Annotated in this window: 94 protein-coding genes, 2 pseudogenes and 1 riboswitch (2 of these 97 only partly in view); of the genes and pseudogenes, 65 read left to right on the top strand and 31 right to left on the bottom strand. The window is 71.2% G+C overall.

The window, feature by feature from the left end; all coding sequences use genetic code 11:
• Positions 1–407 carry the 3' portion of a GNAT family N-acetyltransferase gene (locus tag ACIQVT_RS22575; RefSeq protein WP_403756639.1) on the top strand. Its footprint begins 364 nt before the window's first position, so only the last 407 of its 771 coding nucleotides appear in the window; its start codon lies beyond the left edge, outside the window; the stop codon is at positions 405–407.
• Positions 408–629: 222 nt separating this feature from the next.
• Entirely contained in the window at positions 630–2,618 is a 1,989-nt protein-coding gene (locus ACIQVT_RS22570; RefSeq protein WP_403756636.1) for an ATP-dependent DNA helicase, read from the top strand.
• 325 nt (positions 2,619–2,943) lie between these two features.
• On the opposite strand, the gene lexA is transcribed toward ACIQVT_RS22570, so the two are convergent.
• Positions 2,944–3,723, bottom strand: a complete 780-nt coding sequence (gene lexA / locus ACIQVT_RS22565) for a transcriptional repressor LexA (RefSeq protein ID WP_121786538.1) — start codon at positions 3,721–3,723, stop codon at positions 2,944–2,946.
• A 561-nt stretch (positions 3,724–4,284) separates the two neighbouring features.
• On the opposite strand from lexA, the gene nrdR reads away from it, so the two are divergent.
• Together nrdR and ACIQVT_RS22555 are read left to right on the top strand one after the other, a co-directional pair.
• On the top strand, positions 4,285–4,833 hold the full coding sequence (gene nrdR / locus ACIQVT_RS22560) for a transcriptional regulator NrdR (protein ID WP_403756631.1): 549 nt from the start codon (positions 4,285–4,287) through the stop codon (positions 4,831–4,833).
• Positions 4,834–4,998: 165 nt separating this feature from the next.
• Positions 4,999–7,902: a vitamin B12-dependent ribonucleotide reductase gene (locus ACIQVT_RS22555; protein WP_403756628.1), complete on the top strand. Its 2,904-nt coding sequence runs from the start codon at positions 4,999–5,001 to the stop codon at positions 7,900–7,902.
• 171 nt (positions 7,903–8,073) lie between these two features.
• Here the strand turns inward: ACIQVT_RS22555 and ACIQVT_RS22550 are convergent, their stop codons facing one another.
• Complete coding sequence (locus tag ACIQVT_RS22550) at positions 8,074–8,607, bottom strand: TerD family protein (protein ID WP_403756621.1); 534 nt, start codon at positions 8,605–8,607, stop codon at positions 8,074–8,076.
• Between the two features lie 152 nt (positions 8,608–8,759).
• On the opposite strand from ACIQVT_RS22550, the gene ACIQVT_RS22545 reads away from it, so the two are divergent.
• From ACIQVT_RS22545 to ACIQVT_RS22535, 3 genes are all read left to right on the top strand, one after another.
• A complete protein-coding gene (locus ACIQVT_RS22545) occupies positions 8,760–9,365 on the top strand; it encodes a YdbC family protein (protein ID WP_403756618.1) in 606 nt (201 codons plus the stop codon).
• 151 nt (positions 9,366–9,516) lie between these two features.
• Positions 9,517–10,176, top strand: coding sequence for a histidine phosphatase family protein (locus ACIQVT_RS22540; RefSeq protein ID WP_403756612.1), 660 nt, complete (start codon positions 9,517–9,519; stop codon positions 10,174–10,176).
• A 12-nt stretch (positions 10,177–10,188) separates the two neighbouring features.
• Complete coding sequence (locus ACIQVT_RS22535; protein WP_403756609.1) at positions 10,189–11,094, top strand: ADP-ribosylglycohydrolase family protein; 906 nt, start codon at positions 10,189–10,191, stop codon at positions 11,092–11,094.
• Positions 11,095–11,452: 358 nt separating this feature from the next.
• Here the strand turns inward: ACIQVT_RS22535 and ACIQVT_RS22530 are convergent, their stop codons facing one another.
• Positions 11,453–13,003 carry an MFS transporter gene (locus tag ACIQVT_RS22530; protein ID WP_403756605.1) on the bottom strand — a complete coding sequence of 517 codons (1,551 nt, stop codon included), beginning with the start codon at positions 13,001–13,003 and terminating at the stop codon, positions 11,453–11,455.
• Positions 13,004–13,189: 186 nt separating this feature from the next.
• On the opposite strand from ACIQVT_RS22530, the gene ACIQVT_RS22525 reads away from it, so the two are divergent.
• From ACIQVT_RS22525 to ACIQVT_RS22515, 3 genes are all read left to right on the top strand, one after another.
• The gene (locus ACIQVT_RS22525; RefSeq protein ID WP_403756602.1) at positions 13,190–13,813 is read left to right on the top strand and encodes a TetR/AcrR family transcriptional regulator; all 624 of its coding nucleotides are present in this window, start codon (positions 13,190–13,192) and stop codon (positions 13,811–13,813) included.
• An 81-nt stretch (positions 13,814–13,894) separates the two neighbouring features.
• The gene (locus tag ACIQVT_RS22520; protein ID WP_403756599.1) at positions 13,895–14,596 is read left to right on the top strand and encodes a ribonuclease HII; all 702 of its coding nucleotides are present in this window, start codon (positions 13,895–13,897) and stop codon (positions 14,594–14,596) included.
• Between the two features lie 68 nt (positions 14,597–14,664).
• Positions 14,665–15,294 (top strand): hypothetical protein, encoded by a 630-nt coding sequence (locus ACIQVT_RS22515; protein WP_403756596.1) that lies wholly within the window; start codon positions 14,665–14,667, stop codon positions 15,292–15,294.
• A 434-nt stretch (positions 15,295–15,728) separates the two neighbouring features.
• On the opposite strand, the gene ACIQVT_RS22510 is transcribed toward ACIQVT_RS22515, so the two are convergent.
• Positions 15,729–16,349 carry a hypothetical protein gene (locus tag ACIQVT_RS22510; protein ID WP_403756593.1) on the bottom strand — a complete coding sequence of 207 codons (621 nt, stop codon included), beginning with the start codon at positions 16,347–16,349 and terminating at the stop codon, positions 15,729–15,731.
• Between the two features lie 268 nt (positions 16,350–16,617).
• Positions 16,618–18,783, bottom strand: a complete 2,166-nt coding sequence (locus ACIQVT_RS22505; RefSeq protein WP_403756590.1) for a RecQ family ATP-dependent DNA helicase — start codon at positions 18,781–18,783, stop codon at positions 16,618–16,620.
• A gap of 131 nt (positions 18,784–18,914) precedes the next feature.
• Between ACIQVT_RS22505 and ACIQVT_RS22500 the strand changes: the two genes are divergently transcribed.
• From ACIQVT_RS22500 to ACIQVT_RS22470, 7 genes are all read left to right on the top strand, one after another.
• The gene (locus tag ACIQVT_RS22500; protein WP_403756587.1) at positions 18,915–20,450 is read left to right on the top strand and encodes a DUF4192 domain-containing protein; all 1,536 of its coding nucleotides are present in this window, start codon (positions 18,915–18,917) and stop codon (positions 20,448–20,450) included.
• Positions 20,451–21,742: 1,292 nt separating this feature from the next.
• Complete coding sequence (locus tag ACIQVT_RS22495; protein WP_403756823.1) at positions 21,743–23,692, top strand: glycogen debranching N-terminal domain-containing protein; 1,950 nt, start codon at positions 21,743–21,745, stop codon at positions 23,690–23,692.
• A gap of 149 nt (positions 23,693–23,841) precedes the next feature.
• A complete protein-coding gene (locus ACIQVT_RS22490; RefSeq protein ID WP_403756584.1) occupies positions 23,842–24,600 on the top strand; it encodes an NUDIX domain-containing protein in 759 nt (252 codons plus the stop codon).
• A 160-nt stretch (positions 24,601–24,760) separates the two neighbouring features.
• Entirely contained in the window at positions 24,761–27,454 is a 2,694-nt protein-coding gene (locus ACIQVT_RS22485) for an ATP-binding cassette domain-containing protein (protein WP_403756576.1), read from the top strand.
• A 162-nt stretch (positions 27,455–27,616) separates the two neighbouring features.
• Positions 27,617–28,504, top strand: a complete 888-nt coding sequence (locus tag ACIQVT_RS22480; RefSeq protein WP_403756573.1) for a FadR/GntR family transcriptional regulator — start codon at positions 27,617–27,619, stop codon at positions 28,502–28,504.
• 466 nt (positions 28,505–28,970) lie between these two features.
• Complete coding sequence (locus ACIQVT_RS22475) at positions 28,971–30,512, top strand: RNA polymerase sigma factor (protein WP_403756570.1); 1,542 nt, start codon at positions 28,971–28,973, stop codon at positions 30,510–30,512.
• Positions 30,513–30,634: 122 nt separating this feature from the next.
• Entirely contained in the window at positions 30,635–31,495 is an 861-nt protein-coding gene (locus ACIQVT_RS22470) for a serine protease (protein ID WP_403756567.1), read from the top strand.
• Between the two features lie 100 nt (positions 31,496–31,595).
• Here ACIQVT_RS22470 and ACIQVT_RS22465 read toward each other — a convergent pair whose 3' ends face one another.
• Positions 31,596–31,826 carry a hypothetical protein gene (locus tag ACIQVT_RS22465; RefSeq protein WP_403756564.1) on the bottom strand — a complete coding sequence of 77 codons (231 nt, stop codon included), beginning with the start codon at positions 31,824–31,826 and terminating at the stop codon, positions 31,596–31,598.
• 440 nt (positions 31,827–32,266) lie between these two features.
• Here ACIQVT_RS22465 and ACIQVT_RS22460 point away from each other — a divergent pair, with 440 nt between their 5' ends.
• The 6 genes from ACIQVT_RS22460 (at position 32,267) to ACIQVT_RS22435 (ending at position 39,480) form a co-directional block, all read left to right on the top strand.
• Entirely contained in the window at positions 32,267–34,390 is a 2,124-nt protein-coding gene (locus ACIQVT_RS22460; protein WP_403756558.1) for a type IIA DNA topoisomerase subunit B, read from the top strand.
• A 524-nt stretch (positions 34,391–34,914) separates the two neighbouring features.
• Positions 34,915–35,436 carry a DUF1453 domain-containing protein gene (locus tag ACIQVT_RS22455; protein WP_403756555.1) on the top strand — a complete coding sequence of 174 codons (522 nt, stop codon included), beginning with the start codon at positions 34,915–34,917 and terminating at the stop codon, positions 35,434–35,436.
• Entirely contained in the window at positions 35,433–36,584 is a 1,152-nt protein-coding gene (locus ACIQVT_RS22450) for a sensor histidine kinase (RefSeq protein ID WP_403756552.1), read from the top strand. Before ACIQVT_RS22455 ends, ACIQVT_RS22450 begins: the two co-directional genes overlap by 4 nt.
• Positions 36,581–37,279, top strand: a complete 699-nt coding sequence (locus ACIQVT_RS22445; RefSeq protein WP_403756549.1) for a response regulator — start codon at positions 36,581–36,583, stop codon at positions 37,277–37,279. Before ACIQVT_RS22450 ends, ACIQVT_RS22445 begins: the two co-directional genes overlap by 4 nt.
• A gap of 60 nt (positions 37,280–37,339) precedes the next feature.
• Positions 37,340–37,888: a DUF485 domain-containing protein gene (locus tag ACIQVT_RS22440; RefSeq protein ID WP_403756546.1), complete on the top strand. Its 549-nt coding sequence runs from the start codon at positions 37,340–37,342 to the stop codon at positions 37,886–37,888.
• Positions 37,885–39,480 carry a cation acetate symporter gene (locus ACIQVT_RS22435; protein WP_403756543.1) on the top strand — a complete coding sequence of 532 codons (1,596 nt, stop codon included), beginning with the start codon at positions 37,885–37,887 and terminating at the stop codon, positions 39,478–39,480. Before ACIQVT_RS22440 ends, ACIQVT_RS22435 begins: the two co-directional genes overlap by 4 nt.
• A 25-nt stretch (positions 39,481–39,505) precedes the next feature.
• On the opposite strand, the gene ACIQVT_RS22430 is transcribed toward ACIQVT_RS22435, so the two are convergent.
• The 5 genes from ACIQVT_RS22430 to ACIQVT_RS22410 all read right to left on the bottom strand — a co-directional run bounded on the left by ACIQVT_RS22430 (position 39,506) and on the right by ACIQVT_RS22410 (position 45,167).
• A complete protein-coding gene (locus tag ACIQVT_RS22430) occupies positions 39,506–40,183 on the bottom strand; it encodes a response regulator (protein WP_403756540.1) in 678 nt (225 codons plus the stop codon).
• Positions 40,180–41,898, bottom strand: coding sequence for an ATP-binding protein (locus ACIQVT_RS22425; protein ID WP_403756537.1), 1,719 nt, complete (start codon positions 41,896–41,898; stop codon positions 40,180–40,182). Before ACIQVT_RS22425 ends, ACIQVT_RS22430 begins: the two co-directional genes overlap by 4 nt.
• Before the next feature lie 103 nt (positions 41,899–42,001).
• On the bottom strand, positions 42,002–42,808 hold the full coding sequence (locus tag ACIQVT_RS22420; RefSeq protein ID WP_403756534.1) for an ABC transporter ATP-binding protein: 807 nt from the start codon (positions 42,806–42,808) through the stop codon (positions 42,002–42,004).
• A 93-nt stretch (positions 42,809–42,901) separates the two neighbouring features.
• Positions 42,902–43,843, bottom strand: a complete 942-nt coding sequence (locus ACIQVT_RS22415; protein ID WP_403756531.1) for a sucrase ferredoxin — start codon at positions 43,841–43,843, stop codon at positions 42,902–42,904.
• Between the two features lie 67 nt (positions 43,844–43,910).
• On the bottom strand, positions 43,911–45,167 hold the full coding sequence (locus ACIQVT_RS22410) for a citrate synthase (protein ID WP_403756528.1): 1,257 nt from the start codon (positions 45,165–45,167) through the stop codon (positions 43,911–43,913).
• 122 nt (positions 45,168–45,289) lie between these two features.
• Between ACIQVT_RS22410 and ACIQVT_RS22405 the strand changes: the two genes are divergently transcribed.
• Together ACIQVT_RS22405 and ACIQVT_RS22400 are read left to right on the top strand one after the other, a co-directional pair.
• Positions 45,290–46,456 carry a citrate synthase gene (locus ACIQVT_RS22405; protein ID WP_403756525.1) on the top strand — a complete coding sequence of 389 codons (1,167 nt, stop codon included), beginning with the start codon at positions 45,290–45,292 and terminating at the stop codon, positions 46,454–46,456.
• 126 nt (positions 46,457–46,582) lie between these two features.
• Complete coding sequence (locus ACIQVT_RS22400) at positions 46,583–47,725, top strand: CobW family GTP-binding protein (RefSeq protein ID WP_403756522.1); 1,143 nt, start codon at positions 46,583–46,585, stop codon at positions 47,723–47,725.
• Between the two features lie 278 nt (positions 47,726–48,003).
• Here ACIQVT_RS22400 and ACIQVT_RS22395 read toward each other — a convergent pair whose 3' ends face one another.
• Complete coding sequence (locus ACIQVT_RS22395) at positions 48,004–50,463, bottom strand: DNA topoisomerase (ATP-hydrolyzing) subunit A (RefSeq protein ID WP_403756519.1); 2,460 nt, start codon at positions 50,461–50,463, stop codon at positions 48,004–48,006.
• Between the two features lie 269 nt (positions 50,464–50,732).
• Here ACIQVT_RS22395 and ACIQVT_RS22390 point away from each other — a divergent pair, with 269 nt between their 5' ends.
• The 4 genes from ACIQVT_RS22390 (at position 50,733) to ACIQVT_RS22375 (ending at position 55,590) form a co-directional block, all read left to right on the top strand.
• Positions 50,733–52,136 carry a M16 family metallopeptidase gene (locus ACIQVT_RS22390; protein WP_403756516.1) on the top strand — a complete coding sequence of 468 codons (1,404 nt, stop codon included), beginning with the start codon at positions 50,733–50,735 and terminating at the stop codon, positions 52,134–52,136.
• Entirely contained in the window at positions 52,133–53,521 is a 1,389-nt protein-coding gene (locus ACIQVT_RS22385; protein WP_403756513.1) for a M16 family metallopeptidase, read from the top strand. The genes ACIQVT_RS22390 and ACIQVT_RS22385 overlap by 4 nt, the downstream gene beginning before the upstream one ends.
• A 232-nt stretch (positions 53,522–53,753) precedes the next feature.
• A riboswitch (cyclic di-AMP (ydaO/yuaA leader) is annotated at positions 53,754–53,914 on the top strand.
• 12 nt (positions 53,915–53,926) lie between these two features.
• Positions 53,927–54,682, top strand: a complete 756-nt coding sequence (locus tag ACIQVT_RS22380; protein ID WP_403756510.1) for a M23 family metallopeptidase — start codon at positions 53,927–53,929, stop codon at positions 54,680–54,682.
• A 221-nt stretch (positions 54,683–54,903) separates the two neighbouring features.
• Positions 54,904–55,590 (top strand): GntR family transcriptional regulator, encoded by a 687-nt coding sequence (locus ACIQVT_RS22375; RefSeq protein WP_403756507.1) that lies wholly within the window; start codon positions 54,904–54,906, stop codon positions 55,588–55,590.
• Between the two features lie 239 nt (positions 55,591–55,829).
• Here the strand turns inward: ACIQVT_RS22375 and ACIQVT_RS22370 are convergent, their stop codons facing one another.
• Complete coding sequence (locus tag ACIQVT_RS22370) at positions 55,830–56,111, bottom strand: HPr family phosphocarrier protein (protein ID WP_403756504.1); 282 nt, start codon at positions 56,109–56,111, stop codon at positions 55,830–55,832.
• 176 nt (positions 56,112–56,287) lie between these two features.
• On the opposite strand from ACIQVT_RS22370, the gene ACIQVT_RS22365 reads away from it, so the two are divergent.
• From ACIQVT_RS22365 to ACIQVT_RS22350, 4 genes are all read left to right on the top strand, one after another.
• The gene (locus ACIQVT_RS22365; protein ID WP_403756501.1) at positions 56,288–59,164 is read left to right on the top strand and encodes a GNAT family N-acetyltransferase; all 2,877 of its coding nucleotides are present in this window, start codon (positions 56,288–56,290) and stop codon (positions 59,162–59,164) included.
• 131 nt (positions 59,165–59,295) lie between these two features.
• Positions 59,296–59,892, top strand: coding sequence for a DUF5998 family protein (locus tag ACIQVT_RS22360; protein ID WP_403756499.1), 597 nt, complete (start codon positions 59,296–59,298; stop codon positions 59,890–59,892).
• Positions 59,892–61,082 (top strand): alkaline phosphatase family protein, encoded by a 1,191-nt coding sequence (locus ACIQVT_RS22355; protein ID WP_403756496.1) that lies wholly within the window; start codon positions 59,892–59,894, stop codon positions 61,080–61,082. The genes ACIQVT_RS22360 and ACIQVT_RS22355 overlap by 1 nt, the downstream gene beginning before the upstream one ends.
• Before the next feature lie 41 nt (positions 61,083–61,123).
• Positions 61,124–61,774, top strand: a complete 651-nt coding sequence (locus ACIQVT_RS22350; protein ID WP_403756492.1) for a thymidine kinase — start codon at positions 61,124–61,126, stop codon at positions 61,772–61,774.
• A gap of 4 nt (positions 61,775–61,778) precedes the next feature.
• Here the strand turns inward: ACIQVT_RS22350 and ACIQVT_RS22345 are convergent, their stop codons facing one another.
• Complete coding sequence (locus ACIQVT_RS22345) at positions 61,779–62,570, bottom strand: VOC family protein (protein WP_403756489.1); 792 nt, start codon at positions 62,568–62,570, stop codon at positions 61,779–61,781.
• Between the two features lie 311 nt (positions 62,571–62,881).
• Here ACIQVT_RS22345 and ACIQVT_RS22340 point away from each other — a divergent pair, with 311 nt between their 5' ends.
• Positions 62,882–63,733: a sulfurtransferase gene (locus tag ACIQVT_RS22340; RefSeq protein ID WP_403756485.1), complete on the top strand. Its 852-nt coding sequence runs from the start codon at positions 62,882–62,884 to the stop codon at positions 63,731–63,733.
• A 55-nt stretch (positions 63,734–63,788) separates the two neighbouring features.
• Here ACIQVT_RS22340 and sepH read toward each other — a convergent pair whose 3' ends face one another.
• The 3 genes from sepH to ACIQVT_RS22325 all read right to left on the bottom strand — a co-directional run bounded on the left by sepH (position 63,789) and on the right by ACIQVT_RS22325 (position 67,805).
• Complete coding sequence (gene sepH, locus ACIQVT_RS22335; RefSeq protein WP_403756481.1) at positions 63,789–64,829, bottom strand: septation protein SepH; 1,041 nt, start codon at positions 64,827–64,829, stop codon at positions 63,789–63,791.
• A gap of 458 nt (positions 64,830–65,287) precedes the next feature.
• Entirely contained in the window at positions 65,288–66,607 is a 1,320-nt protein-coding gene (locus tag ACIQVT_RS22330; RefSeq protein WP_403756478.1) for a D-arabinono-1,4-lactone oxidase, read from the bottom strand.
• Positions 66,567–67,805, bottom strand: coding sequence for an MFS transporter (locus tag ACIQVT_RS22325; RefSeq protein ID WP_403756475.1), 1,239 nt, complete (start codon positions 67,803–67,805; stop codon positions 66,567–66,569). The genes ACIQVT_RS22330 and ACIQVT_RS22325 overlap by 41 nt, the downstream gene beginning before the upstream one ends.
• 169 nt (positions 67,806–67,974) lie before the next feature.
• Between ACIQVT_RS22325 and ACIQVT_RS22320 the strand changes: the two genes are divergently transcribed.
• Together ACIQVT_RS22320 and ACIQVT_RS22315 are read left to right on the top strand one after the other, a co-directional pair.
• Positions 67,975–69,102: a ferrochelatase gene (locus ACIQVT_RS22320; RefSeq protein WP_403756472.1), complete on the top strand. Its 1,128-nt coding sequence runs from the start codon at positions 67,975–67,977 to the stop codon at positions 69,100–69,102.
• Between the two features lie 8 nt (positions 69,103–69,110).
• Complete coding sequence (locus ACIQVT_RS22315) at positions 69,111–69,926, top strand: inositol monophosphatase family protein (RefSeq protein WP_403756469.1); 816 nt, start codon at positions 69,111–69,113, stop codon at positions 69,924–69,926.
• Between the two features lie 96 nt (positions 69,927–70,022).
• Here ACIQVT_RS22315 and ACIQVT_RS22310 read toward each other — a convergent pair whose 3' ends face one another.
• Positions 70,023–70,196 (bottom strand): hypothetical protein, encoded by a 174-nt coding sequence (locus tag ACIQVT_RS22310; RefSeq protein WP_403756466.1) that lies wholly within the window; start codon positions 70,194–70,196, stop codon positions 70,023–70,025.
• A gap of 414 nt (positions 70,197–70,610) precedes the next feature.
• Between ACIQVT_RS22310 and ACIQVT_RS22305 the strand changes: the two genes are divergently transcribed.
• The 4 genes from ACIQVT_RS22305 (at position 70,611) to ACIQVT_RS22290 (ending at position 74,134) form a co-directional block, all read left to right on the top strand.
• Complete coding sequence (locus ACIQVT_RS22305) at positions 70,611–71,264, top strand: response regulator transcription factor (protein WP_403756463.1); 654 nt, start codon at positions 70,611–70,613, stop codon at positions 71,262–71,264.
• Positions 71,265–71,269: 5 nt separating this feature from the next.
• Complete coding sequence (locus tag ACIQVT_RS22300; RefSeq protein ID WP_403756460.1) at positions 71,270–72,517, top strand: sensor histidine kinase; 1,248 nt, start codon at positions 71,270–71,272, stop codon at positions 72,515–72,517.
• 392 nt (positions 72,518–72,909) lie between these two features.
• Positions 72,910–73,206, top strand: coding sequence for a DUF4193 domain-containing protein (locus ACIQVT_RS22295; RefSeq protein ID WP_003997302.1), 297 nt, complete (start codon positions 72,910–72,912; stop codon positions 73,204–73,206).
• A 13-nt stretch (positions 73,207–73,219) separates the two neighbouring features.
• Positions 73,220–74,134: a hypothetical protein gene (locus tag ACIQVT_RS22290; protein ID WP_403756455.1), complete on the top strand. Its 915-nt coding sequence runs from the start codon at positions 73,220–73,222 to the stop codon at positions 74,132–74,134.
• A gap of 60 nt (positions 74,135–74,194) precedes the next feature.
• On the opposite strand, the gene ACIQVT_RS22285 is transcribed toward ACIQVT_RS22290, so the two are convergent.
• On the bottom strand, positions 74,195–74,659 hold the full coding sequence (locus ACIQVT_RS22285) for a DUF3093 domain-containing protein (protein WP_403756452.1): 465 nt from the start codon (positions 74,657–74,659) through the stop codon (positions 74,195–74,197).
• 58 nt (positions 74,660–74,717) lie between these two features.
• Here ACIQVT_RS22285 and ACIQVT_RS22280 point away from each other — a divergent pair, with 58 nt between their 5' ends.
• From ACIQVT_RS22280 to ACIQVT_RS22250, 7 genes are all read left to right on the top strand, one after another.
• On the top strand, positions 74,718–75,302 hold the full coding sequence (locus tag ACIQVT_RS22280) for a PaaI family thioesterase (protein WP_403756448.1): 585 nt from the start codon (positions 74,718–74,720) through the stop codon (positions 75,300–75,302).
• On the top strand, positions 75,299–75,868 hold the full coding sequence (dut, locus tag ACIQVT_RS22275; protein ID WP_403756443.1) for a dUTP diphosphatase: 570 nt from the start codon (positions 75,299–75,301) through the stop codon (positions 75,866–75,868). Before ACIQVT_RS22280 ends, dut begins: the two co-directional genes overlap by 4 nt.
• A 1-nt stretch (position 75,869) precedes the next feature.
• Positions 75,870–76,637 (top strand): DUF3710 domain-containing protein, encoded by a 768-nt coding sequence (locus ACIQVT_RS22270; protein WP_403756440.1) that lies wholly within the window; start codon positions 75,870–75,872, stop codon positions 76,635–76,637.
• 246 nt (positions 76,638–76,883) lie between these two features.
• Positions 76,884–79,442, top strand: coding sequence for an ATP-binding protein (locus ACIQVT_RS22265; protein ID WP_403756437.1), 2,559 nt, complete (start codon positions 76,884–76,886; stop codon positions 79,440–79,442).
• Positions 79,439–80,128 (top strand): response regulator, encoded by a 690-nt coding sequence (locus ACIQVT_RS22260; RefSeq protein ID WP_403756434.1) that lies wholly within the window; start codon positions 79,439–79,441, stop codon positions 80,126–80,128. Before ACIQVT_RS22265 ends, ACIQVT_RS22260 begins: the two co-directional genes overlap by 4 nt.
• A 115-nt stretch (positions 80,129–80,243) precedes the next feature.
• The gene (locus ACIQVT_RS22255; RefSeq protein WP_073930701.1) at positions 80,244–80,642 is read left to right on the top strand and encodes an OB-fold nucleic acid binding domain-containing protein; all 399 of its coding nucleotides are present in this window, start codon (positions 80,244–80,246) and stop codon (positions 80,640–80,642) included.
• Between the two features lie 3 nt (positions 80,643–80,645).
• Positions 80,646–81,446: a DUF3159 domain-containing protein gene (locus ACIQVT_RS22250; RefSeq protein ID WP_403756430.1), complete on the top strand. Its 801-nt coding sequence runs from the start codon at positions 80,646–80,648 to the stop codon at positions 81,444–81,446.
• Positions 81,447–82,382: 936 nt separating this feature from the next.
• Here the strand turns inward: ACIQVT_RS22250 and ACIQVT_RS22245 are convergent.
• Together ACIQVT_RS22245 and ACIQVT_RS22240 are read right to left on the bottom strand one after the other, a co-directional pair.
• Positions 82,383–83,054: a potassium channel family protein gene (locus tag ACIQVT_RS22245; RefSeq protein WP_403756427.1), complete on the bottom strand. Its 672-nt coding sequence runs from the start codon at positions 83,052–83,054 to the stop codon at positions 82,383–82,385.
• Positions 83,054–83,725, bottom strand: coding sequence for a potassium channel family protein (locus ACIQVT_RS22240; RefSeq protein WP_403756424.1), 672 nt, complete (start codon positions 83,723–83,725; stop codon positions 83,054–83,056). Before ACIQVT_RS22240 ends, ACIQVT_RS22245 begins: the two co-directional genes overlap by 1 nt.
• Positions 83,726–84,097: 372 nt before the next feature.
• Here ACIQVT_RS22240 and ACIQVT_RS22235 point away from each other — a divergent pair, with 372 nt between their 5' ends.
• Positions 84,098–86,146: an APC family permease gene (locus ACIQVT_RS22235; protein WP_403756421.1), complete on the top strand. Its 2,049-nt coding sequence runs from the start codon at positions 84,098–84,100 to the stop codon at positions 86,144–86,146.
• Positions 86,147–86,276: 130 nt separating this feature from the next.
• The gene (locus ACIQVT_RS22230) at positions 86,277–87,605 is read left to right on the top strand and encodes a class I SAM-dependent RNA methyltransferase (protein WP_403756418.1); all 1,329 of its coding nucleotides are present in this window, start codon (positions 86,277–86,279) and stop codon (positions 87,603–87,605) included.
• Positions 87,606–88,093: 488 nt separating this feature from the next.
• Here the strand turns inward: ACIQVT_RS22230 and ACIQVT_RS22225 are convergent, their stop codons facing one another.
• Both ACIQVT_RS22225 and ACIQVT_RS22220 read right to left on the bottom strand, forming a co-directional pair.
• The gene (locus ACIQVT_RS22225) at positions 88,094–88,993 is read right to left on the bottom strand and encodes an MBL fold metallo-hydrolase (protein ID WP_403756415.1); all 900 of its coding nucleotides are present in this window, start codon (positions 88,991–88,993) and stop codon (positions 88,094–88,096) included.
• A gap of 22 nt (positions 88,994–89,015) precedes the next feature.
• Positions 89,016–90,287, bottom strand: coding sequence for an MFS transporter (locus tag ACIQVT_RS22220; protein WP_403756412.1), 1,272 nt, complete (start codon positions 90,285–90,287; stop codon positions 89,016–89,018).
• A gap of 126 nt (positions 90,288–90,413) precedes the next feature.
• Between ACIQVT_RS22220 and ACIQVT_RS22215 the strand changes: the two genes are divergently transcribed.
• The 3 genes from ACIQVT_RS22215 (at position 90,414) to ACIQVT_RS22205 (ending at position 93,054) form a co-directional block, all read left to right on the top strand.
• Positions 90,414–90,623, top strand: coding sequence for a hypothetical protein (locus ACIQVT_RS22215; protein WP_403756409.1), 210 nt, complete (start codon positions 90,414–90,416; stop codon positions 90,621–90,623).
• Positions 90,610–92,001, top strand: a complete 1,392-nt coding sequence (locus ACIQVT_RS22210; RefSeq protein ID WP_403756403.1) for an amidase — start codon at positions 90,610–90,612, stop codon at positions 91,999–92,001. The genes ACIQVT_RS22215 and ACIQVT_RS22210 overlap by 14 nt, the downstream gene beginning before the upstream one ends.
• Positions 92,002–92,478: 477 nt before the next feature.
• Entirely contained in the window at positions 92,479–93,054 is a 576-nt protein-coding gene (locus tag ACIQVT_RS22205) for a TetR/AcrR family transcriptional regulator (RefSeq protein WP_403756400.1), read from the top strand.
• Positions 93,055–93,396: 342 nt separating this feature from the next.
• Here the strand turns inward: ACIQVT_RS22205 and ACIQVT_RS22200 are convergent.
• Both ACIQVT_RS22200 and ACIQVT_RS22195 read right to left on the bottom strand, forming a co-directional pair.
• Positions 93,397–93,651: pseudogene (locus ACIQVT_RS22200) on the bottom strand (serine hydrolase); the annotation flags it as partial.
• An 885-nt stretch (positions 93,652–94,536) separates the two neighbouring features.
• On the bottom strand, positions 94,537–95,970 hold the full coding sequence (locus tag ACIQVT_RS22195) for an endo-1,4-beta-xylanase (RefSeq protein WP_403756396.1): 1,434 nt from the start codon (positions 95,968–95,970) through the stop codon (positions 94,537–94,539).
• Between the two features lie 798 nt (positions 95,971–96,768).
• Between ACIQVT_RS22195 and ACIQVT_RS22190 the strand changes: the two genes are divergently transcribed.
• Together ACIQVT_RS22190 and ACIQVT_RS22185 are read left to right on the top strand one after the other, a co-directional pair.
• Entirely contained in the window at positions 96,769–98,193 is a 1,425-nt protein-coding gene (locus ACIQVT_RS22190; protein ID WP_403756393.1) for a non-reducing end alpha-L-arabinofuranosidase family hydrolase, read from the top strand.
• A gap of 559 nt (positions 98,194–98,752) precedes the next feature.
• Positions 98,753–99,109 carry a hypothetical protein gene (locus ACIQVT_RS22185; protein ID WP_403756820.1) on the top strand — a complete coding sequence of 119 codons (357 nt, stop codon included), beginning with the start codon at positions 98,753–98,755 and terminating at the stop codon, positions 99,107–99,109.
• Positions 99,110–99,128: 19 nt separating this feature from the next.
• Here the strand turns inward: ACIQVT_RS22185 and ACIQVT_RS22180 are convergent.
• From ACIQVT_RS22180 to ACIQVT_RS22170, 3 genes and pseudogenes are all read right to left on the bottom strand, one after another.
• Positions 99,129–99,368 (bottom strand): annotated as a pseudogene (locus ACIQVT_RS22180) (transposase family protein); the annotation flags it as partial.
• A gap of 689 nt (positions 99,369–100,057) precedes the next feature.
• A complete protein-coding gene (locus ACIQVT_RS22175) occupies positions 100,058–101,317 on the bottom strand; it encodes an NAD(P)/FAD-dependent oxidoreductase (RefSeq protein ID WP_403756391.1) in 1,260 nt (419 codons plus the stop codon).
• Positions 101,314–101,502 (bottom strand): ferredoxin, encoded by a 189-nt coding sequence (locus ACIQVT_RS22170; RefSeq protein ID WP_403756388.1) that lies wholly within the window; start codon positions 101,500–101,502, stop codon positions 101,314–101,316. The genes ACIQVT_RS22175 and ACIQVT_RS22170 overlap by 4 nt, the downstream gene beginning before the upstream one ends.
• Positions 101,503–101,883: 381 nt before the next feature.
• Here ACIQVT_RS22170 and ACIQVT_RS22165 point away from each other — a divergent pair, with 381 nt between their 5' ends.
• The 11 genes from ACIQVT_RS22165 to ACIQVT_RS22115 all read left to right on the top strand — a co-directional run bounded on the left by ACIQVT_RS22165 (position 101,884) and on the right by ACIQVT_RS22115 (position 113,308).
• Positions 101,884–102,459, top strand: a complete 576-nt coding sequence (locus ACIQVT_RS22165; protein WP_403756386.1) for a CGNR zinc finger domain-containing protein — start codon at positions 101,884–101,886, stop codon at positions 102,457–102,459.
• A gap of 256 nt (positions 102,460–102,715) precedes the next feature.
• Complete coding sequence (locus ACIQVT_RS22160; RefSeq protein WP_403756383.1) at positions 102,716–103,693, top strand: LuxR C-terminal-related transcriptional regulator; 978 nt, start codon at positions 102,716–102,718, stop codon at positions 103,691–103,693.
• Between the two features lie 66 nt (positions 103,694–103,759).
• Positions 103,760–104,047, top strand: coding sequence for a hypothetical protein (locus tag ACIQVT_RS22155; protein WP_403756380.1), 288 nt, complete (start codon positions 103,760–103,762; stop codon positions 104,045–104,047).
• Between the two features lie 1,007 nt (positions 104,048–105,054).
• Positions 105,055–106,341: a diaminopimelate decarboxylase gene (locus ACIQVT_RS22150; protein WP_403756378.1), complete on the top strand. Its 1,287-nt coding sequence runs from the start codon at positions 105,055–105,057 to the stop codon at positions 106,339–106,341.
• On the top strand, positions 106,338–107,273 hold the full coding sequence (locus ACIQVT_RS22145; RefSeq protein ID WP_403756375.1) for a holo-ACP synthase: 936 nt from the start codon (positions 106,338–106,340) through the stop codon (positions 107,271–107,273). The genes ACIQVT_RS22150 and ACIQVT_RS22145 overlap by 4 nt, the downstream gene beginning before the upstream one ends.
• Positions 107,273–108,805: a class I adenylate-forming enzyme family protein gene (locus tag ACIQVT_RS22140; protein WP_403756372.1), complete on the top strand. Its 1,533-nt coding sequence runs from the start codon at positions 107,273–107,275 to the stop codon at positions 108,803–108,805. Before ACIQVT_RS22145 ends, ACIQVT_RS22140 begins: the two co-directional genes overlap by 1 nt.
• 68 nt (positions 108,806–108,873) lie before the next feature.
• Positions 108,874–109,137, top strand: coding sequence for an acyl carrier protein (locus ACIQVT_RS22135; RefSeq protein WP_403756368.1), 264 nt, complete (start codon positions 108,874–108,876; stop codon positions 109,135–109,137).
• The gene (gene ectB / locus ACIQVT_RS22130; RefSeq protein ID WP_403756363.1) at positions 109,134–110,396 is read left to right on the top strand and encodes a diaminobutyrate--2-oxoglutarate transaminase; all 1,263 of its coding nucleotides are present in this window, start codon (positions 109,134–109,136) and stop codon (positions 110,394–110,396) included. The genes ACIQVT_RS22135 and ectB overlap by 4 nt, the downstream gene beginning before the upstream one ends.
• Before the next feature lie 160 nt (positions 110,397–110,556).
• Positions 110,557–111,096 carry a diaminobutyrate acetyltransferase gene (ectA, locus tag ACIQVT_RS22125; protein WP_403756360.1) on the top strand — a complete coding sequence of 180 codons (540 nt, stop codon included), beginning with the start codon at positions 110,557–110,559 and terminating at the stop codon, positions 111,094–111,096.
• Positions 111,097–111,254: 158 nt separating this feature from the next.
• Entirely contained in the window at positions 111,255–112,460 is a 1,206-nt protein-coding gene (locus tag ACIQVT_RS22120) for a cytochrome P450 (protein ID WP_403756357.1), read from the top strand.
• A 224-nt stretch (positions 112,461–112,684) separates the two neighbouring features.
• Positions 112,685–113,308 (top strand): LysE family translocator, encoded by a 624-nt coding sequence (locus ACIQVT_RS22115; protein WP_403756354.1) that lies wholly within the window; start codon positions 112,685–112,687, stop codon positions 113,306–113,308.
• Between the two features lie 74 nt (positions 113,309–113,382).
• Here ACIQVT_RS22115 and ACIQVT_RS22110 read toward each other — a convergent pair whose 3' ends face one another.
• The 3 genes from ACIQVT_RS22110 to ACIQVT_RS22100 form a co-directional block, all read right to left on the bottom strand.
• Complete coding sequence (locus tag ACIQVT_RS22110; RefSeq protein ID WP_403756351.1) at positions 113,383–114,315, bottom strand: GlxA family transcriptional regulator; 933 nt, start codon at positions 114,313–114,315, stop codon at positions 113,383–113,385.
• A gap of 10 nt (positions 114,316–114,325) precedes the next feature.
• A complete protein-coding gene (locus ACIQVT_RS22105) occupies positions 114,326–114,925 on the bottom strand; it encodes an isochorismatase family protein (RefSeq protein WP_403756347.1) in 600 nt (199 codons plus the stop codon).
• 190 nt (positions 114,926–115,115) lie between these two features.
• Positions 115,116–115,343, bottom strand: the 3' portion of a protein-coding gene (locus ACIQVT_RS22100) for a hypothetical protein (protein WP_403756344.1). The gene runs 117 nt beyond the window's last position; 228 of the gene's 345 nt are visible here — the last part of the coding sequence; its start codon lies off the right edge, out of view — the gene reads right to left on this strand; it ends in the stop codon at positions 115,116–115,118.

Below are 115,343 nucleotides of genomic sequence, written 5' to 3'. Positions count from 1 at the left end.
CCGAGGACCATCTGCGGGCCCAACTGGCCGGCGACGGACGCAGCGTGCCGTGCCTGGGCGTACTGGACGGCACCCCGATGAGCTACTGGGAGATCTACCGCGCGGACCTGGACCCGTTGGCCCGCCACTACCCGGCCCGTCCGCACGACACCGGGATCCACCTGCTCCTGGGCGGCACCGCCGACCGCGGACGGGGACTGGGATCCGTGCTGCTCCGAGCCGTGGCCGACCTGATCCTCGACCGGCGTCCCGCCTGCGCCCGTGTGGTGGCGGAACCCGATCTGTGCAACACATCCTCCGTGTCCGCGTTCTTGAAGGCGGGCTTCCGGTACGCGGCCGAGGTCGACCTGCCTGCCAAGCGGGCCGCCCTCATGATCCGGGACCGGACTCTGCGCCATGTCCTGTAGTGCTCTGCCCGTAGCGCTCCTTCTGTAGCGCTCCGTCATCAAGCACTCACCATGAGAGACGAACGGCGGGATCGCGGTGTTCCCGCAACCGAAAGAATTTTCCTCCCCGTGGTCCGTCCCGCGGACCGCCCCCGTCACCCCAGGAGCCCCGGCCGTGATCCCGCCCCCCGCCTCCGCCACGAGACCACGTTTGTCAGTGCGGGGCCGTAGGGTGGTCGGGCTATGACGAAGCCCTCACTCCCCGAACTCCTGCATGCCGCCGTCACCGCCGTCGGCGGTACGGAGCGTCCCGGCCAGGTCACCATGGCCGAAGCCGTCGCCGAGGCGATCGACGACGGATCACACCTGCTGGTGCAGGCCGGTACCGGCACCGGAAAGTCGCTGGGCTACCTCGTGCCCGCGCTCGCGCACGGAGAACGGGTGATCGTCGCGACGGCCACCCTCGCCCTCCAGCGCCAGCTCGTGGAACGGGACCTGCCGCGCACCGTCGACGCCCTGCATCCGCTGCTGCGCCGCCGCCCGGAGTTCGCCATGCTCAAGGGCCGTTCGAACTACCTGTGCCTGCACCGGCTGCACGAGGGCATGCCGCAGGACGAGGACGAGGGCCTCTTCGACCAGTTCGAGGCCGCCGCTCCCACCAGCAAGCTGGGCCAGGACCTGTTGCGGCTGCGGGACTGGGCGGACGAAACCGAGGACGGCGACCGGGACGATCTCAGCCCGGGTGTCTCGGACCGCGCCTGGGCGCAGGTGTCGGTGTCGTCGCGGGAGTGCCTGGGCGCCTCGAAGTGCGCGTACGGCGCGGAGTGCTTCGCCGAGATGGCCCGCGAGCGCGCCAAGCTCGCCGAGGTCGTGGTCACCAACCACGCCCTGCTGGCCATCGATGCCATCGAGGGTGCCCCGGTGCTGCCCCAGCACGAGGTGCTGATCGTGGACGAGGCACACGAACTCGTCTCCCGGGTCACCGGCGTCGCCACCGGCGAGCTCACGCCCGGCCAGGTCAACCGTGCCGTGCGCCGAGCCGCCAAACTCGTCAACGAGAAGGCCGCCGACCAACTCCAGACCGCCGCCGAGGGCTTCGAACGGCTCATGGAACTGGCACTTCCGGGACGGCTGGAAGAGATCCCGGAAGACCTCGGCTACGCCCTCATGGCGCTGCGCGACGCAGCACGCACGGTCATCTCGGCGATCGGCGGGACGCGGGACAAGTCCGTCCAGGACGAGGACGCGGTCCGCAAGCAGGCGCTCGCCTCCGTGGAGTCGGTGCACGACGTGGCGGAGCGGGTCGTGAACGGCTCGGAGTGGGACGTCGTCTGGTACGAACGGCACGACCGCTTCGGAGCCTCCCTCCGGGTCGCTCCCATGTCCGTGTCGGGCCTGCTCCGGGAGAAGCTCTTCGCCGACCGTGCCGTCGTGCTCACCTCGGCGACGCTCAAGCTGGGCGGCGACTTCAACGGGGTCGGGGCCTCCCTGGGGCTCGGGCCGGAGGGCGTGGAGGGCGACGACCTGCCGAAGTGGAAGGGTGTCGACGTGGGTTCGCCCTTCGACTACCCCAGGCAGGGCATCCTCTACGTCGCCAAGCATCTGGCGCGTCCCGCCCGGGACGGTGACCGGGCCGACATGCTGGACGAGCTGACCGAGCTGATCCAGGCGGCCGGCGGCCGCACCCTCGGGCTGTTCTCCTCCATGCGGGCCGCCCAGCTCGCGGCGGAGGAGCTGCGCTCCCGGATCCCGGAGTTCCCGATCCTCCTCCAGGGCGAGGAGACGCTCGGTGAACTGATCAAGAACTTCGCGGCCGACCCGAAGACCTGTCTCTTCGGCACCCTGTCGCTGTGGCAGGGGGTGGACGTCCCGGGGCCCAGCTGCCAGCTGGTGGTCATGGACAAGATTCCCTTCCCGCGTCCCGACGACCCGCTGATGAGCGCGCGGCAGAAAGCGGTGGAGGAAGCGGGGGGCAACGGGTTCATGGCGGTGGCCGCGACCCACGCCGCCCTGTTGATGGCGCAGGGCGCCGGCCGGCTCGTACGGGCGTCCGGCGACCGCGGCGTGGTGGCGGTGCTGGACCAGCGGCTGGCCACCGCGCGCTACGGGGGCTATCTGAAGTCGTCCCTGCCGGACTTCTGGTACACCACGGACCGCAACCAGGTCCGCAGGTCACTGGCGGCGATCGACGCGGCGGCGCGACAGAGCGAGACGCAGACCGCGGCGACGTGAGAGTGGGGGGGGGGGGGGGGGGGGGGGGGGGGGCCCCCCCCCCCCCCCCCCCCCGGGGGGGGGGGGCGGCCGCGGCCCGCCCCCCCCCCCCCCCGGGGCCGGGGGCCCGTGCGGCGGGCGGGGGGGGGGGGCCGCGGGGGCGGGCCCCCCCCCCCCCCCGCGCCGGGGGGGGGGGGGGGGGGGGGGGCGCCCCCCCCGCCCCCCCCCCCCCCCCCCCCCACGACGGCAGCCGTGGATGCGGCTGCCCGGGCACAGGCAGGACCCCGGAACCGGCGCAGAGGTTCCGGGGCCCGGTCAGGGAGCGAGCCGGAGGGGCTCGCAGGCCTCACACGCGGCGCAGCACCGCGACGACCTTGCCCAGGATCGTCGCGTCGTCGCCGGGGATCGGCTCGTAGGCGGCGTTGTGCGGGAGGAGCCAGACGTGGCCGTCCTCGCGCTTGAAGCGCTTGACGGTCGCCTCGCCGTCGAGCATGGCGGCCACGATGTCGCCGTTCTCGGCGACCGGCTGGCGGCGTACGGTCACCCAGTCGCCGTCGCAGATCGCGGCCTCGATCATCGAGTCACCGACGACCTTCAGCACGAACAGCTCACCGTCGCCGACCAGCTGGCGGGGGAGAGGGAAGACGTCCTCGACGGACTCCTCCGCCAGGATCGGACCACCGGCCGCGATCCGGCCGACCAGCGGGACGTACGACGCGGCGGGCTTGCCGGCGGTGTCCGTGGGCTGCACGGTCACGGCCTGGTCGGAGCCGCGTACCTCGTACGCGCGCGGGCGGTGGGGGTCGCGACGCAGGAAGCCCTTGCGCTCCAGTGCCATCAGCTGGTGGGCGACCGAGGAGGTGCTGGACAGGCCCACGGCCTGGCCGATCTCCCGCATCGACGGTGGGTAGCCCCGCCGCTGCACAGAGTCCCTGATCACCTCGATCACCCGGCGTTGCCGGTCGGTGAGTCCCGAGCTGTCCGCCCGGATGCCGGGAGGTCGGCCCGGCAGGGAGCGCTTGTGTCCCTCGGGATTCGTCACTTCGTTCATCACGTGCACCGGCTCGACTCGGCCCTGGGAGCGGTCCTGGGCGGTGATGGTGGCACTGTCTGCGGTGGTGGTCACGGCGGCCCCTCTCGATGGTCTCCCTGCTGCACAACGGTAGTTGCTTTCGAAAGGTTGCGCCAAACACACGTTCGAGTGAAAAAGTGCGTTTCGCGTGACGCCATCGTGTGTCTAGGTGTATGGGTCTTGCGGCGTTCGACGGACAAAAGCGCCCATTGCTGTACTCTTCACGGCCGGGGCCCCGACCTTCTGGGCCGCGCCCCAGTCTGCCATCCGGAACGTTCCGGTCCGGGATGCGGGGCCCGTCTGTGTCGGACGGGCGGTGTCCTCTCTCGTGCGGCGCCCACGCTATCCCGTGTGCGTCACGGCGGCACGGGTACGTGTGCGGGTGTCCCGCCGGTTGTCACCGGTGCGTGGCCCCCCACCCTTCCTCGCGACACGCGCCCCTGCCTGCTTCTCTGCGCCAATCCCCACATCTAGTGGTTGGATGGCTACAGCAGCCCACAAGTTGTGGTCCCCCGGGTCTGAGACGGCTTCGCCATCGCCTATGCTTAGGGCTGCTTCGCGGGGCCTCTGGGCCCGGTGAGGTCCATGAGACTGCTGTGAGGAGGGTTGGAGAGCATGCACTGCCCCTTCTGTAGGCATCCCGACAGCCGCGTGGTCGACAGTCGTACGACCGACGACGGCACGTCGATCCGCAGGCGCCGCCAGTGCCCCGACTGCTCCCGTCGTTTCACGACCGTGGAGACGTGCTCGCTCATGGTGGTCAAGCGGTCCGGGGTCACCGAGCCGTTCAGCCGCGCCAAGGTGATCAACGGCGTCCGCAAGGCGTGCCAGGGTCGGCCCGTCACCGAGGACGCGCTCGCCCAGCTCGGCCAGCGGGTCGAGGAGGCGGTGCGCGCCACCGGGAGCGCCGAGCTGACCACTCACGACGTGGGGCTGGCCATACTCGGACCCTTGCAGGAGCTCGACCTCGTCGCCTATCTGCGATTCGCCTCCGTCTATCGGGCGTTCGACTCGCTCGACGACTTCGAGGCCGCGATCGCGGAACTGCGGGAGGCCACACGGGGCCCCGCGGACGACGCGGACCCGGGAGCGGTGGACCGGGAAGCAGACGGCGGGCCGGACGGGACCACCCCGGTCCCGGCGCCCGCCCACGCCGCCGACTGACCGGCGGGCCGGAAACCGGGAGGAGACCCGGATTCCGGCCGGGAGGCGGCCGACAAAGACCTGTCACGGGTGGCAGATGAGGGAGCCCGCGACACACGACAGAACACCGTGCCACGGGAACATTCGGGGCACTTCAGGGCGTTTTGCCCGTATCAGGGAGGCGGCATGACAGAGACGGCGAGCGGTCCGGCACGAGGTTCCCGAGCCAAGGGCGGCAAGGCGGGGAACAAGGGGCTGCACATCGAGCGCATCCACACCACCCCCGGCGTGCATCCGTACGACGAGGTGAGCTGGGAGCGCCGTGACGTCGTCATGACCAACTGGCGCGACGGCTCGGTCAACTTCGAGCAGCGTGGCGTCGAGTTCCCCGACTTCTGGTCGGTGAACGCGGTCAACATCGTCACCAGCAAGTACTTCCGGGGCGCCGTGGGCACCCCGCAGCGCGAGGTCAGCCTCAGGCAGCTGATCGACCGCATCGTGAAGACGTACCGGAAGGCCGGTGAGGATTACAAGTACTTCGCCTCGCCCGCCGACGCCGAGATCTTCGAGCACGAGCTGGCCTACGCCCTCCTGCACCAGATCTTCAGCTTCAACAGCCCCGTCTGGTTCAACGTCGGCACCCCGCAGCCCCAGCAGGTCTCCGCCTGCTTCATCCTGTCCGTCGACGACTCCATGGAGTCGATCCTCGACTGGTACAAGGAAGAGGGCATGATCTTTAAGGGTGGCTCCGGCGCCGGCCTGAACCTCTCCCGCATCCGCTCCTCCAAGGAGCTGCTCTCCTCCGGCGGCAACGCCTCCGGCCCGGTCTCCTTCATGCGCGGCGCCGACGCCTCCGCCGGCACCATCAAGTCCGGTGGTGCCACCCGGCGCGCCGCCAAGATGGTCGTGCTCGACGTCGACCACCCCGACATCGAGGACTTCATCGAGACCAAGGTCAAGGAGGAGGAGAAGATCCGCGCCCTGCGCGACGCGGGCTTCGACATGGACCTGGGCGGCGACGACATCACGTCCGTCCAGTACCAGAACGCCAACAACTCGGTCCGGGTCAACGACGAGTTCATGACGGCGGTCGAGAAGGGCGGCAAGTTCGGCCTGCGGGCCCGCATGACCGGTGAGGTCATCGAGGAGGTCGACGCCAAGTCCCTCTTCCGCAAGATGGCGGAGGCGGCCTGGGCCTGCGCCGACCCGGGCATCCAGTACGACGACACGATCAACAACTGGCACACCTGCCCCGAGTCCGGCCGGATCACCGCGTCGAACCCGTGCAGCGAGTACATGCACCTGGACAACACGTCCTGCAACCTCGCCTCGCTGAACCTGATGAAGTTCCTCAGGGACGACAGCGAGGGCCACCAGTCCTTCGAGACCGAGCGCTTCCAGAAGGTCGTCGAGCTGGTCATCACCGCGATGGACATCTCCATCTGCTTCGCGGACTTCCCGACCCAGAAGATCGGCGAGAACACCCGCGCGTTCCGCCAGCTCGGCATCGGCTACGCCAACCTCGGCGCCCTGCTGATGGCCACCGGCCACGCGTACGACTCGGACGGCGGCCGCGCCCTGGCCGGCGCCATCACCTCCCTGATGACGGGCACGGCCTACCGCCGTTCCGCCGAGCTGGCCGCGGTCGTCGGCACCTACGACGGTTACGCCCGCAACGCCGACGCCCACAACCGCGTCATGAAGCAGCACGCCGACGCCAACGGCACGGCCGTCCGCATGGACGACCTGGACACCCCGGTCTGGGCCGCCGCCACGGAGGCCTGGCAGGACGTGGTGCGTCTCGGTGAGCGCAACGGTTTCCGCAACTCCCAGGCGTCCGTCCTCGCCCCGACCGGCACCATCGGTCTCGCGATGTCCTGCGACACCACCGGCGTCGAGCCCGACCTCGCGCTGGTCAAGTTCAAGAAGCTCGTCGGCGGCGGCTCGATGCAGATCGTCAACGGCACCGTCCCGCAGGCCCTGCGCCGCCTGGGTTACCAGGAGGAGCAGATCGAGGCGATCGTCGCCCACATCGCCGAGCACGGCAGCGTGATCGACGCCCCCGGCCTCGCGCACGAGCACTACGAGGTGTTCGACTGCGCCATGGGCGAGCGCGCCATCTCCCCGATGGGCCACGTCCGCATGATGGCCGCGATCCAGCCCTGGATCTCCGGCGCCATCTCCAAGACGGTCAACATGCCGGAGACGGCGACCGTCGAGGAGGTCGAGGAGATCTACTTCGAGGCCTGGAAGCTGGGCGTCAAGGCGCTCGCGATCTACCGCGACAACTGCAAGGTCGGCCAGCCCCTCTCCGCGAAGACCAAGGAGAAGGAGAAGACCGAGGTCACGGAGAAGACCGAGGCGGCCATCCGCGAGACGGTCGAGAAGGTCATCGAGTACCGCCCGGTCCGTAAGCGCCTTCCCAAGGGCCGCCCGGGGATCACGACCTCCTTCACGGTCGGCGGCGCCGAGGGTTACATGACGGCCAACTCCTACCCGGACGACGGTCTCGGCGAGGTCTTCCTGAAGATGTCCAAGCAGGGCTCCACCCTCGCGGGCATGATGGACGCCTTCTCCATCGCCGTCTCCGTCGGTCTCCAGTACGGGGTGCCGCTGGAGACGTACGTCTCGAAGTTCACCAACATGCGCTTCGAGCCGGCCGGCATGACGGACGACCCCGACGTGCGGATGGCGCAGTCGATCGTCGACTACATCTTCCGCCGCCTGGCGCTGGACTTCCTGCCCTTCGAGACGCGCTCCGCGCTCGGCATCCACTCCGCCGAGGAGCGTCAGCGCCACCTGGAGACCGGCTCGTACGAGCAGTCCATCGAGGACGACGAGGTCGACGTCGAGGGCCTGGCCCAGTCGGCGCCGCGCGCCCAGGAGCTGAAGGCGGTCGCCACGCCGAAGGCCGAGACCGGTGCGGCCGAGCCCGCCCCGAAGCAGGCCCACACCAGCGCCGAGCTGGTGGAGATGCAGCTGGGGATCCAGGCCGACGCCCCGCTGTGCTTCTCCTGCGGTACGAAGATGCAGCGCGCCGGTTCCTGCTACATCTGCGAGGGCTGCGGCTCGACCAGCGGTTGCAGCTGACCCGCGGCCGTAAGGGGAGCTGACACGTAGTCCCCGGTGAGGAAGGGGCGCCGGCCACAGGCCGGCGCCCCTTCCTCACCATCGGTCCCGTGCATGAGTGGGGGCCGAGGCCCATGGCGGCCATGGGTAAGGGGCGCCCGCAATGGCCGGCGCCCCTTACCCGCCACGGCCTCAGGACCGGCGTGCCCGTCCCATGACCTGGGTGAAGGTCGCCGGGTCCTCGTCGAAGCCGTGCACTCCGGGACGCAGACCCCACTCGCCGGATCCGTCGCGCACGAACTCGGCGATCGTCGCGGACGTCGCCCCGAGGACCGATCCGAAGTCGTCCTCCGCGAGGACCGTGTACCCCTCCCGCACGCGCATCGCCGGATTAAGTACGTCGGCGAACGTCTGGTGGCCGGACCGCTGCTGGATGACGACACCCACCACCACGCGCGCGTAGCGGCTGTCGAGCCGTTCCAGCTCCAGCATCATCACCTCGTCCCAGCCGAAGCCCCTGCCGTCCGTGCTGTCTCGGTTGAGGAAGATGGTGCCGTCCGGCGAACGGCTGTCGAAGTGCACCAGATAGTCCGGAGTCCCGTAAGCGTCCGCCGACACGAAGGTCGCGGCGATGATGTCGAGATCGGTCGGCGGCCGTCCCGCCGGACTGGGATCCCACTTGAGCGCGATCTCGGCCTTGCGGATTCCCTTGCTGAAGCCGGTCACCAGGCTCCCCCTTCCCCCCGTGGCTCGCTCGCCCCCAACTCCCTCGAGTCGGACGCCTTTTGTCCATCGTGCCACGTGCGTGGGGGCGCACGCCCGGGCGTTGTCCACCAGAGCGTGACCAGCGCCACGCCCGGTGGCCTTACGATGGCGCGGTGCTGGTCAAGTGGATTCGCTGCACCGTGGTCGACCGCCGCGGTTTCGAGCGCGGGCAGCGGAAGTGGGCGGGGCTTCCGGGGGAGCCGGGTTTCCGGGGACAGGGCGGGGGCTGGAGCCGGCAGCGGCCGGGCGTGGCGCACGTCTTCGCCTTCTGGGAGAGCCGCGCCTTCTACGACTCCTTCATGGCCCGCTCCCATGACCGCCTGGCCGCCGCCCAGTCCGGCACCTTCAAGGACGCGCAGGTCAGACTGTTCGAGTACCGCTTCGACGTGAAGACGGGCTTCGAGCCCCGCTTCACCGACGCCGACCTCGTCCGGGTGGCGCTGTGCCGGATCCACGAGGAGCGCGTGGAGCACTTCACGCTCATGCAGGAGAAGGTCTGGAACCCGGCCATGGCCGGGTCGCCCGGCATGATCCGGGGCATGTTCGGCGAGGCACCCGAACAGGAGTTCCTCATCCTTTCGATGTGGCGGTCGGCGGCCGAGCACGGCAAGTACCGCACCGAACGCATCGAACGCCTGGCCCTGCGCGCCCAGACCGACGCGGACGTCGCCGCCCTCTCCGGCGACATCGTCGAACTGGAGCCGTCCTGGACGGTCTGATCCCGCACCGGCCGGCCCGGCGACCGCGGGCGCGGTCGGTGAGGGCCGTATCGTCGCCACGGAGGCGCCCGCGGCGCGGAAATATGTGACGTACGCCGTATGGAGCCCGTACGAGTGCTCGGCCGTCCGCCGTTCGATCTAGGGTTTCGGCATGGCACGACCACGGCGCATCGTCCTTGTCCGGCATGGGGAGTCGACCGGCAACATCGACGACTCCGTGTACGAACGCGAGCCCGACCACGCCCTCGCGCTGACCGAGCGCGGTCGGCAGCAGGCCGAGGAGACCGGGGGGCGGCTGCGGGAGCTCTTCGGCGGGGAACGCGTGAGCGTGTACGTCTCCCCGTACCGCCGTACGCTCGAAACGCTCCGCGCCTTCCACCTCGACCCCGACCTCATACGCGTCCGGGAGGAGCCGAGGCTCCGTGAGCAGGACTGGGGGAACTGGCAGGACCGCGACGACGTACGCCTCCAGAAGGCCTACCGCGACGCCTACGGCCATTTCTTCTTCCGCTTCCCGCAGGGCGAGTCCGGCGCCGACGTGTACGACCGGGTCGGCGGTTTCCTGGAGAGCCTGTTCCGCAGTTTCGAGGCACCCGACCACCCACCGAACGTGCTCCTGGTGACCCACGGGCTGGCGATGCGGCTGTTCTGCATGCGGTGGTTCCACTGGACGGTCGCCGAATTCGAGTCGCTCGCCAATCCGGGCAACGCCGAGATGCGGATGCTCGTGCTCGGGGACGACGGCAGGTACGCACTCGACCGGCCCTTCGCGCGCTGGCGGGAGCCGGTGCCGTACTGGGTCAGCGGATAGAGTGGCCGAGCGATGACCGCTGACTCCTCTTCCCTCGAGCGCTTCGAGCGCGCCTCGGCGAGCCTGCGCGGACTGGCCGTGGGGGACGCGCTGGGCTCCCAGTTCTTCGTCCCGGTGAACTACCCCCTGTTGAAGCGCCGGGAACTGCCCCCGGAGCCCTGGCGGTGGACGGACGACACGGAGATGGCCTGCTCGGTGTTGGCCGTCCTCGCCACCCACCGGCGCATCGACCAGGACGCGCTCGCCCGCTCCTTCGCCGAGCACCACGACTTCGACCGGGGGTACGGTCCGGCGGTCACCCGCCTGCTGCGTCTGGTCCGGGAGGGCGGGGACTGGCGCGAGCTGGCCGCCGGCCTCTTCAACGGCCAGGGGTCCTGGGGCAACGGCGCGGCCATGCGGATCGCCCCCCTGGGCGCCTGGTACGCGGACGACCCCGAGCAGGCGACCCACCAGGCGGAGATCTCCTCCTACCCCACTCACCAGCACCGGGAGGCCGTGGTCGGAGCCATGGCGGTGGCTGCGGCAGCCGCTCTGGCCGGCTCGCCCGGAGGCCCGCCCCGCCCCGAGGCGCTCCTCGACGGCGTCATCGCGCTCGTACCGAGGAGCGCCGTCGGCCAGGGTTTGCGCCGCGCCCGGGACATGCTCGACTACGGCGACCCGGGCACCGTCGCGGCCGTGCTGGGCAGCGGACGCCGTACGACCGCGCACGACACCGTGCCCTTCGCGCTGTGGTCCGCCGCGCGGGCCCTCGGCGACTACGAGACGGCGTTCTGGACGACCGCCCAGGTGGGCGGCGACGTGGACACGACCTGCGCGATCGTCGGCGGCGTGCTGGCCGCGAGCAAGGCCGGGGCGCCGCCCGCCGAGTGGGTGCGGCGCACGGAGGCGCTGCCGGACTGGGTGCCCGCGGGGCTCTGACGATTCGTCCTCGCGCCCTGGCCGCGGGAAACACTCCGTGTCCGACGGGAACTCTCTGTGATCGACGCTCGTTCCTCCTGTGACCGCCGCGTACCCGCGTTTCTGGGAACCGGGGCGGACGGCGGCGGGAACCGACACGAGGGGGAGGGGCGCGATGGCGCAAGTGCTGCCGGGGCCGTTTCCTTGGCCAGCCGGGCCGCTGCTGATCCTGGCATGTGCGCTGGTGTCCCTGGTGCCGGTGCCACCGGCGTTCCCGCTGCCCTGGGCACTGCTCTGGCGGCCGACCGGCCCGCCGCTCGCGTCGGTCGTCACCGGGCGACGGTCCGGCCGGCCGCGACGCGGCTCGGTGCGGCTGCGGTCAGCCGATGCCCGGGGCCGCCACACCCGCGAGGGAGTCGAGATCACTCCTGCGGACCCTGATCACCAGCCAGGCGGTGAGGAACGCGAGCACGGCCATCGCCGCGGCCGGGACGAACGCGGTGGAGATGCCGTGGGCGAGCACCTCGTGCCCCCAGGGCGCGGGCAGCTGGTGCGTCCTGGCGAACTGCGCCTTCTGCTCCGGCGAGCCGTCGGCGAGGAAGTTCGGCAGCTGCTTCTTCGCCTCGTCCTTGCTCGCCGTACCGAAGACGGTCGTCAGGATGGACAGGCCGAGCGAGCCGCCGACCTGCTGCATGGCGTTCAGCAGTCCCGACGCCGCGCCCACCTCGTGCGGGGCGACGCCGGACACGGCGGTGACGGTGGCCGTCACGAAGTTCAGGCCCATGCCGAAGCCGAACACCAGCAGGGGGCCCAGCACTCCGCCGACGTAGGTGCTGTCGGGGCGGATGAACGTCTGCCAGGTCAGCCCGATCACCACGAACGCCGAGCCGGTCATCATGAACGGTTTGGGGCCGAAGGCGGGCAGGAAACGCTGGGACAACCCCGCCCCGATCGCGATCGCCAGGGTCACGGGGAGGAAGGCGACACCGGCCTCGATGGCGCTGTAGCCGAGCACGTTCTGCACGAACAGCACGATGTAGAAGAACATGCCGAACATCGCCGCGGCCAGACTGAGCATGATCACGTACGTGCCCCAGCGGTTCCGGTCGGTGAACATCCGGAGCGGGGTGATCGGCTCCTTCGCCCGCCTCTCGGTGAGGACGAAGGCGAGCAGCAGTACGACGGACGCGCCGAACGAGCCGAGGGTGAGGCCGTCGCGCCAGCCCGCCTCCGCGGCGCGGATGAACCCGTACACGAGGGCGGCCATGCCCGTCGTCGAGGTCAGCGCACCGGTGAGGTCGAAGCGTCCCGGATGTCGCCGGGACTCGTTGATGTACAGCGGCGCGAGCGACGCGATCAGCACGCCGATGGGCACGTTGACGAACAGCACCCAGCGCCAGTCGAACCAGTCGGTGAGCATGCCGCCCGCGAGCAGCCCGATGGCGCCACCGCCGGCGGACACGGCCGCGAACACGCCGAAGGCCCGGTTGCGTTCGGGGCCTTCGGGGAAGGTCGTCGTGATCAGTGCCAGCGACGTGGGCGACGCGATCGCGCCACCCACGCCCTGCAAGGCCCGCGCGGCCAGCAGTTGCCAGGGTTCCTGGGCCAGTCCGCCCAGCAGGGAGGCGAAGGTGAACAGCAGGATGCCGGCCATGAACACACGGCGACGGCCGAGGATGTCACCGGCCCTCGCGCCGAGCAGGAGCAGCCCACCGAAGGTGAGCGTGTAGGCGCTGACCACCCAGGTGAGGTCGGTGGTGCTGAACTCCAGAGCGTCTTGAATGTGCGGGAGCGCGATGTTCACAATCGTCGCGTCGAGTACCACCATGAGTTGGCAGGCCGCGATGACCGTGAGCGCGATGCCGGGGCGCCCCTCCCGGCGGGCCGTGCCCGGTTTCCTGTCGTCATCGAGCAGCTGAGAGGTCGTCACCACGGTTCCCCCATCCAGACTTTAGTGAACGCTCACGTTCACTGTCGGGCCCACGGTAGTGAGTTCCTGACAGTGAACGCAAGCGTTCACTCAAGAGTGTGCCGCGCCGCGCGTCCCCCTTGGTCGCGCCGTGGCGCCCGCCGGTACCGCAATGCCCGCTCCCCCCTGCACGCTGGAGACAGACAGATGGCAACCTCGCGCTGGACGGCCGCGCCCGCTCGCACGGCCTCCCCCCGTCGGCGCGGCGCGGTGCTCGAGCACGCGATCCTCGACGCCGCTCTGGAGCAGTTGGGCACGGTCGGCTGGAAGGGGCTGACCATGGAGGGTGTCGCGGCCGAAGCCCAGACGGGCAAAGCCGCGCTCTACCGCCGCTGGCCGTCCAAGGAGGATCTGGTCGCCGACGCCCTGGTGTCCGGGCTGCCCCGCCTGGAGGCGGCTCCCGACCTCGGGAACGTTCGCGAGGACCTGCTGGCACTGTGCCGTCAGGTGCGGCAGATCATGTTCTCGCGCCCTGGCATCGCGCTCCGCGCAGTCATTCACGAATGCGATCAGCTGCACACGGAGCGCTTCGAGGGAGTGATCGTGGGCAATGTGGTGGAGCCGACCGTCGAGCTTCTCCGTGCGGTCATCATGCGTGGGATCGGGCGTGGAGAGGTCCGCTCGGACGCGGCCGACGGATATGTTCTCGACGCCGTCCCGGCCATGATGATGTACCGATCGAAAATGTGCGGCAGCGAATGGAGTGATCGAGAGCTGGAGGAGATGATCGACCGGCTGATGCTCCCGCTGCTGCGCCCCTACGGGGCCTGATCTCCTGCTTCCGCGGTCCCCGTGCGCGACGGGCGGACCGGGTGTCGCACGGCGATCCCGGCGGCGTACGCTAAGGACGCCATGCCGTACGAACCGCCTACCCACACCGTCGAGCGCTCGCTGCGCGCCACGACCGGAGCGAAGGTCATCGCCGGTGTCGACGAGGTGGGGCGCGGCGCCTGGGCCGGACCCGTCACCGTCTGCGCGGCGATCACCGGGCTTCGCCGGCCGCCCGAAGGTCTGACCGATTCCAAGCTGCTGACGATCAAGCGGCGCACGGAACTCGCCGAGATACTCCGGACATGGGTGACCGCCTATGCGCTGGGGCATGCTTCCCCCGAGGAGATCGACGCCCTGGGGATGACGGCCGCACTGCGGCTCGCCGCGGTCCGCGCCCTGGACGCCCTGCCGGTCCGCCCCGACGCCGTCATCCTCGACGGGAAACACGACTACCTCGGCGCTCCCTGGCGGGTTCGCACGGTGATCAAGGGGGACCAGTCGTGTGTGGCCGTCTCGGCCGCGTCGGTGATCGCCAAGGTTCAGCGCGACAAAATGATGGCCGAACTGGCCGTCGAACATGCAGACTTCGGTTTCGCGGACAACGCCGGGTATCCGTCGCCCGTGCACAAGGCCGCACTGGCGGAGCGGGGGCCCACCCCGCACCACCGTTTGTCGTGGGCGTATCTTGATGCGTTGCCCCAGTGGCGGCACCTCAAGAAGGTCCGCAGCTGGGCGGACGGAGGCGTTCCGGAAATTGAGGGTCAGCTCGGCTTCGATTTCTGACGGTTCCGCTCGCACTGGTGTGCCACCCGGTCACCCGCGCCGCACGAATGTTTGATAAAAATCAGTTCATGCCTCTCATTCCCGAGGAGCCTCAGATTCACGAGAGTGCCCAGGGTCCCCGCGCCACTCCGGCCAGTGGCCGTACCGCGCCGACCCCCCGCCCCGTACCCGGCCCCCGTCCCGCGGCTCCGTCCCGCCCCGGTCGTCCCGGCCCTCTGCGGCCCACGCCGCCGGTGCAGCGCACACCGCGTGACGCGGCTCCGTCCAAGCCGGCCCCGTCCGGTCCGTCCGTTCCCGCCGCTGCGGGGACCCCGCAGATCCAGCTGATCCCGGCCTCCCCCGAGGGTGCGCTCGACGCCGCCGACGAGGCGGTGGACCTGCTCCTCGACTCGGGCCGCGCCCCCGGTGACGTGCTCGTGATCACCACCGGTGCCCAGCACCCGTGGGCGGAGCACGAGTTGACTTTCGGCGAAGCGTCCTACTGGGCGCAGCACGATGCCGGCGACGACGTCTTCTACGCGGACGCCGCCGTGGCCTCCCGTGCCGCGACCCGTCCGGTGGTCGTCGTGGCCGTCAACGGAGGCCCCGCCTCCGTCGCCGGCACCGCACTGCCGCTCGCCCACTCCCGGGCCGGTGCCCTGCTGATCGTCTGCGGCGACCCGCAGACGATCAACTCGGTGCTGGGCGTCGGCGTCTGAGTCGCGTCCGGCACCACGGGGAACCGCGGTGCCGGAGAAGCCGCCCCGGCGTAACCCGCACGGTGCGGCTTTCGGCATGTCCGGGGCCGGGCGACGGCTGACAGTGACGCCTGACGTCGCGCCTCCTGCCGGGCGGTGCGCCGCGGGCTTCGCCGGTCGAGCCGGAACATCCACCCGGGCCGCAGCACGTCACCGGAGCCGCGCAGGCGCCTACCGCAGGACGGGCACGGTCCGCGGTGGCACCGGCGCGATCCGGGCCTGGACATCGTGGGGCACCGGCGGTTGTGCGCCCGTGCCTTGTCGGTGCCGCACGCGTAGGCGACTGGCGGGTGGTGCCGTGGACATCGCGCCGCTCCAGCCTCTCGCCCTACTGGTCCCGCGCCTCGACCGGGCTCGCCGAGACTCCTCCCGAGTCCCGGCCGTGCCCGCGCCGTTCAGCGTGCCGCGGCGCGGCGCAGGATCTCGGAGACCGGTCCGCCGGTGCGCGGGGCGAGCGGCGGGGCCTCCGACGTCGCGAAGGGTTCCGGAGCCGAGTGCGCGTGCGGATGGCGCCCGCCGCGTCCCTCACCGAGCACATGCCAGCCCTCCTGCGTCAGCGTGATGTACGCCCCGCAGCGCAGCCCGTGCAAGGTGCAGGCGTCGCGCAGCCCCCACATCCACGCGCCGTCCTCCTCCGTCCAACGTCCTTCGCCGTCACGGCAGTAGAGGAGGACGGCCGTACGTACGGGGGTCCGGCGGCGCAGGTCGTGCGGGATCACCCGGCGCAACTGGGCGAGCAGCGCGTTGCGGAACATCCAGCCGTCCGCCTGGGACGGACGGTGCGTGAACGAGGCACTGGCCCGCAGCCGCTCGTCCGGATCGAGAACCGCCACGATCGCCGTGGACGGTCGCGGGTGGTGGCGGGCGTGCAGCCCGCTGACGACCTCACGGGGGTTGCGCAGCAGAGGAATCCCCGCGGCGGCCCACTCCGCCGGCTCGAGCAGACGGCTGGCGGAAGCGGCGGACGCGGACGGCGACAAGGAGGCCGCCGAGGACGAGGCGAATCCGAAGGTCACGTTCCTCCCTTCGGCTACGCGCCCATACTGCGGGCGAGGTCGGATTCAAGGGGAGCGCGCACCGCAGGGGAAGCCCAGCCTGATCACGGACGAGCCGTGCGGGGAGCGGACCTCAATTCTTCCTGTCGAACTTGGTTGCGGCAACGAGCAATTGGGACCACCGACTGTTATCTGCTGGTGCGTGGCTTATATCCCTACCCAAAGGCAGGACCGGCGACGCCTGAGGCACCCGCCTCCGCCCGGCAGGCCCGCGACGGCCTGCCGGCGGTCAGCCCTGGACGGCGAGGACGAGCGGTAGGACACCCTGCGCACCGGACTTCCGGAGCAGGCGGGCCGCGACCGCCAAGGTCCAGCCCGTCTCCGTGAAGTCGTCGATCAGCAGGACGGGCCCGCGGGCCTCGGCGAGGGCCGACGCGAGGGCGGGCGGCACCGTCAACGCCCCGTCGAGCGACTTCAGCCGCTGTGCACTGTTACTGCGCGGCACCCGGGGCACGTCTCCGGCGTACTCGACCGTGCCGAGCAGCGGAAGTCTGCCGACCTCCGCGATCCGGGCGCCCAGCGAGTGGACCAACCGGGGCCGGCCGCGCGAGGCGACGGTGACCACGCCCACCGGCCGGGACGGCGCGTCGGGCGCACCCGAGGCCCAGCCCCCGGGTCCTCTGGCCCAGTCGGCCAGCACGTCCACCACGGCTCGCGCCACGTCGTCCGGGACATCGGCGTCCGGTGTCTGCGGGGCGAGCAGCGGACGCAGCCGGTTGCCCCAGCCGATGTCCGACAGACGTCCCAGGGCACGCCCCGGCGAAGCCTGCTCACCGGCCGGGATGCGTCCCTTCAGGTCGACGCCGATGGCCGGGAGACCGGTCGGCCACATGCGACGGGGCTCCACCTCCACACCGGCTCGGCCGAGGTCGGTCCGTGCGGCGTCCAGGGCCGTCGTGGACAGGTCGGCGCCGAAACGCGGGCCCGCGCAGTTGTCGCAACGGCCACAGGGCTTGGCGGCCTCGTCGTCCAACTGGCGCTGGAGGAACTCCATCCGGCACTCGGTGGTGGCCGCGTACTCCCGCATCGCCTGCTGCTCGGCCGCGCGCTGCCGGGCCACCCACGCGTAACGCTCGCTGTCGTACGACCAGGGCTGCCCGGTCGCGATCCAGCCGCCCTTGACGCGGTGCACCGCTCCGTCCACGTCGAGCACCTTGAGCATGCTCTCCAGGCGGGAGCGCCGCAGCTCGACCAAAGGCTCGAGCGCGGGCAGCGACAGGGGTCTTTCGGCCCGACCGAGGACGTCCAGGGTGCGCCGGACCAACTCCTCCGAGGGAAAGGCCAGCGAGGCGAAGTACTGCCAGATCGCCTCGTCCTCCTTGCCCGGCAGCAGCAGGACCTCCGCGTTCTCGACACCGCGGCCGGCACGGCCCACCTGCTGGTAGTAGGCGATGGGGGAGGACGGCGAGCCGAGGTGGACGACAAAACCGAGGTCGGGCTTGTCGAAGCCCATGCCGAGCGCCGACGTCGCGACCAGGGCCTTGACACGGTTGGCCAGCAGATCGTCCTCGGCCTGCTGACGGTCGGCGTTCTCCGTCTTGCCCGTGTACGAGGCGACCGTGTGACCGCGCTGCCGCAGGAAGGCGGTGACCTCCTCGGCCGCGGCGACGGTGAGCGTGTAGACGATGCCGGAGCCCGGCAACTCGTCGAGATGGTCGGCGAGCCAGGCCATCCGGTGCGCGGCGTCCGGCAGCGGCAGCACGGCGAGTCGCAGGCTCTCCCGGTCCAGCGGTCCGCGCAGCACCAGCGCGTCCGAGGCACCGCCCGTACCGAGCTGCTCGGCGACGTCCGCGGTCACCCGCGCGTTGGCCGTGGCCGTGGTGGCCAGCACGGGGACGCCGGGTGGGAGATCACCGAGCATGGTGCGCAGCCGTCGGTAGTCGGGGCGGAAGTCGTGGCCCCAGTCGGAGATGCAGTGGGCCTCGTCCACGACCAGCAGCCCGGTGGCCGCGGACAGCTTGGGCAGGACCTGGTCGCGGAAGTCGGGGTTGTTCAGCCGTTCCGGCGACACGAGGAGCACATCCACGCCGCCGGCCGCGATCTCGGCCTGGACGTCCTCCCACTCCTCCGTGTTGGCGGAGTTGATGGTGCGGGCGTGGATGCCGGCCCGCGCCGCGGCCTCCACCTGGTTGCGCATGAGCGCGAGCAGGGGCGAGACGATCACGGTGGGCCCGCTCCCTCTGGCCCGCAGCAGCGAGGTGGCGACGAAGTACACCGCGGACTTGCCCCATCCGGTGCGCTGTACGACCAGGGCCCGGCGTTTGTCGGCGACCAGTGCCTCGATCGCCCGCCACTGGTCCTCGCGCAGCCGGGCCGCGCCCGAGGCATTCCCGACGAGCCGGGCGAGGACGGTGTCCGCCTCGGCCCGGAGATCCGCGTTGTTCGTGTGCTCCATGCGTCCCATACAACAGGACGGGACCGACAACCGGCCGAGTCTGTGGACAACGGTCGCGCTCTTGTCGTGTCCCTGCTTCGACTTATCCACAGGCTCAAACGGGATTTCCCGATCCGCGAGATCGTCGGCGCATGACGAATCACAGCGAGACCACCGGCCCCTTCGACAGCAGCGGAATCCCGCGTCAGCGACCGTCGATCGCGTCGGCCGAACAGACCACCCAGGTCACCCTGCGCACCCCCGCGGAACTGGCCGACGCCCTGCCCTACCTGCTCGGTTACCGCCCGGAGGACAGCATGGTGCTGGTCGCCCTGCACGACCACGCGGGTCGGGGCAGGTTCGGCGGCCGCGCCCGGCTCGGCATTCCCGCACAGGAGGAGGACTGGCCGGCCGCCGCACGGCAACTGGCCCGCGGGCTGGTCACCGGCAGCGAGCGGCGCGGCACCCGACCCGAACGCATGGTGGCCTACGTCTGCCAGGAGCCGGGGCCCGGGGAGTCCGGCCGGGACGTCAAACGACGGCTCGGCCGGCTGGCCCATCTGCTGCGCACCGAGTGCGGCAGCCTCGACGTGCCGGTCATCGAGGCACTCTGCGTCTCGGACGGCCGCTTCTGGTCGTACTGCTGCCCGGTCGAGGGTTGCTGCCCCGAGGACGGTTCCCCGATGGGCCTGCCCGGCACCTCGGTGCTGGCCGCCGCGGCCACCTACGCAGGCCTTCAGGTGCGCGGCACGCTCAAGGAACTGCATGTCCGGCTGCGGCCCTGGGAGAGCACCGCGGCCCTGGAACAGGAGGTCGCCCTCGACACGGTCGGCATGAGTCTGGTGCCCCGCATCCTGGACGAGACGTCCCGCCCGGGCGTCGCGCACGAGACCCTGGACCTCGCCGAGCGGATCATCCACCGTTACGCCTCCGCGGCGCCGGTCTCCGGCACGCACCCGGCGGACGTGCGCGACGACGAACTCCTCGCGAACGACGAGGCGGCCACGCTGATCCTCGGACTCCAGGACCGCACGACCCGGGACCAGGCCGCCGCCTGGATGGAAGGAGAGGAGGCCGGTCCGGCTCTCCGTCTCTGGCGCGCCCTGGCCCGCCGCTGCGTCGGACCGTACGGCGAGCACGCCGCCGCGCCCCTGACCCTCGCCGGCTGGGTCGCCTGGTCGACGGGGGACGAACTGGAAGCTCGGGAGGCACTGGCCATGGCGCTCGGCGCCGATCCCGACTACCTCTTCGCGCGCCTGCTGCACCAGGCGTGCAACGAAGGACTCGACCCCGAGTCGATCCGCCGCTGCCTGCGCGCGGAGAGCGCGGAGCGAGTGGCGCTCGCGCCGCACGCCACTCCCACGGAGTCCGTCAAGACCCCGATGCACGGGCTCCCGCCCGGCTCGGCGACGGACACCGACGAGGCCGCCTCCAGCCCTCGCACGGGCACGCACCGCCGGCGCCGCGCTCGATCCGCTTCCGGTGACGGGAGTCGTCCCACGACCCGGGCGACCTGTGGTCGGCGCCGACCGGCCGACTCCCGTCCCCGTTCGTCCGCTCCCGAGTCCACCCGGCCCGGCACCCGCGCCCCGAGCGCGGCACGCACGCGCACGGCGGGCACCGGCGACACCGCGACCAGTGGGACCCCGGCGGAAGGCGGAAGCCCGGAACCCGAGGTCGACGGATGACCAGCGGCCGGGACACGGGCGGATCGGCAGCCGACTTCCCGGCGAAGGACGGCACTCCGCCGGCCCTCGGCAGCGAGGGCGCCGTACGGAACCGGTTCGGGATGTCGTCGCCGCCCCGCGCCGGAGGAACGACGGTGTCCGGCGGATGTGGCGGGTGGTGTCAGGGGCGTCCGGTCGAACCCGCAGGCGTCGTCCGGCTCCGGGGAGAGCGCGGGCGGGGCGGCGGGGGACTGATCGGGCCTGGGCGGGCTTCCTGGCCTTCGCTCATGTGTGACCGGGGCACCCGGCCGCCGACCCCGTTCGCCCAGGCCTGCGGGCGCCCGGCGGTGTCCGCACAGCCCCCTGGTATTCGGACTCGCTTACGAAGCGGCGGGCGTCTTGACGCGCTCGCACGACGCTGTGGGCGTCCGGTCGCGTCAACACCGTTCCTCCGAGGTGGGACCGTGTCCGCGGAGCAGGGTAGGTCTCCGGTGGCGCCCACACCCCACGAGCGCCGTCCGGCCGTGTCCAGGCGGTCCGTCCGCCGGTCGGTGACGTCCATGCTGTTCGACCGCCGTCCGGCCGTGATCGAGCGGCCGGAGCGGAGCCCGGCATTGTCCACGCCGTGCCACCGGCACCGAGACGGCTCGGAGCATCCCCGCCGCAGGTGTTCGACGTCGTTGGCGTGGCCCTCTCATCGCGGTGCGAAGCTCCCAGGCCTGCTCGTGCTCGCCTTCATGACCGGCCTCACCCACCTGTTGGGCCTGCTGGGCCTACCAGGCCGGGCGTCGCAGGATGCCCCGACTCTGCTTTCGCCCCTCTCCGGCCCCCGTCGGTACGACCGGTCCAGGGGCGCGGATACGGACGCCCCGGGCGTCCGCCCACGCCCCCATTCGGTCGGCTTCTCCGGGCCGGGCCGTGACCCGCGGGAGCTTCCGTCCGTTCACCTGAGTGGCGGAATGCCTGTACGGGTCCTGCCACCACATCCCTGTCCGCCGGGCCGGCCCTCCGGCCACCCATCGTGTCCGAGGCCCACCGAGCGCAGAAGAAGCCACCGCATGCACCAGCAGCCGTCGCCGCCATCTCCGCCCTCCGCCGCCGGTGAAGGTCCACCCGGGGGCCCGTGCGGCCCGGTCCCCACACGGGGCGATGACCCCGCCGTACCGGAGCCCCCGCACCATTCGTCGCCGGCGGCCCGAGCCCCTTCAGTCGGCTCCCCGCCCCTCCTCCGCAACCGGCCGTCGCCCGTCCCGGGTGAGGCCCGACGTCCCGTGACGGTGCTCACCGCGGCCACGGCCGCGGGCAACCGTCCGGTGCCCGAACTGCCGCCGACGCACGACGCGCTCATCTGCGTGGCCCTCCCCGGCCTCGCCATCTCCGGCGAGCGGGGCCAACTGGCCGGCCGAGGGCTGGACGGTTTCTACCGAGGTGGCAGACGTCTGCTGTCGCGGTGCCGGCTCCGCGTCGCGGGACGTGAACCGCTGCCGGTGCAGGCCAGGATGATCGGGGCCGACAGCGCCCGCTTCGTGGGCACCCTGCGCGTCTCCCCGGTGGCCGGCCCCGACCCGGACGTCGTGGTCGAACGGACACGTCACGCCGACGGGACCGAACGGATCACACTCCGCAATGCCGGCCCGCGTCCACTGCGGCTGCCCGTCGAGGTGGCCCTCGGCACCGATCTGGCCGAACTCGTCGCCATCGCCTCCGGCGCCGCCGGCCCCGAACTGACAGCGGGCGTGCACGGCTCCGGCCTGCGCTGGTCCACGGCCGACGCCACCGCCTGCGTCACGGCCGATCCGCCCCCCTCGGACGTCCTGGCCTCGGCCGGACTGCTGCGCTGGGAGGTGGAACTACCGTCGGGTGGGGCGGCGGCCGTGGAGCTGAGGGTGCGTCCCGAGGGCTCGGGGCCGTTGCGGGCGGCGGGCCACTCGGCGACCGCCCCCCTCGCCGCCGCGCGGGCGTCGGGCGACGATCCCCGGGTGGCCCCCCTGCTGGCCACGGCGGTCGCCGACCTCCACGCCCTGCTGCTACGTGATCCGGCACACCCCTGCGACACCTATCTCGCGGCGGGCGCTCCCTGGCGCTGCGGGATGGCCCCGGCCGAGGCGCTCGCCGCCGCCCGCATGGCCCTGCCCCTGGGTACTCGGCTCGCCGCGGGCACACTGCGCGCACTGGCCCGCACCCAGCTCACCGGCCCGGCATTCCGGGCCGGCATGATCCCCGGCCCACGACGGGACGCCGGTGCGCACCTTCCGCCGAGCTGCACGGGAACGGAGGCCACCCTGCTCTTCCCCGTCCTGCTCGCGGAGGCCCGCCGCTGGGGGCTTGCCGAGGAGGAGGCGAGGGAGCTGCTGCCCGCGGCGGAACGCTGTCTGACCTGGCTGCGGACCAGCACCGGCGGCGGTACCTACCTCCCCGACCCGTATCCGGGAGGCCCGGTCCGTTGCGAGACCCAGGCCCACGCGCACCGCGCGGCGCTGCTCGGCGCCGACCTCCTCGACGCCTTCGACAGACCTGGCGCCACGGAGTTGCGCCAGTGGGCCCAGCGGCTGAGCGCTGCCTTCCCGGCCGACTTCTGGATCGAGGACCGTGGCGGCGGGCGCCCCGCCGCGGCCCTCATGCCCGACGGGCGGCGCGTTCCCCACCTGGCCGCCACCACGGTCCACCTTCTCGACACCGGCCTGCTCGGTGCCGGCCGGCTGGCTCCGGGCCTGTTGGACAAGGCGCGCACCGGTCACCTCGCCCGGTTGCTCAGCACCCCCGCGATGGACGCCGGCTGGGGGCTGCGGGGGCTCGGCGTCAGCGAGGCGGGACACAACCCGTTCGGCCACCGGGCCGGAGCCGTGCGGGTCCAGGAGACGGCACTCGCCGTCGCGGGCCTGGCCGCGGCCGGCTACGAGAAGGAAGCGAGCGGCCTGCTGAGAGGACTGCTGGGAGCGGCGGAACACTTCGGCCACCGGCTGCCCGAGATGTTCGCCGGTGAACAGCGGTCTGCCGGCAGCGCACCCCTCCCGCATCCCGCGGCCTGCCGGCCGGCGGCCACCGCGGCGGCCGCCGTGATCCATGTCCTCACCGCTCTGGCGGGTATCCGCCCCGACGTGCCGGCCGGGACGGTCACTCTGCGTCCGGTCCCCAGCGCGCCGCTCGGTGAACTCGGTCTCGCCGGGCTGCGCGTGGCGGGCGCACCCTTCGCCGTGCGGATCAGCCGGCTGGGACTCGCCATGGTGGAGGAGGCGGCGGAGGGACTTCAATTGCGGTCCTGACCCCCCCGGGAGCCGGGGCGCACCAGCGGTGACGCGGCCGGCCGCCCGTCCGGGAGCGACCCGGTACCGCACCGGAGGACTGCGGAACCATCGCCGGTGCGGTTGACGAAGGGAGTGTTTATCGTCAGGAAGACGACTATGATCGCGGCATGCCCTACGACCCGTCAGCCTTTCCGCCTTTCGCCGTCACCGTGGATCTGGTCGTGCTGACCGTGCGCCGCCACGCCCTGTGCGCGCTGGCGGTACGCAGGGGCGAGTCGCCCTTCCAGGGGCGCTGGGCACTGCCGGGGGGCTTCGTACGGGCCGACGAGGACCTCTCCCAGGCGGCGGCGCGTGAACTGGCCGAGGAGACCGGGCTGCGTGCCCATGACCCCGCGGTCCCGGTCCAGGACCACGGCGCCCATCTCGAGCAGCTCGCCACCTACGGCGATCCGAAGCGGGACCCGCGCATGCGCGTGGTCAGCGTGGCGCATCTGGCGCTGGCGCCCGACCTGCCCGCACCGCGCGCCGGAGGCGACGCGAGCAACGCGCGCTGGGCGCCCGTCGAGGAACTCCTCCAGCAAGGGGGCTACGGCCGCGAGGGCGAGTCCGTGGCGCCACTCGCCTTCGATCACGCACAGATCCTCGCCGACGGCGTGGAACGGGCCCGGTCCAAGATCGAATACTCGTCACTGGCCACCGCCTTCTGCCCGCCCGAGTTCACCGTGGGGGAGCTGCGCCGGGTGTACGAGGCGGTATGGGGCGTGGCGCTCGATCCGCGCAACTTCCACCGCAAGGTCACCGGCACCCCCGGCTTCCTCGTCCCCACGGGAGGCACCACCACCCGCCAGGGCGGCCGGCCCGCCCAGCTCTTCCGGGCCGGGGGCGCCACCCTGCTCAACCCGCCCATGCTGCGCCCGGAAGTGTGAGCGGCGGGGGCGGCGGGCCGTCGGGCGACCGGCGCGGCCGCCGCCCTGGCAGCGACGTGGCTGCGTCGAACGGCGGGCATTCGGGGGTCAGGCCACACGACAGCTTGCCGCACAGCGCCTTATACCCAAAAAACGGACATCTCGCGCTATCTTGCTGTAGGTGATCCAGGCCTTCGGACTGACCAGCGACTCCCGCAAGGCGCTCCCGCCCGCCCTCGACGACCTTTCCTTCGAGGCGCGCGCCGGGCATGTCACCGCGCTCCTCGGCGGCGCCGGTGCGGGCAAGACCACGGCGCTGAAACTCATGCTCGAACTCCAACACGGGCGCGGCATCACCTACTTCAGGGGACGCCCCCTGCACCGGATCGCGCATCCGTCGCGGGAGGTAGGCGTACTTCTGGGAGACGTGCCGGGTCATCCGGCCCGCTCGGTGCGCGGGCATCTGCGCATGCTGTGCGCGGCGGCGGGAGTTCCGGCGCGGCGCGCGGACGAGGTCCTCGAAGTGGTCGGCCTCGTCAGCCTCCGCGAGGAGCGCCTCGGCACACTGTCCCGGGGCATGGACCGACGGCTCGGCCTGGCCTGCGCCCTGCTGCCGGACCCGCACACGCTCGTACTGGACGAGCCGACCGACGGCCTCTCCAGCCGCGAGGCCGAGTGGCTGCATGGCATGCTGCGGGCCCACGCCGCCCAGGGCGGCACGGTGCTCTTCACCACGGCCGAACCGAAAGAGGCCGCGCGCACCGCCGACCGGGTCGTCACCCTGGAGGGCGGCAGACTCGTCGCCGACCAGGAGGCGAGGGAGTTCGCCCGCACCCGGCTGCGCCCGCGTGTAGCCGTCCGCAGCCCCCACGCCGCACGCCTGGCGGCGCTCCTCTCCAAAGAGGCGCGTACCACGCGCCGCTCCGTAGAAGTCGTACGCGAGGACGGCAACCGCATCTCGGTGTACGGCAGTACGACCGCCGACGTCGGTGAGATCGCGTTCCGTAACGGCATCCTCGTACACCAACTCGCGGACGAGGTAGGCGACATGGGGCCCGGCGCGGGTGCCGGGAGTCACGACGACGCGCCGTCCGACATGTCCGGGCAGGCCGCACGGACAACGCTGGCGGAGCATGGCGCGTCTCGACCGGAGTGGGGCCATGGCGAAGGGGAGCACCCCCCAGTAGAACGAAGGGTGGGGGAGCCCGGATCTCCGGCACGGCGTGCCGCCCTGGTCGGCTCCGTCGCTTCGCAGGAAGACCCGAGTTCCATGGGGGACGGGTCGTCCACCGGGCCGGCGTCCGCCGCGCGGCCGGACACGATCCTCTCCGACACTTCGGCCACCGAACCGTGCTCCACGGAGCCGGCGGCGGAGCCGCGCACCGCGGTGATCGAGCCGGGAACGGCCGAGTCCTGTCCTGGCTCGCGCACCGCGGTCATCGAGCCGGGAACGGCCGAGTCCCGTCCCGGCCGGTCCGCGTCGGCGCAGCCCTCCCTGGCGCCGGCGCTCCCGTCGGGCGACCGGGAAGCGGCACCCTCCGGCCAGTTGTCAGGTCGGTGGGAGTACACCGCGGACGACACGTCGACGTCCGGAACCGAGCGGGCCGTGGCCGGCCTCCGCAGCTCCGACGAGGCACGCAGGTCACCTGGTTCCGCAGTGCCGGAGCGGGCGCACGACACCGTCGCGGAGCCGTCCGTGACCGGCGAGGCGCTGGGCCGCCGACCCGTGCCGGAACCTCCGGAGTCGCGTCCGGGCGCGACGGTGCCCAGCGTGTCAGCGGCCACCGTGTCCTCACCGTCCGACGACGCGTCCCCCGATGTCGCCGCTCCCGATGACGAGAAGGTGGCCGGCGAGGTTCGCGTCCGAACCGCCGGGGGCCGATCCGCCGATCAGGTCGCCGAGACCGAGCCAGGTGCCGGCGGGGTGGCGACGGCCTCCGAACCCCAGCCCGCCACCACGGGCGCGACCTCGGACGGTGCCACCGGCGCCCGCACCCGGCTGCCCGGGGCCCGGCAACCCCAGAGCGGTGCTACCGCCCGTCCCGACGCAGCCCTCGCGCTCACCGCCCTGTCCCCGCTTCCGCCCCCCATCTCCGTCCGCCCCGCCCCGAGCCCCCTGCGCCCGCTCCGCTACGAGGTCCGGCGCGCCACCGGAATCGGCACCGGTTTCCTCACCTGCGGTGTCGCACTCGTGGTCTCCGCCCTCACCGCCGTACTCCTGGCGCGGCTCGGTCACACCCCGCAGGCACGACTGTTCGCCGCATGGCCGCGGCAGCTGCCGCTGCCACCCGCGGCGCTCGCGGCCGGACTGCTCGGCGCGCTGGCCTTCGGGGACGAGTTCCGCCACCCCGTCCTGGCCGCGGACCGCGGCACCGTGCCCCGGCGGCTGGGCCTGCTGACCGCGAAACTGCTCGTCTCCGGCGCCACCGCGGCGCTGCTCGCCTTCCTCACCATGGGGTGCGACGCCGAGGTGCTCTACCTCGTCTACGGACGGGAACTGACGAGAGTTCCCGCGGACTGGCTTTCGCTGACCGCGAGTTGGTTCGGTCTGGTCACCGCCTGCGCGTGGGCGGGTGTGCTCGCGGCCGGTGTGTTCCGGTCGGCGTCGGCCGGCCTGGCGGCCGTACTCGCCGTACCGGTTCTCGTCGTGCCCGCCGTGCACGCGGTGCTGCGGAACCCCGTGGTCGGGATGGCGGAGGGCTTCCCGCTGCGGATGCGGCAGGTCTTCCTGTTGCAGTGGCCCTTCGGCGGGGAGCGGTACCTGCTCGCGGCCGCGCGTGTCGTCGCCCAACCCGTGGGTGGCGCAATGGCGTTGTCCCTCACGGCGCTGCTGTGCGCGTACGTGTTCACCACGCTGCGGACCAGGTTCCGGTGACGGCCGCTCGTATGCTTCTGGACCCACTGTGCCCACAACTCCCCGCAGAAAGCCCATTTCTTTCCGATAAGGCGTCAATTGCGACGGGGTGAGCGATCACCCTTTCGTGTGCTTTTCACCAAAGACCTCAAGGGAGTTGAAGGGAGCGCCGACAAAGGACTCGTGAGTACCCTTGCGCACACCATGATGACCGCCGCCCGCTCCACAGACTCCGGTCTGGCCGGCCCGGGCGGATTCGACCGCTACCCCTACGCCGACGCCCCGATGGGCGACCGTGTCGGCGTGCCCACCTGGGACGGCGGGGATCCCGAGCTGGGCCGTGTCGGCCGGCGGGCCGGGGGCAGCCGCGGACGCGGGCTGCACGGCCAGCTGGTCCAGCAGCTGGGCCAGATGATCGTCTCCGGCGACCTGGGCGCGGACCGACCGCTGGTACCCGAGGAGATCGGGCAGCGGTTCGAGGTCTCCCGCACCGTCGTCCGCGAGTCCCTCCGCGTTCTCGAGGCCAAGGGCCTGGTCAGCGCCCGCCCGAACGTCGGCACGCGCGTACGTCCCGTCAGCGACTGGAACCTCCTCGACCCGGACATCATCGAGTGGCGTGCCTTCGGGCCGCAGCGCGACGACCAGCGCCGGGAGCTGAACGAGCTGCGCTGGACGATCGAGCCGCTCGCCGCCCGCCTCGCCGCCGGGCACGGCCGCGAGGAGGTGCAGCAGCGCCTGTGCGACATGGTCGAGATCATGAGCCATGCCATGGCTCAGGGCGACGCGCTCACGTACGCCCGCGCCGACACCGAGTTCCACGGGATGCTCATCCAGATCGCGGGCAACCGCATGCTGGAGCACCTCTCCGGCATCGTCTCGGCGGCCCTCCAGGTGTCCGGTGGCCCGGTCACCGCCTGTGACCGACCGAACGAGGCGTCGCTCGCGCAGCACGCGCGGATCGTCGACGCCCTCGGCACCGGGGACGGCACGGCGGCCGAGTCGGCCATGCGTCAGTTGCTCATCATCCACCCGGAGGTGGAGCGCGTGGTTCCCGCCCCGCGCGAGCACTGACCCCGCGACGGGCGTGGTGCGGTCTCCGGTGCGCGGCCTGCCGGGGGCGCTCGCGACGGCGCCGCGCCCGGGTGCCGGCCGCCGCCGGACTCTCCGGGCCCCCAGGCACCCGGCGGGCCCGGGGGAGCGGCCGGGCCCGGGGGGCGCCACCCGCGGGGCGCGAACCGTGGCGGCACGGGTGTGCGTGCTTGCGTTACATCACCCACTATCACTTGTGAACACGTCTGACCGTTTTTGACTGCTTACGGGGTGTGACTCGGGCCACGCAGATTGGGCGTAACGCTCGCGGAGACAGCGCGATGACCTAAGAGGTGACAGCCGCGGAGGGAATACGGACGCCAGAGCAGGCGCTGTGCATCTTCCCGGCCCCCGCCCGCGCCGTCGGCCGATCCCCAGGCCGGTGGTCGGCTGCTGTCCGTAGTGGACGGCGCCGGAAGCCGTTTTCCAACGTTCCGAGAGGTTGTTCGTGTCGGCCAGCACATCCCGTACGCTCCCGCCGGAGATCGCCGAGTCCGTCTCTGTCATGGCGCTCATTGAGCGGGGAAAGGCTGAGGGGCAGATCGCCGGCGACGATGTGCGTCGGGCCTTCGAAGCTGACCAGATTCCGGCCACTCAGTGGAAGAACGTACTGCGCAGCCTCAACCAGATCCTTGAGGAAGAGGGTGTGACGCTGATGGTCAGTGCCGCAGAGCCCAAGCGCACCCGCAAGAGCGTCGCAGCGAAGAGTCCGGCCAAGCGCACCGCCACCAAGACGGTCGCGGCGAAGGCGGTGACCACGAGGAAGGCCACCGCCAGCGCGCCGGCCCCCGCGGTGCCCGCCGCTCCGGCGGAGGCCGACTCCCCCGAGGAAGCCGCACCCGCCAAGAAGGCCGCCGCCAAGAAGGTGGCCGCGAAGAAGACGGTCGCCAAGAAGGCCGTCGCGAAGAAGACGGCCGCGAAGAAGACGACGGCCAAGAAGGACGACGTCGAGATCCTCGAGGAAGAGGTTCTCGAGGACACCAAGGTCGCCGACGAGCCCGAGGGCACCGAGAGCGCCGGCTTCGTCCTGTCCGACGAGGACGAGGACGACGCGCCCGCGCAGCAGGTCGCCGCGGCCGGCGCCACGGCCGACCCCGTCAAGGACTACCTGAAGCAGATCGGCAAGGTGCCCCTGCTCAACGCCGAGCAGGAGGTCGAGCTGGCCAAGCGCATCGAAGCGGGCCTGTTCGCCGAGGACAAGCTGGCCAACGCCGACAAGCTCGCCCCCAAGCTCAAGCGCGAGCTGGAGATCATCGCCGAGGACGGCCGCCGAGCCAAGAACCACCTGCTGGAGGCCAACCTCCGTCTGGTGGTCTCCCTCGCCAAGCGCTACACCGGCCGCGGCATGCTCTTCCTGGACCTGATCCAGGAGGGCAACCTCGGTCTGATCCGCGCCGTCGAGAAGTTCGACTACACCAAGGGCTACAAGTTCTCCACGTACGCCACCTGGTGGATCCGTCAGGCGATCACCCGCGCCATGGCCGACCAGGCCCGCACCATCCGTATCCCGGTGCACATGGTCGAGGTCATCAACAAGCTCGCGCGCGTGCAGCGCCAGATGCTCCAGGACCTGGGCCGCGAGCCCACCCCGGAGGAGCTGGCCAAGGAACTCGACATGACCCCCGAGAAGGTCATCGAGGTCCAGAAGTACGGCCGCGAGCCCATCTCGCTGCACACCCCGCTCGGCGAGGACGGCGACAGCGAGTTCGGTGACCTCATCGAGGACTCCGAGGCCGTCGTCCCGGCCGACGCGGTCAGCTTCACGCTCCTCCAGGAGCAGCTGCACTCCGTCCTCGACACCCTGTCCGAGCGCGAGGCCGGCGTCGTCTCCATGCGTTTCGGTCTCACCGACGGTCAGCCCAAGACCCTCGACGAGATCGGCAAGGTGTACGGCGTGACGCGTGAGCGCATCCGCCAGATCGAGTCCAAGACCATGTCGAAGCTGCGCCACCCGTCCCGTTCCCAGGTGCTGCGCGACTACCTCGACTAGGTCCCGGTCGTACGACGGCGAAGGCCCGGCGCTCCTCGCGGAGGCCGGGCCTTCGTGCTGCGCGCCGCGGGCAGATGGCTGACTCTGGGTGTCCCAGCAGTATCCCAGAGTGAGGAGCCTGTATGCGCCGTTCCCTTGCCCGGGCACTGATCCGGCCGCTCGCCGTGGCGGCCGCCATGACCGGCATACCCCTGGTGAGCGCCGTCCCTGCGGTGGCCGGCGGCGTGGTGGTCGGAGGCTTCCCGATAGACGTCTCCCAGGCTCCGTGGACGGTGGCCCTGGCCAGCCGTGACCGGTTCGGAGGTACGCGGGCGGGGCAGTTCTGCGGCGGTGTGGCCGTGGCCCGGACCGTCGTGCTCACCGCGGCCCACTGCATGGGCGAGGAGGCCCTCGGGGCGCCGCCGGACCGGGTGCGCGACCTCCGGGTCATCGCGGGCCGCACGGACCTGCTGTCGGACGAGGGCGAGGAGATCGCCGTACGGGACGTCCAGGTCAATCCCGCGTACGAGGCCACCACCAACTCCGGCGACTTCGCTCTGGTCACCCTCACCGAGGAGCTGCCGCAGAGCGCGGTCATCGCCATGGCCGGTCCCGGCGACCCGGCCTACACGCCGGGCACCGAGGCCTTCGTGTCCGGCTGGGGCGACAGGACCGGAGGTGGGGACTACCCGCGCCGGCTGCGCGCCGCACGCGTGCACGTACTCCCCGACGACTCGTGCGCGCGGGCCTACCCGGGTGGCCCCGAGGGCACCTACCGGGCCGCCGGCATGCTGTGCGCCGGCGAGATCGCGGGTGGTCCGGACGGCTGCCAGGGGGACAGCGGCGGGCCGCTGGTGGCCGCAGGGCGGCTGATCGGCCTGGTGTCGTGGGGAAGCGGCTGTGGGCGGCCAGGGAGGCCCGGTGTCTACACGCGGGTCTCGGAGGTCGTGCGGGCGCTCCAGCACGCCACAGCGGCCGCGGAAGGCCCCTACCGGCCCTCGTGAGCGTCGGCGGGGAAGCATGAGCACGGGCGGCCGCTCCTCATGAGGAGCGGCCGCCCGTTCACCGGCCTGTGCCGGGGCTGGCTCGTCGTGTGTGCGAGATTCAGCGCTCTTCTTCGGAACCGTTGTCCGGGACGGACGTCAGCCGCTCCGTCTCGTCCTGTATCTCAGCGGCGATCTTCTTGAGTTCCGGCTCGAACTTGCGACCGTGGTGGGCGCAGAAGAGCAGTTCTCCGCCGCTCAGCAGGACGACGCGCAGGTATGCCTGGGCGCCGCAGCGGTCGCAGCGATCGGCGGCCGTCAGCGGGCTCGCGGGGGTCAGAACAGTAGTCACGTCGCCTCTTCTCTAGCTCGACGAGCTGTCGTACCAGGGTCAACATCCAACCAGCCCCAAAACGTTCCCGCTCGTGGCTTTTCCTCGAAAAAAGTTTTCCGGGGCGGCTGTCTGCTGCCGGTTGGCGGCGAATGTGCCGTAGTGCGTCTCTGGGTGCGTACGGGTTCGCGCTGTCTTGCGGTCTCGGTCCTCCCGGCCGGGTTGCCGGTTGTTCATGAGGACGTGCCCGGAGCCTAAATGGTTCATGCCTCCAAGGGAACGTGATGTGTACTTCACTCCATCGAGGGATCGAACACTCATACGAGTCTGGTCTAGTCTGAGTTCCCGACGAGGGTGGCGTTACACCGGCTCTACCAGGCCTCGGTACCCTCTGAGCGGCGACCGAAGCCGCCCCCTTACCCAAAAGGGGGCCATCTGAAATTCAGCGAGGAGCGAACCGCGTGACCGCCGATACGTCCGTGCCGTCCACAGCGCTGCTGGCAGGAGCAGACCGGGACGGTTCCAACTACACCGCGCGGCACCTGCTCGTCCTCGAGGGCCTCGAAGCCGTGCGCAAACGACCGGGCATGTACATCGGCTCGACCGACAGCCGCGGCCTGATGCACTGCCTCTGGGAGATCATCGACAACTCCGTGGACGAGGCCCTGGGTGGCTACTGCGACCACATCGAGGTGATCCTCCACGACGACGGCTCGGTGGAGGTGCGGGACAACGGCCGCGGCATCCCCGTGGACGTGGAGCCGAAGACCGGCCTGTCCGGCGTCGAGGTCGTCATGACCAAGCTCCACGCGGGCGGCAAGTTCGGCGGCGGCTCCTACGCCGCCTCCGGTGGCCTCCACGGCGTCGGCGCCTCCGTGGTCAACGCCCTCTCCGCCCGGCTCGACGTGGAGGTCGACCGCGGCGGGCACACCCATGGCATCAGCTTCCGGCGCGGTGTGCCCGGTGCCTTCGCCTCCGCCGGCGCCGAGGCGAAGTTCGAGGCCAAGAGCGGCCTGCGCAAGACGAAGAAGATCCCCAAGACCCGCAGCGGCACGCGCGTGCGTTACTGGGCCGACCGGCAGATCTTCCTGAAGGACGCGAAGCTCTCCCTGGAGAACCTCCACCAGCGCGCCCGGCAGACCGCGTTCCTGGTCCCCGGCCTGACCATCGTCGTCCGCGACGAGTTCGGCCTGGGCGAGGGCGGCAGCAAGGGTGAGGAGTCCTTCCGCTTCGATGGCGGCATCAGCGAGTTCTGCGAATACCTCGCGCGTGACAAGCCGGTCTGCGACATCCTCCGCTTCTCGGGTCAGGGCAGCTTCAAGGAGACGGTCCCGGTCCTGGACGAGCACGGCCAGATGACCCCCACCGAGGTCACGCGCGAACTCGGTGTCGACGTGGCGCTGCGCTGGGGCACGGGCTACGACACCACCCTGCGCTCCTTCGTCAACATCATCGCCACCCCCAAGGGCGGCACCCATGTGGCCGGTTTCGAACAGGCCATCGCCAAGACGATGAACGAGATGCTGCGCGCCAAGAAGCTGCTGCGCGTGGCGGAGGACGACATCGTCAAGGACGACGCGCTGGAGGGCCTGACCGCGGTCGTCACCGTGCGGCTGGCCGAGCCGCAGTTCGAGGGCCAGACCAAGGAGGTGCTGGGCACCTCGGCGGCCCGCCGCATCGTCTTCAACGTGATCTCCAAGGAACTGAAGGCGTTCCTGACCTCCACCAAGCGGGACGCCGCCGCACAGGCCCGGGTGGTCATGGAGAAGGTGGTGGCCGCCGCCCGCACCCGTGTCGCGGCACGCCAGCACAAGGACGCCCAGCGTCGGAAGACCGCCCTGGAGTCCTCGTCCCTGCCGGCCAAGCTCGCCGACTGCCGCAGCGACGCCGTCGACCGCAGCGAGCTGTTCATCGTGGAGGGCGACTCCGCGCTCGGCACGGCCAAGCTGGCGCGGAACTCCGAGTTCCAGGCGCTGCTGCCGATCCGAGGCAAGATCCTCAACGTGCAGCGCTCGTCCGTGACCGACATGCTCAAGAACGCCGAGTGCGGCGCGATCATCCAGGTCATAGGAGCGGGCTCGGGCCGCACCTTCGACATCGACCAGGCTCGCTACGGCAAGATCATCATGATGACCGACGCCGACGTGGACGGTTCCCACATCCGCTGTCTGTTGCTCACGCTGTTCCAGCGCTACATGCGGCCCATGGTCGAGGCGGGCCGGGTCTTCGCCGCGGTGCCGCCGCTGCACCGCATCGAGCTGATCCAGCCGAAGAAGGGGCAGGACAAGTACGTCTACACCTACTCCGACCGCGAGCTGCGGGACACGCTCATGGAGTTCCAGCGCAAGGGGACCCGGTACAAGGACACCATCCAGCGCTACAAGGGTCTGGGCGAGATGGACGCCGACCAGCTGGCCGAGACCACGATGGACCCGCGTCACCGGACCCTGCGCCGCATCAACCTGGCCGACCTGGAGGCCGCCGAACAGGTCTTCGACCTGCTGATGGGCAATGACGTGGCACCGCGCAAGGAGTTCATCTCCAGTTCGGCCGCCACGCTCGACCGGTCCCGTATCGACGCGTGACCGCTGCGCTGGGCCCGGGCCCGCGGTAGTCCGCGGGCCCGGGCCGCCGCATGTCATGACGGGGGTCGCCTTCGCAGACCTCAGCTCCGAGCCGCCCCCTGGCCGTCTGCCCGCGGAGCGACGGCCGGGCAGGTGCCGGTCTCGAAGTGACGGGTGGAGCAGACGGCGGGGTGGCTACCACTGCCACTCCCACTTCCGGTGCGTGGCTGTGGCAGTCGACCGCCTCGCCACCTGAGCCCGGCCCGGCCACTTCGGACACCTGGCTCAGTGTCCCGGGCCAGTCGCCCCGAGTCGTCCTCGATCACCGTCCCGGCCGTCCGTCCTGAGCCGTCGATCCCGTCGGTCCTGTCGATCCCGATCCCGTCGACCCGGACGCCTTCTCCACCCGTGGGTGGAGGCGGGCCGCCGAGAGGTTCCACCCGCGGTCCACCCCGGCTCCGATCCCGTGACGTGCTCCTTTCCGTAACTTCGAAGGCGTCGGCAGCGCTCGCTCCCGTCACACCTTCTCGGTCAAGGAGGCCCCGATGTCCGGGCTCGTCAACGCACTGGTGATCGTGGCCGTCGCCGGCATAGTGATCGCGCGGCAGTTCCGTGCCCAGCCCATCGACACGGACCGGCGCTGGTGGCTGCTGCCCGTGATCCTGGCCGTTGTCGCCCTGCGTGAGCCCGGGCTCCTGGACACCCATCACCGTGTGGAGTCCGCCGCCCTGCTCGCGGTGGAACTGCTCATAGGTCTGGCGACCGGCGCCGGCTGGGGCTGGACCACTCGCGTCTGGACGGCTCCGGACGGCGTCGTCTGGACGAGGAGCACGAAGGCGAGCGGCGCCGTATGGGCCGTCGGGGTGGCTCTGCGCGTGGGACTGTTCGTCCTCGGCTCCGCGATCGGCGTGCACCAGGACAGCTCCGCCCTGATGCTCGGTCTGGCCGGCACCCTGCTGGTCCGCGCCGGGGTCCTCTCGTGGCGGGCCCGGTCGGTCCGCTCCGCCGGCCGTTGGGCCCCGGCGTACGGTGACGGGACGCGTTCGGCGTGGAAGGAGGGAGTGTGACGGACAACGCCTGGACCCGCTGGCCGTCGCGCGAAGCACTCGGCCGCGCGAGCACCACCGTGCCCCGTCGGCTCCTGACCTGGGCTGTCAGACTGCTCCTGCTGTCGATGCTCCTGTGGGGCGCGTTCAGCCAGAAGCACGTCGGTGTCTGGGAGGCAGGCGCGGCGGCGGGAGCGATCATTCTCGCCGCCCTCCTCTCCTGGGCCTTCTTCACGACCACGTACGAGCACCGGCTGGCGCCGTCCCTCGTGCTCATGGCCGTGCTCCTGGGCATCGCGGTCGCCGCGGAGGCCGACGGGTTCGGCGTACCCGCCCTCGTCATCTGGTGCGGCTGCGCAGTCGTGGCGCTGGAGCGGCTGCCGCTCGCCGCGGCCATCCCGGCGACCTCCGTGGCACTCGCCTCGTACGCCGCGTTCAACGACGACGTCTGGCTGACCACGGCCGCCACCGTGGCGGGCATGGCCCTGGCCGGATACGTGCTGCGGCTGGACGCGGAAGCGAGAGGCAGCGCGCAGAGGTTGCTCGCCCAGGAGCGGGCGGCACGCGATGCCGAGGCCGAGTCGGCGGCCCTGGCCGAGCGGGCCCGTATCGCGCGGGAGATCCACGACGTGCTGGCCCACAGCCTCTCGGCCCAACTCGTGCACCTGGAGGCGGCACGGCTGCTGATCGAGAGCGGCGCTGAGCGCGAGCGGATCCTGGAGCGGGTGGTGGCCGCCCGGGGAATGGCCCGCGACGGCCTGTCCGAGACCCGGCAGGCGCTCTGCGCGCTGCGGGGCGAGCTGACCCCGCTGGAGGACTTCCTCAGCGAACTCGTCAGCGCGGCCGACGGTGCCGAGGTCACCGTCACGGGCGAGCGCAGACCGCTGCCGGCCGAGGCGTCCCAGGCGGTACGGCGGGTCGCGCAGGAGGCGCTGACGAACGTCCGCAAGCACGCCCACGGCGCCAGGGTCCGGGTGCGGCTCGACTACCGGGAGCACGAAGTGGCGCTCCACGTGCGGGACTCGGGCGGACGGCCGGGCGAACTCGGCGGGGCCGGAGGTGGATACGGTCTGCTGGGCATGCGTGAGCGTGCCGAGCTGCTGGGCGGTTCGCTGGACGCGGGACCGCACGAGGAGGGATTCACGGTGACGCTGAAGGTGCCCGTATGACGGGGACGGAGCAGCCGGGGGAGTCGGCACGGGTGGTGGTCGTCGATGACCAGACCGTGGTCCGGGAGGGCATCGTGATGCTGCTCGGGCTGCTGCCCGGTGTCGAGGTCGTCGGTGCCGCGGGGGACGGTGAGGAAGCGGTGCGGCTCGTCGGGGAGCTCGCCCCCGACGTCGTCCTGATGGACCTCAGGATGCCGCGTTGCGACGGCGTCGAGGCCACCCGGCGGATCCGAGCGCGCTACCCCGGCACCCAGGTGGTGGTGCTCACCACGTACGCGGACGACGAGACCTTGTTCCCCGCCCTCCGGGCCGGTGCCCGCGGGTACCTGACCAAGGACGCCGGCGGAGAGGAGATCGTCCGAGCCGTACGCAGCGTGCTGTCGGGGGACGCGGGACTGTCGCCGAGTATCCAGCGAAGACTGCTGGAGCGGCTCTCGCAGCCGGAGCCCGCGCCCGCGCCGGTACCGGCCGGGACGCCGGACGGGCTGACCGCGCGTGAGAGCGAGGTCCTGGTGCTGATCGCCGAGGGCCTCAGCAATCAGGAGATCGCCCGTCGGCTCCATGTGTCGACCGCGACCGTGAAGACGCACATCAACAATCTGTTCGCCAAGACGGGTCTCAAGGACCGGGCGCAGGCCGTGCGGTACGCCTACGGCAAGGGACTGGTGCGCCCGCACATCGGAGGAATCACTTGATGGGGTGAAGAAGCCGGGGAAGAAGAGTCGCGGATGCTCCCGGTCTGTCCATGCTTGGGCATGCAGTCAAGTAAAGGTCGTCCCCACGGAGTCGGGGACGGTCCCGACACTCCGGCCGGGAACCAGCAGGACCACGGCTCACCCGCCCGTGACGTGACGTACGCGGACCCCTGGTTCGACACATCGGCCCCGGGCTGGGGTGAACCGGACGGGACCGGCGGGCCGGCGCCGTCCGTACCGCCCGCTCGCCGGGAGCCGGACGCGGCGGCGGTGCGTGCGCGGGACGTGTACGTCGAGGTCCAGCGCAGTGAGGCGTTCCGGGAGGTGCGGGGCAGGTACCGACGGTTCGTGGTGCCGGGGGTCACCGCCTTCCTCGCCTGGTACGTGGCGTACGTGATCGCCGCGACGACCGCTCCCGGGCTCATGGGCCGGCCCGTGGCGGGGGCGGTGAACGTGGGCATGCTGGCAGGGCTCGGACAGTTCCTCACCACGTTCCTGCTGACCTGGGCCTACTCCTGGCACGCGCGGGTGCGACGGGACCGGGCGGCGCTGGAGCTGCGTTGGGACACCCAGGAGCTGACGCGCGGAGTGCGGAGGGGTGCGCTGTGACCGGTGGCCACCAGACTCTGGCACTGCTGCTGTTCAGCGGCTTCGTGGCCGTCACCCTCGGCATCACGACCTGGGTGAGCCGCAAGCGGCACGGGTCGGCGGAGGAGTTCTACGTCGGCGGGCGGCTGTTCTCCCCGATGGAGAACGGGTTCGCCATCGCCGGCGACTACATGTCGGCGGCCTCCTTCCTCGGGATCAGCGGACTGATCGCGCTGTACGGGTACGACGGGCTGCTGTACGGGGTGGGGTTCCTCGTGGCCTGGCTGGTCGTGCTGCTCCTCGTGGCCGAACTTGTGCGTAACTGCGGGCGGTTCACCCTGGCCGACGTGGTGGCCGCGCGGATGAGTGAACGTCCGGTCAGGATCGCCGCGGGCACGTCGTCGGTCACGGTGTCCGTTCTCTACCTGGTGGCACAGATGGTGGGTGCCGGCAGTCTGGTGGCGCTGCTGCTGGGGCGGACCAGCGCCGCGGCCCAGGCCTGGACGGTCATCGGCGTGGGTGCGCTCATGGTCGTCTACGTGTCGTTGGGAGGGATGCGGGCCACCACCTGGATCCAGATCGTCAAGGCGGTGCTGCTGCTCGGCGGGACGGTCACGTTGACCGTGCTCGTGCTCGTACGCTTCCACGGGGACGTCGACCAGTTGCTGCTCACGGCCGCGCAGCGCAGCGGACACGGCAAGGCGTTCCTGGCCCCGGGGCTGAAGTACGGCGGGGACTGGACCGCCCGTCTCGACTTCATCAGCCTGGGTATCGCGCTGGTGCTGGGCACGGCCGGACTGCCCCACATCCTGTCCCGCTTCTACACCGTGCCGACCGCGCGGGCAGCACGTCGCTCCGTCGTGTGGTCCATCGGCCTGATCGGCAGCTTCTACCTGATGACGATCGTCCTCGGGTTCGGAGCGGCGGCGGTGGTGGGGCCGCAGGCCGTGCGCGGGTCGAACGCGGCGGGGAACACGGCGGTGCCCCTCCTCGCCCTCGACCTGGGCGGTGGAGCGGGTTCCACCGGCGGGACGGTCCTGCTCGCGATCGTGGCCGCCGTCGCCTTCGCCACCATCCTCGCCGTGGTCGCCGGCATCACGCTCGCGTCCTCGGCCTCGGTCGCCCACGACCTGTACGCCTCGCTGCGCAGGCCGCACGGCAGGGCCCCGCGCAGCGAGGTGACGGTGGCCCGGTGGGCGGCGGTCGCCGTCGGTGTCGTGGCGATCGGACTCGGTCTGCTGGCCCGCGACCTCAACGTCGCCTTCCTGGTGGGCCTCGCCTTCGCGGTGGCCGCGTCCGCGAACCTGCCGGCGCTGCTCTACTCGCTGTTCTGGCGGGGCTTCACCACGCGGGGCGCGGTGTGGGCGGTGTACGGCGGGCTGTTCCCGGCGATCGGGCTCGTGCTGCTCTCCCCGGTGGTGTCCGGCAGTCCGGGTTCGCTGTTCCCGGACGTCGACTTCCAGTACTTCCCGCTGGAGAACCCGGGCATCGTCTCCATCCCGCTCGGCTTCCTCGCCGGCTGGCTGGGCACGGTCACCTCGGACGAGGTGGCGGACGAGGCCAAGTACGCGGAGACGGAGGTGCGTTCGCTGACCGGGGCCGGGGCCGTCTGATCGCGTCGCGCCCGGCGCCCCGGAGCTACGGCGTCACCCAGGCGTACCGGTGTTCCGGCCGGCCGGCGTCGCCGTACTTGAGGGTCAGGCGGGTGCGGCCGGTGCGCTCCAGAAGCTTCAGGTACCGCTGGGCGGTCTGCCGGCTCACCCCCGTCCGCTCGGCGATCTCCTGGGCGGACAACGGCTCCTCGGCGCTCATCAGCGCCTGGCGCACCAGCTCGGCCGTGGTGGGGGAGTGCCCCTTGGGCAGCCGGGGCTCCGACGGGGCGGACAGGGCACCGAAAATGCGGTCCACCTGGGCCTGTTCGGCCTCGCCGCCACCGTCCAGGGTCCGCCGCAGCTCGGCGTACGCCTCCAGCTTGACCCGCAGTCCCGCGAAGGCGAACGGTTTCACCAGGTACTGGAGCGCTCCGTGCCGCATGGCCGCCTGGACGGTGGACACGTCCCGCGCGGCGGTCACCATGATGACGTCCGTCTGGTGGCCGCGCCGGCGCATCTCCTGGACGACCGTGAGGCCCGTGCCGTCGGGCAGGTAGTGATCGAGCAGGACGAGGTCCAGCCGCGGCAGGGTGTCGACGCGGTGCAGCGCCTCGGCGGCGTTGTGCGCCTCGCCGGCCACGTGGAAACCGGGCACCTTCTCCACGTAGGCGGCGTTGACGCGGGCGACGCGCACGTCGTCGTCCACGACCAGAACCTCGATCATCGTGCCTCCTCCTCGGTCTCGGCGGTGACGGGGATGACTGGGGTGACGATGGTTGCGTCGGTGGTGGTGCCGGGGGCATCCTCACGCGCCGTCGGATCGCGGTCCGGTCCGGTCAGCGCCTCGGGCAGCACGACGGTGAACTCCGCGCCACCCCCGGCCGCCGCGCCCACGGTCGCGCTGCCGCCCTGGCGTTCGGCGAGCCGGCGCACCAGGGAGAGCCCGATGCCCCGCTTGCCGTGCGCGGGCGGCCTCTTGGTGGACCACCCATCCGTGAAGACCAGCTCCCACCGGGCCGCCGGGATACCGGGACCCGTGTCGCACACCCGGAGGACGACCGCACGGCCCTCCGCGCGCAACTCGGCCTCCACGCGCGCGTGCGGGGTGCCTGCGACCGCGTCCACGGCGTTGTCCACGAGGTTGCCCACGATCGTCACCAGCCCCCGCGGATCGATCAGCCGGTCGGGGATCCGGGTGCGTTCCGACACCGACAGGACGACCCCGCGCTCGGCCGCCACGGTCGCCTTGCCGACCAGCAGGGCGGCCAGCAGAGGGTCCTGGATCCGTTCGGTGATCTGCTCGGCGGTGGCCCGGTGGTCGCCGACCACCTCGCCGACGAACTCCACGGCGTCGTCGTACATCTCCAGTTCCAGCAGTCCGAGCAGGGTGTGCATCCGGTTGGCGTGCTCGTGGTCCTGGGCGCGCAGGGCGTCGATCAGCCCGCGGGTGGAGTCCAGTTCACGTCCCAGCTGTTCCAGTTCGGTGCGGTCGCGCAGGGTCGCGACGGCGCCGCCGTCGTCGATGGGCATCCGGTTGGCGACCAGTACCCGGTGGCCGCGCACGGTGAGCAGGTCGGTCCCGGTCACCCGGCCGGCCAGCACGTCCGTGGTACGGCCCGCGCCGAGCGCCTCGTCGGGGGCGCACCCCACCGCTTCGTCGCCGATGCCCAGCAGCCGCCGCGCCTCGTCGTTGAGCAGACGGATGCGGCCGCCGCGGTCGAGGGCGACGACCCCCTCCCGGATGCCGTGCAGCATGGCCTCGCGTTCGGCGAGCAGCGCCGAGATGTCGGAGAACGCCAGGTCCCGGGTCTGCCGCTGGACCCGGCGGGAGATCAGCCAGGCGGCCAGGGCGCCCACGGCGAGCGCACCGCCGGCGTACGCGAACAGTCCGGGGATGGCAGCGAGCAGCCGTGCCCGGACGCTGTCGTAGGCGATGCCGACCGAGACCGCGCCGACGACGTGGTGGCCGGCGTCGTACAGCGGGACCTTGCCGCGAGCCGAGCGCCCGAGGGTGCCCCTGTCGATCTCCATGACCTCCTCGCCGGCGAGGGCGGCGGTGGGGTCGGTGGAGACGCGCCGGCCGATCTCCGAGGCCGTGGGGTGCGACCAGCGCACCCAGTCCCGGTTGAGGACCACGATGTACTCGGCGTGGGTGGCTCGGCGTATGCGTTCGGCCTCCCTCTGCACGGGTCCGGTCCTGTCCGGCGGGGAGGTGAGGACGCCCTCGGCGATCTGCGGATCCTGGGCGGTGGTCTCGGCGATGGCCAGCGCGCGGCGCATCGCCTCCTGGTCGAGCTGCTTGCTCAGCGGGGCCAGGAAGAGCCCGGTCGCGAGGATCGCGACTCCCGCGGCGATCGCCACCTGCATCAGCAGCACCTGCGAGAACATCCGCCGGGGCAGGCCGAGACGCAGTCGACGGGCGGGGGGAGCGGGTCTCATACCCACGACGGTACGTGGGACGTCCGTGGGCGCCCCAGCAGGTGTGACGCGGATCCCTTGATCGACCTTGACGGTCCGGTCGACGCGGTACAGGAGACGGCGGTCAGTGGCCGGAGCGTGCGTACCACCGGCCGTCGTGACGGGCCACGTGGATGGGGCGTCCGAAGCAGACGGTCATATTGTCCGGGGTGAGGACGGCGTCGACCGGGCCGGATGCCAGCTCGCGGCCTTCCTTGAGCAGGTAGGCGTGTGTGGTGCTGGGCGGGAGCTCCTCCAGGTGGTGGGTGACCGTGACGGTGGCGAGGTCGGCCCGGTCGGCCGCGAGCCCGCGCAGCGCGTCCACGAGGTCCTCGCGGGAGGGCAGGTCGAGGGCGTTGAACGGCTCGTCGAGCAGGAGCAGGGCCGGGTCGGCCATCAGGGCGCGGCAGATGAGGATCCGGGCGCGCTGGCCGCCCGAGCAGTCGCCGAAGCGGCGGTCGGCGAACTCCTTGCACCCCAGCTCGGCGAGGAGGACGTGGGCGCGCTCGCGGGTCGCGGTGTCGTACTCCCGCCACAGCGGCTGCACCGTGCCGGTCGCCCCGGTGAGGACGACGGTGTGGGCGGTGGCGTCCAGCGGGACCTTCTGCGCGGCGGACACCAGTCCGACGCGCGCCCGCAGCTCGCGCACGTCGACGCGGCCGAGCCGGTCACCGAGGACCTCGACGGTGCCGCGGGTGGGATGCATGACCGCCCCGACGAGCCGGAGCAGCGTCGTCTTGCCGGCTCCGTTGGCCCCCAGCAGCGCCCAGTGCTCGCCGGGCCGTACGGTCCAGTCGATCCCCTCGAGGACGATCTCCTGCCCGGTGGTACGGCGGTGGACGGCGACGTCCGACAGCGCGACGACGGCGCGGGATTCCTCGGTTCCGGTCACACGGGCAGGATAGTGCCGTGACCGGCGGCCCTGGCGGGCTCCCGGGCTGCCGTCGGCGTGCGCACGCCCCGGTCGTCGTCGCCGGTCACCGCGCTAGCCGGCGATGGCCGCCGGGCCCAGTGCGCGCACGTCGGTCACGTCCATCCGCGCGGGCGCGCCGAGCACCGATGCGCCGCAGCTCTCCGGCCGGGGCGGCAGCGACGCGCCCTGCGCCACGGTGACCCGCCACCGGCGGCCGTCGGTGTGGACGACGGTGACCTCCCAGCGCGGCGTCGCGCCGTCGGTCCGCACGACGCCGAGCACGCCCGCCCGGTACTCGCCCGCGGCCCTGCGGACGGCCAGCTCGGCCGCCTGGCCGGGCCGGTCCCACGCGGAGCACCCGCGGCATCCCTCGACGACCACCCGCCCCTCCCGCACACCGTGCAGGGCTTCCTTGACGGTGTGGGCCTCGGCGCGGCCGTAGGCGTAGCCGTACGGCAGGACGAGCACCGTCGGCGCGAAACGGTGCCCGCCCAGATGGGTGACCTCCCAGACCCCGCGCACCCCGGAGTCGGCCAGCTCGGCGGCGAGCGGGCGGCCCAGGAGGGCGCAGCAGCGGTCGCGCTTGCCGTTGGTGCAGACGAGGGCGAGCGGGTCACCGCGGTGCGGCCGGCCGCCGAGCACGGCACCGAGGGAACGGGGGTCGCCCGCTCCGAGGGCGGCGAAGTCGAGTTCGAGGAGTCGCTGCGGATCGCGGGTGGTGGCGCCGTGCAACCAGACGCGTCCGGGAACGGTGTGGGCCGCGTACACCTGGAGGACCGGGGACATGCCGTGGTCGGCGTGGGGCCCGGGCCGCCGGATCAGGGCGACCCGTACGCCGGTCGGGCCGGCGGCCGCCTCCAGGGCCCGGCCGAGCGCGGAGTCCAGGTGACTGGAGGTGAGCGCCTTGGCACCCCACGGCCCGGGCTGCTCCAGCAGCAGCCACGTCGTCGCCGTGGCCGCCGTGCCGGAAAGCGGCTCGTCGAGGTTCCGGGAGACGGTCGCACACCTACTCACAGAGGTGAGCCTAACCTGACTCCTCGCGTGGCGACTTCCGGCGGGCCGTGTCCTCCAGCGTCCGCCGTCAGTCCGGGAGCGGCTGCGGCGGTCGCGCGCCGACGTAGTGGCCGCTGGGGCGCATGCGCAGCGGACGTTCGCCGTACTCCTCCAGGGCGTGCGCGATCCAGCCGGCCGTGCGCGCTACGGCGAAGACGGTCTCGCCGGCCGCGGCGGGCATGCCGCAGGAGACGGTGAACACGGCGAGGGCCAGGTCGACATTGGCGTGCAGCGGGGCGTGCCGGGCGGTGGTGGCGACGACGTCGCGGGCGGCGAGCAGCGCGGACTCCGCCCGCGGGACCTGCTCCAGGAGGTCGAACAGCACGCGAGCGCGGGGGTCTTCGCCGGTGTAGAGCCGGTGGCCGAGGCCGGGAACGCGGCGGCCCGCGCGGAGTTCGTCGGCGATCACCGGGACGGCCGTGCCCTGGTCGAGCACGTCGAGCAGCATCCGGTGGGCCAGGCCGCTGGCGGCGCCGTGCAGCGGGCCCTCCAGGACCCCGAGCCCGGCCGATACCGCCGCGTAGGCGTGCGCCCGGGCGGAGGCGGCGACCCGGACCGCGAGCGTGGACGCGGCCAGGTCGTGGTCGGCGAGCAGAGCGAGTGCGGTGTCCAGGACGCGCAGGGAGGCCTCGTCGGCGGGGCGGCCGGTGAGCCGGCCCCACAGGCGGTGGGCGAGCCGGTCGTCGTCCTCGTGGTCGTGCCGGACCGGCGGCAGCGCGGCGACGAGGGTGGGGATGAGGGTCCGCGCCGTGTCGAGGACGGCCTGCTCGGACAGGTCGAAGCGCAGCGGGTCCTCGGCGGACGCGGCGATCGCCGCGACCCGCAGCCGGTCGGTAGGAGAGGCGTGCTCGGAGAGGGCACCCACCGCGCGGCGGGCGACCTCGACGGTGGTCCGGGGCGCGGTGAACGTCACCCCAGGCGTCAGGCGCCCCGTCCACAACCACTCCGCGACCTCTTCGTAGGAGTGGCGGACGGCCAGTTCGGTGGCGTCCACGCCCCGGAAGAAGTACCGGTCCCGCTCGATCAGCGTGATCCGGGTGCGCACGGAGAGGTCCGTGCCGGAGCCCGCGCCGCCGGCCGCGTCCCGCCGGTTGCGCCGGGCGAGCGCCTCCACCTCCCCGGCCTCGAACGTGCTGGCCCGGCCGCCCGGTTCGCGTCTGCTGCTGAGCAGTCCGCGGCTCACGTACGCGTAGACCGTCTCGGGCTTCACGCCGAGCAGTTCGGCGGCCTCCTTGGTGGTCAGCCGGCGTCCGGGGCGGTGCGGAGCGGGTTCCTGATCGCGCATGGGAGTCACGGTAGCGGTCCTGAACACATTGATGAGTTCAGATTGATCGAATCAATATTGACAGCGAAGTAATCAACTGTGGATAGTCGGATCAAGTGCAACAAGCACAAGGAGGAGGAGTCATGACCCCCGACAGGACCGCCACCCCCCTCATAGACGCGCCGCGCGGTCTCGCGGGCGTCGTCGTCACCGAGACCGAGATCGGTGATGTCCGCGGCCGGGAGGGCTTCTACCACTACCGGCAGTACTCGGCCGTCGAACTCGCCCGCACCCGTGGCTTCGAGGACGTGTGGCATCTCCTGGTGCACGGCACGCTCCCCGACGCGGAGCGGGGCGCCGCCTTCGCCGCGCGGACCGCGGCGCTGCGTCACCTGCCCGATGAGGTGAGCGCGGCGCTGCCAGCGATCGCCGGGGCCGGCCGCCTCTCCGGTCCGCTGGCCGGACTGCGCACCGCGCTGTCGCTGCTGGGCGCCTCGCGGGGCTTCCGGCCGGTGTACGACATCGACGCGGACCGACGGCGCGCCGACACCCTCGCGGCCTGCGCGGCCGTCCCCACTCTGCTGGCCGCTCTGTACCGGCTGGGCCAGGGACTGGACCCGGTCGAGCCACGCACGGACCTCTCGCACGCCGCCAACTACCTGTACATGCTCACCGGTTCCGAGCCCGACCCGCGCCGGGCCCGCGCGGTCGAGCAATACCTGATCTCCACCATCGACCACGGATTCAACGCGTCGACGTTCACCGCCCGTGTCATCGCGTCCACGGGGGCGGATGTCGCCGCCTGCCTGACCGGTGCGATCGGTGCCTTGTCCGGGCCGCTGCACGGGGGTGCGCCCAGCCGGGCCCTGGACACGCTGGACGCCATCGGGACGCCCGCCCGGATCGACCCCTGGATACGGCAGCGGGTGCGCGAGGGCGACCGGATCATGGGGTTCGGGCATGCCGTCTACCGCACCGAGGACCCCCGCTCGCGGATGCTCCGTGAGATCGCCCTCGGCTTCGGCGGCCCCCGGGTGGACTTCGCGGTGGAGGTCGAGCACCGGGTGGAGGCGATCCTCGCCGAGCTGAAGCCGGGCCGTGAGCTGCACACGAACGTGGAGTTCTACGCCGGCGTCGTCATGGAACTGTGCGGTCTGCCCCGGGAGATGTTCACCCCCACCTTCGCCGCCGGGCGGGTGGTGGGCTGGAGCGCCAACGTCCTGGAGCAGGCGGCCGACTCCAAGATCATCCGCCCCGTGGCCCGGTACGTGGGGCCGGAACCGGTGGCCGCGGTGCCGTCAGCCGGGTGACCCCGGGCGGGTGTACGCCTCTTTTCGCCGTACCGCCACCCGCTCGTATCCTGGACGCTCGGTCCATGCTCGTCCGCGCGCCGGGCCCCGAGCCGGTGCGCGCCGGTGCGTCAGAGAGGTCGCCCGTTGGGGAACAGCTCGAACAGCTCAGGGAGCAGCCGCGGTCGGTCGCAGATCCCGGTCGTCGTGCTCGCGGGATTCCTGGGCTCCGGGAAGACCACGCTCCTGAACCATCTGCTGCACCACGGCGGAGGCAGCCGGATCGGGGCGATCGTCAACGACTTCGGGGCTATCCAGATCGACGCCATGGCCGTCGCGGGCGCGCTCGGCGACTCGACCGTGTCGCTCGGCAACGGCTGCCTGTGCTGCGCCGTCGACGCCGGTGAACTCGACCTCTACCTGGACCGGCTGGCCGCTCCCGCCGCCGGTATCGACGTCATCGTCATCGAGGCCAGCGGGCTCGCCGAGCCGCAGGAACTGGTGCGGATGGTTCTCGCCAGCGAGCATCCGGGCATCGTCTACGGGGGCCTGGTCGAGGTCGTCGACGCCGCCGAGTTCGACGACACGCGCGCGAGGCATCCCGAGATCGACCGGCACCTCGCCCTGGCCGACCTGGTGGTCGTCAACAAGCTCGACCGGGCGGACGACGCCCCCCGGGTCCTGGACCTCGTGCGCTCGCTCACCGACCGCGCCGCCGTCGTGCCCGCCACCTACGGCCGCATCGACCCGGAGTTCCTCTTCGACCGCAGGCCCGTCGGGGAACGCGTCGGGCAGTTGTCCTTCGACGACCTGCACGAACCGCACGCCGACGACGAGGGCACCGGCCATCTGCACACCGGGTACGACAGCCTGTCCTTCACCTCCGACGCGCCCATGGAGCCGCGCCGGCTGATGGAGTTCCTGGACGGCCGTCCCGAGGGGCTGTACCGAATCAAGGGGTACGTCGACTTCGGGCCGTACGACCCGCTCAACCGCTATGCCGTGCACGCCGTCGGCCGGTTCCTGCGCTTCTACCCCGAGCCCTGGCCGGCCGACGGCGAGCGTGTCACCCAGCTCGTGCTGATCGGCTCGGGGATCGCCACCGACGCCCTTCACAAGGCGTTGGAGTCCTGCCGGAACGACGCCCCGCACCCCGACGAGCACGGCATGTGGGGCGTCCTGCGGTACGTGCCGGGCTCCGAGGAGGACCCGGACGCGGACACGTTCGAGACCGGGGACAGCGACCCCGGCCTCGAATCCCGGGAGGGCGTCCAGGACCCCGAGGCCTGACCTCGATCCCACCGCCCAGGAGGATGCCGGATCACCGCCCCCCCGCCGACGAGGAGGCGATCGCTCCGCCCTTCCCGGAGCCGGGCCCCCGCTCCCGAAGACGAGCCGATCACCCCAACCTCCGGGGCACGGCCTCGCCTCCGAAACTGAGACACAGGCCCCCGGAGCCGAGACCACCGCCCCGGCCCCCCAGAGCCAAGGCCACCGCCCACCCCGACGGCGACGGCGACGGATCACCCCGCCCCCGCCCCACAGCCGGGCCGCGGCCACCGCCCCGTCTACCCCACCGGTCCCGCCACCACCGCCACCGTCTTCGGCAGCGACGTGCCCGAGCCGTCCCGGCGCGGGTCGGGTTCCGGCAGCTCCGCCGGGGTGCCGTTCTTCTGCGCCGCGCGCGCCGGAATCGGGCCCGCCCAGGCCAGCGAAAGGCAGTCCTCGCCCTTCAGGAACCGCTGGCAGCGCACACCGCCCGTGGCGCGGCCCTTGCGCGGGTACTGGTCGAACGGGGTCAGCTTGGCCGTCGTCTGCACCGAGTCGTCCAGCGTGCCGCGCGAGCCGGCCACCGTGATCACCACCGCGTCGACGGCCGGGTCGACCGCCGTGAAGGAGATCACCTTCGCGCCCTCGGTGAGCTTGATGCCGGTCATGCCGCCGGCCGGACGGCCCTGCGGGCGGACGATGGACGCCTGGAAGCGCAGCAACTGCGCGTCGTCCGTGATGAAGACCAGGTCCTCGTCGCCGGTGCGCAGCTCGGCCGCGCCCACGATCCGGTCGCCGTCCTTGAGGGTGATGACCTCCAGCTCCTCCTTGTTGGAGGGGTAGTCGGGCACCACGCGCTTGACGACACCCTGCTCGGTGCCGATCGCGAGCCCAGGGGACGACTCGTCCAGCGTGGTCAGGCAGACCACCGTCTCGTCGCCCTCCAGGGAGACGAACTCCGCCAGCGGAGCGCCTCCGGAGAGGTTCGGCGCGGTCGCCGTCTCCGGCAGCTGCGGCAGGTCGACGACGTTGATCCGGAGCAGCCGGCCCGCCGACGTCACCGCGCCGATCACCCCGCGCGCGGTCGTGCGCACCGCCGAGACGATCACGTCGTGCTTGACGCGCCTGGCGTCCGCCCCCTCGGCGGACGTGTCGACGCTCGCCGTACGTGCCAGCAGGCCCGTGGAGGACAGGAGCACCCGGCACGGGTCGTCGGCCACCTGCAACGGCACGGTGGCGGCGGGGGCGCCCGCGGACTCCAGCAGGACCGTGCGCCGGTCGGTGCCGAACTTCTTCGACACGGCGGCCAGTTCGGCCGAGACCAGCTTGCGCAGCTCCGCGTCCGACTCCAGGATGCCGGTCAGCTCCGCGATCTCCGAGGTGAGCCGGGACCGCTCCGACTCCAGCTCGATACGGTCGAACTTGGTCAGCCGGCGCAGCGGCGTGTCGAGGATGTACTGCGTCTGCACCTCGCTCAGCGAGAACCGCTCGATCAGCCGGCTCTTGGCCTGTGCGGAGTTCTCGCTGGACCGGATGATCCGGATGACCTCGTCGATGTCGACCAGCGCGGTCAGCAGGCCCTCCACCAGGTGGAGCCGGTCGCGCCGCTTGGCACGGCGGAACTCGCTGCGGCGCCGGACCACCTCGAAGCGGTGGTCGAGGTAGACCTCCAGCAGCTCCTTCAGGCCCAGGGTGAGGGGCTGGCCGTCGACCAGTGCGACGTTGTTGATGCCGAAGGACTCCTCCATGGGCGTCAGCTTGTACAGCTGCTCCAGGATCGCCTCGGGCACGAAGCCGTTCTTGATCTCGATGACCAGGCGCAGGCCGTGCTCGCGGTCGGTGAGGTCCTTGACGTCGGCGATGCCCTGGACCTTCTTCGCGTTGACCAGGTCCTTGATCTTCGCGATCACCTTCTCGGGACCGACGGTGAACGGCAGTTCGGTGACCACCAGCCCCTTGCGGCGGGCGGTGACGGTCTCGACGGTGACCGTGGCGCGCATCTTGAACGTGCCGCGGCCGGTCGCGTAGGCGTCGCGGACGCCGCCCAGTCCGACGATCCGGCCGCCGGTGGGCAGGTCCGGGCCGGGCACGTGCCGCATCAGCGCGTCGAGGTCGGCGTTCGGGTACCGGATCAGGTGGCGGGCCGCGGCGATGACCTCGCGCAGGTTGTGCGGCGGCATGTTCGTCGCCATGCCGACAGCGATGCCCGAGGAGCCGTTGACCAGGAGGTTCGGGAAGGCGGCCGGCAGCGCTACCGGCTCCTGCTCCTGACCGTCGTAGTTCGGCGCGAAGTCGACCGTGTCCTCGTCGATCGACTCGGTCATCAGGCTCGACGCCTCGGCCATCCGGCATTCGGTGTACCGCATGGCCGCCGGCGGGTCGTCGTTGCCCAGCGAGCCGAAGTTGCCGTGCCCGTCGACGAGCGGGACGCGCATGGAGAACGGCTGGGCCATGCGCACCAGGGCGTCGTAGATCGAGGCGTCGCCGTGCGGGTGCAGCTTGCCCATGACCTCGCCGACGACCCGGGCGCACTTCACGTAGCCGCGCTCGGGGCGCAGGCCCATCTCGTTCATCTGGTAGACGATGCGGCGGTGCACCGGCTTGAGGCCGTCACGGGCGTCCGGCAGGGCACGCGAGTAGATGACCGAGTAGGCGTACTCGAGGTAGGAGCCACGCATCTCGTCCACGACGTCGATGTCGAGGATCCGCTCCTCGTACGAATCGTCGGGCGGCGGGGTCTTCGTGCTGCGGCGGGCCATCGCTGCCGGCTCCTTGCTGAAGCGACTGACTGAACTGACGCGGACCATTGTGGACCGCCGCACCGACAGCCCGGGCCACGACCCGGTCTCCGTGGACCCGGCCGGTGCCGGCGGGCCCTGCGCAGACGGGTCGCACGCAGGCTACGCGATCCGCTGTGGGCGTACGTCCCGCGGGAACTTCGCCGGGGCCCCGCACGCTTTGCATACAGTGGCGGGAACGGCAGGAAAACCGCGGTTCCACGACCGCCTCCGCTCGCGAAGGGACGTACATGCCCATGGGTCACACGACCACAGCCGAGGCAGGCTCCGGGGGCCTGACAGCGACCGAGCACCGCCTGGCCAACGGTCTGCGCGTGGTGCTCTCCGAGGACCACCTGACCCCCGTGGCGGCGGTCTGCCTCTGGTACGACGTCGGCTCCCGCCACGAGGTCGAGGGGCGAACCGGTCTGGCTCACCTCTTCGAGCACCTGATGTTCCAGGGTTCGGGCCAGGTCACGGGCAACGGCCACTTCGAGCTGGTGCAGGGCGCCGGCGGTTCGCTGAACGGCACCACGAGCTTCGAGCGCACCAACTACTTCGAGACCATGCCCGCCCACCAGCTGGAGCTGGCGCTCTGGCTGGAGGCCGACCGCATGGGCTCCCTGCTGGCCGCCCTGGACGAGGAGTCCATGGAGAACCAGCGGGACGTCGTCAAGAACGAGCGCCGCCAGCGCTACGACAACGTGCCCTACGGCACCGCCTTCGAGAAGCTGACCGCCCTGTCCTACCCGGAGGGCCACCCCTACCACCACACGCCGATCGGCTCGATGGCGGACCTGGACGCGGCCACCCTGGAGGACGCGCGCAGCTTCTTCCGCACCTACTACGCGCCGAACAACGCGGTGCTCTCCGTGGTCGGCGACATCGACCCCGAGCAGACCCTCGCCTGGGTCGAGAAGTACTTCGGCTCCATCGCCTCCCACGACGGCAAGCCCGAGCCCCGCGACGGTTCCCTGCCGGACGTCCTCGGCGAACAGCTGCGCGAGGTCGTCGTGGAGGAGGTGCCGGCGCGCGCCCTGATGGCCGCCTACCGGCTGCCGCACGACGGCACGCGCGCGTGCGACGCGGCCGACCTGGCCCTGACCGTCCTCGGCGGCGGCGAGTCCTCCCGGCTGTACAACCGGCTGGTGCGCCGCGACCGTACGGCCGTCGCGGCCGGCTTCGGCCTGCTGCGTCTGGCCGGCGCGCCCTCCATGGGCTGGCTTGACGTGAAGACCTCCGGTGATGTCGAGGTGCCGGTCATCGAGGCCGCCATCGACGAGGAGCTGGCCCGGTTCGCCGAGGAGGGCCCCACGCCGGAGGAGATGGAACGCGCGCAGGCCCAGCTGGAGCGCGAGTGGCTGGACCGGCTCGGCACGGTCGCGGGCCGCGCCGACGAACTGTGCCGCTTCGCCGTTCTGTTCGGCGACCCGCAGCTCGCCCTGACCGCCGTCGAGCGCGTCCTGGAGGTGACCCCGGAGGAGGTGCGGGACGTCGCCCGGGCCCGCCTGCGCCCCGACAACCGCGCGGTCCTCGTCTACGAGCCGAAGTCCCCGGAGGCCACCTTGGACGCCGGGGTCCCCGAGGACCCGGAGCAGGAAGCGACCGTAGAGGCGGGCCGCGACGAGACCGAGAACGAGGAGACGGCCAAGTGACCGAGCTCGCCACCATGGAGTTCCACCCCCAGCCGCAGCCCGGCGAGGCCAGGCCCTGGGCGTTCCCGGCGCCGGAGCGCACCGCCCTCGGCAACGGCCTGACGGTGCTGCGCTGCCACCGGCCCGGCCAGCAGGTCGTCGCCGTCGAGGTGCTGCTGGACGCACCGCTGGAAGCCGAGCCGGCCGGTCTGGACGGCGTCGCCACGATCATGGCGCGGGCCTTCTCCGAGGGCACCGACCGGCACTCGGCGGAGGAGTTCGCCGCCGAGCTGGAGCGCGCGGGCGCCACGCTCGACGCGCACGCCGACCACCCCGGCGTCCGGCTCGGCCTGGAGGTCCCGGCCTCCCGCCTGGCCAAGGGCCTCGGCCTGCTCGCCGACGCCCTGCGGGCGCCCGCCTTCGCCGAGAGCGAGGTCGAGCGGCTGGTCCGCAACCGCCTGGACGAGATCCCGCACGAGCTGGCCAGCCCGGCCCGCCGGGCCGCGAAGGAGCTCTCCCGGGAGCTGTTCCCGGCGACCTCGCGCATGTCCCGCCCGCGCCAGGGCACCGAGGAGACGGTCGGGAAGATCGACGCGGCGTCCGTCCGCGCGTTCTACGACCGTCATGTGCGGCCCGCCACGGCCACCGCGGTCGTCGTCGGCGACCTGACCGGCGTCGACCTGGACGAGCTGCTCGCCGAAACCCTGGGCGCCTGGACCGGCACGCCGGGCGAGCCGCGGCCGGTGCCGCCGGTGACCGCCGACGACACGGGGCGCGTGATCATCGTGGACCGGCCCGGCGCCGTCCAGACGCAGCTGCTCATCGGCCGCGTCGGAGCCGACCGGCACGACCGCGTCTGGCCCGCCCAGGTGCTCGGCACCTACTGCCTCGGCGGCACGCTCACCTCCCGCCTGGACCGCGTCCTGCGCGAGGAGAAGGGCTACACCTACGGGGTGCGTGCCTTCGGGCAGGTGCTGCGCTCGGCGCCGGACGGCACGGGGGCGGCGATGCTCGCCATCAGCGGTTCGGTGGACACGCCGAACACCGGCCCCGCGCTGGACGACCTGTGGAAGGTGCTGCGCACGCTCGCGGCGGAGGGCCTGACCGACGCGGAGCGGGACGTCGCCGTGCAGAACCTGGTCGGCGTGGCGCCGTTGAAGTACGAGACGGCGGCGGCCGTCGCGGGCACCCTGGCCGACCAGGTCGAGCAGCACCTGCCCGACGATTTCCAGGCGACGCTCTATCAGCGGCTGGCCGCCACGGGCACGGTGGAGGCCACGGCGGCCGTCGTGAACGCCTTCCCGGTGGACCGCCTGGTGACGGTCCTCGTCGGTGACGCCGCGGCGATCAAGGCACCGGTCGAGGCGCTCGGCATCGGCGAAGTCAGCGTCGTGGCCGCGGAGTAGACGCACCGGCGGACACGACGGCGGCGCACGCGCGCGGGGGCCCTGCCGACCTACGGGTCGTCAGGGCCCCCGCCGTTCCACTCGTTCCCTCAGATGCCCGTTTTGGGGCGGACGTTGCCTGTCTGCCCTGTGGGATGCGCTACAAAAACGCGGATCTGTTTGAGGACGGCGCGCACGCCGCCGTACCGTCATGCGGGCTGTTCGTCAGGCAGTGCGCCGCACCAGCGGCACCGGACAGCCATCGCCGAGTCCCCGTACGGCGCGAGCCAGGGGAGCCGGGGACCCATCGTCCCTGGGGTGAATCGGGCGCCCGCGCGCGAGCGAGGGGGCCCGTAGGAGACCTTCCTGCTCCGAACCCGTCAGCTAACCCGGTAGGCGAGAGGGAAGGAAAGGACCAGCCACTTCATGGCGTTCATGTGCGCCGCCGGGAAGCATCGCAAGCCCGGCCGGGTCAAGCGCACCACCGCTCAGGCGGCCGGTGTCGCGGCCCTCACCACCACGGGTGTCATCGGTACCCTCGCCGCCTCCCCGGCGCTCGCCGCCGACGCTTCCGTGGAGCAGACCGGCCTCACCCCGGTCCTCACCGTGAACGACGACGTCGCCGAGCAGATCGACGCGCAGGCCGCCGCCCAGCAGCAGGCAGCCGAGCGCAAGGCCGCCGAGGAGGCCGCGCAGAAGGCCGCCGCCGAGCGGGCCCAGGAGGTCCACGAGGCCCGGATCCGCGCCGCCCGCGATGCCGAGCGCAAGCGGCTGAACGCCTTCGTCCTCCCGATAGCGCAGTCCTACGTCTCCACGGGCTACCAGGCCAGCAGCTCCCTGTGGTCCTCCGGCGCGCACACCGGCGTCGACTTCCACGCGGCCAGCGGCACCTCCGTCCACGCGGTGGGCGCCGGCACGGTCGTTTCCACGGGCTGGGGCGGCGCGTACGGCAACCAGATCGTGATCCGGATGGCCGACGGCATGTACACCCAGTACGGCCACCTGTCCTCCATCGCCGTCACGGCGGGCCAGAAGGTCGTCCCCGGCCAGCAGATCGGCCTGTCGGGCGCGACCGGTCACGTCACCGGCCCGCACCTGCACTTCGAGGCCCGTACGACCCCGGACTACGGCTCGGACGTCGACCCGGTCGCCTACCTCCGCAAGCACGGCGTGAACGTCTGACCGGACAAAAGCCCGCACAGCCTTCGCCAGACCCCGGCTCACCGAGCCGGGGTCCTCGTGTTTTCTCCGAGCCCCCCGTTTTCCGCCGATCCGCCGGCCCGCTGACCAAAAAATATCCATGGATGACGTCCTGCCGTCGGAAATTCAGGCCCATTGGAATAGAGTCACGGGAACACACGTCCATCGTCGGCGTTTCACGGGAATTAAGGCGGAGGTCGGTCATGCGTATTCCGGCGCACTCGGTGTGCACCGCTGTCCGGGACGACATCGTCGCCGGTGTCTACGAGCGCGGCAGCCGCCTCACCGAGGAAGTCCTGGCCCGTCGCTACGGCGTCTCGCGCGTCCCCGTCCGCGAGGCCCTGCGGACCCTGGAGGCGGAGGGGTTCGTGGTGACCCGCCGGCACGCGGGCGCGTGTGTGGCCGAGCCGACCGAGCAGGAGGCCGCCGACCTGCTGGAGATGCGGACGCTGCTGGAGCCGCTGGGGGCCGCCCGGGCCGCACAGCGGCGCACCGAGGCCCATCTGAAGGTGCTGCGCGGACTGGTCCGCCTGGGGCAGGACCGGGCGAGGAGGGGCGGCGGCGAGGATCTGCGCGCGCTGGGCGGCTGGTTCCACGAGACGCTCGCCCAGGCCTCCGGCAGTCCCTCGCTGACCTCGATGCTCACCCAGCTGCGGCACAAGATCGCCTGGATGTACGCGGTGGTGGCGCCGCTCGGCCCGGTGGAGTCGTGGGCGGAGCACGGGGCGATCGTGGACGCGGTGGCGCGCGGGGACGGCGAGCGCGCGCGGGCGCTCACGGCGCTGCACACCGAGCGCGCCGCCGGCGGCCATCGGCTGCGTCCGCCCGGCACGCCGGAGCGTGTGAGGACCTCGCAACGAACCGTAAACATGACGGGCCCGCGCAATTAACGCGGGCACCGTATACAAAGGTGAGGTATTCCCGGGAGGGTGCTTTTCGCTGCCCGAATTCAGCGCCGCCGCAATTCTCGGGGCGGTGTCGGCGCGCGGCGGCCCGTAAAGCGACCGAATGGCGTGCGCGGTGTGCGGTAGAACCGCGGAATCCGCGAACCGCGCTCTCGGGCACCGAAACGACGGAGCCGCGCCCCCCGGAAAGGGGGGCGCGGCTCCGTCGCTCCGCGCGGTGTCGCTCAGACGGTCTCGGGCAGCTCGTCCAGGCCCTCGGCGACCAGCTTGGCAAGCCGGTCCAGGGCGGCGTCCGCGCCCTCCGCGTCGGAGGCGAGGACGATCTCCTCACCGCCCTGGGCGCCCAGGCCCAGGACGGCCAGCATGGACGCCGCGTTGACGGGGTCGCCCCCGGCCTTGGCGATGGTGACCGGGACGCCTGTGGCCGTGGCGGCTCGGACGAAGATGGAAGCGGGGCGGGCGTGGAGGCCCTCGGCCCAGCCGACGTTGACGCGGCGCTCAGCCATGTGTTGCTGCCCTTCAGTACTCAGGGTTGTCTAGACCAGTTTCCCATATGGTGAAGCGTGCCCGGAGCGGACGTCCGCCCGCTGCGGTGTGCCGCCGGACCGCGGCCTCGGTCCGGCGTGCCGTTCCCACAGACTGCCTCGCGCCGTTGTCGTACGCGAGCCGTACTCTGGGGCCCATGCAGACCCCGGCGGACCGGCAGGACCGGCACGAGTACCCCGCCCACTGGGAGGCGGACGTGGTGCTGCGTGACGGGGGAACCGCGCGCATCCGGCCCATCACCGTCGATGACGCCGACCGGCTGGTCAGCTTCTACGAGCAGGTGTCGGACGAGTCCAAGTACTACCGCTTCTTCGCGCCGTACCCGCGGCTCTCCGCCAAGGACGTGCACCGCTTCACGCACCACGACTTCGTGGACCGGGTGGGACTCGCGGCCACCGTCGGCGGCGAGTTCATCGCCACCGTACGCTACGACCGTATCGGCGCCGACGGCATGCCGGCCTCGGGCCCCGCCGACGAGGCCGAGGTCGCCTTCCTGGTCCAGGACGCCCACCAGGGGCGCGGGGTGGCCTCCGCCCTGCTGGAGCACATCGCGGCCGTCGCGCGCGAGCGGGGCATCCGGCGCTTCGCCGCCGAGGTGCTGCCCGCCAACAACAGGATGATCAAGGTGTTCACGGACGCCGGCTACACCCAGCGGCGCAGCTTCGAGGACGGCGTGGTCCGCCTGGAGTTCGGCCTCGAACCCACCGACCGTTCGCTGGCCGTGCAGCGCGCGCGGGAGCAGCGCGCCGAGGCCCGCTCGGTACGGCGGCTCCTCGCGCCCGGGTCCGTGGCGGTCGTCGGCGTCGGCCGCGTCCCCGGCGGGGTGGGCCGCGGCGTCCTCGGCAACATCCGCGACGCCGGCTACCCGGGCCGGCTGCACGCCGTCAACAGTGCCTTCCCCGCCGGCCTCGGGGAGGTCGACGGGGTGCCCGCGCACCGGTCGGTGCGGGACATCGAGGGGCCCGTCGACCTCGCCGTCGTCGCCGTACCCGCCGAGCAGGTGCCCGCCGTGGTCGCCGAGTGCGGGGAACACGGCGTCCAGGGACTCGTGGTGCTCTCCGCGGGATACGCCGAGAGCGGTCCCGGCGGACGGGAGCGGCAGCGGGCCCTGGTCCGGGCCGCGCGCGCCTACGGCATGCGGATCATCGGACCCAACGCCTTCGGCGTCATCAACACCGCCCCGGACGTCCGGCTGAACGCCTCCCTCGCCCCGGAGATGCCCCGCCCCGGCCGGATCGGGATGTTCGCCCAGTCCGGTGCCATCGGCATCGCCCTGCTGTCCCGGCTGCACCGGCGCGGGGGAGGGGTCACCGGAGTCACCGGCGTGTCCACCTTCGTCTCCGCGGGCAACCGGGCGGACGTCTCCGGCAACGACGTCCTCCAGTACTGGTACGACGACCCGGACACCGACGTCGTCCTCATGTACCTGGAGTCCATCGGCAACCCGCGCAAGTTCACCCGCCTCGCCCGGCGGACGGCGGCGGCCAAGCCGCTGGTGGTGGTCCAGGGCACCGGGACGGCGCCGCAGGGACACGCGGTACGGGCCACCCGGCTGCCGTACGCGACCGTCTCCGCGCTGCTCCGGCAGGCCGGGGTGATCCGCGTCGACACGATCACCGAGCTGGTCGACGCGGGCCTGCTCCTCGCCCGCCAGCCGCTGCCCGCCGGCCCGCGCGTGGCCATCCTCGGCAACTCCGAGTCGCTGGGCGTGCTGACGTACGACCGGTGCCTGGCCGAGGGGCTGCGGCCGGCGCGGCCGGTGGACCTGACGACCGGGGCGACGGCGGAGGACTTCCACCGGGCGCTGTCGGCCGCGCTGGCGGACGACACCTGCGACTGCGTGGTCGTCACCGCGATCCCCGCCATCGGGGAGGCGTCACCGGGCGACGCCGAGCTGGCGGCGGCGCTGCGGTCGGCCTCGGCGGCGGTGCCGGGCAAGCCGGTGCTGGTGGTGCACGTGGAGCTCGGCGGGCTGGCCGAGGCGCTGTCGGCCGCGGCGAGCACCGCGCCGCGGGCCGCCGGCAGGCCGGCCGGCCCCGAGGACGGCACCGGGCCCGCCGTGGGGCTCGCAGTACGACCGCCCGCGGCACCGGCCGCGCGGACCCGGACGGAGACGGACGGGGCCGTCCCGCCGGCCCCGCCGGAGGGCACCCGGCTGATCCCCGCCTACCCCGCCGCCGAGCGCGCCGTCCGCGCCCTCTCCGAAGCCGTCAAGTACGCGCGGTGGCGCCGCGAGGCGACCGACCCGGGGAAGGTGCCGGAGTACGACGACGTCGACGAGAAGGGCGCCGCCCGCCTGATCGGCGAACTCCTCGCGCGCGGGGAGGGTCCGACGGTGCCGGCCGCCGAGACCTGCGAGCTGCTCGGGAAGTACGGCGTCCACGTCCGCCGGGCGCTCCCGGCCCCCACCCCGGACGCCGCCGCCGAGGCCGCCCGCGCGCTCGGCTACCCCGTGGCGCTCAAGGCCACCGCCCCGCACCTCAGGCACCGCGCCGACCTGGGCGGAGTACGCCTGGACCTCGCGGACGAGGAGCAACTGCGCCGCGCGTACGCGGAGTTGGCCGAGCTGTTCGGGCGGCCGGAGGAGCTGCGGCCGGTGGTGCAGGGGATGGCGCCGCGCGGGGTCGACACCGTCGTACGGGCCGTGATCGACCCGGCGGCCGGGGCCGTGCTGTCCTTCGGGCTCGCCGGGGCCGCCTCGGAGCTGCTCGGGGACATGGCCCACCGGCTGGTCCCGGTCACGGACCGGGAGGCGGCCTCGCTGGTGCGGGCGATCCGCACCGCGCCGCTGCTGTTCGGCTGGCGCGGCTCCACGCCCGTCGACACCCCCGCGCTGGAGGAGCTGCTGCTGCGCGTTTCCCGGCTGGTCGACGACCACCCGGAGGTCGTCGAGGTCGTCCTGGAGCCCGCCGTCGTCGCCCCGCACGGCGTGAGCGTCCTCGGCGCCACCGTACGGCTCGCGCCCCCGCCCGCCCGCGACGACCTGGGCCCGCGCACGCTGCCGGCCTACTGAGCACGGGAGCGGAAGCCGCCGGCGCCACCACGGCCCGGAACCGGTCCGCGCCGGCCCGGCCTCCGCCGCCCCGGCCGCCGCCCGCTTCGGGCCGTACGACTGGCCCGGACCGCCTCCGGCCACGGATTAGGATGGACGCCATGGCCAAGACCAGTACGACGACCCAGGGGCTGCGCGCGGCGATCGAGCGCAGCGGCTACTACCCGGCCCTCGTGGCCGACGCGGTGGAGGCCGCCGTGGGCGGCGAACCCATCCGGTCGTACCTGGTCCACCAGGAGACGACGTTCGACCAGAACGAGGTGCGCCGGCACGTGACGGTGCTGGTCCTCACCGGCAACCGCTTCATCGTCAGCCACACCGACGAGCAGGCCGCCGACACCACCTCCCCGACGCCGTACGCCACCACCTCCACCGAGTCCGTCAAGCTCGGCCGGGTCTCGTCGGTCGTGGTCAGCCGGGTCGTCGCCAACCCCGAGCAGTACACGCCCGGCACGCTGCCCCGCGAGGTCGTGCTGACCATCGGCTGGGGCGCGGTCAGCCGCATCGACCTGGAGCCCGCCGCCTGCGGCGACCCCAACTGCGACGCCGACCACGGCTACACGGGCAACTCCACCGCGGACGACCTCAGCCTGCGCGTCAGCGAGGCCGGGGACGGCCCGGAGACGGTGCGCCAGGCGCTCGCCTTCGCGCAGGCCGTCTCCGAGGCGACCGCGGACCCCACCCGCTGATGTCCCAGTCCTCCACCTGGGACGACTGGGAACCCCTCGCCCTGGACACCGCGCCGCTGCCCGAGTACGGCACCGGCTCCCTCGCCGACCTGCTGCCCACGGTGGCCGCCGGCATGGGCGTCCCCGGCCTGACCGCCACGATCACCGAGCTGACCCCGGCCGACCGGGTCTGCGTCTTCCTGATCGACGGGCTCGGCTGGGAACAGCTCAGGTCCCACCCGGACGAGGCCCCCTACCTGACCTCCCTGCTCGGCAGCTCGCGCGGCGGCACCGGCCGCCCGCTCACCGCCGGCTACCCCGCCACCACGGCCACCTCCCTCGCCTCCGTGGGCACCGGCCTGCCGCCCGGCGCGCACGGCCTGCCCGGCTACGCCGTGCGGAACCCGGCCACCGGCGAGCTGATGAACCAGCTCCGCTGGAACCCGTACACCCCGCCGCAGCCCTGGCAGCCCTACCCCACCGTCTTCCAGCTGGCCGACCGGGCCGGGGTGCACGCCGCCCAGGTGTCCTCGCCCGCCTTCCAGCACACCCCGCTCACCAAGGTCGCGCTCAGCGGCGGCACCTTCCACGGACGGCTCACCGGCGAGGAACGCATGGACCTCGCCGCGGCCCAGCTGGCCGCCGGGGACCGCGCGCTGGTGTACACGTACTACGCCGAACTGGACGGCTCCGGACACCGCTACGGCGTCGCCTCCGACACCTGGCGCGGCCAGCTGATGTACGTCGACCGGCTGGTCCAGCGCCTCGCCGAGCAACTGCCGCCGCGCAGCGCGCTCTACGTGACCGCCGACCACGGCATGGTCGACGTCCCGTTCGACGAGCGGCACCGCATCGACTTCGACGAGGACTGGGAGCTGAGCGCCGGGGTCGCCCTGCTGGGCGGCGAGGGCCGGGCCCGGCACGTCTACGCGGTGCCCGGCGCCGAGAACGACGTCCTGACCTGCTGGCGCGAGGTGCTGGGCGAGCAGTTCTGGGTGGCCTCGCGCGACGAGGCGGTCGCCGCGGGCTGGTTCGGGCCGCGGGTGGACGAACGCGTGTACCCGCGGATCGGGGACGTGGTGGCCGCCGCGCACGACGACGTCCTGCTGATCGCCTCCCAGCGGGAGCCCAAGGAGTCGGCGCTGGCCGGCAACCACGGGTCGATGACCCCCGCGGAGCAGCTCGTCCCGCTCCTCGAAGTACGCTCCTGACAGCCCCCGCCCGCTCCTCGCCGAAAGGTGTTCCACCCCTCATGCCCGAGCTGGTGTTCTTCTCCGGAACGATGGACTGCGGGAAGTCGACGCTGGCTCTCCAGATCGAGCACAACCGTTCCGCGCGTGGCCTGGCCGGGATGATCTTCACCCGGGACGACCGCGCGGGCGAGGGCAAGCTGTCCTCCCGGCTGGGCCTGGTCACCGACGCGGTGGAGGTCGAGGACGGCCAGGATCTCTACGCGTACCTGGTGGACCACCTCTCCCAGGGCGGCCGGGCCGACTACGTGATCGCGGACGAGGCGCAGTTCCTCGCGCCCGGACAGATCGACCAGCTCGCGCGCGTGGTGGACGACCTCGGCCTGGACGTGTTCGCCTTCGGCATCACCACCGACTTCCGCTCCAAGCTCTTCCCCGGCTCGCAGCGGCTCGTGGAGCTGGCCGACCGGATCGAGGTGCTCCAGGTGGAGGCGCTGTGCTGGTGCGGCGCCCGCGCCACGCACAACGCCCGCACGGTCGACGGCGCGATGGTGGTGGAGGGCGCCCAGGTGGTCGTCGGCGACGTCAACCAGTCCGCGGGCGAGGTCGGCTACGAGGTGCTGTGCCGCCGCCACCACCGGCGCCGGATGACCGCCGCGTCGGCCCGCGCGGCGGCCCTGTCCCCGGACGTCCTGCCGGTGCCGTCCGCCTGACGGATCAGTCCGGCTCACGGACCACCGAGAACTCGGCGCCCTCCGGGTCGGCGACGGTCGCCACCCGCCCGTGCGGGCCGTCGTGGGCCGCCCTCAGGATCCGGCCGCCCAGCGCGGTCACCCGCCCGAGCGTCTCGTCGACGTCGAAGACCTCGAAGTACGTCCGCCAGTGCGGTCCCCGGTCCCGGGGCAGGGCATGGCCCACCCCGTGCAGCCCGGCCACCGGACGGTCGCCCAGCCGCAGGGTCACGTAGTCGAAGTCGGGGGAGACCACCGACTCCTCCTCGTAGCCGAAGACGCTCGTGTAGAACTTGGCGACGCTCTCCGTCTCGAAGGTGAGCAGCTCGTTCCAGACGGGGGTGCCGGGCAGGCCGGTGATCGCCGAGCCGAGGTGCGCGGAGCCCTGCCAGATCCCGAACACCGCCCCGGAGGGGTCGGAGGCGATCACCATGCGGCCCGCCTCGGCGGCGTCCAGCGGTCCGACGGCCACCGTCCCGCCGCACAGCCGCACCGTGTCGGCCGTCCGGTCCACGTCGTCCGAGGCGAAGTACGGCGTCCAGGCGACCGGAAGCCGGCGGTCCGGCGGCAGCTGGCCCATCCCCGCCACCTCCCGCCCGTCGAGCAGGGCCCGCACGTACGGGCCGAGCTGCTGCGGGCCCGGCAGGAACTCCCAACCGAACAGCTCACCGTAGAACCCCTCGGTGGCGTCCAGTCCGTGCGCCATCAGGCTCACCCAGCAGGGCGTGCCGGGCGCGCGCCGCGCGTGCGGACCGGCCGGTTCCCGTGCCTCGGTCATCGATCACTCTCTCCCCGGCCCCTTCACGGTGGCCGTGTCGCTTCCGCTCCCGGAAGGGGTGCCCGCGCCGCCGGCGCGCACGCCGGTGCCGGTACCCGCATCCTCCGCGGTGCCGCGGCCGCGCGGCCCGGCGTTTCCTCCGGAAGGATGCCCGATTGCCGTCTTTCACTGCTTGCTGACGATGGCCGACGGGTATCCGTCGGCTGTACGGGCCGTGCCCGATCGCATACGCCATGTGATCGAGCCTGTCCGGCGGAGCAGAGTAGCCGGACCTGGACGCCGCGGCCACCCCTGGCGTATGGATGGACGCCATGACAGCCATCATCACCGCCACCCGACTCGCGGACGAGCTGACCGGGGCGAACCCGCCCGTGCTGCTGGACATCCGCTGGCAGCTCACCCTGGCGAAGGCGGCCGGGGCGCCGGCCTTCGACGGCCGGGCCGCCTACGCGGCCGGGCACCTCCCCGGCGCCGTCTTCGTCGACCTGGACCGGGAACTGGCCGCCCCGCCCGGTGCGAACGGCCGCCATCCGCTGCCCGGCCTCGCGGAGTTCGGTGCGGCGATGCGCCGTGCGGGCGTGTCGTCGGGCCGTCCGGTCGTCGCGTACGACGGCGGGCAGGGCTGGGCCGCCGCGCGCGCGTGGTGGCTGCTGCGCTGGACGGGTCACCCGGACGTGCGGGTCCTCGACGGCGGGTTGCCGTCCTGGGAGGGGGAGCTGTCCACCGAGACTCCCGCTCCGGCCGAGGGCGACTACCGGCCCGTGCCGGCCGCCTCGGGACTGCTGGACGCGGACGGGGCCGCGGCCCTGGCCCGCACGGGTGTGCTCCTCGACGCGCGCGCGGGGGAGCGGTACCGCGGTGAGGTGGAGCCGGTCGACCGGGTCGGCGGCCACATCCCGGGCGCGGTGTCGGCGCCCACCACGGAGAACGTCGGCCCCGACGGCCGCTTCCTGCCCGCGGCGGAACTCCGGGACCGCTTCAAGGCCCTGGGCGTGTCGGGAGACACCGAGGTGGGTGTGTACTGCGGTTCGGGCGTCTCGGGCGCCCACGAGGTGCTCGCCCTGGCCGTGGCCGGCGTCCCCGCGGCCCTCTACGCCGGTTCCTGGTCCGAATGGTCCGCGGACCCCACCCGCCCGGTGGCGGTGGGCGCGGACCCGCAGTAGGACGACCGGATGAGGGGGGCACGCGCGCGTGCCCCCCTCATCCGACGCGAAGAACCTACTCCTGCTTCTTGCGGCGTGTGCCGAAGACGATCTCGTCCCAGCTCGGCACGGCGGCGCGGCGGCCGGGGCGGACGCCGTCGGCCTCGGCCTGCCGGTCCGTCGCGCCGACCAGCCGGTCGCGGTGGCTGCCGACGGAGCGCGGCATGAGGACGTCCGCGTAGGCGGACCCGGCCGACGCGGCGGGCGCCGGGGGTTCCTCGAGGTCCGGCTCGTCGTCGGTCTCCTCCACGGACTCCGCAGGTACCTCCGGGACCACCAGGTCGCCCCGGAAGCTCGGTACCGCCTCCAGCAGGCTGGTCAGCGAGTCGCGTTCGCCCGAGCCCTCCTCGGCCGGCTCGGACGCCTGGGAGGGGAGGCTGAGCCGCTCCCGGTCGACCCGTTCGAGCGCACGGTCCATCGAGCGCTCGCGCGGCAGTCGGGCGATGCGCGGGACGAACGGGAAGCTCGGCTCGGGCACGGCGAGGTCGTCCGACTCGCCGATGAGCGAGCGCGCCTCGTCGTCCACGGCCTGGACGAGCCGCCTGGGTGGGTCGTAGGTCCAGCTGGCCGAGTGCGGTTCGCCCGCCACCCGGTAGACGAGCAGCACCTCCCAGGTGCCGTCGTCGCGGCGCCAGGAGTCCCACTGCACGGTGTCCTTCTCGGCGCCGCGCAGCAGCAGCCGCTCCTGGACGGTCTCGCCGAGCAGCGGGCCGGAGTTCTCGCCGGGGCGGCGGACCGGGGTCTTGCGCGCCCGTTCGGCCATGAAGGCGCGCTCGGCCAGCACCGGTCCCTCGAAGCGCCGTACCCGGTCGACGGGGATGCCGGCGAGCTGGGCGACCTCTTCCGCCGTGGCACCGGCCCTTATCCGCGCCTGGATGTCACGCGGGCGCAGATGGCTCTCGACCTCGATCTCGATCTGCCCGAGGCGTGGCCGGTCGCCGCGCACGGCGGCACGCAGCCGCTCGTCGATCGGCAGCGTGTACTCCGTGGAATCGGCAGCCTTCAGCACCAGCCGTGTGCCGTCATTCGAGACGGCCACGACACGCAGTTCGGGCATGGGGACCTCCCGGGTGGTGCCTGCCGACGTCACGTGCGTCGCTGCTTCCGCTAGTCGAGTGTGGCCTGCCCGGGTTCAGCCTGCCACAACCTTGCCGAGTTGCCCGGCGTGTCGGGCACGGGCCCGGCGCCGCCGTTATGGCACGGTTACCTGTTCGCAACGCTAAGTGACCACCTGCGTCACCCTGTGCAACCAGCCTCCTCCCGGCGGTCCTGCAAGCCCGCGGGCACCCTGGTGGGAGACCGGACCCAGGGCTCGCCACAGTACTCCATTCGGGCCACCTGCGTGGATCGGCGCGCCACCCAACTTCTGGCAAGGGCTGCGACTTGACGGCGCGCAACCGGTTTTCATGATCCCGGACGTGGCGAACGTCACCCGCTCCGCACGCGGTGGTCCGATGGTTTCGGCCACGGGCCCCGGGGTAGCCAAGTGTCACCGCGGGCGGGCGAGTTCACGGCCTACGCGCCGAGGATCCGCCGCAGGTGGTCGTTCCGGAAGAGCCGCTCCGGGTCGAGGCGGTCCCGCAGCGCGGTGAACTCGCCGAAGCGCGGGTACACCCGGGCGAGGTACTCCGCGTCCCGTGTGTGGACCTTGCCCCAGTGCGGACGCCCCTCGTGCGCGGTGAAGACGCGCTCGGCGGCGGTGAAGTACGCCTGATAGGGCGTGCCCCGGAACATGTGCACGGCGATGTAGGCGCTGTCCCGTCCGGAGGCGGTCGACAGGGTGATGTCGTCGGCCGGCGCGGTCCGCACCTCCACCGGGAAGCTCACCCGCAGCCCCGAGCGTTCCACCACCGCCCGCAGTTCGCGCAGCGTCTCCGTCAGGGCCGCGCGCGGGACGGCGTACTCCATCTCCACGAACCGCACCCGCCGCGGCGAGGTGAACACCTTGTACGGGATGTCGGTGTACGTCCGCGCGGACAGCGCCCTGCTGGAGACCCGGGCGATCGCCGGGACGGTGGCGGGAACGGCGCGGCCGGCCCACTGGGCCACCTGGAAGACGCCGTTGGAGAGGAACTCGTCCTCGAACCAGCCGGTCAGCCGCCCGACCGGCCGCTCGGGGCCGGCGCTGCGGTTGTTGCGCTTGGTGGTGGTGCTGGCGGTGTGCGGGAACCAGTAGAACTCGAAGTGCTCGTTCTCGGCCCACAGCTGGTCGAACTCGGCGAGGACCCGGTCGAGGGGCATCGGTTCCTCGCGCGCGGTGAGCAGGAAGAGCGGTTCCACGGCGAAGGTGAGCGCGGTGACGATGCCGAGGGCGCCCAGCCCCACGCGCGCCGCCGCGAAGACGTCCGGGTTCTGCGTCGCGGAGCAGGTGAGCACCGAGCCGTCCGCCGTGACCAGTTCCAGTGCCCTGATCTGCGCGGCGATCGAGCCCGACTCGCGGCCCGTGCCGTGCGTGCCGGTGCTGGTGGCCCCGGAGACGGTCTGCTCCATGATGTCGCCCATGTTGGTGAGCGACAGACCCTCGCGCGCGAGGGCGGCGTTGAGCCTCTTGAGCGGGGTGCCCGCCTCCACCGTGACGGTCATGGCCGTACGGTCGATGTCACGTATCCCCGTCAACAGATGAGGCCGTATCAACACACCGTCGGTGGCGGCTATGGACGTGAACGAATGGCCGGTTCCCACCGCCTTCACCGGCAGGCCGTCCTCGCGGGCCCGGCGCACCGCCGCGGCCAGCTCCTCCACCGAGGCCGGCGCCACCTGCCGGGCGGGCCGGGCGGAGACGTTCCCGCCCCAGTTACGCCAGGTGCCGTTCTTCCCGCTCGCCGTGCTGCCCAACGGTGCCTCCCCGACCCGAGGCCGGCCTGCGCAGCCGGCGGTACCCGAGGAAACCCACCACGACCGCGACGGCCCCGGACGCCACCGGGACCCCGTACCCGGCCCGCGCCCCGGCTGCGTCGATCACCCAGCCGGCCAGCGAGGAGCCGAGCGCGACACCGACCGCCAGACCGGTGCTCACCCAGGTCATGCCCTCGGTGAGCTTCGCGCGAGGTACGTGCTCTTCGATGAGGGACATCGTCGTGATCATCGTCGGTGCGATGGAGAGCCCCGAAACGAACAGCGCCACGGCCAGGAGTGGCAGGTTCCCGACCAGTAGGAGGGGGATCATACTCACGGCCATCGCCGTGACGCCCAGGAGCCAGCGGCGTTCCGGCGCCCCGGTGAAGCGCAGCAGCCCGAAGACGGCGCCCGCCGTGCCGGAACCGGCCGCGTACAGCGCCAGCACCAGGCTCGCCGCGGCCTTGTGCCCGCGCTCGTCGGCGAAGGCGACGGTGACGACGTCGACCGCTCCGAAGATCGCGCCGGTCGCCACGAAGGTCGCCACCAGCACCCGCAGCCCCGCCGAGCGCAGGGCGCTGCCGCCGGCGTCCCGCTCGCGCGGGTGCGGCTCCGGCTCGGTGGCGCGCTGGGTGGTGAGCCAGAAGACACCGGCCGCCAGGAAGCAGGCGGCCAGCAGCGGACCCGCCTCCGGGAACCACGTCGTGCACAGCCCGATGGAGAGGATCGGCCCGAAGACGAAGCAGACCTCGTCCACGACCGACTCGAACGAGTAGGCGGTGTGCAGCTTCGGTGTCCCCCGGTACAGCGCCGCCCACCGGGCCCGGATCATCGCGCCCAGGCTGGGCACCGAGCCGATCCCGGCGGCGCATGCGAACAGCACCCAGTCCGGCCAGCCGAAGTGCGCGGCGAGCAGCAGCCCGGCAGCCGTGGCCAGGGCCGCCAGGGTCGCGGGCCGCAGCACCCGGCGCTGACCGTGCCGGTCCACCAGCCGGGAGATCTGCGGCCCGAGCACGGCGGCGGAGAGCGCGATGGTGGCCGACAGGGCTCCCGCGAGGCCGTACCGGCCGGTGAGCTGGGAGACCATGGTGACCACGCCGATGCCCATCATCGACAGCGGCATCCGGCCGAGCAACCCGGCGGCGGAGAAGGCCTTGGTGCCGGGTTCGGCGAACAGGGCTCGGTATGGGCTGGGCACGTGGTCTCCGGAGCGGCTCGTAAGGTGCCATGCTGGCTGATACAGCTTACAAATTAGGACCCCTAATCGCAGTGTCCGCGGGGTGGGGCGAAACACCCCGGTACCCGGGCAACACGACTCCGCGCCCGGCTGTTTCCCCGCTGTCGGTCCCGGGTGGCAGGATCGACACATGCCAGACGCGCTCGATGCCAGCCCCTACGACGCCCTGCTCCTGCTCTCCTTCGGCGGCCCCGAGGGCCCGGACGACGTGGTCCCGTTCCTGGAGAACGTCACGCGCGGGCGCGGCATCCCCAAGGAACGCCTCAAAGAGGTCGGACAGCACTACTTCCTGTTCGGCGGGGTCAGCCCGATCAACGACCAGAACCGCGCCCTGCTCGACGCCCTGCGCCGGGACTTCGCCGAACACGGCCTGGACCTGCCGGTGTACTGGGGGAACCGCAACTGGGCGCCGTACCTGACGGACACCCTGCGCGAGATGGCCGCCGACGGCCGCCGCCGCGTCCTGACCCTCGCCACCAGCGCCTACGCCTCCTACTCGGGCTGCCGGCAGTACCGCGAGAACCTCGCCGACGCGCTGGCCGCCCTGGAGGCCGAGGGTCTGCCGGTGCCGGCGGTCGACAAGCTGCGGCACTACTTCAACCACCCCGGCTTCGTCGAGCCCATGATCGACGGCGTGCTGCGGTCCCTGGCCGACCTCCCCGAGGACGTCCGCAAGGGCGCCCACATCGCCTTCACCACCCACTCCGTCCCGACCGCCGCCGCCGACACCTCCGGCCCGGCCGAGGCCCACGGCGACGGGGGCGCCTACGTCGCGCAGCACCTGGAGGTGGCCCGGCTGATCGCCGACGCCGTCCGCGAGCGCACCGGCGTCGACCACCCCTGGCAGCTCGTCTACCAGTCCCGCTCCGGCGCCCCGCACATCCCGTGGCTGGAACCCGACATCTGCGACCACCTCGAGGAGCGGCACGCGGCGGGCGTTCCCGCCGTCGTCATGGCACCCATCGGCTTCGTCTCCGACCACATGGAGGTCCTCTACGACCTCGACACGGAGGCGAGGGCCAGGGCGGAGGAGCTGGGCCTGCCGGTGCGCCGCTCGGCGACCGTGGGCGCCGACCCCCGGTTCGCGGCGGCCGTGCGCGAGCTGGTGCTGGAGCGGGCCGCGGTGGAACGCGGCGACCGCGTCACCCGCTGCGCGCTGGGCGCCCTCGGCCCGAGCCACGACGTGTGCCCGGTCGGCTGCTGCCCGGCCCGCGCCCCCCGCCCGGCCGCCGCGGGCGCCGACAGCCCCTACGCGTGAGGAGAGCCGTGACCGACGCCCCGCTCCGCGACCTGCTGGACCTCGCCCGGGAGGCCGCCCGGCGCGCCGGTGAACTGCTGCGCGACGGCCGTCCCGCCGACCTCGCCGTGGCCCGGACCAAGTCCAGCCCCGTCGACGTCGTCACCGAGATGGACATCGCGGCGGAGAAGCTGATCACCGACCTCATCTCCGCACGCCGCCCCGACGACGGCTTCCTCGGCGAGGAGGGCGCCTCCGTCGAGGGCGCCAGCGGCGTCCGCTGGGTGATCGACCCGCTCGACGGCACCGTGAACTACCTGTACGGGCTGCCGACCTGGGCGGTCTCCATCGCCGCCGAGCAGGACGGCGAGACCGTCGCCGGGGTCGTCGCGGCGCCGATGCGCGGCGAGACCTACCACGCCGTGCGTGGCGGCGGCGCCTGGGCCACGGGCGCCTGGGAGGGCGAGCGGGCGCTCGCCTGCCGCCCCGCGCCCCCGCTGGACCAGGCGCTGGTCTCCACCGGCTTCAACTACGTCGCCGAGGTCCGCGCCCACCAGGCCGAGGTGGCCGGCCGGCTCATCCCGCTGGTGCGCGACATCCGGCGCGGCGGCTCGGCGGCGGTCGACCTGTGCGACCTGGCCTGCGGCCGGCTCGACGGGTACTACGAACGCGGACTGCACCCCTGGGACGTCGCGGCGGGGGACCTGATCGCCCGGGAGGCGGGCGCCCTGACCGGTGGACGGCCCCACGAGCGCCCCTCACGTGACCTGACGGTCGCGGGGACACCGGGGGTGTTCGAGCCCCTCCAGCGGCTGCTGGAGGACTTCGGCGCCTGGCACGACTGACGCCCGTCCGACACCCGTCCGCGACGGCGTCCAGGACGCGCGAGGGCCCCCGGCGCTGGATTCACCGGGGGCCCCGCTGTCGCCCTGTCGGGCCGGTCAGACGCGTGACGCGCCGACCTCCACGCCGTGTTCGGCGGCGAGGCGTCGCAGGTCGTCGAGTTCTGCCTGCTCCACCTCGACGAGGAAGTCGTCACCCTCGTCTTGAGCCCGCGACAGATCGGACTCCGTCGCCCTTATGCGCTGGAGAAGTCCCGCGGTGAAAGCGTCCATGCTGCGCCCCCTCGTCATGGGTCGTGGGTCGGTGGCACGGGGGTGTGCCGTGTGGAAGGGGTGATCACGTCTGTCGCGGGTGCCCAGCGCAGCCCGGCCGGGCGGCGACGGTGCCGGACACCCACGCCCACTCGGCGAAGCGGAACGGGAAGTACCGCATGGTGCTGCGGCACATGCAGAGCGTGATCGCGGGGTGTAAAGCCGTCCTCCCCCCGCGCCGTTCCCCGGAAACCTCGGACGGAGCAGAAAATCTCGCGTTCCTCCGCCGGCACCCGGATTCCTGCGGCCCGGACCCCGTCTTACAGCCGACTTACGGCCGAAAAGGGCAGGATGGTGGCCACATTCCACGAACACCCCTGCCCGCGGGGCGCCCCATGGCGTGCCCCGCGGGTGGACACAGGAAGGACAAGCGACGTGCGCGTACTCGTCGTCGAGGACGAGCAGCTGCTCGCCGATGCGGTGGCCACCGGACTGCGCCGGGAGGCCATGGCCGTCGACGTCGTGTACGACGGTGCGGCCGCTCTGGAACGCATCGGCGTGAACGACTACGACGTGGTGGTCCTCGACCGCGACCTCCCGCTCGTCCACGGCGACGACGTCTGCCGCCGGATCGTCGAGCTGGGCATGCCCACGCGCGTGCTCATGCTCACCGCCTCCGGCGACGTCAGCGACCGGGTCGAGGGCCTGGAGATCGGCGCCGACGACTACCTGCCCAAGCCGTTCGCGTTCAGCGAGCTGATCGCGCGCGTGCGCGCCCTCGGCCGCCGGACCAGCGTCCCGCTGCCGCCGGTCCTGGAGCGGGCCGGCATCAAGCTCGACCCCAACCGCCGCGAGGTCTTCCGTGACGGCAAGGAGATCCAGCTCGCGCCCAAGGAGTTCGCCGTGCTGGAGGTGCTGATGCGCAGCGAGGGCGCGGTGGTCTCCGCCGAGCAGCTGCTGGAGAAGGCGTGGGACGAGAACACCGACCCGTTCACCAACGTCGTGCGGGTGACGGTCATGACCCTGCGCCGCAAACTCGGCGAACCGCCCGTCATCGTCACGGTCCCCGGCTCCGGCTACCGGATCTGACCGCCGTGGCCGCCACTCCCGCGCCCCCGCAGGCGCCGCCGAAACCCACCTGGGACCCCAGCAGGGCACAGCCGCCCTTCCCGTGGCTGCGCCCGACCATCCGCATACGGCTCACGCTGCTCTACGGAGGCATGTTCCTGATCGCCGGCATCCTGCTGCTGTCGATCATCTACCTGCTGGCCGCCCAGGCGATCAGCACCGGCAACCAGCCGCTGTTCAAGATCGTCAGCTTCCAGAAGCTCCAGGTCTCCAGCGACAACTGCCCGGCGATCAACACCACGAGCCTGCCCTTGGAGGACTTCAAGGACGCGATCAGCCGCTGCGTGGACCACCAGCGCCAGGAGGCCCTGGACAACCTGCTCAGCCGCTCGCTGCTGGCCCTGCTGGGGCTCGCCGTCATCGCGTTCGCCTTCGGGTACGCGATGGCCGGCCGCGTCCTGTCCCCGCTCGGCCGGATCACCCGCACCGCCCGTCAGGTGGCCGGTTCCGACCTGTCCCGCCGGATCGAGCTGGACGGCCCGGACGACGAGCTGAAGGAGCTGGCCGACACCTTCGACGACATGCTGGAGCGGCTCCAGCGGGCCTTCACCGCCCAGCAGCGCTTCGTCGGCAACGCCTCGCACGAGCTGCGCACCCCGCTGGCGATCAACCGCACGCTGCTGGAGGTGCACCTGTCGGACCCGGACGCCCCGGTCGAGCTCCAGCAGCTCGGCAAGACCCTGCTGGCCACCAACGAGCGCAGCGAGCAGCTGGTCGAGGGCCTGCTGCTGCTCGCCCGCAGCGACAACCAGATCGTCGAGCGCAAGCCCGTCGACCTGGCCGAGGTCGCGACCCAGGCCGTCGACCAGGTGCACGCGGAGGCGGAGGCAAAGGGTGTGGAGATCCGCGGTGAGCGCAAACCGGCCGTCGTGCGGGGCAACGGCGTGCTGCTGGAGCGGATCGCCCTGAATCTCGTGCAGAATGCGGTGCGCTACAACGTGGCCGAGCACGGCTGGGTGGAGGTGCATACCGACGTCGAGCACGGGCAGGCTGTGCTCACCGTCTCCAACACCGGCCCGGTGGTGCCCGCGTACGAGATCGACAACCTCTTCGAGCCCTTCCGGCGGCTGCGCACGGAGCGCACGGGCAGCGACAAGGGCGTGGGTCTCGGACTGTCGATCGTGCGGTCGGTGACCCGGGCGCACGGCGGGCACATCCTGGCGACACCACGAGAAGGCGGTGGCCTGGTGATGCGTGTCACCCTGCCGGTGTGACGCGTGACCGACACACGCGGAGGTTGTTCGCTTCGCGCGGAATTTTCCGACCATCGCGCGGGGTTCTCCCTGTGTGATCGATCACATGGACGGATTTCCGTCCATGCACGCAGAGTGATCATGGCCGTAGGGGAAAGCCGGGAAAGTCCTGGTTTTCAGGGCACTTGATCACGGGAAGTACACGGTGAGGCGCCTTTGAGGTGCGGCATCCGAACCGTGTACGGTCCTCACCGCCATCCAAGCCGATCACCCCCGGGCGGTCGGGTCGGGTGTCGATTGAGTAACAGACCTTGATGTGAGGCAAAATCTCCGCCTCAGGTCGGGCACAAGTCCGGCCTCTCACGCGTTACGTGCGCTGGAGACACCGCAGACACCCAGAGGGGGAGAGCGATATGGCAACCGATTACGACACTCCACGCAAGACCGACGACGACGTCGACTCGGACAGCCTTGAAGAGCTGAAGGCCAGGCGGAACGACAAGTCCACCTCGTCGGTGGACGTCGACGAGTTCGAGGCCGCCGAAGGCCTGGAACTGCCCGGAGCGGACCTCTCGAACGAGGAGCTGGCCGTCCGGGTGCTGCCCAAGCAGCAGGACGAGTTCACCTGCATGAGCTGCTTCCTGGTGCACCACCGCAGCCAGCTGGCCCGCGAGAAGAACGGCCAGCCGATCTGCCGCGACTGCGACTGAGGACGGGTCGGCCGTGACTGGCTCGACCCCTCCGCGGAAGCGCCGCTTCTCCTTGCGGAAAGCGGACCAAGGGCCGTCCGACGGCTCGTACGGCGCGCGCGACGACGAGCGGGGCTCATCCGGGGCGGGGGCCTCGCCCGGACCGGTGACCGACAGGGACGACCTGCCGGTGCCGGTGCGGCAGCCCGCGCCCGTCGCCCGGCGCCGGACCACCGCCGTGCGCCACCGGGCCCGGGACCTCGCCCGGGAAGGGGCCCGCAAGGGCGGCAGCCGCGCCCGCGCGGGGCTGGCGCACCTCGCGGACCGCATCATCGACCTGGCCCCCCGGGTGCCCGTACGCGACCTCGCGACCCTGCGCCGGCAGTTCCCCGGACTCGGGCCCGAGGAGCTGGCGGACAAGCTGGTGGCGGGCGCGGCGGCCGGTACCTCGACGGTCGGGGCCGGGATCGGGGCGGCGGCGATGCTGCCCGTGCCGCCGGCGATGCCGACCGAACTCGCCGCGGAGGTCACCGGGGTCGCCGCGATCGAGCTGAAACTCATCGCGGAACTGCACGAGGTCTACGGCGTCCGCGCGCCGGGCGGGCTCAGAGCCCGTAGCACCGCGTATCTGTCCTCCTGGTCGGGGGAGCGCGGCATCGACGTGACCAGACCGTCGACCTACGACACGGCCCTCGGCGGCCGGATGAAACGCGAACTGCGCCGGCAGATCATGAAGCGCATGGTCCGCAATCTGCCCAACCTGACGCCGTTCATGGTCGGAGCCGCGGTCGGCGCGGTCATGAACCGCCGGGACACCAGGAAGCTCGCGGACCGGATCCGCGCCGACCTGCGCCGGATCCAGGTGCCCTGGGACCGGCTGCCCGACCTGCCCCCGCTGGACAAGCCCGCGGACCCGCTGTCCCTGGACGAACTCCCCGGAGGGCTGTAGGACCACCGCCGGAAGGAACCGGCGGCCCCGCCCCCCTCGGCGCCGAGGCGCCGGACCGGCTCAGGCGTTCGCCGTGCGCGCCGCCTCGATGGCCGCCGCCAACTGCTCCGGCTCCCGGGTGGACAGGTACAGGTAGGGCGTCGGGTCCTGCGGGTCCGTGACCTCCACGCGCAGCGCCGTCGGGATGTACGCGCGCAGCAGCAGGAAGGCGCGGGTGTCGGCCTTGTACGTACGCCACGCGCGCGCCTCCTCCGCGTCCATCACGTGCGCGGCGCCCAGTGCCGACACCGGGATCCGCGCCTCGCCCGCGACCAGCGAGTCGCCCACGACCCGGATGCGCGGCGAGCCGTAGGCGCTGGCCACCACCGCCGCCGCGGCCGTGCCCCCGACCAGCCCGCCGAGCAGCGGCAGGGTGCCGAAGGGGAGCAGGATCAGGGCGAAGGAGACGCCCACCAGGAAGCTGATCAGCCACCACGAACGGGGGGCGGTGAGGCGTTCTTCGTAGGGGGTGGCGGAGAGCTGCATGAGGCCAAGCTTGGCACGGGATCCGCACCGGCCCGACGCACGGGTAAGGTCTGCGGCTGTGAGTGGTAGTTCCGCAGCTCTTCAGCCTCCCGCCGACGCGGTGAAACCGGTACGGCACCCCGACGCGCCCGCGCCCGGGGAACTCCTCGGCGCCCATTACGAACACTGTTTCGGCTGTGGCCCCGGGCAGCCGCACGGACTGCACCTGGAGGCCCGCGCCGGCGAGGGCGTCGCACTGACCGCCGAGTTCACCGTCCAGCCCGCCCACCAGGGCGCCCCCGGCCTCGCGCACGGCGGAGTGCTGGCCACGGCCCTCGACGAGACCCTCGGCTCGCTGAACTGGCTGCTGCGCACCATCGCCGTCACCGGACGGCTGGAGACGGACTTCGTCCGGCCCGTCCCGGTCGGCACCACGCTGCACCTGGAGGCCGAGGTGACCGCCGTCGCCGGCCGGAAGATCTACTGCACCGCCACCGGACGCATCGGCGGCCCCGCCGGACCGGTCGCCGTCCGCGCCGACGCCCTCTTCGTGGAGGTCAAGGTCGACCACTTCATCGACCACGGCCGCGGCGAGGAGATCCGTGCGGCCATGGCGGACCCCGACCAGATCCGCCGTGCCCGTGCCTTCGAGGTGAACCCGTGACCGCGGCGGGCCCGGCCGGCCGCGGCCCCCTGGACGTGCTCATCCGGCGCGTCGATCCGGACGTACCGCTTCCGGCCTACGAGCATCCCGGGGACGCCGGAGCGGACCTGCGCACCACCGAGGCGTGCGTGCTCGGACCCGGTGAACGGGCCGTCCTGCCCACGGGGGTGTCGATCGCCCTGCCCGAGGGGTACGCGGCCTTCGTGCACCCGCGCTCCGGCCTCGCCGCCCGCTGCGGTGTCGCCCTCGTGAATGCCCCGGGGACGGTCGATGCCGGGTACCGTGGAGAGATCAAGGTGATCGTGGTGAATCTCGACCCGCGCGACAGCGTGCGGTTCGAGCGCTTCGACCGGATTGCCCAACTGGTCGTCCAGCAGGTCGAGAGGGTCCGCTTCCAGGAGGTCGCGGAACTTCCCGGCTCGGCGCGGGCCGAAGGGGGCTTCGGGTCCACCGGTGGCCATGCCGCGGTGGGCGGCGAGAGCGGCACAAGCGGTCAGGCCGCCGAGGGCGGTCCGACGGGTGGGAATCGATACGCTTCGGTCGTATCCGACCGGGAAGGACAGTGACGTGTTCGGACGTCGCAAGAAGAAGGGTGCCGCCGAGGAAGCGGCCGGCGAGGCCGAGCAGGTCGTCGACAGCGTCGACACCGAGGCGGACGACGAGGAGGCCGAGCGCGAGCGAGAGCGCGTCCGGCTGGAGCCCGGGCCCCGGCCCGACGGTCCCTGGGACAGCGACGAGGTGCGCGACCCGGCCGAGGGCCGCGTGGACCTCGGCGGTCTGTTCGTCCCGGGCGTCGACGGCATGGAGCTGCGGGTCGAGGTCGCCGGTGACGCGATCGTCGCCGCGACCGTCGTGCTGCACGACAGCGCCATCCAGCTCCAGGCCTTCGCCGCGCCCAAGCGCGAGGGCATCTGGGGCGAGGTCCGCGAGGAGATCGGCAGCGGCATCACCCAGCAGGGTGGCATCGTCGACGAGGTCGAGGGCCCGCTCGGCTGGGAGCTGCGCGCCCAGGTCCCGGTGCAGCTGCCCGACGGCACCGGCGGCTTCCAGGTCGTCCGGTTCGTCGGTGTGGACGGCCCGCGCTGGTTCCTGCGCGGCGTGATCTCCGGCCAGGGCGCCGTGCAGCCGCAGGCCGCCGGCCTGCTGGAGCAGATCTTCCGCGACACGGTCGTGGTCCGCGGCGAGGGCCCGATGGCCCCGCGCGACCCCATCGTCCTCAAGCTGCCGAACGACGCCCAGATGGTCCCCGAGGGTGTCCAGCAGGAGGAGGGCTCGCGCTTCTCCGGCGGTATGGGACAGCTCCAGCGCGGCCCCGAGATCACCGAGGTCCGCTAGGACCTCCGCACCTCGTCGCAGCGCCGCCTCAGCCGTGACACACGGGCCGTGCCCCCCGGGGGCGCGGCCCGCCGTGCGTGGCGCGCCCCCGAGGTCCCGGCCGCGGCCTCCCCGGCAACCGTCCCGCCCGCTCATCAGGGATGCGTCAAAGTTGCCGGTCACCCCCCGTCCCCGTGCGGTCCGCGGTGCCGACGGGCCATAGGGTCGACGCTGCGCAGGCAACGGGCACGGGAAGACAATGAGGCCATGGCACGCGGCAAGCTACGGATCTACCTGGGCGCGGCACCCGGCGTGGGCAAGACCTACGCGATGCTCGCCGAGGCGCACCGCCGGATCGAGCGGGGCACCGACTGCGTCGTCGCGTTCGTCGAGCACCACGACAGGCCGCGCACCGAGACGCTGCTGCACGGCCTGGAACGGGTACCCCTGCGACGGCTGGAGCACCGGGGCGCCACCTTCGACGAGATGGACGTCGAGGCCGTACTGCGCCGCCGGCCCGCCGTCGCCCTCGTCGACGAACTCGCCCACACCAACGTCCCCGGCTCCCGCAACGCGCAGCGCCGCCAGGACGTCGAGGAGCTGCTCGCCGCCGGCATCGACGTCGTCTCGACCGTCAACATCCAGCACCTGGAGTCACTCGGCGACGTCGTGGAGTCGATCACCGGCGTACGGCAGCGCGAGACCGTCCCCGACGAGGTGGTGCGCCGGGCGGACCAGATAGAACTGGTCGACATGTCCCCGCAGGCCCTGCGCCGCCGCATGGCCCACGGCAACATCCACCAGCCGGACAAGGTGGACGCGGCCCTCTCCAACTACTTCCGCCCCGGCAACCTCACCGCCCTGCGCGAGCTGGCCCTGCTGTGGGTGGCCGACCGGGTCGACGAGAACCTCACCGCCTACCGCAGCGAGCACCGGGTGTCGGCGATATGGGGCTCGCGGGAGCGGATCGTGGTGGGGCTGACCGGCGGACCCGAGGGCCGCACCCTCATCCGCCGGGCGGTCCGGCTCGCCGAGAAGGGCGCCGGTGGCGAGGTCCTCGCCGTCTACATCGCCCGCAGCGACGGCCTCACCTCCGCCTCCCCCAAGGAGCTGGCCGTCCAGCGCACCCTCGTGGAGGACCTCGGCGGCACCTTCCACCACGTGGTCGGCGACGACATACCGGCCGCCCTGCTCGACTTCGCGCGCGGGGCGAACGCCACCCAGATCGTGCTGGGCTCCTCGCGCCGCAAACCCTGGCAGTACGTCTTCGGGCCCGGCGTCGGCGCGACGGTCGCCCGGGACTCCGGCTCCGACCTGGACGTGCACATCGTCACCCACGAGGAGGTCGCCAGGGGCCGGGGACTGCCCGTCGCGCGCGGCGGACAGCTCGGACGCACCCGGGTCGTCGCGGGCTGGGCGACCGGCCTGGCCGGCCCCACGGTCCTCGCCGTGCTGCTGGACACGGTCGACCTCGGCCTCGCCAACGACATGCTGCTGTTCCTGGCCGTCACCGTCGCCGCCGCCCTGGTCGGCGGCCTGCTGCCGGCCCTCGCCGCGGCGGCCCTCGGCTCCCTGCTGCTCAACTACTTCCACACCCCGCCGCTGCACCGGCTGACCGTCGCCGACCCCAGGAACATCGTCGCCATCGCGATCTTCTTCGGCGTCGGCCTGTCGGTCGCCTCCGTGGTCGGCGTCGCCGCCCGGCGCACCCACCAGGCCGCCCGGCTGCGCGCCGAGTCCGAGATCCTCTCCTTCCTCGCCGGCAACGTGCTGCGCGGCGAGACCGGCCTGGAGGAGCTGCTGGAGCGGGTCCGCGAGACCTTCGCCATGGAGTCGGCCGCCCTGCTGGAGCGCGCGGACGACACGGCGCCCTGGACCTGTGCGGGCCGCGCCGGCTCGGGCCCCCCGCTGGAGCGGCCCGAGGACGCCGACGTCGACGTGCCCGTCGGCGACCACATGGCGCTCGCGCTCACCGGCCGGGTACTGCCCGCCGAGGACCGCCGGGTGCTGGCCGCCTTCGCCGCCCAGGCAGCCGTCGTACTGGACCGACGGCGCCTGCGCGAGGAGGCCGACCGGGCCCGCGCGCTCGCCGAGGGCAACCGCATCCGCACCGCCCTGCTGGCCGCCGTCAGCCACGACCTGCGCACCCCGCTGGCCGGCATCAAGGCCGCCGTGTCGTCGCTGCGCTCGGACGACGTGGCCTGGTCCGAGGAGGACGAGGCCGAACTGCTCGCGGGCATCGAGGAGGGCGCGGACCGCCTCGACCACCTCGTCGGCAACCTCCTCGACATGTCCCGCCTCCAGACCGGTACGGTCACCCCGCTGATCCGGGAGATCGACGTCGACGAGGTGGTGCCGATGGCGCTCGGCGGCGTACCCGAGGACAGCGTCGCGCTGGACGTGCCCGAGACGCTGCCGATGGTCGCCGTCGACCCCGGACTGCTGGAGCGGTCCGTGGCCAACCTGGTGGAGAACGCCGTCAAGTACAGCCCGCGCGGCCGGCGCGTCCTGGTCGCCGCCAGCGCCCTCGCCGACCGCGTGGAGGTACGGGTGGTGGACCGCGGGCCGGGCGTACCCGACGAGGCCAAGGACCGCATCTTCGAGCCGTTCCAGCGCTACGGCGACGCCCCGCGCGGCGCCGGCGTCGGACTCGGCCTCGCCGTCGCCCGGGGCTTCGCCGAGGCCATGGGCGGCACCCTCGACGCCGAGGACACGCCGGGCGGCGGCCTCACCATGGTGCTGACCCTGCGCGCGGCGGGCCTCCGACCGGGCACCGCGGCGGACGCGGGCACGGACATCGCAGAACCGGAAAGGCAGGTCCTATGACGACCCGGGTGCTCGTGGTCGACGACGAGCCGCAGATCGTGCGCGCCCTCGTGATCAACCTCAAGGCGCGCCGGTACGAGGTCGACGCGGCGTCCGACGGCAGGACCGCCCTCGAACTCGCCGCCTCCCGCCACCCCGACGTCGTCGTCCTCGACCTCGGCCTGCCCGACATGGACGGCGTCGAGGTGATCCGGGGCCTGCGCGGCTGGACCCGCGTGCCCATCCTGGTGCTCTCCGCGCGGCACTCCTCCGACGAGAAGGTGGAGGCGCTGGACGCCGGCGCCGACGACTACGTCACCAAGCCCTTCGGCATGGACGAGCTGCTGGCCCGGCTGCGCGCCGCCGTCCGCCGCGCCGAACCGGCCGGGCCCGGCGAGGGCGACCTGACGACCGTGGAGACCGGGAGCTTCACCGTCGACCTGGCCGCCAAGAAGGTCCACCGCGACGGCAGGGACGTCCGGCTCACCCCCACCGAATGGCACCTGCTGGAGGTGCTGGTCCGCAACACCGGCCGCCTGGTCGGTCAGAAGCAGCTGCTCCAGGAGGTGTGGGGGCCCTCGTACGGCACCGAGAGCAACTACCTTCGGGTGTACATGGCCCAGCTGCGCAGGAAGCTGGAGGCGGACCCCTCGCACCCCGAGCACTTCATCACCGAGCCGGGCATGGGCTACCGGTTCGAGAAGTGAGGTGACGGCGGCGGTGGCACGGTGACCCCACGGCTCTCGCACTGCGCTCGCACCGCGCTCGCACGGAAGTGAGCTGGGCTACGGCGCTGTCGCCGCGCCCCGGTACGCTTCAGGTATGAGTGCTGTTCCTCGTTCCGAAAAGCCGGCCGGCCGGTTCCGGCGCATGCTCGACCGGCTCTCCTCCTCGCAGGAGGACCTGGAGTCCGAGGAGCTGCGCGAGGACGCCGAGACGGCGGGCTGCACGAGGATCGGCGACTGCCGTGACCGGCAGATCGTCACCGTAACTGGTACCTTGCGCACGGTCACCCTGCGCCCGCGCGCCGGCGTCCCGGCCCTGGAGGCCGAGCTGTTCGACGGCTCCGCCGCCCTGGACGTGGTGTGGCTCGGCAGGCGTTCCATCGTGGGCATAGAACCGGGGCGCAAGCTGATCGCATCGGGCCGGATCTCGATGAGCCGGGGCCGCCGGGTGCTCTTCAACCCGAAATACGAACTGCGACCCCTCGGACGGGAGTAGCCGGTGACGTCCCTCGACAAGCCGACCGAAGACACCGACCAGCCCCCGTCGGACGCGGCCGAGCCGGGCGCCCTGAGCCCGGACGCCGCCCGCGCGGTGACCGAGGCCGCGCTGTTCGAGGCGTTCGGCGGTGTCCGTGGCATGGTCGAGACGGTCGTGCCGGGTCTCCTCTTCGTCACGATCTTCACGATCAACAAGAACCTGCACGTGTCGGCGATCGCCGCGCTGGTCGTGTCGCTGGTGCTGGTCGTGGTCCGGCTGGCCATGAAGGACACCGTCAAGCACGCCTTCAGCGGCGTCTTCGGTGTGGCCTTCGGCGTCGTGTTCGCCATGTTCACGGGCAACGCCAAGGACTTCTACCTCCCCGGCATGATCTACACGCTGGGCCTGGCGGTGGCGTACATCGTCACGACACTCGCCGGAGTGCCCCTGATCGGCCTGATCCTCGGCCCGGTCTTCAAGGAGAACCTCTCCTGGCGCACCCGCAACCCCGGCCGCAAGAAGGCGTACGCCAAGGCCAGCTGGGCCTGGGGCCTGATCCTGCTCGCCAAGTGCGCGATCCTCTTCCCGCTGTACTGGTGGGCGAACACCGCCCAGCTCGGCTGGGTCCTCGTCGCCCTCAAGATCCCGCCGTTCCTGCTGGCGGTCTGGCTGACCTGGGTCTTCCTCGCCAAGGCGCCGGCTCCCATCGACGTCTTCGCCGAGATGGAGGCCGAGGAGAAGGCCGAGAAGGAGCGCGAGGCGGCCCTCGCCGCGGAGAGCGGCGGCGAGCCGACGGGCGGACGGCACCGCCGGGGCGCCTGAGCGGCCCGCACCGATCGGCGGAAGGGCGAGAGCGCGCTGCGCCGTAGGGGGGCGCTGCTTGTCGTCCGGCGTGTGCTCAGGGGCGCTGCACGGTGCCCGGCGTCTGCCCGTGGGGGTGGGCCCGCGCGGGCGTCGCTGCGGTGGGCTGTACCGCCACGTACGGGTGACCCGGCTGGAGGTCTGTCGGACGGGCGGCGCCTGCCATGCAGCCCGTGCCGTCACTTGCGTATGGCCCGCCGCCTGTCGTCGGGCCGGCTGGGGGCCTGGGCTGTGGACGTTCGCCGTCTCTGCCTTGCCGCGACCTGCGGGCGGCCCCGCTGCTGCTGCCTACTGCCGGACGGGCGGCGCGCTGTGGGGCGGGTGTCCGCCGCATAGTCCGTGCTGCCGGGGACGCGGGTAGTCCGCCACCGCTGCCCACCCCCTGCTGTGGGGTGCGCACACCACCTCTGTACCGTCTGCCACCTGGGAGTGGCCCGCCGCCTGGCACCGGACCGCTGGGCCAGCCGTGAGGACGTCTGCCGTGTAGGTGGCGGCACCTGTGGACGGCCACCCGACGCTGTCTTGCCGCATCGGCTGGGGAGCTGTAGCGGGGGCGCCTGCCTCCCCTGCGGCCCGGGCTGCCAGGTGCGGGTGGGCCGCTGCCCACCGCCGGGCCGGTCGGGGACATCGCGGCAGGCGGCCGCCGTACGGCGCCGCCCGCGGGCGGTCCCCGCCAAGCCGCCGCCTACCGCATGTGCGGGACCGGCCCGGGCCCTGCGGAGTGGGCGCCGGCGTGGCCGCATCGCCCGTCTGCGGGCGGCTGCCGTACGGGCGCCCGGCGCGTGGCCGTACCGCTGCCCGTGACCCGCCCGCGACCGCGCCCCGCGACAGCCGGCCGCCCCCGCCGCGCGCAAGGCCGTGCGGCGGGTGCGGTCCTGGCGTGAGGAGGGTCAGGCGTCAGGCGTCCTCGTGGCGGACCGACAGGAGTTCTTCCAACTGCTCCTCCCGCGCCTGCGCGGCCACGAAGAGGAGTTCGTCGCCCGGCTCCAGGGAGTCCTCCCGGGACGGGGTCAGCACGCGGGTGCCGCGGATGATGGTGACGAGTGAGGTGTCCTGGGGCCACTCCACGTCGCCGACCTGGGTGCCGGCCAGGGCCGACTCCTCCGGCAGGGTCAGCTCGACGAGGTTGGCGTCACCGTGGCTGAAGCGGAGCAGGCGGACCAGGTCGCCGACGCTCACCGCTTCCTCGACCAGGGCGGACATCAGCCGCGGGGTGGAGACGGCGACGTCGACGCCCCAGGCCTCGTTGAACAGCCACTCGTTCTTCGGGTTGTTCACCCGGGCCACGACGCGCGGAACGCCGTACTCCGTCTTGGCGAGCAGCGAGACGACCAGGTTGACCTTGTCGTCGCCGGTCGCGGCGATCACGACGTTGCAGCGCTGGAGCGCCGCCTCGTCCAGGGAGGTGATCTCGCAGGCGTCGGCCAGCAGCCACTCCGCCTGCGGGACGCGCTCGACCGAGATGGCGGTCGGCGCCTTGTCGATCAGCAGGACCTCGTGGCCGTTCTCGAGCAGTTCGCCCGCGATCGAGCGGCCGACGGCGCCGGCCCCGGCAATGGCGACCCTCATCAGTGACCGCTCTCCTCTTCCGGGCCACCGGCGAACGCCGCCTCGACCTTGTCCACGTCGTCCGTCCGCATCATCACGTGCACGAGGTCGCCCTCCTGGAGCACCGTCTGCGAGGTGGGCAGGACGGCCTCGCCCAGCCGGGTCAGGAACGCCACCCGCACGCCCGTCTCCTCCTGGAGCCGGCTGATCTTGTGACCGACCCACTTCGGGGAGGCGTGCACCTCGGCGAGCTGCACCCCGCCGGTGGGGTCACGCCACAGCGGCTCGGCCCCGGAGGGCAGCAGACGGCGCAGCATCTGGTCGGCGGTCCAGCGGACCGTGGCCACGGTGGGGATGCCCAGGCGCTGGTACACCTCGGCACGCCGGGGGTCGTAGATGCGGGCGGCGACGTTCTGCACGCCGAACATCTCCCGGGCCACGCGCGCGGAGATGATGTTGGAGTTGTCACCGCTGGAGACGGCGGCGAAGGCGCCGGCCTCCTCGATGCCCGCCTCGCGCAGGGTGTCCTGGTCGAAGCCGACGCCGGTGACCCGGCGGCCCCCGAATCCCGGGCCCAGCCGACGGAAGGCGGTGGGATCCTGGTCGATCACGGCGACCGTGTGTCCCTGTTGCTCCAAGGTCTGGGCAAGAGCGGAACCCACTCTTCCACAGCCCATGATGACGATGTGCACGCCCGTCCTTCCGGTGTCCAAAAGTTGCTGCTGAGCATCAGGGTCTCAGACCGACGCCCAAAGCTACACACGGGCGCCGTCCGGGCGGCACCCCTGTGCCGGGACCGGGTGAAGCCGCTCGCCGAGTGATGCTGCGCACGCTGCACAGGGTCAGGATTCCGAGGCCGGCGAGGGCGAGCGCCGCCCCGATCAGCTCCGCGGTCGCGGGCATGGCACCTCCGGAGTGCGACGACAGGCGGGGTTTGCCATTTGGGCACGGAGGGCACCCGCACCACGGAATCCGTAGTTCCGTGCGCCCCCGAATTCACTCGTGAGGCAGAACCAGCACGCCGGGTGGGCGGGTGCCAGTTCGAAGGCTTACGATCCTCTCTCGTGTCCAAACTGACCGACGTGCCCAAACGGATCCTGATCGGGCGCGCACTGCGCAGTGACCGGCTGGGCGAGACGCTCCTGCCGAAGCGCATCGCACTGCCCGTCTTCGCCTCCGACCCGCTGTCCTCCGTCGCCTACGCGCCGGGGGAGGTCCTGCTGGTCCTGTCCATCGCGGGCGTGTCGGCGTACCACTTCAGCCCCTGGATCGCGGTCGCGGTCGTGGTGCTGATGTTCACCGTGGTCGCCTCCTACCGGCAGAACGTGCACGCCTACCCGAGCGGCGGCGGTGACTACGAGGTCGCCACCACCAACCTCGGCCCCAAGGCGGGCCTGACCGTCGCCAGCGCCCTGCTCGTCGACTACGTGCTGACCGTCGCCGTCTCCATCGCCTCCGGCATCGAGAACCTCGGCTCCGCGATCCCCTTCGTGGTCCAGCACAAGGTGCTCTGCGCCGCCGCCGTCATCATCCTGCTGACGCTGATGAACCTGCGGGGCGTGAAGGAGTCGGGCAAGCTCTTCGCGATCCCGACCTACGTCTTCGTGGGCGGCGTCTTCATCATGATCGCCTGGGGCGCCTTCCGCGGCCTGGTCCTCGGCGACACCATGCGCGCCCCCACCGCCGACTACCACATCAAGGCCGAGCACCAAGGGCTCGCGGGCTTCGCCCTCGTCTTCCTGCTGCTGCGCGCCTTCTCCTCCGGCTGTGCGGCGCTCACCGGCGTCGAGGCCATCTCCAACGGCGTCCCCGCCTTCCGCAAGCCGAAGTCGAAGAACGCCGCCACCACGCTCGCCATGATGGGCCTGCTGGCCGTCACCATGTTCTGCGGCATCATCGCGCTCGCCATGACCACCAAGGTCCGCATGGCCGAGAACCCCGCGACCGACCTGCTGCACCACGGCATCCCGCTCGGCGGCGGCTACGTGCAGAACCCGGTGATCTCCCAGGTCGCCGAGGCGGTGTTCGGCAAGGGCAGCTTCCTGTTCGTCGTCCTCGCCGCCGCGACCGCGCTGGTCCTGTTCCTGGCCGCCAACACGGCCTACAACGGCTTCCCGCTGCTCGGCTCGATCCTGGCCCAGGACCGCTACCTGCCCCGGCAGCTGCACACCCGCGGCGACCGCCTCGCCTTCTCCAACGGCATCGTGCTGCTCTCCGGAGCGGCGATGCTGCTGGTGTTCATCTACGGCGCCGACTCCACCCGCCTGATCCAGCTCTACATCGTCGGCGTGTTCGTGTCCTTCACGCTCAGCCAGACCGGCATGGTCCGGCACTGGAACCGCCACCTCGCGGCCGAGAAGGACCCGGCCAAGCGCAGTCACATGATCCGCTCCCGCGCGATCAACACGTTCGGTGCCTTCTTCACCGGCCTGGTGCTCGTCGTGGTGCTGGTCACCAAGTTCACCCACGGCGCCTGGGTGGCGCTGCTCGGCATGTGCATCTTCTACGCGACGATGACCGCGATCCGGAAGCACTACGACCGCGTCGCCGAGGAGATCGCCGCCCCCGAGGGCCCCAGCGACGACATGGTGCGCCCGTCCCGCGTCCACTCGGTCGTCCTGATCTCCAAGATCCACCGCCCCACCCTGCGGGCCCTGGCCTACGCCAAGCTGATGCGCTCCGACACCCTGGAGGCGCTCACCGTCAACGTGGACGCGGCCGAGACCAAGGCCCTGCGCGAGGAGTGGGAGCGGCGCGGGATCGAGGTACCGCTCAAGGTCCTGGACTCGCCGTACCGCGAGGTCACCCGCCCGGTGATCGAGTACGTCAAGAGCCTGCGCAAGGAGTCCCCGCGCGACGCGGTCTCCGTGATCATCCCCGAGTACGTGGTCGGCCACTGGTACGAGCACCTGCTGCACAACCAGAGCGCGCTGCGCCTCAAGGGCCGCCTGCTGTTCACCCCGGGCGTCATGGTGACCTCGGTGCCGTACCAGCTCCAGTCCTCGGAGGCGGCCAAGCTGCGCGCCCGCAAGCGGCAGGAGTGGAACGCACCGGGCGCCGTCCGGCGCGGCCCGGCCGTGATGCGGCCCAAGGAGCCGTCGGGCAAGGACTGAGCCGGGGCGCCACCGGCCGGGACCGGGGCGGTACGGGAAGGCCGTAGACTGGTGGGCTGTTGTCCGGCCCACCGGTGTGCGGCCGCCCCGCGCACCGCCCTCCCGCTTCCCGATCTGGAGTCACCCCACCATGCAGGCAGAACCCAGCACGTCCCTGGTGGGTGAGGAGTACGAGGTCGAGATCGGCCCCGTCGCCCACGGCGGCCACTGCATCGCCCGTACCTCCGAGGGACAGGTCCTGTTCGTCCGGCACGCACTGCCCGGCGAGCGGGTCGTGGCCCGGGTCACCGAGGGCGAGGAGGGCGCACGCTTCCTGCGCGCCGACGCGGTACGGATCATCGAGGCGTCCAAGGACCGCATCGAGGCCCCCTGCCCCTTCGCCGGGCCCGGCCGCTGCGGCGGCTGCGACTGGCAGCACGCCAAGCCGGGTGCCCAGCGCCGCCTCAAGGCCGACGTGATCGCCGAACAGCTCCAGCGGCTCGCCGGGCTCACCCCCGAGGAGGCCGGCTGGGACGGCACGGTCCTGCCGGCCGAGGGCGACAAGCTGCCGGCGGGCCAGGTGCCGCAGTGGCGGACCCGGATGCAGTACGCGGTGGACGCCGACGGCAACGCCGGACTGCGCCGCCACCGCTCGCACGAGATCGAGCCGATCGACCACTGCATGATCGCGGCGGCCGGCGTCAGCGAACTCGGCATCGAGGACCGCGACTGGGCCGGCATGGCCTCCGTGGAGGCGATCGCCGCGACGGGGTCCCAGGACCGCATGGTGATCCTGGAGCCACGGCCCGGCGCCCGCCTGCCGCTCGTCGAGCTGGACAGGCCCGTCTCCGTCATGCGCGTCGAGGAGCACGACGGCGGCATCCACCGCGTCCACGGCCGTGGGTTCGTGCGCGAACGCGCCGACGACCACACCTACCGCGTCGGCAGCGGCGGGTTCTGGCAGGTCCACCCGAAGGCGGCCGACACCCTGGTCAAGGCCGTCATGCAGGGCCTGCTGCCGCGCAAGGGCGACATGGCCCTGGACCTGTACTGCGGCGTCGGCCTGTTCGCCGGCGCCCTGGCCGACCGGATCGGCGAGAAGGGCGCGGTGCTCGGCATCGAGTCCGGCAAGCGGGCGGTGGAGGACGCGCGGCACAACCTCGCCGCCTTCCCCCGGGTCCGCATCGAGCAGGGCAAGGTCGAGTCGGTCCTGCCCCGCACCGGCATCAGCGAGGTCGACCTCGTCGTCCTGGACCCGCCCCGCGCCGGCGCCGGCCGCCGAACCGTCACCCACCTCGCCTCCCTGGGCGCCCGCCGCATCGCCTACGTCGCCTGCGACCCCGCCGCGCTCGCCCGCGACCTTGGCTACTTCCGCGAGGGCGGCTACCGCGTCCGCACCCTCCGGGCGTTCGACCTGTTCCCGATGACGCATCACGTGGAGTGCGTGGCGATTCTTGAGCCTGCCGAGAAGGGCCTCTGACCTGCGGCTTTCTTGGGTCTTTCAGGTGTGACCGGTGGTGCCCGACCTGTTTCCCGAAGTGCACGATGTGGAGACTCGCCGCAGCCTCCTCGGCCGCCGCTGGCCTCGTGTTCCACCCGTCATGCGATGCTGGCCGATCCGGCTCGGACAGCCCGGCCTCGCGTCTGTAACACGTGGTCTTGACGCTCGATCGACGCTCGTTCTGACGGCTGGTCAGTGAGGCTGCCGCCGGACGAGCCGGACGCGCTGTGGGGGTCCGCGGGGCAGATATATGTACGCCGATTACCCGGCCAGGACCGGACTGCGTCCACGACCTGCGCCACCTGGGAAATCCGCCCCGGACACACCGGACGATCACGCCGACCACTCGCGCGTCGTTCCAGTCTGGCCCGCACAGCCCATAGGCCGAGGCTGATGAAGCAGCCGAGGGCGTCGGCCTGCGGCGTCGCCGAGCCTGTCGGGCTCCGGCGGCCACGTCGGCTTGCAGGTCAGGTCGCCGGGACGGGCCGCAGCCGGTAGGCGCCCCCGTGTGCGACGACACGGCCGGCTGTGGGTGGGGCGAAGTGGGTGCCGAGGAGGAGGGTGTCCGTGCCGGCGAGGGAAGCGAGCAGTTCACCGCGGGTGGTCTCGGACTGCTGTGGGTCGATGTCCACGCAGGCGCCGATGGCGGGGTGGGCGAGTTGGACCGGGTGGTGAATGCAGTCACCGGTGATCAGCGCCGTTTCACCCTGACTGCTCAGTTCGACCGCGACATGGCCGGGGGTGTGACCGGGGGTGGGGACTAGGCGCAGGCCCGGGGTGATCTGCACGCCCTCGGCCGGGACGTCTACCAGGTCGAGCAGACCGGCCTGCTCGACCGGGATCACCGAGTCGCGGAACATCTGGCGGCGCGCCTCCTCCATGTCGTACGCGGCCCAGAACTCCCTTTCGGCGCGTGCGGTGAGGTAGCGCGCCTCGGGGAACGTGGGGACCCACTCGTCGTCCACCTTCCGGGTGTTCCAGCCGACGTGGTCGGCGTGCAGGTGGGTGAGGACCACCAGGTCTACGGAGTCGGGCGGGAAGCCGGCGGCGGTCAGGCGCTCGGGGAAGTCGGTGCGCAGGTTGTGCCAGGCCGGGTTGGCCCGTTCCTTGCCGTTGCCGATGCCGGTGTCGATGAGTACGCGCAGCCCGTCCACGGCGAACGCGAAACTGTGGCTGTCGATGTGGAGGATGCCGTCATCGCCGGCGAAGTGGGGGCGCAGCCAGTCCTGGCCGGCTACTACCTGAGGAGTGGCGTCGGGCAGCAGCCAGGGTCCGGTCGCGGGCGGCAGCAGTATTTCGTCGATGCGGTGGACGGTGATGTCGCCCACGGCCCAGGAGGGGATGGGGGTGTCGGAAGGAGTCTGCATGATCTGGTTTTTCCTTTGCTCTTCAGCGGAGGGGACGGTTGCGCGGACTGCTGCTGGGCCTTGTTCGGGGTCGTGACACGGCGAGCGCTGTGAGGGCTGCTGCAGCGAGGAGTGCGGCGATGATGGTGTAGGCGTGCGAGGTGGTCCTGAGCCCGTAGTACTGGGTGGCGGCCCCCGCGGTGATGGCGGGCAGGCTCATGGAGAGGTAGCTCAGAACGTAGTAGGCGGCCAGCGTCGCGGCCCGGCACTGCTCGTGGAGCGAGGCGAGGAGCATGCGAAGTACCCCTTGGGAGACGGCGCCGAAGGCTACTCCGGCTAGAGCCGCGCCGCCGTAGACGGCCGGCAGTCCGGCGCCGTGCAGACCGCTCAGGGTCAGAACCGCGGCGGGCAGGACGGAGAGGCATCCGCCGATCGCGGTGGTGAGGGGATCGGTGCGGCGCAGTACCCACATGGGGAGTGCGGCTGCGGCGCTGAGGGTGAAGAAGACCATGCCGAGGGCCGCCTGCGGGGCGTTGGGGGCCACCAGGCGCACGAGGGCCGGCCCGAGGGAGGAGTAGAAGCCGCCCAGTGCCCAGACGGCGACGATTGCGGTGCCGGTGGTCAGCAGGGTACAGCGCACCGCGGGCGGTACACCGAGCCGCGGGCGCAGCGATCGGAGCGCGCCTGCCCGGCGGTTGACCGTCTCCGTGGTGAGGGTGACGGCGATGGCCTGGGCGGTGAACAGCGCTGCCATCAGTGCGTAGACGGTGACCGTGGGGGCCGGGGCGAAGCGGATGAGGAGGGTGGAGACGAGAACGCCCGCAGCCATGCCGGCGACCGGGGCGATGGTGTTGGTCAGGGCGGACCGGCCGGGGTGCCGTGGGTTTTCCAGGTCGAGGAGAGCCGCGCCTGCGGCACTGGTGGCCACGCCGGTGGCCACTCCTTGCAGGAGGCGGGCCGCTGTCAGGGAACCTGCGCCGTCCGCTGAGGCGAGGAGAACCATGGCGACGGCCTGCGCGCCCAGGGCGCCTGCCAGGACGGGACGCCGTCCCAGGCGGTCGGAGAGCGCTCCGGTGGTGAGAAGGGCTGACAGCAGCGCCAGGGAGTAGGCGCTGAAGACCACCGTGACGGCGAGCGCCGAAAGGCCCCACTGGTCCTGATAGAGGGGATACAGCGGTGTCGGGGCACTGGATGCCGCCAGGAGGGCCACGAGTATGGACGCGTCCGGAGCGAAAGAGGCGGCACGTTTTCTCCCGTGGGCGCGGTTGCCCCCGACAGGGCAGTGCGCGAGTGCGCCGGACACGACGTCGGACATGAAATCCCTCCTTTAAAGCAACGTGTTTGCCTTAAGGAACGGTAGGGCCTACAGTCGAGCTAAAGCAAATCATTAGCTTTTGGCGTGGTGCGCCTCGTCGCTCCAGCCCCGACCAGGGGAGAATCCGTGTCCTCCGCCGAACTCACACCGTCCGAGGCCGCCCGCTGGGCCGCCCGTGCCGGGCTTCCGCTGCCCGATGACCGCCACTTGGCGGTTGCGGCCACCGCCGACCACATCCACTCCGTCGTCGCGGTCCTGCGCGAGCTGAACTTCGGTGACACCCCGCCCGCCGGTGCCTTCCGTGCGGAGAAGGAGAAGCGCGATGCAGCCGTATGAGCTGTCCGTTGCCGCCGCCGCGCAGGAGATCCGGGAGCGGCGGCTGTCCCCCGTCGAGCTGGTCGACTCGGTCCTCGACCGCATCGAGCAGGTGGAGCCGCACGTTGCGGCCTACGTCGCGGTTTTCGCTGATCAGGCCCGCCGGACCGCCCGTGATGCCGAGCGTGAAGCCGCAGAGGGCTCCTACCGGGGCCCTCTGCACGGGATCCCGGTGGGGCTCAAGGACTTGATCGATGTCGTCGGCGTGTCCACCACGGCAAGCTCCAGGACCCGGGCCGGTCATCGCGCGGCCTCCGACAGCACGGTCGCCGCGAGTCTGCGGGCGGCCGGCGCGATCCTGATCGGCAAAACGCACACCCACGAGTTCGCCTACGGGCTGACCACCCCGCAGACCAACAACGCCTGGGATCACGGCAGGGTCGCCGGTGGCTCCAGCGGCGGTTCCGCCGTCGCCGTGGCCTCCGGTGCGGCGACATTCGCCCTTGGCACCGACACCGGCGGATCAATCCGGGTGCCCGCGACCCTGAACGGGGTGGTCGGACTCAAGCCGACGTATGGACTCGTGCCCCGTCACGGCGTCACGTCGCTGTCCTGGTCGCTCGACCACGTCGGCCCGATCACCCGCACCGTCGATGACATGGCCCTGGTCCTGACCGCCCTCGCCGGGTACGACCCCCGCGACCCCGCCTCGGTGGCCGTCCCCGGCGTCGGCTACCGGCCGCGCCCCGACCCGGACCTGACGGGAGTGCGTGTCGGCGTGCCCCGCAACTACTACTTCGCACACGTCGACGCCGAAGTCGCGGCCGCTGTCCGCCGCGCCATCGCGCAGCTGGAGGCGCTCGGCGCCCGGCTCATCGATATCGACATACCGATGACCCGCTACATCCAGGCCACCCAGTGGGGTCTGATGGTGCCGGAAGCCACCGCCTACCACGAAAGCACCCTGCGTACCGTCCCCGAGCTGTATCAGGCGGATGTCCGGATCCTCCTGGAGGCCGGCGAGCTGATGGGCGCGGGCGACTACCTGCGGGCGCAGCGCGCCCGGACGCTGATACGCGACGAATGGGCCCGCATCCTGGAGGAAGTCGACGTGATCGCCGCCCCTGCGGTCCCGATGACCGCGGTCCCGTCAGGCCAGGAGACCGTCACCTGGCCCGACGGCACGGTCGAGAGCGTCTCCGACGCCTACGTGCGCCTCTCCTCCCCGGCCAACGTCACAGGAGTACCCGCACTCTCCGTCCCGGTCGGCCGCGACACGGCAGGCATGCCCATCGGCATGCAGTTGCTCGGTCGGCCCTTCGCCGAGCGGACGCTGCTGCTGGTGGGCCACGCATACGAGCGGACGCAGCCCGCCCGATCGCTCGCACCCATCGCGTGAGGGCGGTGTGGGGGGCCGGGCCGAAAAGTTCCGGCCCGGCCCCCCACACCGCTCGGCTCCGGCGGGATCAGGACCGGATGCCCGCAACGATGAGATCGGCGAGGACCCCGGCACAGCCGTCGAGTCCTCGCCCTTTGCCCCGGACGCGGTCCGGCCTCCCCCCGTGGTGCCGGAGCGCGTGATGATGTCGAAAGTGACGGAACGACAGACGGCCGAGGGATCCTCGGACTGCGGGAAGATGTCCGGGCCCACCACCCGGGCGAGACGCTCCGCGCGTACATGGCCAGGGACTCGTTCACCAGCGCGTTGAGGGTGGTGACGTTGCTGCCGTGCCCGTTGACGATCAGGAGGCGCCAGGCTCCGAGGCGCAGGATGGAGCGGCACACATCCCGCGGGGGCGCGTGGAGGGTCGGCAGCGAAAGGGGACCCGGGTATCGAGGTCCATTAAACGCAAGGACTGCGCTTTAAGCTGGTGTGATGAGCAGCAAGCAAAGGGTCCGCCCCGGCGGGCGCAGCGCGCGCGTCCAGGCGTCGGTGCACACCGCTGTACGGGAACTCATGGAGGAAAGGGGCCGCGAGGCACTGACCGTCCCACTGGTCGCCCAGCGCGCCGGAGTCACCCCGTCGACCATCTACCGACGCTGGGGCAACCTGCAGGAACTGCTGTCGGACGTCGCGGTGGAGCGGCTGCGACCCGACACCGAACCGGAGGACCACGGCGACCTGCGGTCCGACCTCACCGCATGGGCCGAACAGTTCCTCGACGAAATGACGTCCGCCTCGGGCCGCGCCTATATCCGCGACGCCCTGCTCGGTGACCCGGACGGCAGCAACGCCGGCCACTGCTCGGCCTACGCGGCTGAACAGATCAACGTCATTCTCGCCCGAGCGACCGACCGCGAGGAGAACACTCCCGACGTCGAGACGGCCATGGACCGCATCGTCGCCCCCATGATGTATCGCATCCTCTTCCGCCCGGCCGGGCTCGACGCCGCGTACGCCCGCCGGCTTGTGACCGAGCTCTTCGGCATATGCGGGAAGGGCGACCAGTGACCGGGCGACTGTCTCCGTCGCCTGCGAAAGCGCCCGCGCGGCCCACGTCCCGACGGACGGCCCGGCGACTTCATCCGTCGCCCCGTGAGACGGGCACGAGGTCTCCGGGGTCTGGCAGGAGGCGAACGCACCGGCGGCGCCCACGGTCATCCGGTCCGTGGGCGCCGGCGCGGTCAGCGGTCGGCGGTCAGCTCGCCACGCGCAGGGCGAAGGGCCACCGCGCCGTGTCGGCTGCGACATACTGCTCGACACGGTGTACGGCGCGGATGCGCAGGATGTGTTCGAGGGCCGCCGGGGCGTGGGCATCGGGTGCTCCTGGGGGCGTGCGACCGCGTTAGCCCTTCCCGCTTCCTCGGGGACTTCCACGGTGGTGCGCATCTGCTTCATCTGGGCCTCGGGCAGCGACCGGCCGGACATGAGCGCGGTGAGGAAGCGCTGCCAGTCCTGCGCGGTGGAGACCGTACCGCCTGCCGCCCACGCCCAGCTCGGGTCTACGGCGGTGGTGTCGATGTTGTCCCCGGGGCTTTCCAGCCCGGCGAATCCGGCGCCCTCGGGCAGGTCCACGGTCCCGGAAAGGAGGGCCTTCAGGCGCTTGGCAAACTTCCTCGGCTCCGGCCTGCAGGGCCGCCAGGGTGACGGATTCGTCGGGTTCGGTACGCAGAGCGAATGACCTGCCGAAGCCGGCGACACTGGCTGTGCGCCGTGACTGACGTGGGTCGAAGGTATCGATGCTGGTCATGGCGGGCTCCGACACGCCAGCAGCCACCACGGTGCGGTCCTGCCTGATGATGTTCAACGCGCCGGTGAACTTGAGCAGTTCGGCGACCTGCTTGGGGGCGTTGGGATCGAGGATCGGCCCCTACTGTCCTGGGGAAGCAAGGCCCGGGTGGAGAGCTGGCCCGTCTTGTACAGGCGGACCTCTACGAGCCGGCCCGGACGGGGCGGCCCACGAACGGGGGCGGCTGGCCGGGACGGAGACGGCCATATGGCCCTGCGACCGGGAAGAGCTCAGGGGGACATCGTCGTCGATCGCCGAGGCACTCGAGGCGGACGACTGGAGCTCGTGAACACGTCCATTCGACTCTTCACGGACGGTGATCCCGTCGGGCGGCCGTACCCTGTCCGTGCCGAAGCGACGTACGGCCGTGACGTTCATTTGACGCTCCGGGCGCCCGCTGGCCCTCATTCGGCACCCGAAAGCCTCTCTGACCTCCGCGAGGGCGAACACCGTGGCCGAGACTCCGTCGTGCGGAACCGCATGTGAGACATGTGGCAGGAGCCTGCATCACGCTCCACGCGGTGGGCCTACGGAAACATGTCAGGCTTCGGCGGGCGCCGGATGCACCGAGGCGAGCATCCCGATCGCGAGGTCGCCGCCACACGGCGGCGACCCGGGACCGTCGACAATGTCCTCGCGGAGGGGCGGGAGAAGCCGCAGCCTGGGCTGTCACGGCTTCACCCCTTCGTGCGTGGCAGGTTCCCTCAGGTACGGGTCCAGCGTTGGTTGTTGCCGTTCGAGCAGGAGTAGAGCTGGATCAGGGTGCCGTTGGCGGTGCCGCCCGAGACGGCGTCGAGGCAGAGGCCGGACTGGACGCCGACGATGGATCCGTCGGAGTTGAGGCGCCATTTCTGGTTGTCGCCGCCCCAGCAGCTGTAGATCTGGACTTTGGCACCGTTGCCTGTGCCGGCTGCGTCAAGGCATTTGTTGCCGTAGACCTTGAGCTCACCGGCGTCGGTGTACGTCCATTGCTGGTTGGTGCCGCTGTGGCAGTCCCACAGCTGGAGCTGTGTGCCGTCGGTGGTGCCGGCTCCGGGCACGTCCAGGCAACGGCCGGAACCGACGCCCTTGATCTGTCCGCCATCCGCAGGGGGTGTCGTGGAGCCGCCGCCGTTGAGGGCGTTGAGGACGGCGGTGTAGGCAGGCTTCTTGCTGCCGTCGCCGTTGAACAGCAGCGGCGTGTCCCCCGATCGCCAGGAGTCGGTGTCGCGCACACCCCAGACGGTGATGCCGAGGCAGCGCGGGACGGCCAGGCAGTCGTTGGTCACGTTGGCGTAGGTCGAGGCCGAGGCGCCCTGGATGTCGAGTTCGGTGATGGCCACGTCGACGCCGAGGGCGGCGAAATTCTCCAGGGTGGTGCGGAAATTGCTGTTGTAGGGGCTGCCGCTGTTGAAATGCGACTGGAACCCGACGCAGTCGATCGGCACGCCGCGCTGTTTGAAGTCCCGGACCATTGCGTACACGGCCTGGGTCTTGGCCCAGGTCCAGTTCTCGATGTTGTAGTCGTTGTAGCAGAGCTTGGCCGCCGGGTCGGCGGCGCGCGCGGTGCGGAAGGCGACCTCGATCCAGTCGTTGCCCGTGCGTTGCAGGTTGGAGTCCCGCCGACCTCCCGAATTGTCGTCGGCGAAGGCTTCGTTCACGACGTCCCACTGGGCGATCTTGCCCTTGTAGTGGCCCATGACGCCGTTGATGTGGTCGATCATCGCTTGGCGCAGTGAGCTGCCGCTGAGGCTCTGCATCCAGCCGGGCTGCTGGGCGTACCAGGCCAGGGTGTGGCCGCGCACCCGCTTGCCGTTCTGCACCGCCCAGTTGTAGACGCGGTCGCCGGCGCTGAAGTTGAACTGGCCCCGCTGTGGTTCGGTGGCGTCGATCTTCATCTCGTTCTCGGCCGTCACCATGTCGAACTCACGGCTCGCGATCGTCGTGTACGCCGAGTCGCCCAGCCTGCCGGAGGCGATGGCGGTGCCGAAGTAGCGGCCGCTCTGTGCCGCCGAGGCGCCAAGCGTGTTCTCCGCGGCGTGTGCGGTCGGCGGTGCGGCCAGTGCGGTGACCGCACCGAGGACGCCGACGACCAGCGCCAGCAGCAGGCTGCGGATCCTTTGGCGGGTAACGGATCTGGGAAGGGCGTACGAGCCCATGACTGTGCCTCCGAGGTAGAAATCGCTGATCGACTGAAGCGCAGGGGATTGCGTCGTCCGGCCCCCTTCGGCAGACAACGGCACGGGCGCCGCACCCGGTCGGCCGTCGGGCGACGTACGGCGGGCGTGTTCCAAGGTGATTGCCCAGGCCCCGTACAGCCCGGGATCTCGAACCAGGGCCGGTTCTCAGACAGAGATGATTGAGGTGTGACCGCGGATCGTCAATACTCCCCGCACGAGTAAATTTCCGATTGACGTACGAAAGTTTCGGTTCTGCGTGAGTGGACGGCGACTCCCCGGCGCTGCCGGCGGCGGCGTGCGGAAATATCAGTACGTCACGGATGTTGGAGGCAGGGTCGATCAAGTGTCTGTACTGCCCACACATCGCTCCTTCCGGGGTCAAGTCGCGCACGAGCCAGTCGTTTGACGGTATGGCGTGCACTGGTCGACGTGCGGCGGTGCGAATGTTTCGGTGCTTGAGGCGACATGTGCGAGAGGTATTGACGGCGTTCATCTGTTCCCTATCATCGGGTTGCTCGATGCTTCGACCCTCGTTCGCCATATCGAACATTTTGGGCGCTCCATCGCGCAGTAGGGCCATGCCGGGCAGCACCGCCTGAAGTCGGAATCGCGAGGGCCGTGACGCATGTGTATGTCGGGGATGCATATGTCATGTCCCCGCTAAATGCTGCCGTTCGCCGTGGTGCCCGCGGACTGCGCACCGCACCACACCGAAAGTCCGGCCCAGCCTCTGACGAGGCCGACCGGAACCGCCCACTCAAGGTTGAGGAAGTATCCATGCACCGAGGAAGTTTCAGCCGCAGGCATCCGTCAGTGGTGCTCGCCGCCGTGGTGGCGGCCCTGGCCGCGTTGGCGGCGATGCTCGTCGCCGCCCCGGCTCAGGCGGCTTCCAGCGGCGCCTTGCGCGGCGTTGGTTCCGGCCGGTGTCTCGATGTGCCGGGCGCCAGCCAGACCGACGGCACATCTCTGCAGATCTACGACTGCTGGGGCGGGACCAACCAGCAGTGGACGTCGACGGACAGCAACCAGCTCACCGTGTACGGCAACAAGTGCCTGGATGTTCCGGGCCACGCCACCACGGCCGGTACCCGGGTGCAGATCTGGACCTGCTCCGGCGGTGCGAACCAGCAGTGGCGGGTGAACTCCGACGGCACGGTCGTCGGCGTGGAGTCCGGGCTGTGCCTGGAGGTTACGGGCTCCGGTACGGGCAACGGCACAGCGGCGCAGATCTGGACGTGCAACGGGGGCGACAACCAGAAGTGGACCGGCCTGTCCGGGACGACCCCGCCGGGGGGCGGCACGTGTTCTCTGCCGTCGACGTACCGGTGGACGTCGACGGGCGCGCTGGCGCAGCCGGCGAACGGGTGGGTCTCGCTGAAGGACTTCACCACCGTGACGTACAACGGCAAGCACCTGGTCTACGCGTCGAACGTGTCGGGATCGTCGTACGGCTCGATGATGTTCCGACCCTTCACGAACTGGTCGGACATGGCGTCGGCCGGCCAGACCGGGATGAGCCAGTCCGCGGTGGCGCCCACGCTGTTCTACTTCGCACCCAAGAAGATCTGGGTGCTGGCGTACCAGTGGGGTGCGTGGCCCTTCATCTACCGCACGTCGAGCGACCCCACCGACCCCAACGGCTGGTCCGCGCCGCAGCCGCTGTTCACCGGCAGCATCCCGGACGCCGCCCCGATCGACCAGACCCTGATCGCCGACGACCAGAACATGTACCTGTTCTTCGCCGGGGACAACGGCAAGATCTACCGGGCGACCATGCCGATCGGGAACTTCCCGGGCAACTTCGGCTCGTCCTACACGACGGTCATGAGCGACACGGTGAAGAACCTGTTCGAGGCGCCGCAGGTCTACAGGGTCCAGGGTCAGAACCAGTACCTCATGATCGTCGAGGCTCGGGGTGCGAACGAGCAGCGCTATTTCCGCTCGTTCACGGCCTCCAGCCTGAACGGCTCGTGGACCCCACAGGCCGCCAGCGAGAGCAACCCCTTCGCGGGCAAGGTAAACAGCGGTGCGAACTGGACCAACGACATCAGCCACGGTGACCTGGTCCGCAACAATCCCGACCAGACCATGACCATCGACCCCTGCAACCTGCAGTTCCTCTACCAGGGCAAGTCCCCCTCCGCGAGCGGCCCCTACGACCAACTGCCCTGGCGGCCGGCTGTCCTCACCCTGCAGCGCTGAACCGGCCTGTGTACCTCGCCGACGGCCGGCCTCACCCAGATCGGGCCGGCCGTCGCCTTTGCCACCATGAAGCAGCGCCGGGGAAGCCGATGAATCGCTCACGAGCGCCGAGCCGGACACGGTGCTCCGCTGGAGGCTCTGCAGAAGGGATCCCAGCCATCGCTCGCACGGTCAAGGCGCCGAGCACAGCGTGCGTGACATGGGGTGTCTGATGTCAGTGAGAGCCACTGGTCCAGCGACTGTCTCCAGCGGCTCTCGGAGATCGTGGAGAAGCGCCCACAACGGCAGTCCCGTACGGCTGCCGGACGTTCTGGCCCTGCCGATGTCCTGGCTGACAAGCAGGCAGAGGGCGCGGATCGGGCGGTTCGAGAAAAGGGTGCTGGGTGTGCTGCGCCCACTGTGGCGCCGGGGGCGTCTCATTACGCAATGCCCGGACAAGACACCCAACGGGCGATAAGACTGATCGCATGGCTACAGAACCCCGCCCCTCCATCGTGTCCTCATGCATCGAGCTGCTCGAGCGTCTTGCCCAGTGAGAAGGTGACGAAGACGGGTGAACATGGAGTGGGAGGAGATACGTCGTCGACTGCGCTTCGGGCAGCGTGTTTCCGGAAGGGTGGTCCAGATACCGAGGCCGGGCACGATCGGCTTCTTCGTCGACATCGGGCTTGCCGTCGGCGGCTTCGTCGACGTGCTGTTGCTGCCGGAGGATGCCGCTCGGTGGCCCGCTGAGGGCACCGAGACTGAGTTCGAGGTCTGGTGGGTCGATGAACGGCCCCAGGTTCGACTGAAGCCGGTCGATCGCCAGTTCTTGCGGGAAGACTTCGACGAATGGCTCAGTCGATGGCGACCTGGGTGGCCCCAGGAGCTCGGTCTCCCCGTCCTCGCCATCGAACCGCCGTCTCACAGCACCTGACAGCAGTCGGCTGAGACGGTCACCGACCGGTGAGGGCCAGGTTGTGTAGTCGGGCGATGCCGAGCATGGCTTGGTGAACGCCATGGCCCTTGAGGCGGCAATCCCGCCGGATTTTCCAGTTCTTCAGGCGGGACAGGGCGTGCTCGACGCGGGCGCGGGCTTTGCGGTGGACCTTGTTCTCGGCTTCCTGCTGCGGGCTCAGGGCTTCCTGACCGCGTCGTGGGCGATGAGGAATGAGCAGGCTGGTGCCTTGGTAGCCGCGTCGACGATCACCGGAACGCCTCGGCAGGCGAAGTCGACACCGGACTCGGTGAAGGGTTCGGGGCCGTCATGGCTCACGTCGAAAGCGACTGACCGCACGGAGACACGAGGGAGAGGGCACGGGAGGTGACGGCATCGGCCAACTGGCGGTGCGCGGATTGTGACACGTTCAACGCTCCGGCAGAGGCGTCCTGCGAGGGCTGCGGCGGGACCCGGCGCAGTACCCGCAAGAGTCCGCGAGGGAGCACGCCCCCGCACTCACGGCCGTCCGAGCGTGCGGCCTCCGCCGCGACCGACTCCGGCAGCCACGGCCAGGCCCAAGCCCTCTGTGAAGCGCGCCCCGAGACCGGCCGCCGGTTCTGCCCGCAAGCCCGCCGGTAAACGGCCCGCCACATCCGGCCCGCCCGCCTCCTGGCGGTGCTCACTGTGCGACACGAACAATGAGCTTACGGATCCGTCATGCATCGCCTGCGGCACTGCCTGGAATGCCGCGGTTACAAAGCCACCACGGAAGCCGCCGTCCACCGCTAACCCTCCGAAAGCCGCCAAGCCCTCGTCCTCCGCCGGCGGCTCGGGCGCCGGTGCGAAGAAGAGCACCGCACCCCGCCCTGCACCGCCCCGCAAGCCCGCCCCGAAACCGGCCCGGCATCCTGCTCCGCCTCGGTCGCCACCAGATTTCCGTGCACTCTAGTGAGCTTTCAGTGACCTCAGAAGCTTTATATAGGTACTGTTGAACCGGGCACCCTTATCAAAATAGGCAGCCCCCACTGTCACGCCTTCCCGGAGGAACGTGACGAGAACCCCGTGGTCCAGTCGATCCAGATCTCCGCAGACGATCTCCATGGAATCCGAGATCCTCGGGTTGCCGGCGATCTGGATACGCAGTCCGAAGATTTCGGTGGCCATGCTGGGGAAGTAGCGGATCGGGGAGATCTTCGGATCATGACCCAAAGACGATGCTAGAGACCTACCTGCGAGATCGCCGGTATCGATCGCGTTCTTCCAGAATTCCCTACGTGTGAGCGTTCCTGCCGTCCACGGGTCAGGGTAACGAGCAATATCTCCGGCCGCGAAGACGTCGTCACACTGGGATACACGCATGTATTCGTCGACGCGCACACCGTCAGAGAGATCCAAGCCGTTTCCGTGCAGCCATTCCACGTTGGGAACACTCCCGATCGCTTCGATGAAGAGCGACCGATCTGATGTGGCTCCCGGATCCGCCGGTTCTGAACCGCTTGCGTCCCTTGCGGACACGATGGCGCGATCACAGAGCAGTTCTTTTGCCGAGTCTCCGGTAAGAAACGTGACACCATTCTGTACGACCCAACGCTCGAGCGCGATCGAGATGCGCTCACCCAGAAGACTCTCGAACGGCCCGCGTCGTAGTGCTTCCAGCATGAAGACGTCGCAACCGTACTCTTTGGCCAGCGAGGCAAGCTCACAAGCAACGAATCCGGCGCCTACTATCGTGACCTGTTCGCTTGTTCGGAGTCGACTGTGGATCTGTTGTGCGTCGTCCAGATCTCGCAGAGTCCTATGGGTATGGAGGTCGCATTCCCCGTCGCCGCCGACCGACGTACGTGGGCGTACACCCGAAGCGATCACCAGACGGTCGTATGCGAATGATTCACCTGTGCTCAGATGCAGAACCTTGTCGCGGAGGTCCGCGCCTTCGACTCTGGTGCCGAGGCGCCAGGTCAGGGCGTTGTTCTCGGCTCCATTGACCGCCAAGTCCCCAGCGATATTCATTTCGAAGGCATCCGAGAGCGGATACCGTTGCTTCGTCAGCCCCGGCCGGTTGTAGGTACGGTGAGTCTCGTCTCCGAAGATGACGATCCTGGCGTCAGCATGAGTTTTGAGTATCGCGTTGGCCGCTCGTAGTCCGGCTATACCGGCACCAACTATTCCGATGCGCGGCTCCTCGTTCGCCACAGGCGATGTCACGACTTCAGGGTGATGGCTTGCAGAGGGCAAGAGTCGATAGCATCCTCGATGTCATCGATGTTTTCCTCATCGAACGATTCCTGGTACTGGAGCTCTCCGTCGGAGTCCAGTTCGAAGTTGGTCGGAGCGGAAATTGCGCACTGCCCATGGTTCTGGCACTTCACCCTGTCCACGAAAATCTTCATAATTCCTCGTGTCTCCTTGTCCGTCTATTTCGCTGGTTCAATTTCCAGCACTTGCGATGCTACGAACTCCCTCGTGGCGAAGGAAGAAGCGACGGGTGGCCTGAATCGGTCCTGGCCTGTTCAGGCCGGTAGTCGATCGGGTGTCCGGCGGTCACGGGGGCGCCGCTGCCCTTCCGTCCAGCCCGGAGATTCACACGCGTCACTCGCGTGGGTGATCGCGGTGCCGGTAGCGATCAACCTCGCGTCGGCTTGCCCCAGCCGGCGGCGGGGTACCCGATGACGGCCCATGGGGGTGCGGTGGGATTCCCGGGGCGGCAGAGCACCGGCTGAGGAGGTTCCGGCATGGTTGCGTGCCGGGAAGGAACCGGCTAGCTTGGTTCCATGGCTGTCGTGTATTTTCCCGAGTTCCGTCTGGGCAAGGTGCTGGCGACCAGCTTCACGGGGACCCTGTCGGAGCGTCACGGCGAGGCTTTGGAGCGCATTCCTGTGCCCTCCCGGCTCGTCGACTGGCTGGCGATCCATGGGCTCGCAGTCGACTCCTGCACCCAGTCCCAGCTCGACCACGCCCGAGAACTGCGGGAATCAATCCACGCGGCCGCTACCGCCGTCGCGAACCAGGACCCGCTTCCCTCCTCGGCTGTCGAAGTCATCAACGACTGTAGTACTCACGGAACGGCCTCGGCGGTCCTGACGGCCGAAGGCACCCAGGATTGGCGGCTGAATTCCGCCTCCGTGGAAGACGCGCTCAGCGTGATCGCCGCCGACGCGATCAGCCTCCTCGCGGGGGAGAGAGAAGGAAAGATTTCCTTGTGCGCGTCACCGACGTGCCGAGCCGCTTTCTTCGACACCAGCCGAGGCCATACCCGCAGATGGTGCGACATGAATACATGCGGTAATCGTGAGAAAAAGGCGCGCTTCCTCGCCAACAAGCGGAAAAGCTCCAGCCTTGCCGGCTGACCACCACCCCTTGTACGCCGCGACAACCACGGCCAGGACAACACGATCGTCTCCGGCCGGGACGATGCTGCCCACCATGTCGGCGCCGGCCCGGCCACACCGTGGGCCCGAGTGGCCTGTGACACGGCCGCCACCTCCACCTCGGTGCGGTTCGCGATTGCTGGTCCTCCCGACTTCGCGGCAGCGCTCTCCGTAACAGTCAGACTGCCGCGTTCCGTAGTCTCGCCATCGCACGCTGTTCAAGAGGTGAACTCGCATGTTCGATGTTCTGGGAATGGACGCCACGGCCGAGGTGGTCTATCGCGAGATGCTGGCGCACCCGCAGGACGGTGTGGCCGACCTGATGCGCCGGCTCCGACTGACCGAGCAGGCGGTACTCGCCGCACTCGACACACTAAGCGAACTCGCTCTAGTACGGTGTTCCTCCGAAGACCCCCAAAATTTCCACGCGGTTGACCCGCACCTGGCCGCAGACATCCTTCTGGCGAGGCAACGAGCCGAACTCGCCGCGCAACAGCAACGTGTGCAAGAGGCCCAGGCCGCCGCCGTACAGCTGAAATCGGAGTTCACCCAGGACAGGGACGAGTTGCACCGCCTGAAGGGGGTCGACTGCGTCCGCGACTACCTGGCCACTCTGTACGACCGGGTCGAGGACGAGCTGTTGACATTCGCTCCGGGCGGAGCCCAGACGGTGGCCAACGTGCGCAGCTCCCGGCCGCTCGCCGAGAAGCTGCTGAAACGGGGTGTGCGGATGCGCACGGTCTATCTGGACAGCGCCCGCAACGATCCCGCCACGGTGGAACACGCGGATTGGCTTGCCGCGCTCGGCGGCCGAATACGTACCGTGCCCGCGTTACCGAACCGCATGGTCATCTGTGACCGGAGGATCGCCGTCGTCGCCGTCGACTGCGATGACACCGCCGCCGGGGCAGTGGTCCTGAAGACGGCAGGAGTAGTGTCATCGCTGTACGCCCTGTTCGAGAGCGTCTGGCAGTCCGCCCAGCCGATAGGTGCGAGCGCCCTGCCCACGGATACGCGGCGGCTGAGTCCGCAGCAGACGGAAGTCCTGCGGCTGTTGTCCCTGGGACACACCGACGAATCCGTCGCGGCACGGTTAGGCGTGTCGGCTCGCACGGCCCGCCGCATCGCCACGAAACTCATGGACCACCTCGGCGCGCGAAGCCGCTTCCAAGCCGGAGTGCACGCGGTCGCGAGGGGGCTCATCAGGCCTTGACGGTCCCGTACGGTCGCTGGTCGAAAAGCAGCGGGGGATTGACGATTCGAATAGGACGGCTGCCTCATGTACCTCGTCCACCTCGCTATTGTCCCCTCAGGCGATGTCCCCCTGCCTGCTGAGATCAAGCAGATGCTCGAAGCCACCGCACCGGACGTCCTCGAACACGTCAGTGTGCACCGCCAGGCGAGACCTCACCCCGTCATCGGTCTCTTCCTCCGCGTCGCCTCGCTGAACGAGGCCGAGACGACCGCGGAGCAAGTCTGGATACTCGCTGCCGCCGCGTGCCCTCAGCTGGCTGAATGGTGCCTGCGACGCGCCGAGGCGCCCCTCCTCCTCCACGAGTTGGAGTGACGGGCGAAGCCCTGCCCGACCGGGGCGCGTCCGCGGCTCAGCAGGCGGTCGGCTCCCTCCCTTCGTCGGTGAGCCTGTGGTACCCGGCGGTTCTCGCGGCCGGTGACGGTCACCGGGGCGTCGCCGGGCCGGTCGTCCGGTGAAATCCGGGCCGGCCAAGGCGCCGAGGCCTGTCTCGGTGAGGTGTGTGGTGCTTGTCGTGGCGCCGCGGTGAACCCGCTCCCGCTGTGGTTCCTGCCCGTTGCCCGCAACAGAGTCGGGGGTCTGCCAGGGCGATCGACGCGCCGCGGAACCCGCACCTTGAAACACGTCTGCATCCGGGCCGGGTGCGGGGGTTGCGTCAATCGGCCGCGCACGGCCCGGTCCTCGTGGTGTGCGTCCGCCGTTCGGCGACCTCCGGCAACTGGTCGACGACGCTTCGGCGGGCGCCGTTGCGGTCCAGCAGCGACCCAACCCGAGCGGGCCTGGCGGAAGCGGGGGCAGCGTCTCTGCCTCCACGACTGCCCCCCGCCGGCCCTTCCTCTCGTCGGCACCGTGGCAGGGGCGCGGCTGCGGAACGCGGAGGCTGAGACCCGGAGTTCCTACGCGGCGCGTGACCGCTGGTAGGTCGTGGAATCCGTCATCCCATCCGGCCCCGGCCGGCTCTCCACGCAGCCGCGGTGCCGGCTCGTCTCGGCCAAGTCCCGAGGCTCGGAGGCCTGTTGGCCAACGCGGGAAACCCGTCTTATTGATCAGTTTGATTCAGTCTGCACGGGGAATATCGCGATCGCCGGCAACTCGCCGCGTGGATACCGAGTCCGACCAGGGGCCTGAATAGGTCAGGACCGATTCAGTCCACCCGTCAGTTCTTCCTTCGCCGCGCTGAACCTCGCAGACTCGTGATCGCTGAAGAACGAACCAGCGAGGGAGGCGAGCGATGAAAAAGCGGAAATCCACCCGAGGCAGCTCACTCGCAGAGAAGCGGGTCGTAGACCGTGGGCCCGATGATGGCGGATGGCAGTGATTGTATGGCTACCTCGAAGACCCATATCCAGGGAATTGCGACAACAGCGCTCGCCGAGGAGTTCGGCACCCCGCTGTTCGTCTACGACGCGGACATCCTGGAGGGCACGTATCGCAAGCTGCGTGACGTGCTCCCCGCCTGTGTCGATGTCTTCTACTCGCTCAAAGCCAACCCGAACGTGAGCGTCTGTGCGCTGCTCAACTCGTTGGGTACCGGTGCCGAGGTCTCCTCCTATGCCGAACTGGTCACCACGCTGCGAGCCGGGGTGGCGCCCGAGGACATCATCTTCCTCGGCCCCGGCAAGGACGAGCGGGAGCTCACCGCGTGCGTCGAAGCCGGTATTCACGCGATCGTGTGCGAATCGCTGGACGAACTGGACCTGCTGGACTCGCTGCTGGCAGCGGCCGGCCGTGACGATTTCCCGGTACTTCTGCGCGTGAACCCCGCCTTCGGCAGCAAGGGGTCGGGACTGGCCATGGGGGGCAAGCCCCGGCAGTTCGGTATCGACGAGGCCGAGCTGCGCGGCTCCAAGCACCGACTCGCGGCCCTGCGCCACATCCGGGTGAAGGGGGTGCACGCCTACATGGGCACCCGCTTCCTGAACCACGAAGACGTCGTCCACAACACCCGACAGATCCTCGCCACCGCGGAGGACCTGGCCGGGCGGCTCGGCTTCCCCCTGGAGACCGTGGACTTCGGCGGTGGGCTCGGTGTCGCCTACTTCGACAACGAGGAGGACCTGGACCTCACCGCGCTCGGGACCGGGCTGGCGGACGTTCTCTCCTCCTTCTCCGCACGTAACCCGCACTGTCGGATGATCATGGAGCTGGGCCGGTTCCTGACGGCTGCGGCCGGCACTTACATCATCCGGGCCCGCTATGTGAAGGACTCCATGGGGGAGAGCTTCGTGGTCGCCGATGGTGGCACCAACCACCACATGGCCGCCGTCGGTGTCGGGAGCTTCGTCAAGCGCAACTTCCCGATCCGCCATCTGGGGAGCCGGACCGCCGGAGAGCTGCGGCCCTACAGCGTCACCGGGCCGCTGTGCACGCCCAACGACGTGATCGCCAAGAAGGTCCAGCTGCCGGAGGTACGGCCGGGGGACCTGCTGGCGGTGGAGCGGTCCGGGGCCTACGGGCCCACCGCCTCACCGGGGCGGTTCCTCAGCCACGGATTCCCGGCCGAGGTGATGGTGCACGGCGGACGGGCCCATCTGGTCCGGGAACGCGACACCACGGAGGATGTGCTGGCCAAGCAGCACCTCGTCGATTTCCGCCCAACATCCGGATGAACTCCGCAGCGGACCGGCCGGTCCGGATCGGGGTGGATGTCCTCGACCGCTCGGAACTCGGCCGCCTGGTCGAGCGCCCCTGGTTCCTGCGCTTCAGCTTCGCCCCGGAGGAACTGGCCCACGCCGAGACCCTGGGTGCCGATCGGCGCCTGGAATTCCTGGCGGGTCGTTTCGCCGCCAAGGAGGCCGTTCTCAAGGTCCTGGGAATCGGGTTCCTCCAGGGAGTGTCGCCGCGGGAGATATGCGTGGAGCACACCTCGCACGGTGCTCCCGTCGTGCACTTCCGAGGGCGAGCCGCCGAACTGGCCCCGTCCCCGTCCTCCGTCTCGGTTTCCATCACCCACAAACAGGACGTCGTAGCCGCAGTCGCCATCGGCCTCCCTCCGGCCACCGGTGCGGCAGCCGAGTACGGACGAGCGGAATCCACAGAATCGAAGGAGCCTGACGCCGTGTCGCCGCCGAGCATCAACACGATCACCCCCGTCCAGCAGAGCGCCCCTGAAGAACGAACCCCCGAGACCACAGCCTTCCTGCGCGTACGGATCGGCCAGGAGGAGGCCCATTACGGGGGGCACCTGGTGGACGGTGCCCGCATCCTGCGGCTGTTCGGTGATCTGGTCACCGAGATCACCATTCGTACGGACGGCGACGAGGGGCTGCTGGCCCAGTACAACGACGTCCGGTTCACCGCACCCGTGAAGCCGGGCGACTACATCGAGGTGCGCGGGCGGCTGGTACGACGGACGAGGCTGCGCCGGGTGGTGGAACTCCAGGCGCACAAGGTCCTCGGCGCCCGCCCGGGAGCGGGCGAGAGCGCCGCCGAGGTCCTCGACGTGCCCCAGCTCGTGTGCACCGCCACCGCCACCACGGTCGTCCCCTACCGTAAGACGGAGCCGGCGTCCGCCCTCACCCCCGTTGCCGAGGAGAGCTGATGGCGCGCACGGCGCAGCTGCTGCACGAAATCCTGGAGGCGGCCGCTGACCGCAGCCCTCGGTCCGCCGCGTTGAGCTCGGGGGACCGCAGCCTGACCTACCGGGAACTCGCCGATGCAAGCGGCAGGATGGCCGCATCCCTCCAGAGCGAGGGACTGCGGCGCGGCGACCGGATCGTCGTCACCGCGGGCGACGGCATCGGCATCGCCGTACTGGTCTACGCGGCCTCCCGCCTGGGCGCGGTCTTCAGCGTGCTGCACGAACAGGTACGCGGCGGGCCACTGGAACATGTGCTGCGGGACTGCGAACCCGAGCTGCTGGTCTCCGACGATCCCGACGCGGGACGGACCGCCGCCGAGCACGACGTGCGCTTCCTCGGGCTGGACGAGCTGCTCCGGACCGCGCTCGACGCGGACACCGACGGGTCGCTCACCCCCACGGGCCGGGGCGCCTTGGCCGTGGACCCGGTCAGCCTCATCTACACCTCGGGCACCACCTCGCTGCCCAAGGCCGTGGTCAGCACCCACCAGCAGGTGCTCTTCGCCGTCTCCGCGATCCAGGAGTGCCTGGAGTACCGCAGTGACGACGTCGTGTACTGTCCGCTGCCGCTCTCCTTCGACTACGGCCTCTACCAGGTCTATCTCGCGGCCCTGGGCGGCGCGCGACTCCACCTGGGCACGGTCGCCGAGGTCGGGCCACCGCTGCTGCGCAGCCTGGAGGAAGCCGGAGCGACCGTGCTGCCCGCCGTACCCTCCGTCGCCGATCGCCTCGCCTGGCTGCTGCGTCGCAGCGGCGGACGACCGAGCCGGCTGCGGCTGCTGACCAACACCGGAGCGGCCCTGTCCGAAGCCACCATGTCCGCGCTGCGCGCCGCGTTGCCCCAGTTGCGGATCCAGGTCATGTACGGACTCACGGAGTGCAAGCGCACGGCGATCATGCCACCGGACGGGGATCTCGACCATCCGGGCTCCTGCGGACTGCCGCTGCCGGGCACCGAGGTCTTCGTCATCGACGACGACGGCAACGGGCTGCCTCCCGGAGAGATCGGCCAGTTCGTCGTACGGGGCCCGAACGTCATGGCGGGCTACTGGAAACGCCCCGAGCTGACCGCCGAGCGTTTCCCCCGCAGGGATGGACTCTTCCCCGAGCTGCGCACCGGCGACTACGGCTGGCTGGACAAGGAGGGGTACCTCTACTTCTCCGGCCGCCGCGACGACCTGTACAAGGAGCGGGGATTCCGGCTCAGCGCCACGGAGGTGGAGGCCGCCGCGACCCGCGTCGACGGGGTGACCTCGGCCGCCGTACTGCCGCCCGAGGGCAAGCGGACCGCGGTGCTCGCGGTGGTCGCCGACATCACCGCGGAAGAGGTGCGCGAGGGCATGCGCGACCACATCGAGCCCTTCAAGATCCCGCGGCGCTGCGTCCGCCTCGACGCCCTGCCCACCAACGGCAACGGCAAGGTCGACCGCAAGAAGCTGGCCGTCCTGATCGAGCGGTCCCGGGCCACCCCGGTCGCCGCCGAGGCCCCGTAGTCCCGTCTCTCCCACCGACCCCGTCGCGTCCGACCACAGCGACTCCTCACCAGACGAAGGACCTGATCATGGACCGCCAGAACGTCGTCACCGCCCTCGAGAACGCCCTCACCGACGTCCTGGAGCGCCCCGTCACCGGCCTCACCGGCGACGTGAAGCTCTTCGACGACCTGCACCTCGACTCCACCACCATGCTGGAGATGCTGATGGCCCTGGAGGACTCCATCGGTCTGGTCGTCGACCCGGAGGACCTGGAGGCGGACGACTTCATCTCGGTGGACACCTTCACCGACTTCGTACTCGCCACACAGCTCGGGCAGGTATCGGCATGACACTCATCCAGCCCGACCTGAGCGTCTTCACGACCTTGGAGTCGGAGGTACGCAGCTACTGCCGTAGCTGGCCCACCGTGTTCGACCGGGCGCAGGGCAGCCGGATGTACGACGAGGACGGGCACGAGTACCTGGACTTCTTCGCCGGCGCCGGATCCCTCAACTACGGCCACAACAACCCGGTGTTGAAGCGCGCCCTGCTCGACTACCTGGAGCGGGACGGCGTCACTCATGGCCTGGACATGTCGACCACGGCCAAGCGCGCGTTCCTGGAGTACTTCCAGAACACGATCCTGCGCCCGCGGGAACTGCCCTACAAGGTCATGTTCCCGGGCCCGACGGGGACCAACGCCGTCGAAGCCGCCCTCAAGCTGGCGCGCAAGGTCAAGGGGCGGGAGACGGTCGTCTCCTTCACCAACGCCTTCCACGGGATGTCGCTGGGCTCCCTGGCGGTGACCGGCAACGCCTTCAAACGGGCCGGCGCCGGCGTCCCGCTCGTGCACACCACCCCCATGCCCTTCGACCACTACATGGGCGGGAAGACACCCGACTTCCTGTGGTTCGAGCACTTGCTCGGGGACCACGGATCCGGGCTGGACCGGCCGGCCGCGGTGATCGTGGAGACGATCCAGGGCGAGGGCGGCATCAACGTGGCCCGCCCGCAGTGGTTACGCGCCCTCGCCGAGCTCTGCGGGCAGCACGACATGCTGCTGATCGTCGACGACATCCAGATGGGCTGCGGCCGCACCGGAGCGTTCTTCTCCTTCGAAGAGGCCGGCATCACCCCGGACATCGTCACCGTCTCCAAGTCCATCAGCGGGTACGGACTGCCCATGTCCCTGTGCCTGTTCCGACCGGAACTGGACGTGTGGGAGCCGGGCGAGCACAACGGCACGTTCCGCGGCAACAACCCCGCCTTCGTCACCGCGGCCGCCGCCCTCAACGCCTACTGGGCCGACGACAAGCTGAAGCAGCAGACCCTGGCGCACGCCCAGACCATCGAGGCCGCGCTGCGTGACACCGCCGCGTACCACAGCGGATCCGCCTACCGCGGCCGCGGGATGGTCTGGGGCCTGGAGCTCTCCGACCCCCAGCACGCCGGCCGCGCCGCACGCCGCGCCTTCGAACTCGGACTCCTCATCGAGACCTCCGGAGTGCATGACCAGGTGGTCAAGCTGCTGCCCCCGCTGACCATCACCGCCGACGAACTCGACCAGGGGCTGCGCATCGCGCAACGCGCCGTCTACGAGACGGCGTGACCGCGCCCGGTACCGCCGCCCGAGAAAGGATCCATCTCACCATGATCGTCCGCTCTTCCGAGGACGTCGTGCGCGTCTCCTCCCCGCCGGTGAGCAGCCGCGGGGGCCACGAAGGCAACGGTGTCCACCCACTGCTGACAGCGATCGAGGCGGTCTGACCATGACGAGTACCACCACCCCCGCGGCCGGCGCGGAGCAGGGCACCGTCGCGAAGAAGCGGGCGGTCTTCCGGGCACCGGTGCCCGAGGACGGCCCGGCCGTGTGGAAGCTGGTCGAGAACACCCCCGGCCTGGACTCCAACAGCGTCTACTACTACACCCTGTGGTTCCGGGACTTCGCCGACGGTTCGCTGGTCGCGACCGTGGACGACGAACTCGTCGGCTTCCTCACCGGTTACCGCCGCCCCGACGAGCCCGATACCTACTTCGTCTGGCAGACCGCCGTCAACCCGCGACACGGCATCCCGTTCCTCGGGGTGAAGCTCTTCCAGGCCGCGGCCGAACAGCAGGTGGCCGACGGCGCCCGGTACGTCGAGGCCACGGTCTCCGCCGAGAACAAGGCGATCCTCATGGTGCTGAAGCAGTTCGCCAAGAAGCACTCGGCCCAGGTCGAGACCCGCGTCCTGTTCCCGGGCAGCCTCTTCCCCGACAGCCACCACGACGAGGTCCTCTACCGTATCGGTCCGCTGACCGCCGATTGATTCCCCATCCCGCCTGCCCCGGCCGAATACGCGTGCCGCACCGACAGGGACCGAAAGGGTCGCCACAGGTGGATGCCGGCTCCGGTGCGAGAGGCGGGCGAGGGTGATCGACGGAATATTCGATGAGCGCAATGTTTGACGATTGGGAGTCGTTCGCTATGGCGCAGCAAGCCGCACCTCTGCACGTCGACATCAGTGACAAGTACTTCCGTATGGACTCGGAAGAGATGCGGAAGGCGCGGGCCACACACTGGTACGCGCTGACCGACTGGGGCATCGCCGTCCTCTCCTACGAGGAGAGCACCGCGCTGCTGAAGGATCCTCGGCTGACACAGGGGTCGGCCAAGTGGCCGTCTCAGCACGGCGTGGTCGATGGGCACTTCGACAGTTGGTGGAAGAAGACGCTGCTGGTGTTGGAGGGTGACGAGCACAACAGGATCCGGCGCCTGGTCAACCCCGCCTTCTCCCCGCGCCGGATAGAGCCGTTGCACGACCGGTTCCGGGACCTGGCGGACAGTCTGGTGGACGAGTGGATCGAGGACGGGCGAACTGAATTCGCCAGTCGCTTCGCGGCACCGTATGCCACCAGGATCCTGTGCATGATGGTGGGCATCGACGAGCGGGACTGGAAGAAGATCCATCAGCTCGCGTCCACGATCGGGCTGGGTCTCGGTATCTCCATCCAGGAGAACATCGCGCGCATCGACGAAGCCATCGTCGAACTCACCCAGTACGCGGAGTCTCTGGTGAGGAGCCGGAGGGAGTCGCCTCGTAACGACATCCTGAGCACCTTGGTGGAGACGAGGGACGAGGATGACGGCAGGCTCTCGGACCAGGAACTGATCAACCTCATCATCCTGCTCATCTTCGCAGGGATAGACACGACTCGAAACCAACTGGCGCTGGGTGTCGAATCGTTCGCGAAGCAGCCGGATCAGTGGGAGAAGCTGGCCGCGAACCCTGATCGCTACGCTGTCAAGGCGGTCGAAGAAGTGCTTCGCATCAATCCCATAGGCCGATGGGTCTCGCGTGAGGCGGCGGAGACGTTCCAGCACAAGGAGCGCACGATCGAGAAGGGTACGACAGTCCACCTGTTCACCCTTTCGTCGGCCACTGATCCCGCCGAGTACGACGATCCCGATCGTATCGACCTCGACGCCGAGCGCTCACCTCACTTCGCTTTCGGTGGCGGCATGCACCATTGCCTGGGGCACTTCGTCGCCAGGGCGGACATCAACGTGGCTCTCTCGGCGTTGGCGGCGCGCCTGACCGATCTTCGCGTGGGAGAAGATGCCGAGTGGCTGCCTGATTCCGGCAACACAGGGGCGAAAAAACTGCCGATCACCTTCACTCCGCGTTCCTGAAAGATTACCGTGACGGGCGTGGAACCACCTCAGCCGGTTGCCTCCTGAAGTGTACGCATGGTAGAACCTCCTGACGTGGTTCTACGTCGACTCGGAGATCTCATGACACCCTCCAAGGTCAGTACCGGGTGCCCGGCCGCCGGCTGCGGCAACCCCGCGCGGAGCGATCGCCACCAGCACCGCTCGGCTCCCGCACGCCACGCCAGGGTCGGAGGTCGCTGACGATGGTGGATCTGACGGTGCTGCCGAGCTACGTCGCGGTGATCCTGCTCTTCCTCGGTCCGCCCGGGCCCGACATGGCCTACATGCTGGCGGTGGGTCTCGAAGGTGGTCGCCGGTCCGCGCTGAAAGCCATCCTGGGCATCGCGACGGGCATGAGTGTCTACGCCGCCGCCGTCGTCGCCGGAATAGGGAAGATCGCCCAATCGCACCCATTAGTACTTGACGCGGTGAGGATCGCGGGTGCGGCGTATCTCCTGTGGTTGGCTTACGTGACGATGCGCCACGCGCGTCGTGCGATCAGTGGTCACAGTGATATCGCGTCAGGTAAATGGTATCTGCGGGGCATGGTCGTCAGCCTGACCAATCCCAAGATCATTCTCTTTTTCCTCGCGGTACTCCCGCAGTTCATCGGGAGCGCGGACAACCCTTCCGTGCAGATGGCACTTCTCGGTGCGATCGACATCGGCATGGAGGTGGTTCTCTACGGCAGCATCGGAGTGTTGTCGGGATTCTTCCACGCACGCCTCGTCGACTCCACGAGGGCGACGGCTGTGCTGAACTACATCGCGTGCGCCGTTTATGTCGTGCTGGCGGTGACGATTTTCACCGAGATCCTGCTGCATTGACCGCCGGCAACGGCGTACGGCGGCGCGTTCTCCCCGCCCCGCCTCCATCGCGCGCGGCACCTCGCGCGCCGTCGTCAGGACGCGGTGTCCACCGATCTCATCGAGCCGCGTGCGCGCAGGCGGCGCAGCATGCGGGGATCCTCGAAACCGACCGAGCGGGCGGCGGCGTCGATCGTCGCGCCGTGGCTGATGAGGTGCTGGGCGCGTTCCAGGCGGAGGGTCTGCTGGTAGCGCAGCGGGGTGAGGCCGGTGGCGCGGGTGAACAGGCGGGTGAGGGTACGTTCGCTCACGCCGACCGCCGAGGCCAGGGCCGGCAGGGGAAGGGGCTCGTCGAAGCGGGCGTCGATGAGGTCCTGGACGCGGTGCACGGTGTCGTCGAGGTGGGAGCGGTGCCGAAGCATCGCGCTGGACTGCGGTTCGTGGCCGTTGCGGCGGGCGTAGACGACCATCTCGCGGGCCACTCGGGCGGCGACGGACGTGCCGTGCCGGGTCGCGACCAGGTGCAGGGCCAGGTCGATACCGCTGGCGATACCGGCCGAGGTGATGACCCGGTCGTCGGTGGTGAACAGCATGTCGCGGACGACGACCGCGCGGGGGTGGCGCAGGGCCAGCTCGTCCTGGACGTCGTGGTGGGTGGTGCAGCGCCGGCCGTCCAGCAGGCCGGCCTGCCCGAGGGCCTCGGCGCCGGCGCAGACGCTGGCCACCGTCCCACCCCGGGCGTGGTGGTCCCGGAGGGCCTGGAGCGGGGCGGCGCCGATGGCGGGGGCGTCGTCCAGGCTGCGGGCCCGCCAACCGGGCACCACGACGAGGTCCTCCGGCTTCAGCTCGGGCCAGTCGGGTTCGGCCTCCAGCGGCAGACCCTGGGCGGTCAGGACCCGGGGCCGCTCGGCGACGTAGGCGAGCGTGTAGGGGTGCCCGAAGCCGGCGGCCGTGGAGAAGACCTGCGCGGGGCCGGCCAGATCCAGCAGATGGACTCCGGGCACCAGGAAGAAGACGACGAGGCTCACGATCCGGTCATCATGCCTGAGACTTGGCCAAGGCCTCCAGCTGGTCGACGGTCGCTATGGTGGCGAAGCGTCCGGCGAGGGCGTACTCGGTGCGCCTGATGATCTCTTCCGCGGCGAGCGTGCGGGGGTCGGCGAGCAGCTCGGCGACGCTCTGGTCGGCCGGTGCGTCGCGGTGCGGGATGGGGTTGGTCGCGGTGGCGTCGACGACGAAGGTGACCCGGTAACCGAGGTCGGAGGCGACGCGGGTGGTGGTCTCCACGCACTGCTCGGTGCGGATGCCGCAGACGGTGAGCTCGCGGACACCGCGTTCGGTGAGCAGTTGCCCCAGGTTGGTGGTGGTGAACGCGTTGTGCGAGGTCTTGTGGATGAGCGGCTCCCCGTCCACCCGCTCCAGCTCCTCCATCAGCCGGACGTGGCCGAGGGCGGGGTCGAAGACGTCACCGGTGCCGGGTTCGGAGTGCAGGACCCACACCACCAGGTCCCCGGCCCGCCGGGAGAGCCGGACCAGGCGGTTCACCTTGTCGGCGATCTTCAGGTCGGAGGTCGTCTCCCACAGCGGACGGGCACGGAAGGATTCCTGGACGTCGATGACGATCAGCGCTCGGTTCATGCCCCAAGCCTGCGTCGTGCGGGCGCGGCGGGGCCAGGCCGCATCGGGTCCGGTGGCGGACCGATCCGGTCACGCCGACGCGGCCGCCGGGTGACTACGTGCGGAGCCGGCGCGCGCGGGCGGCGTCTTCCTGACGTGGGAGCTCTATCTCCATATCGACGGCGATGAAGTACGGGCGCACCGCTCACCCTCACCGGGCGAACCAGACCTGGGCGATGCTGTGACCGGGCGGGACTTCCCCCAGGTGCCAGTGGTAGGCCGGGGGCGCGGCGCTCAGGGCCTGGAGGTGGTCCAGGACGGTGGGGGCGATCGGCCGGCCGTACTCCAGCAGTGCCGTGCTCGCGCCGTTGATCCGGGCGCGGAGCGCGGACAGCGCACGGCGGGCCTCGGTGGGGGAGAGCAGGTCGGGCAGCCTCGC

It is taken from the genome of Streptomyces sp. NPDC100445, assembly GCF_044759735.1.
Classification (GTDB): Bacteria; Actinomycetota; Actinomycetes; order Streptomycetales; family Streptomycetaceae; genus Streptomyces.
This window is presented reverse-complemented; position numbering and strand designations above follow the sequence as displayed.

Bases quoted from the DNA above. Each gene is read 5' to 3' on its own strand.
- ACIQVT_RS22570 (WP_403756636.1), top strand. From the start codon at position 630: ATGACGAAGCCCTCACTCCCCGAACTCCTGCATGCCGCCGTCACCGCC.
- nrdR (WP_403756631.1), top strand. From the start codon at position 4,285: ATGCACTGCCCCTTCTGTAGGCATCCCGACAGCCGCGTGGTCGACAGT.
- ACIQVT_RS22555 (WP_403756628.1), top strand. From the start codon at position 4,999: ATGACAGAGACGGCGAGCGGTCCGGCACGAGGTTCCCGAGCCAAGGGC.
- ACIQVT_RS22540 (WP_403756612.1), top strand. From the start codon at position 9,517: ATGGCACGACCACGGCGCATCGTCCTTGTCCGGCATGGGGAGTCGACC.
- ACIQVT_RS22535 (WP_403756609.1), top strand. From the start codon at position 10,189: ATGACCGCTGACTCCTCTTCCCTCGAGCGCTTCGAGCGCGCCTCGGCG.
- ACIQVT_RS22525 (WP_403756602.1), top strand. From the start codon at position 13,190: ATGGCAACCTCGCGCTGGACGGCCGCGCCCGCTCGCACGGCCTCCCCC.
- ACIQVT_RS22520 (WP_403756599.1), top strand. From the start codon at position 13,895: ATGCCGTACGAACCGCCTACCCACACCGTCGAGCGCTCGCTGCGCGCC.
- ACIQVT_RS22515 (WP_403756596.1), top strand. From the start codon at position 14,665: ATGCCTCTCATTCCCGAGGAGCCTCAGATTCACGAGAGTGCCCAGGGT.
- ACIQVT_RS22505 (WP_403756590.1), bottom strand. From the start codon at position 18,783: ATGGAGCACACGAACAACGCGGATCTCCGGGCCGAGGCGGACACCGTC.
- ACIQVT_RS22500 (WP_403756587.1), top strand. From the start codon at position 18,915: ATGACGAATCACAGCGAGACCACCGGCCCCTTCGACAGCAGCGGAATC.
- ACIQVT_RS22490 (WP_403756584.1), top strand. From the start codon at position 23,842: ATGCCCTACGACCCGTCAGCCTTTCCGCCTTTCGCCGTCACCGTGGAT.
- ACIQVT_RS22470 (WP_403756567.1), top strand. From the start codon at position 30,635: ATGCGCCGTTCCCTTGCCCGGGCACTGATCCGGCCGCTCGCCGTGGCG.
- ACIQVT_RS22455 (WP_403756555.1), top strand. From the start codon at position 34,915: ATGTCCGGGCTCGTCAACGCACTGGTGATCGTGGCCGTCGCCGGCATA.
- ACIQVT_RS22445 (WP_403756549.1), top strand. From the start codon at position 36,581: ATGACGGGGACGGAGCAGCCGGGGGAGTCGGCACGGGTGGTGGTCGTC.
- ACIQVT_RS22440 (WP_403756546.1), top strand. From the start codon at position 37,340: ATGCAGTCAAGTAAAGGTCGTCCCCACGGAGTCGGGGACGGTCCCGAC.
- ACIQVT_RS22430 (WP_403756540.1), bottom strand. From the start codon at position 40,183: ATGATCGAGGTTCTGGTCGTGGACGACGACGTGCGCGTCGCCCGCGTC.
- ACIQVT_RS22425 (WP_403756537.1), bottom strand. From the start codon at position 41,898: ATGAGACCCGCTCCCCCCGCCCGTCGACTGCGTCTCGGCCTGCCCCGG.
- ACIQVT_RS22410 (WP_403756528.1), bottom strand. From the start codon at position 45,167: ATGCGCGATCAGGAACCCGCTCCGCACCGCCCCGGACGCCGGCTGACC.
- ACIQVT_RS22405 (WP_403756525.1), top strand. From the start codon at position 45,290: ATGACCCCCGACAGGACCGCCACCCCCCTCATAGACGCGCCGCGCGGT.
- ACIQVT_RS22395 (WP_403756519.1), bottom strand. From the start codon at position 50,463: ATGGCCCGCCGCAGCACGAAGACCCCGCCGCCCGACGATTCGTACGAG.
- ACIQVT_RS22390 (WP_403756516.1), top strand. From the start codon at position 50,733: ATGCCCATGGGTCACACGACCACAGCCGAGGCAGGCTCCGGGGGCCTG.
- ACIQVT_RS22380 (WP_403756510.1), top strand. From the start codon at position 53,927: ATGGCGTTCATGTGCGCCGCCGGGAAGCATCGCAAGCCCGGCCGGGTC.
- ACIQVT_RS22375 (WP_403756507.1), top strand. From the start codon at position 54,904: ATGCGTATTCCGGCGCACTCGGTGTGCACCGCTGTCCGGGACGACATC.
- ACIQVT_RS22370 (WP_403756504.1), bottom strand. From the start codon at position 56,111: ATGGCTGAGCGCCGCGTCAACGTCGGCTGGGCCGAGGGCCTCCACGCC.
- ACIQVT_RS22365 (WP_403756501.1), top strand. From the start codon at position 56,288: ATGCAGACCCCGGCGGACCGGCAGGACCGGCACGAGTACCCCGCCCAC.
- ACIQVT_RS22360 (WP_403756499.1), top strand. From the start codon at position 59,296: ATGGACGCCATGGCCAAGACCAGTACGACGACCCAGGGGCTGCGCGCG.
- ACIQVT_RS22355 (WP_403756496.1), top strand. From the start codon at position 59,892: ATGTCCCAGTCCTCCACCTGGGACGACTGGGAACCCCTCGCCCTGGAC.
- ACIQVT_RS22350 (WP_403756492.1), top strand. From the start codon at position 61,124: ATGCCCGAGCTGGTGTTCTTCTCCGGAACGATGGACTGCGGGAAGTCG.
- ACIQVT_RS22345 (WP_403756489.1), bottom strand. From the start codon at position 62,570: ATGACCGAGGCACGGGAACCGGCCGGTCCGCACGCGCGGCGCGCGCCC.
- ACIQVT_RS22340 (WP_403756485.1), top strand. From the start codon at position 62,882: ATGACAGCCATCATCACCGCCACCCGACTCGCGGACGAGCTGACCGGG.
- sepH (WP_403756481.1), bottom strand. From the start codon at position 64,829: ATGCCCGAACTGCGTGTCGTGGCCGTCTCGAATGACGGCACACGGCTG.
- ACIQVT_RS22320 (WP_403756472.1), top strand. From the start codon at position 67,975: ATGCCAGACGCGCTCGATGCCAGCCCCTACGACGCCCTGCTCCTGCTC.
- ACIQVT_RS22310 (WP_403756466.1), bottom strand. From the start codon at position 70,196: ATGGACGCTTTCACCGCGGGACTTCTCCAGCGCATAAGGGCGACGGAG.
- ACIQVT_RS22295 (WP_003997302.1), top strand. From the start codon at position 72,910: ATGGCAACCGATTACGACACTCCACGCAAGACCGACGACGACGTCGAC.
- ACIQVT_RS22285 (WP_403756452.1), bottom strand. From the start codon at position 74,659: ATGCAGCTCTCCGCCACCCCCTACGAAGAACGCCTCACCGCCCCCCGT.
- ACIQVT_RS22265 (WP_403756437.1), top strand. From the start codon at position 76,884: ATGGCACGCGGCAAGCTACGGATCTACCTGGGCGCGGCACCCGGCGTG.
- ACIQVT_RS22260 (WP_403756434.1), top strand. From the start codon at position 79,439: ATGACGACCCGGGTGCTCGTGGTCGACGACGAGCCGCAGATCGTGCGC.
- ACIQVT_RS22255 (WP_073930701.1), top strand. From the start codon at position 80,244: ATGAGTGCTGTTCCTCGTTCCGAAAAGCCGGCCGGCCGGTTCCGGCGC.
- ACIQVT_RS22245 (WP_403756427.1), bottom strand. From the start codon at position 83,054: ATGAGGGTCGCCATTGCCGGGGCCGGCGCCGTCGGCCGCTCGATCGCG.
- ACIQVT_RS22230 (WP_403756418.1), top strand. From the start codon at position 86,277: ATGCAGGCAGAACCCAGCACGTCCCTGGTGGGTGAGGAGTACGAGGTC.
- ACIQVT_RS22225 (WP_403756415.1), bottom strand. From the start codon at position 88,993: ATGCAGACTCCTTCCGACACCCCCATCCCCTCCTGGGCCGTGGGCGAC.
- ACIQVT_RS22220 (WP_403756412.1), bottom strand. From the start codon at position 90,287: ATGTCCGACGTCGTGTCCGGCGCACTCGCGCACTGCCCTGTCGGGGGC.
- ACIQVT_RS22210 (WP_403756403.1), top strand. From the start codon at position 90,610: ATGCAGCCGTATGAGCTGTCCGTTGCCGCCGCCGCGCAGGAGATCCGG.
- ACIQVT_RS22205 (WP_403756400.1), top strand. From the start codon at position 92,479: ATGAGCAGCAAGCAAAGGGTCCGCCCCGGCGGGCGCAGCGCGCGCGTC.
- ACIQVT_RS22195 (WP_403756396.1), bottom strand. From the start codon at position 95,970: ATGGGCTCGTACGCCCTTCCCAGATCCGTTACCCGCCAAAGGATCCGC.
- ACIQVT_RS22190 (WP_403756393.1), top strand. From the start codon at position 96,769: ATGCACCGAGGAAGTTTCAGCCGCAGGCATCCGTCAGTGGTGCTCGCC.
- ACIQVT_RS22185 (WP_403756820.1), top strand. From the start codon at position 98,753: ATGGAGTGGGAGGAGATACGTCGTCGACTGCGCTTCGGGCAGCGTGTT.
- ACIQVT_RS22170 (WP_403756388.1), bottom strand. From the start codon at position 101,502: ATGAAGATTTTCGTGGACAGGGTGAAGTGCCAGAACCATGGGCAGTGC.
- ACIQVT_RS22165 (WP_403756386.1), top strand. From the start codon at position 101,884: ATGGCTGTCGTGTATTTTCCCGAGTTCCGTCTGGGCAAGGTGCTGGCG.
- ACIQVT_RS22160 (WP_403756383.1), top strand. From the start codon at position 102,716: ATGTTCGATGTTCTGGGAATGGACGCCACGGCCGAGGTGGTCTATCGC.
- ACIQVT_RS22155 (WP_403756380.1), top strand. From the start codon at position 103,760: ATGTACCTCGTCCACCTCGCTATTGTCCCCTCAGGCGATGTCCCCCTG.
- ACIQVT_RS22150 (WP_403756378.1), top strand. From the start codon at position 105,055: ATGGCTACCTCGAAGACCCATATCCAGGGAATTGCGACAACAGCGCTC.
- ACIQVT_RS22145 (WP_403756375.1), top strand. From the start codon at position 106,338: ATGAACTCCGCAGCGGACCGGCCGGTCCGGATCGGGGTGGATGTCCTC.
- ACIQVT_RS22140 (WP_403756372.1), top strand. From the start codon at position 107,273: ATGGCGCGCACGGCGCAGCTGCTGCACGAAATCCTGGAGGCGGCCGCT.
- ACIQVT_RS22135 (WP_403756368.1), top strand. From the start codon at position 108,874: ATGGACCGCCAGAACGTCGTCACCGCCCTCGAGAACGCCCTCACCGAC.
- ectB (WP_403756363.1), top strand. From the start codon at position 109,134: ATGACACTCATCCAGCCCGACCTGAGCGTCTTCACGACCTTGGAGTCG.
- ectA (WP_403756360.1), top strand. From the start codon at position 110,557: ATGACGAGTACCACCACCCCCGCGGCCGGCGCGGAGCAGGGCACCGTC.
- ACIQVT_RS22120 (WP_403756357.1), top strand. From the start codon at position 111,255: ATGGCGCAGCAAGCCGCACCTCTGCACGTCGACATCAGTGACAAGTAC.
- ACIQVT_RS22115 (WP_403756354.1), top strand. From the start codon at position 112,685: ATGGTGGATCTGACGGTGCTGCCGAGCTACGTCGCGGTGATCCTGCTC.
- ACIQVT_RS22105 (WP_403756347.1), bottom strand. From the start codon at position 114,925: ATGAACCGAGCGCTGATCGTCATCGACGTCCAGGAATCCTTCCGTGCC.